At 70.8% G+C, this 95,018-nt stretch carries 92 protein-coding genes, 1 rRNA gene and 1 riboswitch; of the genes, 36 read left to right on the forward strand and 57 right to left on the reverse strand.

The annotated features are described in order from the left end of the window. The first annotated feature begins 790 nt into the window (after window positions 1-790). Window positions 791-2,782: an amino acid transporter gene (locus ACFVWD_RS26885; protein WP_211118663.1), complete on the forward strand. Its 1,992-nt coding sequence runs from the start codon at window positions 791-793 to the stop codon at window positions 2,780-2,782. Between the two features lie 29 nt (window positions 2,783-2,811). Here the strand turns inward: ACFVWD_RS26885 and ACFVWD_RS26890 are convergent, their stop codons facing one another. Beyond that, on the reverse strand, window positions 2,812-3,357 hold the full coding sequence (locus ACFVWD_RS26890; RefSeq protein WP_389599667.1) for a SixA phosphatase family protein: 546 nt from the start codon (window positions 3,355-3,357) through the stop codon (window positions 2,812-2,814). After that, window positions 3,354-4,034 carry a hypothetical protein gene (locus tag ACFVWD_RS26895; RefSeq protein ID WP_389599669.1) on the reverse strand — a complete coding sequence of 227 codons (681 nt, stop codon included), beginning with the start codon at window positions 4,032-4,034 and terminating at the stop codon, window positions 3,354-3,356. The genes ACFVWD_RS26890 and ACFVWD_RS26895 overlap by 4 nt, the downstream gene beginning before the upstream one ends. Window positions 4,035-4,307: 273 nt before the next feature. Here ACFVWD_RS26895 and ACFVWD_RS26900 point away from each other — a divergent pair, with 273 nt between their 5' ends. The 3 genes from ACFVWD_RS26900 (at window position 4,308) to ACFVWD_RS26910 (ending at window position 7,416) form a co-directional block, all read left to right on the forward strand. Beyond that, window positions 4,308-4,988 (forward strand): response regulator, encoded by a 681-nt coding sequence (locus ACFVWD_RS26900; RefSeq protein WP_389599671.1) that lies wholly within the window; start codon window positions 4,308-4,310, stop codon window positions 4,986-4,988. A gap of 113 nt (window positions 4,989-5,101) precedes the next feature. After that, window positions 5,102-6,244: an acyl-CoA dehydrogenase family protein gene (locus tag ACFVWD_RS26905; protein ID WP_389599673.1), complete on the forward strand. Its 1,143-nt coding sequence runs from the start codon at window positions 5,102-5,104 to the stop codon at window positions 6,242-6,244. A gap of 2 nt (window positions 6,245-6,246) precedes the next feature. Then, window positions 6,247-7,416 carry an acyl-CoA dehydrogenase family protein gene (locus ACFVWD_RS26910; RefSeq protein WP_389599674.1) on the forward strand — a complete coding sequence of 390 codons (1,170 nt, stop codon included), beginning with the start codon at window positions 6,247-6,249 and terminating at the stop codon, window positions 7,414-7,416. Between the two features lie 118 nt (window positions 7,417-7,534). Here ACFVWD_RS26910 and ACFVWD_RS26915 read toward each other — a convergent pair whose 3' ends face one another. From ACFVWD_RS26915 to ACFVWD_RS26925, 3 genes are all read right to left on the reverse strand, one after another. Beyond that, window positions 7,535-8,053 carry a MarR family winged helix-turn-helix transcriptional regulator gene (locus ACFVWD_RS26915; RefSeq protein ID WP_389599676.1) on the reverse strand — a complete coding sequence of 173 codons (519 nt, stop codon included), beginning with the start codon at window positions 8,051-8,053 and terminating at the stop codon, window positions 7,535-7,537. A gap of 86 nt (window positions 8,054-8,139) precedes the next feature. After that, complete coding sequence (locus ACFVWD_RS26920) at window positions 8,140-8,805, reverse strand: SDR family NAD(P)-dependent oxidoreductase (protein WP_389599678.1); 666 nt, start codon at window positions 8,803-8,805, stop codon at window positions 8,140-8,142. Between the two features lie 75 nt (window positions 8,806-8,880). Beyond that, on the reverse strand, window positions 8,881-9,858 hold the full coding sequence (locus ACFVWD_RS26925; RefSeq protein ID WP_389599680.1) for an aldo/keto reductase: 978 nt from the start codon (window positions 9,856-9,858) through the stop codon (window positions 8,881-8,883). A 275-nt stretch (window positions 9,859-10,133) separates the two neighbouring features. On the opposite strand from ACFVWD_RS26925, the gene ACFVWD_RS26930 reads away from it, so the two are divergent. Further along, entirely contained in the window at window positions 10,134-10,541 is a 408-nt protein-coding gene (locus ACFVWD_RS26930) for a CoA-binding protein (RefSeq protein ID WP_389599681.1), read from the forward strand. 75 nt (window positions 10,542-10,616) lie between these two features. Beyond that, window positions 10,617-11,057, forward strand: a complete 441-nt coding sequence (locus ACFVWD_RS26935; RefSeq protein WP_389599683.1) for a GNAT family N-acetyltransferase — start codon at window positions 10,617-10,619, stop codon at window positions 11,055-11,057. A gap of 26 nt (window positions 11,058-11,083) precedes the next feature. Here ACFVWD_RS26935 and ACFVWD_RS26940 read toward each other — a convergent pair whose 3' ends face one another. Further along, window positions 11,084-11,932: an alpha/beta fold hydrolase gene (locus ACFVWD_RS26940; RefSeq protein WP_389599685.1), complete on the reverse strand. Its 849-nt coding sequence runs from the start codon at window positions 11,930-11,932 to the stop codon at window positions 11,084-11,086. A gap of 122 nt (window positions 11,933-12,054) precedes the next feature. Beyond that, window positions 12,055-14,271 (reverse strand): catalase/peroxidase HPI, encoded by a 2,217-nt coding sequence (gene katG / locus ACFVWD_RS26945; RefSeq protein WP_389599686.1) that lies wholly within the window; start codon window positions 14,269-14,271, stop codon window positions 12,055-12,057. 484 nt (window positions 14,272-14,755) lie between these two features. Here katG and ACFVWD_RS26950 point away from each other — a divergent pair, with 484 nt between their 5' ends. From ACFVWD_RS26950 to ppk2, 4 genes are all read left to right on the forward strand, one after another. Beyond that, complete coding sequence (locus ACFVWD_RS26950; protein WP_385374277.1) at window positions 14,756-15,172, forward strand: Fur family transcriptional regulator; 417 nt, start codon at window positions 14,756-14,758, stop codon at window positions 15,170-15,172. A gap of 164 nt (window positions 15,173-15,336) precedes the next feature. Then, a complete protein-coding gene (locus tag ACFVWD_RS26955) occupies window positions 15,337-16,365 on the forward strand; it encodes an anion permease (RefSeq protein WP_389599688.1) in 1,029 nt (342 codons plus the stop codon). Window positions 16,366-16,384: 19 nt separating this feature from the next. After that, window positions 16,385-16,621, forward strand: a complete 237-nt coding sequence (locus ACFVWD_RS26960; RefSeq protein WP_389599689.1) for a hypothetical protein — start codon at window positions 16,385-16,387, stop codon at window positions 16,619-16,621. A 20-nt stretch (window positions 16,622-16,641) separates the two neighbouring features. Next, a complete protein-coding gene (gene ppk2, locus ACFVWD_RS26965; RefSeq protein WP_389599691.1) occupies window positions 16,642-17,526 on the forward strand; it encodes a polyphosphate kinase 2 in 885 nt (294 codons plus the stop codon). 16 nt (window positions 17,527-17,542) lie between these two features. On the opposite strand, the gene ACFVWD_RS26970 is transcribed toward ppk2, so the two are convergent. Then, window positions 17,543-17,902: a metalloregulator ArsR/SmtB family transcription factor gene (locus ACFVWD_RS26970; protein ID WP_054229043.1), complete on the reverse strand. Its 360-nt coding sequence runs from the start codon at window positions 17,900-17,902 to the stop codon at window positions 17,543-17,545. 62 nt (window positions 17,903-17,964) lie between these two features. On the opposite strand from ACFVWD_RS26970, the gene ACFVWD_RS26975 reads away from it, so the two are divergent. Further along, window positions 17,965-19,071 carry a cation diffusion facilitator family transporter gene (locus tag ACFVWD_RS26975; RefSeq protein ID WP_389599693.1) on the forward strand — a complete coding sequence of 369 codons (1,107 nt, stop codon included), beginning with the start codon at window positions 17,965-17,967 and terminating at the stop codon, window positions 19,069-19,071. A gap of 4 nt (window positions 19,072-19,075) precedes the next feature. Here the strand turns inward: ACFVWD_RS26975 and ACFVWD_RS26980 are convergent, their stop codons facing one another. Next, window positions 19,076-19,633 carry a YbaK/EbsC family protein gene (locus ACFVWD_RS26980; protein WP_101407910.1) on the reverse strand — a complete coding sequence of 186 codons (558 nt, stop codon included), beginning with the start codon at window positions 19,631-19,633 and terminating at the stop codon, window positions 19,076-19,078. A gap of 43 nt (window positions 19,634-19,676) precedes the next feature. After that, a complete protein-coding gene (locus ACFVWD_RS26985; RefSeq protein ID WP_389599695.1) occupies window positions 19,677-20,249 on the reverse strand; it encodes a helix-turn-helix domain-containing protein in 573 nt (190 codons plus the stop codon). Window positions 20,250-20,356: 107 nt separating this feature from the next. On the opposite strand from ACFVWD_RS26985, the gene ACFVWD_RS26990 reads away from it, so the two are divergent. After that, on the forward strand, window positions 20,357-21,214 hold the full coding sequence (locus ACFVWD_RS26990) for an EamA family transporter (protein ID WP_389599697.1): 858 nt from the start codon (window positions 20,357-20,359) through the stop codon (window positions 21,212-21,214). 16 nt (window positions 21,215-21,230) lie between these two features. Here ACFVWD_RS26990 and ACFVWD_RS26995 read toward each other — a convergent pair whose 3' ends face one another. Continuing rightward, window positions 21,231-21,998, reverse strand: coding sequence for an acyltransferase (locus ACFVWD_RS26995; protein ID WP_389599699.1), 768 nt, complete (start codon window positions 21,996-21,998; stop codon window positions 21,231-21,233). A 130-nt stretch (window positions 21,999-22,128) separates the two neighbouring features. On the opposite strand from ACFVWD_RS26995, the gene ACFVWD_RS27000 reads away from it, so the two are divergent. Next, complete coding sequence (locus ACFVWD_RS27000) at window positions 22,129-22,659, forward strand: gamma carbonic anhydrase family protein (protein WP_389599700.1); 531 nt, start codon at window positions 22,129-22,131, stop codon at window positions 22,657-22,659. A 97-nt stretch (window positions 22,660-22,756) separates the two neighbouring features. Here the strand turns inward: ACFVWD_RS27000 and ACFVWD_RS27005 are convergent, their stop codons facing one another. The 4 genes from ACFVWD_RS27005 to ACFVWD_RS27020 form a co-directional block, all read right to left on the reverse strand. Continuing rightward, complete coding sequence (locus ACFVWD_RS27005; RefSeq protein ID WP_389599701.1) at window positions 22,757-23,407, reverse strand: DedA family protein; 651 nt, start codon at window positions 23,405-23,407, stop codon at window positions 22,757-22,759. Window positions 23,408-23,481: 74 nt separating this feature from the next. After that, window positions 23,482-25,086, reverse strand: coding sequence for a carboxylesterase/lipase family protein (locus ACFVWD_RS27010; RefSeq protein ID WP_389599703.1), 1,605 nt, complete (start codon window positions 25,084-25,086; stop codon window positions 23,482-23,484). After that, a complete protein-coding gene (locus ACFVWD_RS27015) occupies window positions 25,083-27,548 on the reverse strand; it encodes a beta-glucosidase (protein WP_389599704.1) in 2,466 nt (821 codons plus the stop codon). The genes ACFVWD_RS27010 and ACFVWD_RS27015 overlap by 4 nt, the downstream gene beginning before the upstream one ends. A gap of 233 nt (window positions 27,549-27,781) precedes the next feature. Continuing rightward, entirely contained in the window at window positions 27,782-29,626 is a 1,845-nt protein-coding gene (locus ACFVWD_RS27020; protein WP_389599706.1) for a TIGR03767 family metallophosphoesterase, read from the reverse strand. 403 nt (window positions 29,627-30,029) lie between these two features. On the opposite strand from ACFVWD_RS27020, the gene ACFVWD_RS27025 reads away from it, so the two are divergent. Both ACFVWD_RS27025 and ACFVWD_RS27030 read left to right on the forward strand, forming a co-directional pair. Next, window positions 30,030-32,408 carry a beta-galactosidase gene (locus ACFVWD_RS27025; RefSeq protein ID WP_389599708.1) on the forward strand — a complete coding sequence of 793 codons (2,379 nt, stop codon included), beginning with the start codon at window positions 30,030-30,032 and terminating at the stop codon, window positions 32,406-32,408. 91 nt (window positions 32,409-32,499) lie between these two features. After that, a complete protein-coding gene (locus ACFVWD_RS27030; RefSeq protein ID WP_389599710.1) occupies window positions 32,500-33,585 on the forward strand; it encodes a LacI family DNA-binding transcriptional regulator in 1,086 nt (361 codons plus the stop codon). A gap of 145 nt (window positions 33,586-33,730) precedes the next feature. On the opposite strand, the gene ACFVWD_RS27035 is transcribed toward ACFVWD_RS27030, so the two are convergent. Then, window positions 33,731-34,168 (reverse strand): DUF4442 domain-containing protein, encoded by a 438-nt coding sequence (locus tag ACFVWD_RS27035; RefSeq protein WP_385374301.1) that lies wholly within the window; start codon window positions 34,166-34,168, stop codon window positions 33,731-33,733. A 181-nt stretch (window positions 34,169-34,349) separates the two neighbouring features. On the opposite strand from ACFVWD_RS27035, the gene ACFVWD_RS27040 reads away from it, so the two are divergent. Beyond that, window positions 34,350-35,387 carry a hypothetical protein gene (locus ACFVWD_RS27040; protein WP_389599712.1) on the forward strand — a complete coding sequence of 346 codons (1,038 nt, stop codon included), beginning with the start codon at window positions 34,350-34,352 and terminating at the stop codon, window positions 35,385-35,387. A 91-nt stretch (window positions 35,388-35,478) separates the two neighbouring features. Continuing rightward, window positions 35,479-36,792 (forward strand): MFS transporter, encoded by a 1,314-nt coding sequence (locus ACFVWD_RS27045; RefSeq protein WP_389599714.1) that lies wholly within the window; start codon window positions 35,479-35,481, stop codon window positions 36,790-36,792. On the opposite strand, the gene ACFVWD_RS27050 is transcribed toward ACFVWD_RS27045, so the two are convergent. The 3 genes from ACFVWD_RS27050 to ACFVWD_RS27060 all read right to left on the reverse strand — a co-directional run bounded on the left by ACFVWD_RS27050 (window position 36,754) and on the right by ACFVWD_RS27060 (window position 39,997). Continuing rightward, window positions 36,754-37,599, reverse strand: a complete 846-nt coding sequence (locus ACFVWD_RS27050; protein ID WP_389599716.1) for a spermidine synthase — start codon at window positions 37,597-37,599, stop codon at window positions 36,754-36,756. The genes ACFVWD_RS27045 and ACFVWD_RS27050 overlap by 39 nt on opposite strands. Before the next feature lie 166 nt (window positions 37,600-37,765). Next, window positions 37,766-38,944 (reverse strand): elongation factor Tu, encoded by a 1,179-nt coding sequence (tuf, locus tag ACFVWD_RS27055; protein WP_389599718.1) that lies wholly within the window; start codon window positions 38,942-38,944, stop codon window positions 37,766-37,768. A 318-nt stretch (window positions 38,945-39,262) separates the two neighbouring features. After that, a complete protein-coding gene (locus ACFVWD_RS27060) occupies window positions 39,263-39,997 on the reverse strand; it encodes a DNA alkylation repair protein (RefSeq protein ID WP_389599719.1) in 735 nt (244 codons plus the stop codon). Between the two features lie 49 nt (window positions 39,998-40,046). Here ACFVWD_RS27060 and ACFVWD_RS27065 point away from each other — a divergent pair, with 49 nt between their 5' ends. Further along, window positions 40,047-40,826, forward strand: coding sequence for a VTT domain-containing protein (locus ACFVWD_RS27065; RefSeq protein WP_360268322.1), 780 nt, complete (start codon window positions 40,047-40,049; stop codon window positions 40,824-40,826). Between the two features lie 55 nt (window positions 40,827-40,881). Here ACFVWD_RS27065 and ACFVWD_RS27070 read toward each other — a convergent pair whose 3' ends face one another. Next, the gene (locus ACFVWD_RS27070) at window positions 40,882-42,051 is read right to left on the reverse strand and encodes a thiolase family protein (protein ID WP_389599721.1); all 1,170 of its coding nucleotides are present in this window, start codon (window positions 42,049-42,051) and stop codon (window positions 40,882-40,884) included. 102 nt (window positions 42,052-42,153) lie between these two features. Between ACFVWD_RS27070 and ACFVWD_RS27075 the strand changes: the two genes are divergently transcribed. Then, window positions 42,154-42,615: a winged helix-turn-helix transcriptional regulator gene (locus ACFVWD_RS27075; RefSeq protein WP_389599723.1), complete on the forward strand. Its 462-nt coding sequence runs from the start codon at window positions 42,154-42,156 to the stop codon at window positions 42,613-42,615. Window positions 42,616-42,662: 47 nt separating this feature from the next. On the opposite strand, the gene ACFVWD_RS27080 is transcribed toward ACFVWD_RS27075, so the two are convergent. From ACFVWD_RS27080 to ACFVWD_RS27090, 3 genes are read right to left on the reverse strand one after another with little or no spacing between them, the layout of a single operon-like run. Next, window positions 42,663-43,394, reverse strand: coding sequence for a cupin domain-containing protein (locus ACFVWD_RS27080; RefSeq protein ID WP_389599725.1), 732 nt, complete (start codon window positions 43,392-43,394; stop codon window positions 42,663-42,665). Then, a complete protein-coding gene (locus ACFVWD_RS27085) occupies window positions 43,391-44,332 on the reverse strand; it encodes a PmoA family protein (protein ID WP_389599727.1) in 942 nt (313 codons plus the stop codon). Before ACFVWD_RS27085 ends, ACFVWD_RS27080 begins: the two co-directional genes overlap by 4 nt. Then, on the reverse strand, window positions 44,329-45,531 hold the full coding sequence (locus ACFVWD_RS27090) for a Gfo/Idh/MocA family protein (protein WP_389599728.1): 1,203 nt from the start codon (window positions 45,529-45,531) through the stop codon (window positions 44,329-44,331). The genes ACFVWD_RS27085 and ACFVWD_RS27090 overlap by 4 nt, the downstream gene beginning before the upstream one ends. Before the next feature lie 356 nt (window positions 45,532-45,887). On the opposite strand from ACFVWD_RS27090, the gene ACFVWD_RS27095 reads away from it, so the two are divergent. Then, window positions 45,888-46,763 (forward strand): undecaprenyl-diphosphate phosphatase, encoded by an 876-nt coding sequence (locus ACFVWD_RS27095; protein ID WP_389599729.1) that lies wholly within the window; start codon window positions 45,888-45,890, stop codon window positions 46,761-46,763. 35 nt (window positions 46,764-46,798) lie between these two features. Here the strand turns inward: ACFVWD_RS27095 and ACFVWD_RS27100 are convergent, their stop codons facing one another. Further along, entirely contained in the window at window positions 46,799-47,392 is a 594-nt protein-coding gene (locus ACFVWD_RS27100; protein WP_389599730.1) for a carboxymuconolactone decarboxylase family protein, read from the reverse strand. A 251-nt stretch (window positions 47,393-47,643) separates the two neighbouring features. Here ACFVWD_RS27100 and ACFVWD_RS27105 point away from each other — a divergent pair, with 251 nt between their 5' ends. Beyond that, entirely contained in the window at window positions 47,644-47,817 is a 174-nt protein-coding gene (locus tag ACFVWD_RS27105) for a winged helix-turn-helix transcriptional regulator (protein WP_389599731.1), read from the forward strand. Window positions 47,818-48,162: 345 nt separating this feature from the next. Further along, on the forward strand, window positions 48,163-48,342 hold the full coding sequence (locus tag ACFVWD_RS27110) for a hypothetical protein (RefSeq protein ID WP_075032584.1): 180 nt from the start codon (window positions 48,163-48,165) through the stop codon (window positions 48,340-48,342). Between the two features lie 60 nt (window positions 48,343-48,402). Here the strand turns inward: ACFVWD_RS27110 and ACFVWD_RS27115 are convergent, their stop codons facing one another. The 4 genes from ACFVWD_RS27115 to ACFVWD_RS27130 all read right to left on the reverse strand — a co-directional run bounded on the left by ACFVWD_RS27115 (window position 48,403) and on the right by ACFVWD_RS27130 (window position 51,846). Further along, window positions 48,403-49,143, reverse strand: coding sequence for an SDR family NAD(P)-dependent oxidoreductase (locus tag ACFVWD_RS27115; RefSeq protein WP_389599733.1), 741 nt, complete (start codon window positions 49,141-49,143; stop codon window positions 48,403-48,405). 207 nt (window positions 49,144-49,350) lie between these two features. Then, on the reverse strand, window positions 49,351-49,896 hold the full coding sequence (locus ACFVWD_RS27120; protein ID WP_389599735.1) for a hypothetical protein: 546 nt from the start codon (window positions 49,894-49,896) through the stop codon (window positions 49,351-49,353). A gap of 243 nt (window positions 49,897-50,139) precedes the next feature. Beyond that, window positions 50,140-50,841, reverse strand: coding sequence for a 1,4-alpha-glucan branching protein (locus ACFVWD_RS27125; RefSeq protein WP_389599737.1), 702 nt, complete (start codon window positions 50,839-50,841; stop codon window positions 50,140-50,142). Between the two features lie 3 nt (window positions 50,842-50,844). Continuing rightward, on the reverse strand, window positions 50,845-51,846 hold the full coding sequence (locus ACFVWD_RS27130; RefSeq protein WP_389599738.1) for an LLM class flavin-dependent oxidoreductase: 1,002 nt from the start codon (window positions 51,844-51,846) through the stop codon (window positions 50,845-50,847). A gap of 116 nt (window positions 51,847-51,962) precedes the next feature. On the opposite strand from ACFVWD_RS27130, the gene ACFVWD_RS27135 reads away from it, so the two are divergent. Together ACFVWD_RS27135 and lnt are read left to right on the forward strand one after the other, a co-directional pair. After that, on the forward strand, window positions 51,963-52,448 hold the full coding sequence (locus ACFVWD_RS27135) for a nuclear transport factor 2 family protein (protein ID WP_389599740.1): 486 nt from the start codon (window positions 51,963-51,965) through the stop codon (window positions 52,446-52,448). A 127-nt stretch (window positions 52,449-52,575) separates the two neighbouring features. Continuing rightward, window positions 52,576-54,186 carry an apolipoprotein N-acyltransferase gene (gene lnt, locus ACFVWD_RS27140; protein ID WP_389599741.1) on the forward strand — a complete coding sequence of 537 codons (1,611 nt, stop codon included), beginning with the start codon at window positions 52,576-52,578 and terminating at the stop codon, window positions 54,184-54,186. Here lnt and ACFVWD_RS27145 read toward each other — a convergent pair. Beyond that, on the reverse strand, window positions 54,104-55,015 hold the full coding sequence (locus tag ACFVWD_RS27145; protein WP_389599743.1) for a Gfo/Idh/MocA family protein: 912 nt from the start codon (window positions 55,013-55,015) through the stop codon (window positions 54,104-54,106). The two genes, lnt and ACFVWD_RS27145, sit on opposite strands and share 83 nt — an antisense overlap. Before the next feature lie 180 nt (window positions 55,016-55,195). Between ACFVWD_RS27145 and ACFVWD_RS27150 the strand changes: the two genes are divergently transcribed. After that, a complete protein-coding gene (locus tag ACFVWD_RS27150; RefSeq protein WP_389599745.1) occupies window positions 55,196-55,708 on the forward strand; it encodes a DinB family protein in 513 nt (170 codons plus the stop codon). A 131-nt stretch (window positions 55,709-55,839) separates the two neighbouring features. Continuing rightward, a complete protein-coding gene (locus ACFVWD_RS27155; RefSeq protein WP_389599747.1) occupies window positions 55,840-56,316 on the forward strand; it encodes a hypothetical protein in 477 nt (158 codons plus the stop codon). A gap of 21 nt (window positions 56,317-56,337) precedes the next feature. Here the strand turns inward: ACFVWD_RS27155 and ACFVWD_RS27160 are convergent, their stop codons facing one another. The 7 genes from ACFVWD_RS27160 to ACFVWD_RS27190 form a co-directional block, all read right to left on the reverse strand. Beyond that, window positions 56,338-56,919, reverse strand: a complete 582-nt coding sequence (locus tag ACFVWD_RS27160) for a hypothetical protein (RefSeq protein ID WP_389599749.1) — start codon at window positions 56,917-56,919, stop codon at window positions 56,338-56,340. A gap of 156 nt (window positions 56,920-57,075) precedes the next feature. Continuing rightward, window positions 57,076-57,759, reverse strand: a complete 684-nt coding sequence (locus ACFVWD_RS27165) for a uracil-DNA glycosylase (RefSeq protein ID WP_389599751.1) — start codon at window positions 57,757-57,759, stop codon at window positions 57,076-57,078. 188 nt (window positions 57,760-57,947) lie between these two features. Beyond that, on the reverse strand, window positions 57,948-59,528 hold the full coding sequence (locus ACFVWD_RS27170) for an ABC transporter substrate-binding protein (protein ID WP_389599753.1): 1,581 nt from the start codon (window positions 59,526-59,528) through the stop codon (window positions 57,948-57,950). 209 nt (window positions 59,529-59,737) lie between these two features. Further along, complete coding sequence (locus tag ACFVWD_RS27175) at window positions 59,738-60,499, reverse strand: SDR family oxidoreductase (protein ID WP_168489928.1); 762 nt, start codon at window positions 60,497-60,499, stop codon at window positions 59,738-59,740. 16 nt (window positions 60,500-60,515) lie between these two features. Continuing rightward, window positions 60,516-61,277, reverse strand: a complete 762-nt coding sequence (gene fabG, locus ACFVWD_RS27180) for a 3-oxoacyl-ACP reductase FabG (protein ID WP_099923884.1) — start codon at window positions 61,275-61,277, stop codon at window positions 60,516-60,518. Between the two features lie 189 nt (window positions 61,278-61,466). After that, entirely contained in the window at window positions 61,467-61,850 is a 384-nt protein-coding gene (locus ACFVWD_RS27185) for a DUF3037 domain-containing protein (RefSeq protein ID WP_389599754.1), read from the reverse strand. Further along, entirely contained in the window at window positions 61,847-62,611 is a 765-nt protein-coding gene (locus ACFVWD_RS27190; protein WP_389599756.1) for a HipA family kinase, read from the reverse strand. Before ACFVWD_RS27190 ends, ACFVWD_RS27185 begins: the two co-directional genes overlap by 4 nt. A 195-nt stretch (window positions 62,612-62,806) precedes the next feature. Between ACFVWD_RS27190 and ACFVWD_RS27195 the strand changes: the two genes are divergently transcribed. Beyond that, a complete protein-coding gene (locus tag ACFVWD_RS27195) occupies window positions 62,807-63,304 on the forward strand; it encodes a Rieske (2Fe-2S) protein (protein ID WP_389599757.1) in 498 nt (165 codons plus the stop codon). A gap of 18 nt (window positions 63,305-63,322) precedes the next feature. Here ACFVWD_RS27195 and ACFVWD_RS27200 read toward each other — a convergent pair whose 3' ends face one another. Continuing rightward, entirely contained in the window at window positions 63,323-63,961 is a 639-nt protein-coding gene (locus tag ACFVWD_RS27200; RefSeq protein WP_389599759.1) for a cysteine hydrolase, read from the reverse strand. A 153-nt stretch (window positions 63,962-64,114) separates the two neighbouring features. Here ACFVWD_RS27200 and ACFVWD_RS27205 point away from each other — a divergent pair, with 153 nt between their 5' ends. After that, the gene (locus ACFVWD_RS27205) at window positions 64,115-64,582 is read left to right on the forward strand and encodes a pyridoxamine 5'-phosphate oxidase family protein (protein ID WP_101407952.1); all 468 of its coding nucleotides are present in this window, start codon (window positions 64,115-64,117) and stop codon (window positions 64,580-64,582) included. A 307-nt stretch (window positions 64,583-64,889) separates the two neighbouring features. Here ACFVWD_RS27205 and ACFVWD_RS27210 read toward each other — a convergent pair whose 3' ends face one another. Continuing rightward, the gene (locus ACFVWD_RS27210) at window positions 64,890-65,792 is read right to left on the reverse strand and encodes a LysR family transcriptional regulator (protein ID WP_389599761.1); all 903 of its coding nucleotides are present in this window, start codon (window positions 65,790-65,792) and stop codon (window positions 64,890-64,892) included. 74 nt (window positions 65,793-65,866) lie between these two features. On the opposite strand from ACFVWD_RS27210, the gene ACFVWD_RS27215 reads away from it, so the two are divergent. Then, the gene (locus ACFVWD_RS27215) at window positions 65,867-66,802 is read left to right on the forward strand and encodes a DMT family transporter (RefSeq protein WP_389599763.1); all 936 of its coding nucleotides are present in this window, start codon (window positions 65,867-65,869) and stop codon (window positions 66,800-66,802) included. Between the two features lie 64 nt (window positions 66,803-66,866). Here the strand turns inward: ACFVWD_RS27215 and ACFVWD_RS27220 are convergent, their stop codons facing one another. After that, window positions 66,867-68,198 carry an aminotransferase class I/II-fold pyridoxal phosphate-dependent enzyme gene (locus ACFVWD_RS27220; protein ID WP_389599765.1) on the reverse strand — a complete coding sequence of 444 codons (1,332 nt, stop codon included), beginning with the start codon at window positions 68,196-68,198 and terminating at the stop codon, window positions 66,867-66,869. A gap of 35 nt (window positions 68,199-68,233) precedes the next feature. Between ACFVWD_RS27220 and ACFVWD_RS27225 the strand changes: the two genes are divergently transcribed. Then, window positions 68,234-68,923: a pyridoxamine 5'-phosphate oxidase family protein gene (locus tag ACFVWD_RS27225; RefSeq protein WP_389599767.1), complete on the forward strand. Its 690-nt coding sequence runs from the start codon at window positions 68,234-68,236 to the stop codon at window positions 68,921-68,923. A gap of 84 nt (window positions 68,924-69,007) precedes the next feature. Here ACFVWD_RS27225 and ACFVWD_RS27230 read toward each other — a convergent pair whose 3' ends face one another. The 3 genes from ACFVWD_RS27230 to ACFVWD_RS27240 form a co-directional block, all read right to left on the reverse strand. After that, window positions 69,008-69,988, reverse strand: a complete 981-nt coding sequence (locus ACFVWD_RS27230) for a DMT family transporter (RefSeq protein ID WP_389599769.1) — start codon at window positions 69,986-69,988, stop codon at window positions 69,008-69,010. A 229-nt stretch (window positions 69,989-70,217) separates the two neighbouring features. Beyond that, entirely contained in the window at window positions 70,218-71,228 is a 1,011-nt protein-coding gene (locus ACFVWD_RS27235) for a DMT family transporter (RefSeq protein ID WP_389599771.1), read from the reverse strand. Between the two features lie 46 nt (window positions 71,229-71,274). Further along, on the reverse strand, window positions 71,275-71,904 hold the full coding sequence (locus tag ACFVWD_RS27240) for a Clp protease N-terminal domain-containing protein (protein WP_389599772.1): 630 nt from the start codon (window positions 71,902-71,904) through the stop codon (window positions 71,275-71,277). A 329-nt stretch (window positions 71,905-72,233) separates the two neighbouring features. Between ACFVWD_RS27240 and ACFVWD_RS27245 the strand changes: the two genes are divergently transcribed. Beyond that, window positions 72,234-72,662: an SRPBCC family protein gene (locus tag ACFVWD_RS27245; protein WP_168489938.1), complete on the forward strand. Its 429-nt coding sequence runs from the start codon at window positions 72,234-72,236 to the stop codon at window positions 72,660-72,662. A gap of 101 nt (window positions 72,663-72,763) precedes the next feature. Here the strand turns inward: ACFVWD_RS27245 and ACFVWD_RS27250 are convergent, their stop codons facing one another. Further along, window positions 72,764-73,417, reverse strand: a complete 654-nt coding sequence (locus ACFVWD_RS27250; RefSeq protein WP_168507102.1) for a PadR family transcriptional regulator — start codon at window positions 73,415-73,417, stop codon at window positions 72,764-72,766. 175 nt (window positions 73,418-73,592) lie between these two features. On the opposite strand from ACFVWD_RS27250, the gene ACFVWD_RS27255 reads away from it, so the two are divergent. After that, window positions 73,593-74,408: a PhzF family phenazine biosynthesis protein gene (locus tag ACFVWD_RS27255; protein ID WP_389599774.1), complete on the forward strand. Its 816-nt coding sequence runs from the start codon at window positions 73,593-73,595 to the stop codon at window positions 74,406-74,408. A 123-nt stretch (window positions 74,409-74,531) separates the two neighbouring features. Here the strand turns inward: ACFVWD_RS27255 and ACFVWD_RS27260 are convergent, their stop codons facing one another. After that, window positions 74,532-75,332 carry a CPBP family intramembrane glutamic endopeptidase gene (locus tag ACFVWD_RS27260; RefSeq protein WP_168489941.1) on the reverse strand — a complete coding sequence of 267 codons (801 nt, stop codon included), beginning with the start codon at window positions 75,330-75,332 and terminating at the stop codon, window positions 74,532-74,534. Between the two features lie 199 nt (window positions 75,333-75,531). Here ACFVWD_RS27260 and ACFVWD_RS27265 point away from each other — a divergent pair, with 199 nt between their 5' ends. Continuing rightward, window positions 75,532-77,301 (forward strand): substrate-binding and VWA domain-containing protein, encoded by a 1,770-nt coding sequence (locus tag ACFVWD_RS27265; RefSeq protein WP_389599775.1) that lies wholly within the window; start codon window positions 75,532-75,534, stop codon window positions 77,299-77,301. A gap of 189 nt (window positions 77,302-77,490) precedes the next feature. On the opposite strand, the gene ACFVWD_RS27270 is transcribed toward ACFVWD_RS27265, so the two are convergent. Next, complete coding sequence (locus tag ACFVWD_RS27270) at window positions 77,491-79,011, reverse strand: glutamate-cysteine ligase family protein (protein ID WP_389599777.1); 1,521 nt, start codon at window positions 79,009-79,011, stop codon at window positions 77,491-77,493. Between the two features lie 537 nt (window positions 79,012-79,548). Between ACFVWD_RS27270 and ACFVWD_RS27275 the strand changes: the two genes are divergently transcribed. Together ACFVWD_RS27275 and ACFVWD_RS27280 are read left to right on the forward strand one after the other, a co-directional pair. Then, window positions 79,549-80,133: a hypothetical protein gene (locus ACFVWD_RS27275; protein WP_389599779.1), complete on the forward strand. Its 585-nt coding sequence runs from the start codon at window positions 79,549-79,551 to the stop codon at window positions 80,131-80,133. Window positions 80,134-80,524: 391 nt separating this feature from the next. After that, window positions 80,525-80,731 carry a DUF5999 family protein gene (locus ACFVWD_RS27280; RefSeq protein ID WP_054229126.1) on the forward strand — a complete coding sequence of 69 codons (207 nt, stop codon included), beginning with the start codon at window positions 80,525-80,527 and terminating at the stop codon, window positions 80,729-80,731. 99 nt (window positions 80,732-80,830) lie between these two features. Here ACFVWD_RS27280 and gcvP read toward each other — a convergent pair whose 3' ends face one another. Further along, entirely contained in the window at window positions 80,831-83,716 is a 2,886-nt protein-coding gene (gene gcvP / locus ACFVWD_RS27285) for an aminomethyl-transferring glycine dehydrogenase (protein ID WP_389599781.1), read from the reverse strand. A gap of 180 nt (window positions 83,717-83,896) precedes the next feature. Beyond that, window positions 83,897-83,992: riboswitch (glycine riboswitch) on the reverse strand. A gap of 114 nt (window positions 83,993-84,106) precedes the next feature. Here gcvP and ACFVWD_RS27290 point away from each other — a divergent pair. After that, the gene (locus ACFVWD_RS27290; RefSeq protein WP_389599782.1) at window positions 84,107-84,478 is read left to right on the forward strand and encodes a PRC-barrel domain-containing protein; all 372 of its coding nucleotides are present in this window, start codon (window positions 84,107-84,109) and stop codon (window positions 84,476-84,478) included. A gap of 91 nt (window positions 84,479-84,569) precedes the next feature. On the opposite strand, the gene ACFVWD_RS27295 is transcribed toward ACFVWD_RS27290, so the two are convergent. The 11 genes from ACFVWD_RS27295 to rrf all read right to left on the reverse strand — a co-directional run. After that, window positions 84,570-85,964, reverse strand: coding sequence for a DNA polymerase IV (locus ACFVWD_RS27295; protein ID WP_389599784.1), 1,395 nt, complete (start codon window positions 85,962-85,964; stop codon window positions 84,570-84,572). A gap of 44 nt (window positions 85,965-86,008) precedes the next feature. Next, window positions 86,009-86,653 (reverse strand): MerR family transcriptional regulator, encoded by a 645-nt coding sequence (locus tag ACFVWD_RS27300; RefSeq protein ID WP_389599786.1) that lies wholly within the window; start codon window positions 86,651-86,653, stop codon window positions 86,009-86,011. A 311-nt stretch (window positions 86,654-86,964) separates the two neighbouring features. After that, window positions 86,965-87,438 carry a bifunctional nuclease family protein gene (locus tag ACFVWD_RS27305; RefSeq protein ID WP_006123076.1) on the reverse strand — a complete coding sequence of 158 codons (474 nt, stop codon included), beginning with the start codon at window positions 87,436-87,438 and terminating at the stop codon, window positions 86,965-86,967. A gap of 86 nt (window positions 87,439-87,524) precedes the next feature. Next, a complete protein-coding gene (locus tag ACFVWD_RS27310; protein WP_389599788.1) occupies window positions 87,525-88,289 on the reverse strand; it encodes a MerR family transcriptional regulator in 765 nt (254 codons plus the stop codon). A 42-nt stretch (window positions 88,290-88,331) separates the two neighbouring features. After that, complete coding sequence (locus tag ACFVWD_RS27315; protein WP_389599790.1) at window positions 88,332-89,297, reverse strand: FHA domain-containing protein; 966 nt, start codon at window positions 89,295-89,297, stop codon at window positions 88,332-88,334. A 61-nt stretch (window positions 89,298-89,358) separates the two neighbouring features. After that, window positions 89,359-90,201 (reverse strand): DUF881 domain-containing protein, encoded by an 843-nt coding sequence (locus ACFVWD_RS27320; RefSeq protein WP_389599792.1) that lies wholly within the window; start codon window positions 90,199-90,201, stop codon window positions 89,359-89,361. 5 nt (window positions 90,202-90,206) lie between these two features. Beyond that, window positions 90,207-90,539, reverse strand: a complete 333-nt coding sequence (locus tag ACFVWD_RS27325; RefSeq protein WP_003988855.1) for a small basic family protein — start codon at window positions 90,537-90,539, stop codon at window positions 90,207-90,209. Then, on the reverse strand, window positions 90,536-91,441 hold the full coding sequence (locus tag ACFVWD_RS27330; protein ID WP_389599794.1) for a DUF881 domain-containing protein: 906 nt from the start codon (window positions 91,439-91,441) through the stop codon (window positions 90,536-90,538). The genes ACFVWD_RS27325 and ACFVWD_RS27330 overlap by 4 nt, the downstream gene beginning before the upstream one ends. A 98-nt stretch (window positions 91,442-91,539) precedes the next feature. After that, on the reverse strand, window positions 91,540-94,035 hold the full coding sequence (locus tag ACFVWD_RS27335; protein WP_389599795.1) for a sugar phosphate nucleotidyltransferase: 2,496 nt from the start codon (window positions 94,033-94,035) through the stop codon (window positions 91,540-91,542). Between the two features lie 116 nt (window positions 94,036-94,151). Next, the gene (locus ACFVWD_RS27340; RefSeq protein WP_054229135.1) at window positions 94,152-94,760 is read right to left on the reverse strand and encodes a CDP-alcohol phosphatidyltransferase family protein; all 609 of its coding nucleotides are present in this window, start codon (window positions 94,758-94,760) and stop codon (window positions 94,152-94,154) included. A gap of 166 nt (window positions 94,761-94,926) precedes the next feature. Further along, window positions 94,927-95,018 (reverse strand): 5S ribosomal RNA (gene rrf / locus ACFVWD_RS27345); the annotation flags it as partial.

Genomic DNA, 95,018 nt, shown 5'->3' on the forward strand with positions numbered 1-95,018 from the left:
ACGGCCACCGACTCCGCCACGCACCGCGCCCGACCGCGGCCGCGGGCCCGCCAATGATCGCCTCCCGCAGACGCACCACGCCAGTCACAGCACGCTCGACCGCGCACAGCGCCGCCCGTCCCGGCGCGGACAGCCTCAGTGGCCTCGCACCCAGCGGCTCCGGCCGCGACGGACCGACCTCACGCCACCGACTCCGCCGCGCACCGCGCCCGACCGCGGCCGCGGGCCCGCCAATGATCGCCTCCCGCAGACGCACCACGGCACTCGCAGCACGCTCGACCGCGCACAGCGCCGCCCGTCCCGGCCCGGACAGCCTCACTGGCCTCACACCCAGCGGCTCCGGCCGCGACGGGCCGACCTCACGGCCACCGACTCCGCCGCGCACCGCGCCGGCCCGCGGCCGCGGGCCCGCCAATGATCGCCTCCGGCGGAGGCACCACGCCCCCGGCCGGTCACGCGAGCGCCCCGGTGGAGGCGCCCCGAGCCCCACGTCATCGCCCCGGCGACAGCACGACAGCCCCGGTCGCCTCGCGGCCAACCCAATGCCCCCGTCGGCCAACCCATGTCGCCCCTCCGCCAACCCATTTGTCGCCCCTCGGCCGACCCATTTGCCGCCCCTCGGCCGACCCATTTGTACCCCCTCGGCCGCCCCCTGTCGCCGCCCCGGTCCCGGCGGGGACCCTCCGGACGTCCGGACCCGGCTCAGGTGCGCGGGGCGAGGTGGTGGATACTCGCTCCTCGTTGCCCGAAGCCGGATCGCCGGCCCGACCGATTGCAGGGAGATCGCAGCATGACCGGCACCCAGGTGGACAGTTCGGACTCCGCGGAGCCCCTCGAACGGGAGCCCTCCGCAGCCGCGCCGCGCTGGCGGGCGTGGCTTCTGGAGGGACTCAGCGAGCAGTCGGCCAAGCACCCCGGCCCGCACGCCACCCCGGACGCCGAGCACCAGGGCCACAAATGGTGGCGGGTGATGTGCCTCACCGGCGTCGACTACTTCTCCACGCTGGGCTACCAGCCGGGCATCGCGGCCCTCGCCGCCGGGCTGCTCTCCCCTCTCGCGACCCTCGTCCTGATCGCGCTCACCCTGCTCGGCGCACTGCCGGTCTACCGTCGCGTCGCCAAGGAGAGCCCGCACGGCGAGGGTTCGATCGCGATGCTGGAGCGGCTGCTGCCCTGGTGGGCCGGGAAGATCTTCGTCCTGGTGCTGCTCGGCTTCGCGGCCACCGACTTCCTGATCACGATCACCCTGTCCGGAGCGGACGCCTCCGCACACGTCGTGGAGAATCCTTTTGCTCCGCACTGGATGCACGGCGGGAACACCTGGATCACCCTCCTTCTCATAGCCGCGCTGGGCGCGGTCTTCCTGAAGGGCTTCAAGGAGGCCATCGGGATCGCGGTGGCGCTCGTGGCCACCTATCTCACCCTCAATGTCGTCGTTCTGGCCGTCTCCGCCTGGCAGGTGCTCAGCCACCCGGTCAAGATCGGCGACTGGACCGACGCGATGACGGCCGAACACTCCTCGCCGCTCGCCATGATCGGCGTGGCGCTCCTCGTCTTCCCGAAGCTGGCGCTCGGCATGTCCGGCTTCGAGACGGGCGTGGCGGTGATGCCGCAGGTCGAGGGCGACCCGACGGACACCTACGAGAAGCCGACGGGCCGGATCCGCGAGACCCGCAGGCTGCTCACCACGGCCGCCGTGATCATGAGCGGCTTCCTGCTGCTGTCCAGCCTGGCGACGACGATCCTGATCCCGCAGGACGAGTTCAAGAGCGGCGGCTCGGCGAACGGCCGTGCCCTCGCCTACCTGGCCCACCAGCACCTGGGCGAGGCGTTCGGCACGGTCTACGACCTCTCGACCATCGCGATCCTCTGGTTCGCGGGTGCCTCCGCGCTCGCCGGTCTCCTCAACCTCGTGCCGCGCTATCTGCCGCGCTACGGCATGGCCCCCGAGTGGACGCGTGCCGTCCGCCCCCTCGTGCTCGTCTTCATGGCGGCCGCGGTCCTCATCACGCTGTGGTTCAACGCGAACGTCGACGACCAGAGCGGCGCGTACGCGACCGGTGTGCTGGTCCTGATGCTCTCCGCCTCCTTCGCCTCGGCGGTCGCCGTGCACCAGCGTGGCCACCGCGCCGCCGCGATCGGCTTCGGCGCGATCACCGCGGTCTTCGGCTACACCCTGGTCACCAACGTCATCGAACGCCCCGACGGCATCAAGATCGCGCTGATCTTCATCCTGGCGATCCTGATCACCTCGTTCGCCTCCCGGGTGCGCCGCGCCTTCGAACTGCGCGCCGCCGAGGTCACGTTCGACGAGGCCGCGGCCCGTTTCATCGACGAGGCCGCGGCGAGCGGACCGCTGCGGCTGATCGCGAACGAGCCGCACGAGCACAGCACCCGGGAGTACCGCGCCAAGGAGTACAGCCAGCGCGAGCAGACGCACATCCCGGACGGCCGTCCCGTGCTGTTCCTGGAGGTGTTCGTGACCGACTCCTCGGACTTCACCGCCGACCTGACCGTGCACGGCGACGAGAAGCACGGGGTGCGCAGGCTGCGCGTCGAGGGCGCGACCGTGCCCAACACGATCGCAGCCGTCATGATGCGACTGCGCGACCGCACCGGCCAGGTCCCGCACGCCTACTTCAACTGGACCGAGGGCAACCCCCTCAGCCACCTGGTCCGCTTCCTCGTCTTCGGCGACGGCGAGGTCGCCCCGGTCACCCGCGAAGTGCTGCGGCGCGCCGAGCCGGACCCCGAACGCAGGCCCCGGATCCACGTGGGCTAGGCCCTGTACTCAAATTCCCGTCTGCCCCGTCAGTCCTTCTTCTTGCCCCGCGGCACGGTCATGCCCGTCAGCAGTGCCGTGCCCGGGGCGAGCGCGTCCCAGGAGTCTCCGTGCCAGGCGAGGACCGCTGTCGCGGAGGTCGGGAACTTCGTCCGTACGTCGTCCAGCGCGTCGTCGAGGCTGTCCCCGGCCAGTTCGAGCACGAGTTCCTCCAAGCCGGGGTTGTGTCCGATCAGCAGCAACGTCCCGATCCGGTCGGGGACTTCGTGCAGGGCCGCCAGCAACTCCGGTACCTCGGCGCCGTACAACCGCCGGTCGAACCGTACGGGCGGCGGGGTGCCCCACTGCCGCGCCGCCAACTCCCAGGTCTGGCGGGCGCGTACGGCGGTGGAGCACAGGGCGAGGTCCGGCAGACAGTCCGACTCGGCGAGGGCACGTCCGGCGGCCGGGGCGTCGCGGCGGCCGCGCGGGGCGAGGGGCCGCTCGTGGTCGGCGACGCCCGTCGGCCATGCCGACTTGGCGTGCCGCAGGACGACGAGTCTGCGCAGCGGGCCCGCTCCGGCGCGTGCGATCACCGCTGCGCCCCGATGTCACGGGTGAGTTCGAGCCCGAGGAGACGGTCCGCGTAGGCGTACGTCTCGAAGCGGGCGCCGTCCGGCACGTCGTCCGCGTGCTCGACGCGCCGCAGCACCTCCAGTACGGCGGGTACGTCGAGGTCGTCCTCCCACGCGGCGCGCAGCTCCTGGCGTACGCGCTCGGGGACGGGCTTGGACGGCCGGGTGGCCCAGGTGGCGACGGACTTGCGCCAGCGCGCGAGCGTCTCCCGGGCGCCGTCGAGGTCGGCGGTGGCGAAGTCGACGGGCTGTCGGCGGGGGGCCGCGAGCAGGACCATCCTCAGCAGCGCCGGGTCGGCCGTGCCGCGCACCGGGGCGACCTCGACGCGGATGCCCTCCACGGCGGTGGCGCCGGGCACGAGCACATGCAGGGCCGGGCCCGCACCGCTCCGGTCGCCCTCGGCCCGGCGGATGCCGAGCGCGTCGGCGCGCGCCCGGAGCTCCGCGGGCGGGTCGGCCACGGTGACGACGGGGGTCCCACCGAGTTCCAGGGTCCTGGCGAGCACGTCGGCGACCAGCAGCACGCGCAGTGCGGACAGATCGTCCCGCTCCACGTGCGCCTCGATGCGCGTCAGGCTCCGGCGGGCAGGGACGGCGTCGATGGGCTCGCCCGTTCGGGCGTCGGTGATACGCAGCACGGAGCGAGCGTAGGCGGGCGCGAGCCCGGGCGCAGGGAGGTCGGACCGATTCCGGACACGCGGGCTTCCCCGGCTGTCCCTCCGTATGAGGTGTGAGTGGTTCCACCCCGGTGGTGTAGCCCACTGCACCAGAGGTTCGGGAGATCACTCTCTCGTGGGCGCGACCGGGGGACGGGAGGGTTGATCCCGACGGAGAACGGCCCGTCGACCTCGGAGATCTCCCCTCCTCACGCTTCCTCACGCTCCTTCGGCCCGGAAGAGGACCTCACCCCCATGACCATCCGTGTCCTGCTCGCCGACGACCAAGCCCTGCTGCGGGCGACGTTCCGCATCCTGATCGACTCCTGCTCCGACATGGAAGTGGTCGACGAGGCCGCCGACGGCCGGGCGGCGGTCTCGCTCGCGCGTACCCACCGCCCCGACGTCGTCCTCATGGACATCCGTATGCCGGGCGCCGACGGCCTCACCGCCACCGCCGCCATCTGCGCCGACCCCGACCTCTCCACCACCCGCGTCCTCATCCTCACGACGTTCGAGACCGACGAGGACGTGGCCCAGTCCCTGCGCGCCGGAGCCAGCGGCTTCCTCGGCAAGGACGTCACCGCGGACGAACTCCTGAGCGGCATCCGCACCGTGGCAGCCGGCGACGCGCTCCTCTCCCCCCGGGCCACGCACACCCTGGTCACCCGCTTCCTCGCCTCCCCCGCACCCAGCGCCCAGCCGGCGCTTCCCGGACAACTGGCGGCTCTCACCGCCCGCGAGCGAGAGGTGACCGCGCTGGCGGCCGAGGGAAAGTCCAACAACGAGATCGCCCAGGAACTCGTCGTCAGCCCGCTGACCGTCCGCACCCATGTGCACCGCGCCATGACCAAACTCCACGCCCGGGACCGCGCCCAACTGGTCGTCATCGCCTACCAGTGCGGCCTCGTACAGGTCTCACGGCCCCCGGAGTGAGCGAGCCCCGCCTGCGCGTCGACCCCCTGGCCACAGCGCCCCATCGTGGGTGAGAATGCCATATGCCAGATTTGGAGAATGTGACTTATGTCACTCACTAGGGGGCACGACTCGTGGACCTGGACTTCACGGACGACCAGACGGCGCTTCGCGACACATTGCGCACGTTCTTCGAGAAGGAGTCGTCCACCGCGGCGCTACGGGCGGCGGAGCCACTCGGGTTCGACGCGGCGCTGTGGCGCAAGGTCGTCGACCTGGGGCTCGCCGCGATCGCCGTACCCGAGCACCTCGGTGGCGGCGGTGCCGGTTTCGTGGAACTGGCCATCGCGGCGGAGTGCCTCGGGCAGTCCCTCGCTCCGGTGCCCCTGATCGAGGCGGCGGTGGCGAACGACCTCATCGCGTCGCTGTCCGACGGAGGTTCGTCGACGGACGCGGGCTCGTCGTCGTCCGGCGGGCCGGACGCCCGCCTGGAGTCCCTCACCGCACGCGCCGTCGCGGGCGAGCTCCTGGCGACCCTGGCTCTCCGCCCGGCCACGGGCGACCTAGCGCGGCTGGTTCCGGCGGGCGCGGTGGCCGATCTCGTGGCCGTCCTGCGGGATGACGAGCTCCTCCTGCTCCGGCAGCCGGACCGCGGCCCCGCCACGCCGGGCGGGGCCGTCCCCAATCTCGGGGCACTTCCGCTCGCCGACTGCCCCATCGACACGGAAGACGCCCTGGTGCTGGCGCGCGGACCGGCCGCCGTCCGCGCCTATCGCCGCGCCCTGAGCCGGTGGGAACTGCTGACCGGCGCGGCGCTCTTCGGCCTCGGCTCGAAGGCCCTCGACATCGGCGTCGACTACGTGATGCAACGCAAGGCGTTCGGCGTGCTCATCGGCACGTTCCAGACCATCCAGCACCGCCTGGCCGACAACGCGATCGCCCTCGACGGCACCCGCCTGCTGGCCTACGAGGCGGCCTGGGCGCAGGACGAGCACCTGCCCACGGCCGACACCTCGGCGACCATGGCGTTCCTGTTCGCCGCGGAGACCGCCTTCAAGACGACATCGGAGGTCCTGCACTTCCACGGCGGATACGGCTACACGCTGGAGTACGACATCCAGCTCTACTTCCGGCGGGCGAAGGCCTGGTCACAAGTCGCGGGCGACTCCCGCGCGGCGTACGCGCGACTCGCGCACCGCGTCTTCGGCGCGGCACCGGCACAGGCACCGGAACCGGCACCGGCACCGGCACCGGCACCGGCAGAGAGGGCGGGCTGACAATGGACTTCCGCGAATTCGACGAACTGGCCTCGCACCGCGAGGCGGCCTGCGCCTGGGTCGAGGCTCATGCGCGACCGGAGTGGGTGGAGGAACAGCGCCGCTCCGGCACGCATCAGACGGCCGAGCTGCATGCCCTGCTCGCGCGCGACGGGATCCTCGCGGCCGACTGGGCGCCCGAGTACGGCGGGAGCGAGGTCGATCCCGGCTTCGCCCGGGCCGTGTTCGACGAACTCGGCCGCATGGGGCTCGCCTCCGACGGCTGGTCCACGACCTCCATGGTGCTGCGCACCATCGAGCACGTGGGAACCGAGGAGCAGAAGCGCGAGTACATCCCGGCCGCGCTGCGCGGAGAGCGGCTGATCGCCCTGGGGTACAGCGAGCCGGACTCCGGCTCGGACGTCGCCGCGGCGAAGACCACCGCGGTCCGGGACGGTGACGAGTGGGTCATCAACGGCCAGAAGATGTTCACCAGCACCGCCCAGCTGTGCAGCCATGTGTTCGTGCTGGCCCGCACCGATCCGGACGTGCCGAAGCACAAGGGGCTGTCGATGTTCCTCGTGCCGACCGACAGCGCCGGGTACGACATCCAGCCGATCCACACGCTCGGCGGGCAGCGCACCAACGCCACGTTCTACGCCGGCGTGCGGGTCCCGGATTCCGCGCGCCTCGGCGGGGTCGACGGCGGGTGGGGCGTCATGCACGTGGCGCTGGTCCACGAACGCTCCGCCTCCAGCCCCGGCTCGGACGGCGGTTCTCTGGTCGAGGATCTGGCCGCCTGGGCACGCACCGCGCGACGCCCGGACGGGACGACGGTCCTCGACGACCCCCTGGCCGCCGAGCGGATCGGCAGGATGGCGGTCGACGAGGAGGTCACACGCCTGCTCGCCCTCCGCAACCGATGGCGCGCCCAGAAGGGCGACCTCCCCGGTGTCGAGGGGTCGATGTGGAAGCTGTTCGCCACGGAGGCCGCCCAGCGCCACTCCAGCGACATCCTCGACATCCTGGGCGCCGAGGGCGTACTGGCCCCCGAGGCGGCCGGCGCCCCCGCGGGCGGCAGGTTCGAGGAGGGCTTCCGGGCGGCGGTGGTCGGCACCATCTACGGCGGGACCAGCGAGATCCTCCGGGAGATCATCGCGGAGCGCCACCTCAGGCTGCCCAGGAACCGATGACGGTAGGGGGTCTTGCGGGGCGGCGGGGAACGCCGTACGGCAGGCGCTCCCGACCGGCGGCGCCGAGGCTCGACCGGGCCTCGGCGCCGGCCGGTCGGACGCAGCAGCCCGCGACCGGTCAGGCCTTGCCACGGACCTCGGGCGCCAGGTCGATCTCGTCCTCGGCGTGATCGAAGAAGTCGTCGGCCAGCCGATGGCACAGCGTGGCGAGCTGCTCAAGGTCTCCCGGCGACCAGTCCGCCAACGCGACCGACATCCCTCGGCAGCTCGCCTCCCGCACACGGTCGACCGCGTCCCGGCCGGCCGGCGTGAGTTCGATGCGCTGGGCTCGGCGGTCGTTCGGGTCCGGGACACGCGTCAGACAGCCGGTCTTCTCCAGCTGCTGCACCTGCCGGGTCACGTGGGACGCCTCGACGGACAGCAGGTTCGCCAGCTCACTGGGCCGCAGCGAGCCGGAGTCGGCGACCTGCCGCAACAGCGCGACGGCGGCCCGGTCCAGGGCCAGCCCGGCCAGCGCCATGAGGCGCTCATGCTGACGAACCCTGCTGGTCAGATACGAGATACGGGTGAGCGCACGCTCGATCTCGGCCACGTCCGTCAACGCGGGATCGGCTGCTGTGGGCGGCGGTGTCGACATGGGACGACTTTAACGTCTACTTGCATAAGTTAAGCAATATCGAGTGAGGCAGAAGGGGCCTGAGAGCGCTGCTCGGGCACCGCCCGTCAGGAGTCGAGGTCGTCGGCGAAGTGCCGGTAGCCGTGCTGGTCCCGGTGGATGTTCCAGATGGTCTCCGCGAGCGCGGCGGGGTCCTTCCTGGGGTGTCCGGGGCTGATCGCGCCGGGGATGACGAGTTGTGCGACGTGGATACCCTCGTCGGCGAGGGCGCCGTGCAACAGGTGTCCGTAGGCGCTCTCGGCGGCGAAGGCGATGGAGGTGCCGGCCCGGTCGGGGTGGGGTACCGCGGCGGTGCCGCCGTTGACGAAGACGATGGTGCCTCGGCCGAGGGCGCGCATGCCGGGCAGCACCTGGCGCACGGCGGCGACGGGGCCGTACACCGAGAACTCGATCGGTCCCACGAGGTCGGCGGGCGTGGTTTCCAGGACGGGCCGCATGAACTCCCGCTGCGGGACCGGGCTGTACTGCATGACCTCGATGGGCCCCAGGGTCGCGGTCGCCGCGTCCAGCGCCGCTTCGAGCGCCTTCGGGTCGCGTACATCGGCCGCGAAACCGCGCGCCGTCAGGCCCTCGCCCGCCAGGTCTGCGGAGAGCGCGTGCGCCCGGTCCGTGGTGCGGGTGATGAGAGCGACGTCGAACCCCTCGCGGCCGAACCGCCGTGCGACGGCGACTCCGAGGCCGGGTCCGGCTCCGATGATGGCGATGGTGGTCATGGTCTTCCTTGGGGCCTCGGGGGTGGGGCAGCTTACGAGGGGCAGCATGCCCCCCGTGGGCCCCCGCCGCTCGTTTCAGTAGCGGCCGCCTTCCGGTGCGGGAAGGGCGTCCAGGTCGGCCAGGGCCGCCGTGCTCAGCTCCACGTCCCCCGCGCCGGCGTTGTCCGCCAGGTACTTCGGGGTCTTGGTGCCGGGGATGGGGACGACGTACCGTCCCTGGGCGACCAGCCACGCAAGTGCCACCTGCGCCGGGGTGATCCCGGCCCGCTCGGCGATCTCACGGACCCGGCCGACGATGGCGAGGTTGGCGCGCAGCGCGTCCTGCTGGAAGCGCGGCAGCCGTCGCCGGAAGTCGTCCTCGGGCAGGTCGTCGAAGGAGGCGAACCGTCCGGCCAGGAAGCCGCGGCCCAGCGGCGAGAACGGCAGGAAGGCGATGCCCTGCTCCTCGCAGTACGGCAGCACCTCGGCCAGCGGGTCGCGGGTCCACAGCGACAGCTCGGACTGCACCGAGGCCACCGGGTGCACCGACTGCGCCCGCTCGATCTGCTCGACGTTCACCTCGGACAGGCCGATCTGCCGGGCCTTGCCCGCGGCCACGACCTCGGCCATGGCTCCCCAGGTCTCCTCGACGGGCACCTGGGGGTCGACGCGGTGCAGCTGGTAGAGGTCCACATGGTCGGTGCCGAGGCGGCGCAGGCTCTCGTCGATCGACTTCCGTACGTGCTCGGGGCGGCCGTTGTTGACGATGACCGGGGAGTTGCCGGGACCGCCGGTCGGATCGCTCACGACCAGGCCGACCTTCGTGGCCAGCACGGCCCGCTCCCGGTGGCCGCCCGCCAGCGCCCGTCCGACCAGTTCCTCGTTGGTGTGGGGGCCGTACACGTCGGCGGTGTCGATGAGGGTGGCGCCCAGGTCGAGCGCCTGGTGGACGACCGCGACGGAGGTGGCTTCGTCGCGCGGGGTCTTCATGTCGTACGAGAAGGTCATGCCCATGCACCCCAGGCCGATCACACCGACCTCGGGTCCCTTGCTGCCCAGTGTCGTGGTGCGCATGGCGTACGTCCTCTCGGTCGGCCGTGGTGAGTTCACGGCGTGCTTGCTGGTCCGCGCCCTCGGACGGGCGAACGGTCGAGGGGCATTCCCACCCTGCCCCTCACGCACGCCGCGTGGCAGACCGCGCTGTACCGGGGAGCGGCGTTCCCGGGTGCGACAGGGCCTCCCACGCCACGGGGAATCACCGTGTGTCTCATGCTGTTGTCCGGCTGAGCACGCATGACAGGCCACGCGGGCCCATGACAGTCCTTCACACCAGACCCAGGAGGCCGACCGTGTACGGCGACCCGGCAACGATCCGCAAGATCCTCACCGAACTCGGCGACACCTGGGCGATCGTGGGCCTCTCGTCCAACGAGCGACGCGCGGCGTACGGAGTCGCCGACGTCCTCCAGCGCTACGGCAAGCGGATCGTCCCCGTGCACCCGAAGGCCGAGACCGTCCACGGCGAGAAGGGCTACCCGTCGCTGGACGCGATCCCGTTCGACGTCGATGTCGTCGACGTCTTCGTCAACAGCGACCTCGCGGGGCTTGTTGCCGACGAAGCCGCCGCCGGCGGCGCCAAGGCCGTCTGGTTCCAGCTCGGCGTCGTCGACGAGGGCGCGTACGACCGTACCCGCGCCGCCGGACTCGACATGGTCATGGACCGCTGCCCCGCCATCGAGATCCCGCGCCTCGGCTGAGCCACCTCCGCACGCCAAGCCGGTTCGCGGCAAACCCGGTTGACAGCCTGTGGCGGGGATGGGTTTGCTGCTCCGGTGTCCACTCTCCGCTTCCAGCAGTCGGACGACGAGGCCGGTCTCAAGGACTGGCAGTACGTCCACAATGTCATCGTCCCTCCCGCCGCCCTGTCGCTCGACGAGGTCCGTGAGCGGGCCGGGCGCAACCACCTGGAGGTCGCGTACCTCGGCGACGTCCCGGTGGGCTGCTCGACCGTGCGTCCGCCGAAGGACGGCGGCTCGACGGCGACGGTGATCGCCCGGGTCCTGCCCGGACACCGTCGGCAGGGGTTCGGTGAGGAGCTCTACGAGCGCGGGCTGAAGCGGGCGCGGGCGCTGGGCGCGGACGTGATCGAGACGGTCGTACTGGCGTCCAACGAGGACGGGCTGCGGTTCGCCGTGCAGCACGGCTTCGTCGAGATCGAGAGGTACGTGCTGCCGGGCGAAACGGCCGAGTGGGTCGACCTGCGGCTGGCCTGAGTCAGGTCGGGACCGGCCTGGCCCGGTCACCGCGCCCGGTCGAGGAAGGCCGTCACCGTTTCCGTGAAGCGCCGGGGGTCGTCGAGCCACGGGTGGTGGCCGGCCTCCGGCTGGACGATCAGCTCCCCCTCGGGGATCAGCTCCGCCACGGCGGCGGCCACGCGCGGCAGTGGGCCACTGTCGAGTTCGCCCGCGAGCAGCAGGACCCGTGCCTCCAGCGTGGCGACGGCGGCGCGGGCCACGGCGGGTTCGAAGGCGCCGTCGGAGGCGTACAGGCCCGCGGCCTCCTCGTTGGTCTGTTCGACCTCGGTCTCGGCGTGCGCCTGCGCGGTCGCGTCCCAGCGGCCGTAGAAGAACGGGGCGACAGCGTCCCAGTCGGCATCGGCCGCCGAGCCCGCCCAGATCCGTTCGTAGGCGTCGTACCCTGCCGCGAACCACGGCTCGGCCTTGCGCCGCGCGGCCGCCTCCCGGCGGTGCTCCTCGGTGAAGTCGATACCGAGGGCCCGGGCGCGCCCGGTGACCGATGTGAGGGTGCGGATGCGGTCCGGATACCGGGCCGCGTAGAGGAGCGCGAGGTCACCGGCCGCCGAGTGGGCGAGGAGATCCACCCGCTCCAACCCGAGATGCGCCCTGAAGGCCTCGACGTCGTCGACCTGCCGGTCGCAGCGGTACGTCGCCGGGTCGGCCGGGACGGCGGAGTCGCCGGTCCCCCGCAGATCCAGCAGGAACAGCCGACGGTGCCGCGACAGTCCGCCGAGATCGCCGAGGTAGGCGGAGGCACGCATGGGACCACCGGGCAGACAGAGCAACGGCTCGCCCTCGCCCGTGACGTGGTAGGCAAGTTCGGTCCCGTCGGGGGCGGAGAAGATCGGCATTCCGTCATCCTCATGACGACGAGATGCTCGGGGCAAGCGTTTTTACGCGGCGCCGAGCCCCCCGACCAAAAAACGTCCAGGTCGGCCGATACGGGCCGACCTGGACGTCCTGGCCGGGATGATCAGACGAGGTCGAACCGATCGAGGTTCATGACCTTGTCCCACGCCGCGACGAAGTCCTTCACGAACTTCGCCTTGGCGTCATCGCCCGCGTAGACCTCGGCGAGCGCGCGCAGCTCGGAGTTCGAGCCGAAGACGAGGTCGGCACGGGTGCCGGTCCACTTGACCTCGCCGGTGGCGTCGTCGCGGGCCTCGAAGGTGGTCGCGTCCTCGGACGTCGGCGTCCACGTCGTGCCCAGGTCGAGCAGGTTGACGAAGAAGTCGTTGGTCAGCGTTCCGGGGGTCGCGGTGAGGACACCGTGCGCCGACTGCTGGTGGTTCGCGCCCAGGACGCGCAGGCCACCGACGAGGACCGTCAGCTCGGGGGCGCTCAGGGTCAGCAGGTTCGCGCGGTCCAGCAGCAGGTACTCGGCCGGGAGGCGGTTGGCCTTGCCGAGGTAGTTGCGGAACCCGTCGGCGGTCGGCTCCAGCGCGGCGAAGGACTCCGCGTCGGTGTGCTCGTCCGTCGCGTCGACACGGCCCGGGGTGAAGGGCACCTCGACGTCGTGACCGGCGTCCTTGGCGGCCTTCTCGACCGCGGCGCTGCCACCGAGGACGATCAGGTCGGCCAGGGAGACCTTCTTGGCACCGGTGTTGAACTCCCGCTGGATGCCCTCCAGCGTGCGCAGCACCGCCGCGAGCTGGTCGGGGTCGTTGGCCTCCCAGCCGCGCTGCGGCTCCAGGCGGATGCGCGCGCCGTTGGCGCCGCCGCGCTTGTCGCTGCCGCGGAACGTCGAGGCGGACGCCCACGCGGTGGAGACCAGCTGCGGGACGGTCAGGCCCGAGTCGAGGATCTTCGCCTTGAGGGCGGTGACGTCGTCGGCGCCGATGGCCTCGCCGTCCGCCTCCGGCAGCGGGTCCTGCCACAGCAGGGTCTCCGCCGGGACCTCCGGGCCGAGGTAGAGCGACTTCGGGCCCATGTCACGGTGGGTCAGCTTGTACCAGGCGCGGGCGAAGGCGTCCGCGAACTCCGCGGGGTTCTCGTGGAAGCGGCGGGAGATCGGCTCGTAGATCGGGTCGACGCGCAGCGAGAGGTCGGTGGTGAGCATCGTGGGCAGACGCTTCTTCGACGGGTCATGCGCGTCGGGGACGGTCGCCTCGGCGTCCTTCGCCACCCACTGGTTGGCGCCGGCGGGGCTCTGGGTCAGCTCCCACTCGTAGCCGAAGAGGTTGTCGAAGAAGCCGTTGCTCCACTGGGTGGGCGTGGTGGTCCAGGTGACCTCCAGGCCGGAGGTGATGGCGTCCGCGCCCTTGCCGGTGCCGTACGTGCTCTTCCAGCCCAGGCCCTGCGCCTCGATCGGGGCGGCCTCGGGGTCGGCACCGACGCTCTCCGCCGGACCCGCGCCGTGGGTCTTGCCGAAGGTGTGACCGCCCGCGATGAGGGCGACGGTCTCCTCGTCGTTCATCGCCATGCGGCGGAACGTCTCACGGATGTCGCGGGCCGCGGCGATCGGGTCCGGGTTGCCGTTGGGGCCCTCGGGGTTGACATAGATGAGGCCCATCTGGACGGCGCCGAGCGGGTTCTCCAGCTCGCGGTCGCCGGTGTAGCGCTGGTCGTCGAGCCAGGTGGTCTCGGGACCCCAGTACACGTCCTCCTCGGACTCCCAGACGTCCGCGCGGCCGCCGGCGAAGCCGAAGGTCTCGAAGCCCATCTGCTCCAGGGCGACGTTACCGGTGAGGATCATGAGGTCGGCCCAGGAGAGGCTCTGGCCGTACTTCTTCTTGACCGGCCACAGCAGGCGGCGGGCCTTGTCGAGGTTGCCGTTGTCCGGCCAGCTGTTGAGGGGGGCGAAGCGCTGCTGACCGGCGCCGGCGCCACCGCGGCCGTCGCTGATGCGGTAGGTGCCCGCGCTGTGCCAGGCCATCCGGATCATGAACGGGCCGTAGTTGCCGAAGTCGGCCGGCCACCAGTCCTGCGAGGTGGTCAGCACCTCGGCGATGTCCTGCTTCACGGCCGCGAGGTCGAGGGTCTTGAACGCCTCGGCGTAGTCGAACTCCTCACCGAGGGGGTTCGCCACGGCGGGGTTCTTGGCGAGGATCTTCAGGTTGAGCCGCTCCGGCCACCACTGGCGGTTTCCACCGCCCTGGGTCGGGTGCGCGGCGCGCCCGTGCGCGACGGGGCAGCCACCTGCGCCCTCCGATTTCGCATCGGTGACGATTGCATCATGGTTCTCGGACATGGGAATCCTTCCGGACGGGGCGGATCACTGTGCTCAGGAACTGCGGGCGGTGGAACAGTCGGTCGAAACAGCCGAAACAGCCGGGGCACAGGCCCCTGGGGACGTCGTCGACGACACCGTACGACCGGCACATGACGTAGGGGTGGCAGTCGCCGACGCGTCGCTCGAACCGGGTCGGGCCGCCGGGTTGGGCACGGCGTACGCGGCGCACCGCGATGGGCGCGCGGAGCGCCCCGAGCGCGGGGCGCCGGCGCCACTCGCGTGGGCGATGCGCCTCGCGCGGACCTTGCGCTCGGGGATGCGCTCGCGGCTGAAGTGGGCGAGCTCCACCCGTCTCCTGAACCGTCACGTGCTTTCCCCTGCTGTTGTCCTGTCCCTTGGCTGCCGCCAGAACCGATCCTACGATGGACACAGTCCAAGTCAATACGAGAACCAGACCCGTACGGATTCATTCGTCAGACGATGCATGGTTAGGCTGGTGAGCATGAGTGACCTGCTCGAACGACTTCGCGGACGCGGCTGGCGGATGACCGCCCAGCGCCGGGTGGTCGCCGAGGTACTCGACGGCGAGCACGTACATCTCACCGCGGACGAGGTGCTCGCACGCGCCACCGCCCGGTTGCCGGAGATCTCCCGCGCGACCGTCTACAACACCCTCGGCGAGCTCGTTTCGCTCGGCGAGGTGATCGAGGTGGCCACCGACGGCCGCGCCAAGCGCTACGACCCGAACGCCCACCGCCCCCACCAGCACCTGGTGTGCTCGGTCTGCGGCGCCATCCGGGACGTCCATCCCAGCGGCGACCCCCTGTCCGATCTGCCCGCATCCGAGCGGTTCGGCTTCACCGTCTCCGATGTCGAGGTGACCTACCGGGGCCTGTGCCCCGACTGTGGCCGCGCATAGGACGAGTTGCCGCGCACAGGACGAGTTTCAGCCAACGCACGCCGACCGCCCCCTGGGCGAACCGCATCGAGGCCTGATCCCCCACACCCTCACCTCCACTCCGGCTCACACCACCTTCGTCTCCGGTTCGTCCGGCGTACGCCTGTGGTCGCTTCCATGAGGGGATGGACCACATCACGTTCCTCGTGGCGGTCGTCATCGGCGGGGCGTTCCTGTCCACCGAGGTCGCGAAGACCATCTCGGGCGGCATCGTGGACGACACCCTGGTCACACCGGGGATGATCTTCGCGGGCCTGGTCGGGGCGATTCTCTGGAATCTGCTGACCTGGCCGCTCGGGCTGCCCTCCAGTTCCTCGCACGCCCTGTTCGGCGGACTGATCGGGGCGGTGTGGGTCGGCGCGGGCGAGCACGGCGTGCACTTCGACAAGGTGGTCGAGAAGGTGCTGGTCCCGGCCGTGGCCTCGCCGGTCGTGGCGGGCGTGGCCGCGCTGCTGGCCACCTACCTCGCGTACAAGATCACCGCGCGGGCCCGCCGGGACTCGGTGACCAAGGGCTTCCGGCTCGGCCAGATCGCCTCGGCCTCGCTCGTCTCCCTCGCGCACGGCACGAACGACGCCCAGAAGACGATGGGCGTCATCACGCTGACGCTGATCTCGGCGGGGGCGCTGGGCCACGACGCCGGTCCCCCGGTGTGGGTGATCGCGTCCGCCGGTCTCGCCATCGGACTTGGCACCTACCTCGGCGGCTGGCGGATCATCCGCACGATGGGCAAGGGGCTCACCGACATCCAGTCGCCGCAGGGCTTCGCGGCCGAGGCCGCCGCCACCATCGTGATCCTCACCTCCGCCCACCTGGGTTTCGCGCTCTCCACCACACAGGTCTGCTCCGGCGGCATCCTCGGGGCAGGTCTGGGCAGGCGGCTGGCCGAGGTCCGCTGGGGCACGGCGGGGCGCATGGTGATCGCCTGGCTGGTCACACTGCCCGCCGCCGCGCTGGTCGGCGGGGTCTCGGCGAGCGTGGTGAAGCACGGCGGCACCTTCGGCACCGTGGTGATCGCCCTGTGCGCCGCCGCCGTCGCCGCGTTCATCGTGCTCGCCTCGCGCCGCAATCCGGTGCGCGCCGACAATGTGAACGACGCCCACGAGGTCACCGTCCGTGCCGCGGTGCCGACGGCCGTCGGCACCGTCGCCTGAGCCAAGGGGAAGTCGTACGATGCATGTGGACTGGTCCGCACTCGGCGAGGTCACCGCGGTGAGCATCGCCGTCACTGTCGCAGTGGTGGTCGTCTTCGCGCTCGGCGTGCTGGGTGTCTCCCAGGTCGAGGCCGCACGCGAGAAGGACGCCGACGGCACCCACGCCCTCGGCTTCGCGCAGGCGGGACTGTGCTTCCTGGCCTGCGCGGCCGTCGTCGCGTACGGAATTTACCTGATCGTGCCGCAGTTCCACTGAGTGAAGCCGGGGAGGCCGCTATGACGCCATTGCTGACGGGTCTGACCGTCGATTACAGCGACCACGACGACCCGGTACTGATCCGCTCGGACGGCAGTCCGGTGGAGACCTGGCGTGAGAACTACCCGTACCACGAGCGCATGGAGCGCAAGGAGTACGAGTGGCACAAACGCCTCCAGCAGATAGAACTGCTGAAGCTGCAGAGCTGGATCAAGGCGACCGGCCGCCGCCTGGTCATCGTCTTCGAGGGGCGTGACGCGGCCGGCAAGGGCGGCACGATCAAGCGGTTCACCGAGCACCTCAATCCGCGCGGTGCCCGGGTCGTGGCGCTGGAGAAACCGACCGAGCGCGAGCGCGGCCAGTGGTACTTCCAGCGGTACGCGGAGCATCTGCCGACCGCGGGCGAGATCGTGATGTTCGACCGGTCCTGGTACAACCGGGCCGGCGTCGAGCGGGTGATGGGCTTCTGCACGGACGACGAGTACCGGCGCTTCATGAGGCAGGCGCCCGCCTTCGAACGGATGCTCGTCGACGACGGGGTGGACCTGATCAAGTTCTGGTTCTCCGTGTCGCAGGGCGAGCAGCGCACCCGTTTCACGATCCGCCAGGTCGATCCCGTACGACAGTGGAAGCTCAGCCCCATGGACCTGGCCTCCTTGGACCGCTGGGACGACTACACCGCCGCCAAGGTGGCCATGTTCGGCGAGACGGACACCGAACAGGCCCCCTGGACCGTGGTGAAGAGCAACGACAAGAAGCGGGCGCGTGTCGAGGCGATGCGCAGCGTCCTGGCCCGCTTCGCCTACGCGGACAAGGACGACGAAGTCGTCGGCAGCCCGGACCCGAGCATCGTGGGCGCGGCGGCGAATCTGCTGGAGGCGGGCGAGGACGACACCGGCCACTGAGTGCCGGGGGGTTCCGTCAGTCGTGCGGCGGACGGTCGGTGAGGCGGTGGTCGGCCAGGTTCAGCGCCTCGTCGACCACCCGGCGCAGATGGCCGTCACCTAGTGAGTAGATCACCCGGCGTCCCTCCTTGCGGGTGTTCACCAGACCGGCGAGACGCAGCCGGGCCAGATGCTGGCTGACGGCCGGGCGCGCGGCCCCGCACGCCTCGGTGAGCGTCGTGACATCGGCCTCTTGGCCGGTCAGCGCGTGCAGGAGGGTGAGCCGGGTGCGGTCGCCCAGGAGGGCGAGGAGTTCGGCGGCGAGCGCGAACTGTTCCTCGCCGGGGGTACGCGGATGCGCATCATGCGCAGGTGATAGGTGCATGCGTGCGCTCATACGCACATAATGGCCCTGTGGACGCCGACACGTCCACTCCCGCGCATCGGAAGGGGACCCCCGTGAGCGACCGGCACGACGAGCAAGGCCACAGCAACGGTCACGGCCACTCCCACGGCCACGGCCGCTTGGGGCACGACCAGCCACATCCCCACCCACACCCCCACTCGCACAGCACCCCTTCCGGCCTCCTCCCCCGTCTACGTCACCTCCTCACCCCCCACTCCCACGAGACCGGCGACAAGCTCGACTCCGCGCTGGAGTCCTCGGCGCGCGGTATGCGCGCCCTGTGGGTGTCCCTCGTCGTCCTCGGTACGACAGCCGTGGCGCAGGGGGTCGTGGTCGTGGTCTCCGGATCGGTCGCGCTGCTCGGCGACACGGTGCACAACGCCGCCGACGCGCTCACGGCCGTCCCTCTCGGCATCGCGTTCGTCCTGGGCCGGCGCGCGGCGACGCGCCGCTTCACCTACGGCTACGGCCGGGCGGAGGACCTCGCGGGCATCGTGATCGTGCTGACGATCGCCGCGTCCGGTGCCTTCGCGGCCTGGACGGCCCTCGAGCGGCTGATCGACCCGCGCCCCCTGCACCACATCCCGGTCGTCGCGGCGGCCGCGCTGATCGGCTTCCTCGGCAACGAGTGGGTCGCCCGGCACCGCATCCGGGTCGGGCGTGAGATCGGCTCGGCCGCCCTCGTCGCGGACGGTCTCCATGCCCGTACGGACGGCTTCACGTCACTGGCGGTGCTGGTGGGAGCGGGCGGCGCGGCACTGGGGTGGCAACTGGCCGACCCGCTGGTGGGCTTGGCGATCACGGCCGGGATCCTGCTGGTGCTGCGCGACGCCGCCCGCGAGGTGTTCCGGCGCGTGATGGACGCCGTGGACCCGGAGTTGGTCGACTCGGCCGAACGGGCGCTGCGGGAGGTCCCCGGCGTCCGCGGGGTGGGTGAGCTGCGGCTGCGCTGGATCGGGCACCGGCTGCGCGCCGAGGTGGCGGTCGTGGTGGACGGCGAGGCGAGCGTGCGACAGGCACACCGGATCGCCGTCGAGGCCGAACACGCCCTGCTGCACGCCGTACCGAAGCTGACCGCGGCCCTCGTACACGCCGATCCGGCCCCCGTGCCGGGCGAGACGGACCCGCACCTGGCGCTGGCGCATCACATGGTCGCCTGACCGGTCAGGCGATGCCCAGCCCCTCCAGCACCACCGCGTTCGGCAGTTCGGCGAACGCCTTGCCCGGTACCAGCAGCTTCCCGCGCCGACGGCCACTGCCCACCAGGACGTACGGCAGCTCGACGACCGCCGGGTCCACCAGCACCGGCCAGTCGCCCGGCAGTCCGATCGGGGTGATTCCGCCGTACTCCATGCCGCTCTCGCCGGTGGCGGTGTCCATCGGGGCGAACGAGGCCTTGCGGGCACCGAGTTGGCGGCGGACGGCACCGTTGACGTCGACCCGGGTGGCGGAGAGGACCACGCAGGCGGCGAGTGTGGTCTCGCCGCCGCGTTTGCCCGCGACGACCACGCAGTTGGCCGACTGGTCCAGCAGTTCCTTGCCGTAGTGCTCGACGAAGGTCGCGGTGTCGGCCCACTCGGGGTCCGTGTCGACGTACACGATCTGGTCGGCGGGGACGGTCCCGCGCCAGTGGCGTACGCCGTCCGCGACCGGGCGGGTGAGCTCGTCGAGGCAGTCGGGTGCGGCCGTGGCGTGGTCGAAGTGTCCGATGGGAGCGCGCATGACGGCACGCTAACAGCCGCTCCGGTCCGCCCGGCCGGGTGTCTCAGTGCACGAACGGGACCGACACCGCCATGACCATCTCCACCGGCACGTCGCCCTTGTTGGTGTACGTGTGGGGGGTGTTGGCCTCGAACGACACGCTCGCGCCCTCGGGGACGCGGTAGTCGGTCCCGTCGACGCTGAGGGTGAGTTCGCCCGCCATGACATGGACGAGTTCGACCGTCCCCGTGGGGTGCGGGTCCGAGGGACTGCCGTCGCCCGGCATCAGCCGCCAGTCCCACATCTCCAGCGGCCCGGGCGCCTCGGTGCCCGCGAGAAGGCGGTTGTAGCTGCCCGCGTCCGTGTGCCACAGCCGTACGGCCTGCTCGGCCGGGACGATCCGGACCTTGGGGCCCTGCTCGTAGTCGAGGAGGGTCGTGATGCTGACGCCGAGCGCGTCACCGATCTTCACGACGGTACCGATGCTGGGGTTGGTCCTGGCCTGCTCGATCTGGATGAGCATGCCACGGCTGACTCCGGCGCGGCCGGCGAGCACGTCCAGGGTGAAGCCGCGCTCGGTGCGCCAGCGCTTGACGTTGCGCGCCAGCGACTGGGTCAGCAGGTCGAGATCCGACACATTCCGTCCAATAGTCTGCGTCCAATATTCTAGATTACAGAGTTCAATAGAATGAACTATGCTGGGGTGCACCTGATCGTTCACTGAACTGTACTGCGAGGCGACCCATGACAGCGATCTTCGCTCTGGCCACCAGCCTCCTGTGGGGCCTGGCCGACTTCGGCGGCGGGCTGCTGACCCGGCGTACGCCCGCGCTGACCGTGGTCGTGGTCTCGCAGTCGATCGCGGCGGCGGTACTGGGCGCGATCGTGGTCGTGACCGGCGGCTTGAGCGCGGCGGGACCGCAGCTGTGGTTCGCGTTCGCCGCGGGACTCGTGGGACCCGTCGCGCTGCTCTCCTTCTACAAGGCGCTCGCCCTGGGCCCGATGGGCGTCGTCTCCCCGCTCGGCTCCCTGGCCGTCGCCGTCCCCATCACCGTGGGACTCTTCCTCGGGGAGCGCCCCGGACTGACGCAGGTGGCGGGCATCGCGGTCGCCGTCGTGGGCGTCGCGCTCGCCGGCGGGCCCCAGTTGACAGGCGCCCCCGTGCAACGGCAGGCGGTCCTCCTCACGCTGATCGCCGCGCTCGGCTTCGGCACGGTGTTCGTGCTGATCGCGGAGGCGTCCTCGTCGGTGACCGGGCTGTTCCTCGCGCTGTTCGTGCAGCGCCTGACCAACGTCGCCACCGGTGGCGCGGCGCTCCTCGTCTCCGTGCGACGCGGCGCCGCCGCCCTCCCCGAGGGCGGCTTCCCCTGGCTCTCCCTGCCCGCACTCGCCTTCGTCGGCCTCGCGGACGTCGCGGCGAACGGCACATACTCCGTCGCCGCCCAGCACGGCCCGGTCACGGTGGCCGCCGTCCTCGCCTCGCTCTATCCGGTGGTCACGGCCCTGGCCGCACGCGGCTTCCTCAGCGAACGGCTACGCGGAATCCAGGCGGCGGGCGCGGGCCTGGCACTGGTCGGCACGGTACTGCTGGCCACCGGCTGATCAGTCCCGACCGGCTTCAGGACGACTCGGCGTCCAGCTCCGCCAGCCGCTCCACGGTCTCCTCGTCCAGCTCCGACAGCGCGAGCAGTTGCTCCGGTGTCACCCCGTCGGGAATCGGGACCGGCGCGGGCGTCCGCAGCGGCGGCTGCCAGCCGTCGACCGCGTCCCAGCGCCGTACGACCCGGGCGGGAGCCCCCGCCACGACCGAGTGGTCCGGCACCGCGCCGCGCACCACCGCACCGGCCGCCACCACGACGTTCCGCCCGATCCGCGCCCCCGGCAGGATCACCGCCCCGGTGCCGATCCAGCAGCCGGATCCGATCTCCACCGGCTCCATCCGGGGCCACTGCTTGCCGATGGGCACGTGCGGATCGTCGTACGAGTGGTTCGTGGACGTCACATACACATACGGCCCGAAGTAGCAGTCGCTGCCGATCGTGACCGTCGTGTCGGCGATGACGTGGCTGCCGCGGCCGAGCACGACACCGTCACCGACGCGCAGGATCGGGTCGGCGCCGAGGTCGAGGCCGGGCATCAGACCGGCGGTGAGCGTGACCTGTTCGCCGACGATGCAGTGGGCACCGAGATGGATCCAGGGCTCACCGAAGACGGTGCCGAGCGGGAAGGCGAGTCTGGTACCCGTTCCCATCGCGCCGAAGCGCAGCCGCCCCGGGTGCTCGGCCGTCACCGAACCCGTGCGCTGCACCCAGGCCCAGCCCGCGTGGACGGCGCGCTGCGCGAGGCGGCGCCGCCATGATGAGAACACGTTCCTGTTGCTGGGCACCCGCTCACCGTACTCAGGGCGACCTGGGCCAAGCAGGGATCACCGCTGTGATCTTCGCCCCACCGGGGCCGGGAGCGATGGCATACGGTGCCGCTGTACCGCCGCCGCCGACGACAACGAGGAGACGCTGATGACGCAGCAGGCGCTGATCATGGGGATCGGCGGCAAGGACCCGCGGGTGGACCCGGAGGCGTTCACGGCACCGATGTCCGTGGTGATCGGGGACGTCACCCTGCACGCGGGCGCGAGCGTCTGGTACGGCGCGGTACTGCGCGCCGACTTCGGCCCGATCGTCGTCGGCGCCGACAGCAACATCCAGGACAACTGCACCCTCCACGTCGACCCGGGCTTCCCGATCACGGTCGGCGAGCGTGTCTCGGTCGGCCACAACGCCGTGCTGCACGGCGCGACGGTCGAGGACGACTGCCTGATCGGCATGGGCGCCACGGTCCTCAACGGCGCGGTGATCGGCGCCGGTTCCCTGGTGGCGGCCCAGGCCCTGGTCCCCCAGGGGATGCAGGTGCCGCCGGGCTCCCTGGTGGCCGGAGTCCCCGCCAAGGTCAAGCGCCCCCTGACGGAGGAGGAACGCCAGGGGCTCACCCTGAACGGCACCTTCTACGTGGACCTGGCAAAGACGCACAAGCAGGCGCACGAAGGCTGAGGGGCGCCCCGCAGGGGCGCGGGGCCGTGTCACTGCGCGGCTCCGCCGCGTGGGCACGCCCAGCCGCACACCACCCGCACGCACCCGACAACGAAAACTACTCGGGAGCCGTCACCGGCTCCCGCTCCCCCGTCTCGATCTCCGCCGCCGCCTTCTTCGCCTTGCGCTTCACGATCAGCATCGAGGCAAGCCCGATGAGCACGGCCACCACGAGCCCGACCCACGAGAACCGCTTCAGCCAGGACTCGGCGACGACTCCCACGTAGTAGATGACCGCGGTGGTACCCCCGGCCCAGATGATCCCGCCCAGCACATTGGCGATCAGGAACTTCCAGTACGGCATCTTCAGCACACCCGCGAGCGGCCCCGCGAAGATCCGCAGCAGCGCGATGAACCGGCCGAAGAAGACGGCCCACATGCCCCACTTCTGGAAGGACCGTTCGGCGGTCGCGACGTGCCCCGCACTGAAGTGCTTGGGGAACTTCGCGCCCAGCCAGGCCAGCAGGGGGCGCCCGCCCTTGCGGCCGATGGCATAGCCGATGGAGTCGCCGACGATCGCGCCGATGCTGGCGCACGCCCCGAGGATGACGGGGTTGATGCCCGAGTGCTGCGAGGACAACAGCGCCGCCGAAACCAGGATGATCTCGCCGGGCAACGGGATGCCCAGGCTCTCCAGGCCGATGACCAGGGCCACCAGCGCATAGATGCTGACCGCGGGCACCGTCTCGAGCCAATGCTGGACGTCCAACGCCGGTTCCTCCCGAATCGCACACTTCCCGGCGTGCGCCCACGACGACGGGCACACGCCGGGAAGCCTACCGCTCAGCCTCGCGCGGCGGCGTCCCACAGCTCGCACCGATGCTCCCGGTGGACGGTCGTGCTCACCACGTTTCCGCCCCGGGAAGCGGTCCGCAGCGAGAGCACCCGACCGGAGCCGCCGGGCATCGCGGGCTGCCCGTCGGCACGCGGCACCCCGCCCCGGATGAAGGACCCCCAGTACTGGATCATCTGCCGCGACAGCGCCCGCTGCTCCGCGTTCAGCGGGGTGGGGAGCCCGAAGTGCTTGAAGAGGTACTGCACCTCGTTCACATGGGTCGCCCCGAAGTCGAAGCTCGTGCGGAGATCGCGCAGCGAGGCGAACGGCGGTGAGGTGCGGTCGGCGAACTCGTACGCGTACACGGGCCCGCGTCCGGCGAGCACCGCGTCGAGCCGCAGCGCCGGACACGCCATGAGGTAGTCACCGAAGGCGGTGGCGTAGGCGAGCGTCGGCGACGGGTAGTCGTCGAGCGGATAGCGCGTGAGTACCCGCTCGCCCAGCTCGGCGCCCCAGGCCTCCTTCACGACCGCCGGGTACCGCTCGGCGGTGAGCGGGGTGCCGGCATGGTCGAACCGGGCGAAGGCGAACAGCCGCCCCTCGTCCTCGTTCGCCCCGTTCAGTACGGGGACCCGGGCCGCGGCCCCCTTCGCGTACGCCTCGAAGGGCTGTACCGGCAGGAAGGCGCCGCCGACGACGGGCCCCCAGTCGAATCCGCCCTGGGCGGCGAGGATCTCCGCGGACGACCTGCCGCGCAGACACACCGCCGACAGATCGGCGCAGCCCACCTTCCGTGCGAAGGCCGCGCCGGCGGCCACGGCCGCCTCGTGGGTGCGCGCCGCGCAGTTCCCGTACGCGCCACTCTCGACGATCCCCGCCCGGTACAGGCCCTTCGAGGTCGGCGAGGCCAGCTGGGTGCAGACCGAGCGGCCGCCCGCCGACTCGCCCGCGACGGTGACGCGGCCCGGATCGCCGCCGAAGCGGCCTATGTTGGCGCGCACCCAGCGCAGTGCGGCCTGTTGGTCGAGCATGCCGAAGTTGCCCGAGACCCCGTCGCGCGCCTCGCCGTCGAGTCCGGCCGTGGCGAGGAATCCCATCGCGCCGAGGCGGTAGTTGACGGTCACGACGACCGTGCCGGTCCGGCGGGCGAAGGTGTCGGGCACGATGTCCTCGCCCGCACCCGCGGTGAGCCCGCCGCCGTGCAGCCAGACCATCACCGGCCGGCTTCCGGCGCCTTCGGGGACGTACACATTGAGGTCGAGGCAGTCCTCGGTGTGGCTGGGCCGCTCGTAGCCGGGGTCCCAACTGGCCGTCTGGACACATCGGTTGCCGAAGTCCCGTGCGGTGCGCACACCGCGCCAGGGTGCGACCGGCTCCGGGTTCCTCCAGCGGAGCGCGCCGACGGGCGGCTGTGCGTACGGGATGTCGAGGAACTGGCGTCCCTCGGCGGTGACTTCGCCCCGGACCAGACCGGCGGCGGTGCGCACGACGGCCGGGTCCTGCGCGGCGTGCGCCGGGGCCGGGGCCGGTGCGACGAGCGCGGCGGCGAAGACCGTCGCCCCTACCAGCAGCGTGCGCAGGCGGCCGGATCGGACGATCCTTCCCCTGTTCACGCGCCCACCTCCACACTGCCGCGCAGCCGCAGGTCCCGCGACGACGACCCCACCCACACAGCGCGGCGCCCGGTGCCGAGGACCCAGTCGTGCCGCCCCGCGTCCCAGGACGACAGCGTGCGCCGGTCGAGGCGCACCGTCACCCGTCGCCGCTCCCCCGCCCGCAGCGCGAGCCGCCGGTACCCGGCCAGCACCCGTACGGCCTGGTCGAGCCGGAGATCGGGCGACGGCCCGAGGTAGACCTGCGCCACCTCGACGCCGTCGCGCCGCCCGGTGTTGCGCACGGTGAAGCCGACCTCGCTCCCCCGGACCCGCAGGTCCTCGTACGCGAACGAGGTGTACGAGAGTCCGTGCCCGAAGGGGAACAACGGGCGCACGCCCTGCGCGTCGTACCAGCGGTAGCCGACGTGGATCCCCTCCGAGTACTCCTCGGTGCCGTTCACGCCGGGGTAGCGGTGCGGGTCGCCGGCGACCGGGTGGTGGGCGTCGTCCACCGCGAAGGACTGGGTGAGCCGGCCACCGGGATCGCAGTCGCCGAACAGGACGGCGGCGGTGGCGGCCGCGCCCTCCTGGCCCGGGTAGTACATCTGGAGCACGGCGGCCGTGCCGTCCAGCCAGGGCATCGAGGTCGAGGAGGAGGTGTTGAGGACGACGGCCGTCCGGGGGTTGGCCGCCGCGACGGCCTTGATCAGCTGCTCCTGGTTGCCGGGCAGCGCGAGGGTGCCGCGGTCCAGGCCCTCGGTGGCGTCCTCGTAGGCGAAGAGGACGACGCTGTGGGCGGCGCGCGCGGCGTCCACAGCCTCGGCGACGTCCTGGGCGCGGGTCGCCCCGGTGACTCGCCGCAGCCGGAACAGTTGTCCCGTGTCGGCGCCCTGGGCGGTGATGGAGACCTGGTGCTTGCCCTTCGCGAGGTCGAGGGCCTTGCGGCGGACGGCGAGTCCGTCGGGCGCCGCGGAGACCAGACCGCCGCTGAAGTACTCGCCGTAGCCGGGCAGCGGCGGGAAGAGTTCGACGCCGTCGACGAGCACCGTGGGCCGGATGCCGGAGTAGTGGATGACGAAGGTCCACTCGTCGGCGTCCGCGACGGTGAGCGTCCCCGTGTACGTCCAGGCCCCTCCGGCGGGGACGTTCTGGCCCTCGGTGTCGATGCCCGAGGTCAGCGCCGCGCTCGGGATGGCCTTGCCGAAGAGGTCCTCGCCGAGCGCGTACGACACCCGGGCGCCGCCTCCCGCGCGGGAGCGGATGGCGTCGAGCGGGCTGTCGGCGTGGTCCGGGACGACGTGCGCGCTGCCGCCGCCGCTGACGAACGGCAGGGAGCCGGTCGGGCCGACGACGGCGATGCTGCGGGCGGCGGCGCCGGTCAGGGGCAGTGCGTGGCGCTTGTTGCGCAGGAGCGTCGCGCCCGCCTTGGCGACCTCCAGAGCGACGGCCGCGCCCGCCTTCGGGTCGCGGGCGGGACGGGGCGGAACGCCGCCGCCGAGCAGCCCGAAGCGGTCCATCACGGCGAGGACGCGGCGTACGGCCCGGTCGACGTAGGACTCGGCCACGGCGCCGCTCTGCATGGCCGTCTTCAGGGCGGCCCCGAAGTACGTACCGTCCGGCATCTCCATGTCGAGGCCCGCGGTGAGGGCGGTGACGGTGCTGTGGGCCGCGAACCAGTCGGTCATCACCCAGCCTCCGAAGCCCCACCGCTCGCGCAGGATGTCGGTGAGGAGCGTCTTGTTCTCGCAGGCGAAGGTGCCGTTGACCTTGTTGTACGCGCCCATGACCGCGCCGGTGCGGGCGGCGACGGCCGCCTCGAAGCCGCGCAGTTCGACCTCGTGCATGGTCTGCTCGTCGACCCGCACGTCGATGGACATGCGGTCCTGCTCCTGGTTGTTCAGCGCGAAGTGCTTGACGGTCGCGATGAGGCCCTCACCCTGGATGCCGCGGATCTCGGCCGCGACCAGGTCGCCGGCGAGCAGCGGGTCCTCACTGAAGGTCTCGAAGTTGCGGCCCGCGTACGGGGTGCGGATGAGGTTGACCATCGGGGAGAGCAGCACGTCCTGGCCGAGGGCGCGGCCCTCGCGCCCGATGACCTGCCCGTAGCGGCGGGCCAGGCCGGGATCGAAGGCGGAGGCGAGAAGCACCGGGGCGGGCAGGGCGGTGGCGTGCCGGGTGACGCGGACTCCGGCGGGGCCGTCGGCGAGGCGGAGCGGCGGGATGCCGAGGCGGGGTACTCCGGGTGTGTACCCGGCCTGGCCGAGCGAGGCGGGGTCGGTGGCGCCGTGCAGCAGGGAGATCTTCTCGTCGAGAGTGAGTTTGGCCATCAAGCCCTCTACGCGAGGGCCGGCGCCGGATCTGGACTCCGCCCGGGCGAGCGGAACGGAGCCGGTGGTGGCCGCCGCGGCGACCGCGATGGCGCCGCCCAGCAGACGCAGGGTCGAACGCCGGGAAAACCCATCGGAAGCAGCGTGGGACATGAGCCGTCACTCCTTCGGTGCGCGGGCACGTCGTCGTGAACCGCAGGTACGCGCGCCGACGACAACGCCCGCGTTCGGCCCTTGAACACACCAGATCCCAGCCCGAACATGACACGCCGTCACACAACACGGGTACGGCGCGAAAACTATGACCGCCGGTGACTCGTGTCAATGAAATGAACAGGAACGGCCGGCACCCCGACAACAACCGAAGGAATCACGGCAAGGACCGTTTACGCCGCCGCCGGCCCGCCCGCCACCACCAGTTCCGCGTTGCGGTCCCCGGCACCGCCCGCCCAGCCCTCCTGGACGCCGTCCTTCATGCTCTCGGCGAGGCCGGGAGCGTTGTAGGCCACTTCCCGGTACAGGGAGGCGAGTCCCACCGCCGACAGGTCGTCGAAGTCCGGGGCGGTGCGGTGCGGCGCGGCGGACTCGACGAGGGTGGTGAACAGGGACACCGTCCCGTCTCCGTTGTCGGTCAGTTCGATCAGCCGGGCGTGGTGCGGATAGTCCACGTGGGAGGCGGTGTTGACCTCCCAGAAGGAGCGGGCGGGCGTCGCGTGCGGGTGCGGCGTGATCCGGTTGACGTGACTGTGCCCGTTGATCCAGGCCACCACGTTCGGGAACCGGCTGAGCAGGGCGATGACCTCCGCTCCGTCGTGACGCGGCTCGTCCGTGCGGGCGGCGTCGGGACGACGGGTCATGCTGGGGCTGTGGTGGTGACTGAAGACCAGGATGTGGGCGTCGTCGGCCCCGGTGTTGCGGACGAGCCGCCCGTTGGCGTCGTAGGACCGGGAGCTGTGCGCGGCCAGGGTCCTTTCCAGCCAGCGGAGTTGGTCGCTGCCGAGTGAACCCTCGTAGTGGCCGCTGCGGTACGTCGTGTCGATGCTGATGCCGAGGACGTTCTCGGCCACCTTGAAGGAGTAGTACATCCGCTCGCCGTCCAGGTTGTCCTGGGTGTAGCCGTGGCCGACCGGACCGGCACCCACGCGCGCGGGGTCGAGATGGGCGGCCAGATAGTCGTGCGGGGTGCACAGTCGGCGCCGCTCGTCGGCGGTCACGGTCCGCGCCGAGGCCACGTTCCTGGTCAGGATCGCCTTGAGCACCTCGCTCTTCGGATCGTCGCCCGACCCGAGCGCCTTGGCGTAGGCGGCCGCGTCCGCGGCGGGTACCGACAGCAGTTTGCGGGAGCCGACGGCGAAGTCGTTCAGCGCGGGCGACAGGCAACCGCCGGGCAGATCGTCGTGGTTGCCGACCGTGGAGTACCAGGGGATGCGCAGCCCCGGGCTGGTGATCGGGCGGGTGGCCGCCGCGAGGAAGCCGGGGATCAGGGGCAGCCCGCGCCGCTTGTCCAGATCGCGCAGGTGGGGGTCCCCGGGGTGCCAGTACAGGGGGAGACCGGAGTTCTGGGCGCCTTCGTATGCCCGCGGGTCGCCGGTGTTCGGCGTGATCCGGCCGCCGCTCATCACGGTCAGGAACCACTCCAGCTCGATCGCGGAGTTGTTGTCGACGTTGTCGCCCGTGGTCATCACGAAGGCGGGGCGCAGCCTGGTGTTCGGCCCTCCGCCGAGCGCGTTCACCTGCTCGACGAGCGCGACCGCCCCGGCCACCGTCAGCGCCTCCTGCGCCCGCCACGACGAGGCCCCGCGCGAGCGCAGGAACTCGGTGCGCAGCGGGTTCTGTACGTCGGCGAGATGGAGGTCGGTGAACTGCACGAAACACGCGAGCGGGGTGCGCCGGTCCTTGCGCCCGGCGCCTGGCGTGGCGAGCTCCTTACGGACGACCAGGGGCCAGCCGGGGCCAGAGACCAGCCGTCGGTAGGTGCCGGTGTGGGGGCTGCCGCCGAGGCGGGCCGTCGTCTCCAGGGTGGTCACGGCGTGCGGCGCCGCCCGCGGGGTGCTGCGGGGCGGCCGCTGGACGACGCTCCGTGCGGCGGGCTCGACGGCGGGGTGCCGACGCTGGCGCGGCAGGAGCGCCCCCGCGCTGGTTCCGGCGACACCGGCCGCTGCCGTGGCGCCTGAGGCGAGCAGAAATCGACGACGGTTGACGGCGGCGGATACGGGTTCGGTTCCGGCCATGGGGCGCCCCTCCGGTGCCTCCGAGCGATTCACTTGCTGGAACCACTCAGCCAGGCCGCGGGGACACGGGCGTGGCCTCGCCGTGAACGCCTCCGGAACAGGCGGAACGCCACTTGGCCCCGGTGTTTCCGAGGGCGTCGCCCGGCCCGCGGGAGGTCCGGCGGCGAGGCGGACCACGGCGTTCCGGGGCCGTTCCGCCATCGCCCCAAAGTCCCTTGACGCGCGCCATGTTACCGATAACATCACTGAGTCTGGGAACGCTCCCACGCCCCAGGTCGAGAACGGGAACGGGAACGAGCGAGCGCACCCCACCGCGCCCGCACCGCACTGCACCGCACCCGCACCCGCACCCGCACCCGCACGAAGTCGACGCCCTCCCCCAACCCGGACCGGAGAAGTCCCGATGCCGCATCTCCTGCGCGTCCCCGCGCCCCCCGCACCGCCCCTGACCGGCCATCTCCCCTTCGCCGACGCCCCGGGGGCACCCGACCCCATCGAGGTGACCAGCCGCTACCTCACGCGCGGCGGCCGCCCCTGGTTCCCGGTGTCCGGCGAGTTCCACTACGCGCGCTACCCGGCACGGGACTGGGAGGAGGAGCTGCTGAAGATGAAGGCGGGCGGGGTCACCGTCGTCGCCAGTTACGTCATCTGGATCCACCACGAGGAGATCGAGGGCCGCGTCCGCTTCGACGGCGACCGCGACCTGCGGCTCTTCGCCGAGTTGTGCGCCCGGCACGGCCTGGACTTCATCCCGCGCATCGGCCCCTGGTGCCACGCGGAGGTCCGCAACGGCGGCTTCCCTGACTGGCTGCTCGCCCGCACCCGCGCGCCCCGCACGGACGACCCCGCCTATCTGGAACCCGTACGCGGCTGGTTCACGGCGATCGCGGAACAGCTGCGGGGACTCGACCGGGCACACGGCGGTCCGATCGTCGCGATCCAGATCGAGAACGAGCTCTACGACCAGCCCGGCCACCTCCTCACCCTGAAGCGGATGGCCCAGGAGGCGGGTCTCAGCGCGCCGCTGTGGACGTCCACGGCCTGGGGCGGGGTCCAACTGCCGCCCGACGAACTGCTTCCGCTGTACGGCGGCTACACCGAGACGTTCTGGACGGAGGCGGACGGCGGCTGGCCGGACACCTGCCGCAAGCACTTCTTCTTCACCCATCAGCGCGACGACGAGGGCATCGGCGCCGACCTGCGCCCGACGACCGTACGCGGCGGCGACCCCGCGCCCACGGACCGCTTTCCCTGGGCCACCTGCGAGCTCGGCGGCGGCATGGCCGTCGCCTACCATCGCAGGCCGCGCGTCGAGCCCGACGACATCGGCGCGCTCGGCCTCACCAAGATCGGCTGCGGTTCGGTCTGGCAGGGCTACTACATGTTCCACGGCGGCACGAACCCGGCCGGTGAACTCACCGCCCTCCAGGAGTCCCACGCCACCGGCTACCCCAACGACCTGCCCGTCCTCACCTACGACTTCCAGGCGCCGCTGGGCGAGTACGGCCAGGTCCGGCCCTCGTACCACGCACTGCGCCTCCAGCACCTGCTGCTGGCCGACTTCGGCGACCTGATCGCCCCCATGGAGTCCGTCCTGCCCGAGCGGCAGCCCGCCTCCCAGTCCGACCGGGACACTCTGCGCTGGGCCGTGCGCGGCGACGGCACCTCCGGCTTCCTGTTCGTCAACAACCACCAGCCGCACGAACCGCTGCCGGCCCACCCCGGCACGACCTTCACGGTCGACTTCCCCGACGCTCCCGCCCTGACGTTGCCCAGCGCCCCGATCACCGTCCCGACCGGCGCGTACTTCTGCTGGCCGCTGCGTCTGAACGTCGCCGGTCTACGGCTCGACTGGGCCACCGCCCAGCCGGTGTGCCGGGTCCAGGACGACGGGCGTACGGTCCTGGTGCTGGCCGCCACCGACGGCGTTCCGGTCGAACTCGCCCTGGACGCGGGCACGGTCGCGTCCGTCGACACACCCTCCGGAGCGGTCGGCAAGGCCGACGGCCGTGTTCTGATCACCGGTCTGCGTCCCGGCACCGACGCCCTCGTCCAGGTGAGGACCGCGGACGGGAACGACATGGGCCTGCTCGTCCTCGACGCCACCACCGCGCGCACCGCCTACCGGGGTACGGCGTGGGGCGCCGAGCGGCTGGTCCTCTCCCCGGACAGTGTCGTTTTCGACCAGGACGAACTCCGCGTGCACAGCTCCGCGTCGCGACCCTCCTTCGCCGTACTGCCGACGCCCGCACGGCCGTTGACGGTGGCCGGGGCACCCCTGTCGGCGACGGCCGACGGCGTGTTCACCCGCTGGACGACCGAGGAATGGGCCGACGGGGACATCGCGCCCGCCGCCACCCTCGTGCGCCCCGCGGGCCCGCCGCCCACGACCGCGACCGGTCCCCTGGGCCGGGCGAGCGCCCCGGCGGACGAACACTTCGCCGCCTCCGCGGCCGAGTACCACGTCAAGCTGCCGGACGACCTCCCGCACCGGCCGTCCGGCACCGTCCTGCGCGTCCACTGGACCGGCGACGTGGCCCGCGCGTACGTCGGAGACACCCTCGTCGCCGACCAGTTCTTCTCCGGACGCGTCTGGGACATCGGCCTGGACCGGCTCCCCGCGGCGGCCCCGCGCAACCGTGGGCTGCGGCTGCTGTTACTGCCCCTGGCCGCCGACGCTCCGGTGTATCTGCCCGAGCGGGCGGGTGACGTCACGGGACGGGCGGCGGTGTGGCGCGTCGAGTGGGGGACCAGCCGCGCCTGGGCGGTCCGGACGGGCTGACGAAGGGGAGGCGGGCCGGGCAGGCCTATCCTGTGGGCCTGCCGGGCGGATCGGGACAGACCGCCGCCGAGACGTCGGAGGATGCGCCCCCATGACCCGAGGTGCCACGGACGGCGCCGTCCCCCAGGGAACCGAGGGCCCCAAGGGACGCAGTCGGCGCAGCTTCGCGGGGGCGCGCCCGGTGATGGACGACGTGGCCCGGCTGGCCGGTGTCTCGAAACAGACGGTCTCCCGGGTGCTCAACGACAGTCCCGCGGTGCGGCCCGATACCCGGGAGGCGGTCGTGACCGCCATGCGCACACTCGGCTACCGGCCGAGCCGCAGCGCGCGATCCCTGGCCAGTGGCAGGACGCGGATGCTCGGGGTGATCTCGTTCGACGCGGCACGCTACGGGCCCGCCTCCATCCTGACCGCGATCAACTCCGCTGCCCAGGAGGCCGGTTATCTGGTCAGCTCCATCGCCCTCGACACGGCCGACCGGGACACCCTGGTACGCGCCGTGCACACGCTGTCGGCCGAGGGGGCGGACGGGCTGCTCGCCATCGCACCGCAGCGCTGGGTGGGCAGGGCCCTGGCGGAGGCGGCGCTCGACGTCCCCCTGATGGTCCTGGAGAACGACCTCGGGGACGACGCCTCGTACGTCACCGCGGACTCCCGCGACGGGGCGCGCCAGGCCACCGAGCACCTGCTGAAGCTCGGCCACAGCACGGTTCACCACATCGCGGGCCCCACGGGCTGGCTGTCCGCCGAGCGCCGCCTGGAGGCGTGGCGGGACACCCTTCGGGCGGCGGGGGCAGAGGTCCCCGAGCCGCTCATCGGCGACTGGAGCGCGGACTCCGGGTACGCGCTGGGCCGCCGGCTGGCCGGGCTTGCCGAGGTCACGGCGGTGTTCGCCTCCAACGACCAGATGGCGCTCGGCGTGCTGCGCGCCCTGCACGAGGCCGGGCGGCACGTTCCGCACGACGTCAGCGTCGTCGGCTACGACGACATCCCCGAGGCCGCCCACATGCTGCCCCCGCTGACGACCGTGCGTACCGACTTCGCCGCGACAGGCCGACGTTCGCTCCAACTGCTGCTGTCTCGCATCGACGGTTCGGCAAAGCCCCGGATCGACCACATCGAGCCGGTCCGGCTCGTCGTACGCCGCAGCACGGGCCCCGTGCCACGGAAGCCGTGACGCGCGAGAGCGACGACGCGGAAGCCGTGACGCGCCGGAGCGACGACGCGGTGGGAAGCGCGACCCGGCCGTGAACGCCGGGCGGGCCCGCCCGGCACCAGGAGGTGTCGGCCGAGGGGACCCGCCGCCGTTCCGATCGCTCGGCTCAGCCGTTTGGCCGCAGGGTCCAGACAACCGTCATCTCGCCCGTGACCGCGCCGTCCGCGCGCTGGATGGCGATGGTCACGGGGAACTCGGGGCGCTGACCCGCGTCGAGCTCGGCGACGACCTCCGCGGCCGGGCGGCCGAGGGTCGCGGTGGCCGTCACGGGGCCCATCGCGAGCTTCTTGTACGCGATCTCGGCGCTGACCGCGAGCGGCACGGCGCGCGACAGCTGCTCCCCGAACGCGGCGAGGACGATCGCCCCGCTCGCCGACTCACCGAGGGTGAACATCGCTCCGGCGTGCGGCCCGCCGACGTGGTTGTGAAAGTCGCTCTGGTCCGGCAGGGCCACCACGGCCTTGTCCGGCGTGGTCTCCACGAACTCGAGGTTCAGCGTCCGGGCCATCGGCACCGTGGCGGCGAGCATCTCGCCGATCGTCATCTGGTCTGCGCTCATACCCACATGTTACCCGTGAGTAGATAATCTTGACAGGCACCCACCGGTCGATCTCTGCGGCCAGGTGTGAAGAAATCGAAAAGGTGCGCCCCGATTCCTGACCGGTACATGGCTGACGAGCTCCGGTGACCGAAACGTGTCACAGGCGCCACTAGGGTGGTGGCCCATGTGGCCAGGACAGCAGCCGCCCGGGGGCGAGCAGAACCCGCAGGACCAGAACCCGTACCAGCAGCCGGGTTACCAGCAGCCGAATCCGTATCAGGAGCCCGGATACCAGCAGACCGGGTACCCGCAGCCGGGGCAGCAGCCGGCCCCCCACGGACCCCAGCCGGGGCAGCCCCAGTGGGGAACGCCGGCCCCCGCGGGCGTGCCCCAGCCACCGAGCGGTGGCGGAAACAGGACCAAGGTCATCGCCATCACGGCGGCCACCGCCGTGGTCGTGGCCGCCGGTGTGACGGGCTTCCTCGTCCTGGGCGGCGACAAGAAGGACGACAACGCGGGCAAGGACGCGTCCAAATCGCCCAGCGCGTCCGCCACCACGTCCCCCAGCGCGAGCGGAAGCGGTGACAACCCGCGCGGCGCCGACGAGGAGAAGCCGACCATCGCGGGCTGGAAGGTCGTCATCAACCCCAAATGGGGCACCGCCTTCGACGTCCCCCCGGACTGGAACGTCCGCACGCCCGGCACGTTCATCGGCTTCGAGGACAAGCAGAAGGGTGACGGCTCCGCGTACATCGGCATGTCCGCGCCCGCTTTCCTCAAGGAGAAGTGGTGCACGTCCGACGACGACAAGGACGGCCGCACGGACGACACGGCGCTGGCCGCGGCCGGCACCAAGGGGGAGAGCGGCGCCAAGAACACCGACACCATCGCCCGCGGCGACTCGGCCGCCTGGGCCTTCGGCGGCTACACGGACCAGGCGAAGGCCTCGGAGAAGCTGCTGAAGATCGGCAAGCCCCAGCCCTACACGACGGCTTCGGGCATCAAGGGCAGCGTCGCGACGTCGTACACGGTCGGTGTCCCCAAGAAGGGCAAGTGCGACTCCGACGGCACGGCGACCTCGTTCGGCTTCAAGAACTCGGCGGGCGACTTCGTTTCCTGGTCGTTCTACGGCGCGAAGGATGTCAGTGACGAGGTCCCGGACGCGACCGTGCGGAAGATCCTCAGCACGGTACGGCTGCACGGTACCCCGACGGGTTCCTGAGCCCCCGCCCTACGGGCCGGGCTGCCGGACGGTGCCCGGTCCTCGCGCAAACGGTTTGGCAAGCGGGGACCGCGGCGGCGATAGTCGGCCGGTGACCTCCGCCGACGCCTCCCGCCGCTCCCGCCGCCCCTCCTGGGCGGGCCGCAACTACTCCCTGCTGACCGCCGCCGCGGTCGTCACCAACCTGGGCAGCCAGGGCGCGCTGATCGCCTCGGCGTTCGCGGTGCTCGGGGCGGGCGGCAACGGGGGTGACGTGGGGCTGGTGGCGGCGGCTCGGACGCTGCCACTGGTGCTCTTCCTGCTGATCGGCGGAGCGGTCGCCGACCGGCTGCCGCGCCATCGGGTGATGGTCGCGGCCAACGCCCTGAACTGCGTCTCGCAGGCGTTGTTCGCGATCCTCGTCCTCGCCGGTGAGGCGCGGCTGTGGCAGATGATGCTGCTGTCCGCGCTCGGCGGCACCGGGCAGGCGTTCTTCAGCCCGGCGGCCGAGGGCATGCTGATGTCCTCGGTGAGCGGGGAGCATGCCAGCCGCGCCTTCGCCATGTTCCGGATGGCGATGCAGGGCGCCGGCCTGGGCGGCGCGGCCCTGGGCGGGGCGATGGTGGCCGTGGTCGGGCCCGGCTGGGTGCTCGCCGTGGACGCGGTGGCGTTCGCGGTCGCCGGGGCGCTGCGGTCGTTCCTCGACGTGAGTCACATCCCGCCGCGCGAACCCGGCGGCGGGCTGCTCTCCGATCTCCGCGAGGGCTGGCGGGAGTTCGTCGGACGGCCGTGGCTGTGGACGATCGTCGCCCAGTTCTCCGTGGTGGTCGCGGTCGTCGGCGCCGCCGACGCGGTCTACGGTCCGCTGGTCGCCCGGGACAGCCTCGGCGGCCCGGGGCCGTGGGGACTCGCGCTCGGCGCGTTCGGTGCCGGAACCGTCGGCGGCGCACTGCTGATGACCCGCTGGAAGCCGCGCCGGCTCCTGCTCGCGGGCACTCTCTGCGTCTTCCCCCTGGCCGCCCCGGCCGCCGCGCTCGCGGTGCCGGTCCCGGTGGGTCCGCTGTGTGCCGTGATGTTCGTCAGCGGTGCGGCGATCGAGGTCTTCGGGGTGTCGTGGATGACCTCGCTGCACCAGGAGATCCCCGAGGACAAGCTCTCCCGCGTCTCGGCGTACGACTGGTTCGGCTCGATCGCGATGGTCCCGCTGGCCACCGCCCTGGCGGGCCCGGCGGAAGCGGCCCTCGGGCGTACGACCGCCCTGTGGGGCTGTTCGGCGCTGGTCGTCGTGGTCACGGCGGCGGTGTTGTGCGTGCCGGACGTACGGAATCTGACCCGGCGGACCAAGGCGGTGGCCCAGGGGTCACCGGTGGCGGGGGTCGAGCTCCGGTCAGCCGATGCTGAAGGCACCGCCGGGCGGCTCGGGTGAGGCAACCGCGTCCTCGTCGCTCACGGGTGCGGCGGAGCCGATGAACTCCCGCAGCGCCGCGCCGCTTTCGACGCGCGCCGGGAAGGCGTCGGCGGCCGTGCGGCGGGCGAGGACGGCCGTGTCGAGCGGGCGGTGGGAGGCCACGAGCACCGCGTTGCCGAAGCGCCGCCCGCGCAGCACACCGGGTTCGGCGATCAGGGACAGCTCCTCGAACACGGTCGCGAACGTGGCGAGTTGGGAGCGCAGAAAGACGAAGGGCGCGGCGTCGGCGAGGTTGGCCAGATAGACGCCGTCCTCGCGCAGCACGCGCGCGGCGGCGCGCGCGTACGCCGTGGACGTCAGGTGCGCCGGGACGCGCGCGCCGCCGAAGACGTCCGCGATCACGATGTCGGCGGAGGCGGGCGCGGCGGATTCGAGCCAGCCTCTCGCGTCCGCGCCGTGCAGCGTGATGCCCGCGTCCTCGGGCAGGGGCAGGTGCTCGCGGACCAGCTCCAGCAGGCCCAGGTCGGCCTCCACCACGTCCTGCCGTGAGCCGGGGCGGGTCGCGGCCACATAGCGGGGCAGCGTCAGGGCTCCGCCGCCGAGGTGGAGCACGTCCAGGGGCCGTCCCGACTCCACGACCGTGTCCAGGACGTGCCCGAGCCGTCGGGCGTACTCGAACTCCAGATGGGTCGGCTCGTCCAGATCGACGTACGACTGCGGCGCGCCATCGACCGTGAGCAGCCAGGCCCGCCTCCGGTCCACGTCCGGCATCAGCTTGGCGGTTCCATGATCCACGGTCCGTGTCACGGGTATCGGCTCGTCCACGGATCCATTGTGCCGCCCCTTTCAGGAGCAGTGTCAGCGCTGCCTGACGGCCGCGCGGGCCGCGGCCTCTGCTACGGCGATCGGTACGAGTCGGTGCCCGCTCCCCTCGTAGCGGGAGCGGGCACCCTCGTAGCGGGACGGGCACCCTCGTCCTGCCCCTCGGCCGTCAGCCCACCGAGGTCACCGTCCCCGCGCCGACCGTCCGGCCGCCCTCGCGGATCGCGAAGCCGAGCCCCGGCTCCAGCGGCACCTCGCGCCCGAGCTCGACCGTCATCGTGACGGTGTCGCCGGGCCGGGCGACCGCCCGCTCGCCGAGGTCGACGTCACCGACCACGTCCGCGGTGCGGATGTAGAACTGCGGCCGGTACCCGGTGGAGACGGGCGTCGTACGACCGCCCTCGCCCGTCGACAGGACGTACACCTGGGCCGAGAAGCGGCGACTGGGGACGACGCTGCCGGGCGCGGCGACGATGTGCCCGCGGCGTACGGCGTCGCGGGGCACCCCGCGCAGCAGCAGCGCCACGTTGTCCCCGGCCTGCGCCTCGTCCATGGGCTTGCCGAAGGTCTCCAGGCCGGTCACCACCGTGTCGACGGCCGCGCCGAGCACTTCGACGCGGTCGCCGACCCGGATCGTGCCGCGCTCGACCGCGCCGGTGACGACCGTCCCGCGCCCGGTGATCGTGAGCACGTTCTCGACCGGCAACAGGAACGGCGCGTCGAGGTACCGCTCGGGCATGGGCACATACGTGTCCACCGCGTCGAGCAGCGCGTCGATCGCCGCCGTCCAACGGGGGTCGCCCGCAAGCGCCTTGAGACCGGACACCCGTACGACGGGTACGGACTCGCCCCCGTAGCCGTGCGCGGAGAGCAGCTCGCGGACCTCCAGCTCCACGAGGTCGGTCAGCTCCTCGTCGCCCGCGTCGGCCTTGTTCAGGGCGACGACGATGTGGTCGACGCCCACCTGCCGGGCGAGCAGCACGTGCTCGGCGGTCTGCGGCATGATCCCGTCGAGCGCGGAGACGACGAGGATCGCCCCGTCGAGCTGCGCCGCGCCGGTGACCATGTTCTTGACGTAGTCGGCGTGACCCGGCATGTCCACGTGCGCGTAGTGGCGGGTGTCGGTCTCGTACTCGACGTGCGCGATGTTGATGGTGATGCCGCGCGCGGCCTCCTCCGGCGCCCGGTCGATCTGGTCGAACGATACGTATCGGGTACTGCTGCCGGAGCCGCGCTCGGCGAGGACCTTGGTGATGGCGGCGGTCAGGGTGGTCTTGCCGTGGTCGACGTGACCCATCGTGCCGATGTTCAGATGCGGTTTGGTGCGGACGTATGCCGTCTTGGGCATGGCGATACCTCGAAGCCTCTTCAGTGTCAGCGGAGCTGAGTGATGGTCCCGGCGCTCAGCGGCCGGGACGGGGACCCCAAGGACTTGCCGACCCTCCCCCTGCGGGGTCCGCCGGACGATCCGGGAAGGGTCAGCTTCGGGCGCCGTCGACGGCGGCCACGATGATCGGGACGGCAGCCTTCGGCGCATCCGCGACTGCGGATGCTGCGAGGAGGAAGGCGTGCCGGATCATGAGGCGATCATCGCCGACGTATCCGGCCACGTCGAATGGTTTTTCCCGCCACGAGGGCGGGTGTGGCGGGTGTTTCTGCCGGTGTGTCAGGGGCCGATGTTCTTGAGCGCCTCGCGTACGGAGAGGGGCGCGAGCCGCCCCTGTTCCCGGGCGACGAAGGCCCGTACCGCCTCCGGGTCCGTCTTCGCGTACTCGCGCAGACACCAGCCGATCGCCTTGCGGATGAAGAAGTCGGGATGTCCGGACTGCCGTACGCAGTAGGCGAAGAGCCGCTCGGTGTCGGTCGTCTCCTTGTAAGGGAGCTGGTGGAGCAGGGCCGTACGGGCGACCCACAGGTCCTCGTCCTCGATCCACGCGTCCATGTCGCTCTTCAGCTTCGGATCGGCGGCCACGAGGCCTCCCACCACGTGGGCGGCGAGGGCGTCGACGGTGTCCCACCAGGAGACCGTGCCGACGAGATGGCGCGTCACCGGGAGGAAACCGGAAGAGAGTTGCCTCACATGGCGGCGCAGGTAGTCGACGGCGAAATAGTGATACTCGCGCTCCGGCAACGCCCAGCAGCGCAGCGCCACGGCGGTGCAATCGGCCTCTACAGGGGCGGCTGTTCCGAGGAGGACCGTGCGGGACAGCACGCGGCGATCGGGCGTGGTCAGACCGAGGAAGGGGGCGACGTCCTTCATGTACGCGCGCATGGACGCGGCCCGTTCCGGATCGGCCGCCGCGCCGTAGGTGACGGTGAGTCGTTCCAGCACGGTGTCGGCGAGGGAACTGTTCGGCACCTCGAACCGCGCACCCGACGTTCCGGAAGCTGTGACGCCCATGAGACGAACCATACGGCGATCACACACACGGGTCGGTTAGTGTCGCCGAATGCTCGATGCCACCACCCGCTCTGGGGGCACCGCCACAGCCGTTCCCCCGGCTCCCGTCGCTGAGCTCTCCCTCGCCGCGGAGTTCGCTGTCTCCACGCCCACGGGCCTCGCCGCCCGTTGCACAAGAGTCCTGCTCTCGCCCTGGTCCCGGCTCTCCCTGCTGCTGGTGCTGCTCGCGGCGGCCGCGTCGAGCGTGCTGCTCTTCGAACCGCAGCGGCTGCTCTCCGACGGCTGGCCGCCACAGCTCAGCGGCGCCGCGGCGGCCGTGGTGTTCGCGGTGGCGTACGGACTGTGCACGGTGGCGTTCGTGCCCCGGCCGCTGCTCAACCTCGCGGCGGGCGCGCTCTTCGGCTCGCAGCTGGGCCTCGGCACCGCGCTCGCCGGCACGGTGCTCGGCGCCGGCGTGGCGTTCGGGCTCGGCCGGATCCTCGGGCAGGACGCGCTGCGCCCGCTGTTGCGCGCCCGCTGGCTGAAGGCGGCCGACGGACAGCTCAGCCGGCACGGCTTTCGCACGATGATGATGGCGCGGCTGTTCCCCGGCGTGCCCTTCTGGGCGGCGAACTACTGCGCGGCCGTCTCCCGCATGGGCTGGCTGCCGTTCCTCCTCGCCACCGCCCTGGGATCGATCCCGAACACCGCCGCTTACGCCGTCGCGGGGGCCCGGGCCTCGGCGCCGACCTCCCCCGCCTTCCTGATCGCCATGGGCTTCATCGCGCTGCCGGCCCTGGTCGGCGCGGTGGTGGCCTGGCGCAAGCGCCACCACCTGCGCGGACACTGATCAGCCTCCGGCACGGCGGCTCTCGGGAACCCCGGACGATCCGGGCCGTCCGCGATTACACGGCCTCGATGACCATCGCGTTGGCGAGTCCGCCCGCCTCGCACATCGTCTGCAGCCCGTAGCGGGCTCCGCGCTCGCGCATCGCGTGCACGAGGGTGGTCGTCAGCCGGGTGCCGCTCGCGCCGAGCGGGTGCCCGAGCGCGATCGCCCCGCCGTGCACGTTGACCCGGGACAGATCCGCACCCGTCTCCTGCTGCCAGCTCAGGACGACGCTCGCGAAGGCCTCGTTCACCTCGAAGAGGTCGATGTCGCCGAGGGTGAGCCCCGCCCTGCGGAGCACCTTCTCGGTGGCCGGGACGACGCCCGTGAGCATCAGCAGCGGGTCGGAGCCGGTGACGGCGAAGCTGTGCAGGCGGGCGAGCGGGCGCAGGCCGAGCCTGGCCGCGGTCTCGCTCGACGTGATCAGCACGGCCGACGCGCCGTCGTTGATCGGGCTCGCGTTGCCCGCCGTGACGGACCAGTCGATCTGCGGGAAGCGCTCGGCGTAGGCCGGGGCGTAGTAGGCGGGCTTGAGTCCGGCGAGTATCTCCGTGGTGGTGGCGGGCCGGACGCTCTCGTCGCGGGTCACGGACTCCAGGGGCGCGACCTCGGCGTCGAAGAGGCCGTTGTCCCAGGCCGTGGCCGCCTTCTGGTGCGAGCCCACCGCGAAGGCGTCCAGCTGCGCGCGCGACAGGCCCCACTTGGCGGCGATGAGTTCGGCGCTGATGCCCTGCGGCACCAGGCCCTCCGGGAAGCGCGCCGCGATCCCGGGTCCGAAGGGATCCTCGGTGCCTCGGACGTTCGAGCCCATGGGCACACGGCTCATCGACTCCACGCCGCAGGCGACGACCATGTCGTACGCCCCCGACAGGACACCCTGGGCCGCGAAGTGCACGGCCTGCTGGGACGAGCCGCACTGGCGGTCCACGGTGGTGGCGGGCACCGTCTCGGGAAAGCCCGCCGAGAGCGCCGCGTACCGGGTGATGTTCGCGGCCTGCTCGCCCACCTGGCTGACGGTCCCGCCGATGACGTCGTCGATCAGCGCCGGATCGACTCCGGAGCGCTCGACGAGGGTGCGCAGTGTGTGGGCGAGGAGCTCCACGGGGTGGACGTGGGCGAGGGAGCCGTTCGGCTTGCCCTTGCCTATGGGGGTGCGTACGGCTTCGACGATGACGGCATCACGCATGTTCGATCTCCAGACTCACCAAGTTTGTTTTCCAAACCCACTAGGTGACTCAAGAGTAACCCAGTGAGTTGGACAAACCAACCCACCCCCTAGACTGGTGGCATGAAGGACGCCCGCCCCTGTTCGATCGCCGACACACTCGCTCTCGTCGGCGAGAAGTACTCCCTGTTGGTACTGCGCGAGGTGTCGCTCGGCGCCACCCGCTTCGACCAGCTCGTCCGCAACATCGGCGCACCGCGCGATGTGCTCACCGCCCGCCTGAAACGGCTCGTCGACGCGGGCGTACTGGAGAAGGTCGAGTACAGCGACCGCCCGAAGCGCTACGAGTACCGGCCCACCCGGGCCGGCCTGGAACTGGAGCCGGTGCTGCACACGCTGATGGCGTGGGGCGACCGCCATCTCCAGAAGGGCGGTTTCCGTCCCATGGTGCTGGAGCACACCTGCGGCCATGAGCTGGTCCCGCAGGTCGTGTGCCGGGAGTGCGGCGAGGTGGTCGAGCACGGCCACCTGACGGCCCACCCGCAGACCCCGGGGTGGACGGCGACGGGGCCTGCGGTGGCGTAGGGACGGGCCTGTGGTGGCGCGGGCCCGGAGAAGAACCCCCGCAGGGGCTAATTGGTCCCCTGGTAGACGTCGAGGCGTCCGCACATCCCGAACTTGCCGTGCGCGGAGGGCCGTTCGGCCCGTACGAGGGCGTCGGCGAGGTGGGAGACATCGCCTCTCCCCAGCCGGTCGAGCTGCTCTCCGGTGGCCACGGCGGCGGCCTCGGCACCGCGCCGCCACCGCTCGCGCCACTCGGCGAGCCGGGGCCGCACCAGCGCGGCCGCGGCCCGGTGGAACGCGGCGAGCGGCTCGGGCCCGTACGCCGCGCGCAGCGCCCGGTAGCCCTCCAGGGCGAGGTCCCGCCGGGCCCGGGCGACCCGCTCCTGCTCCTCCTCGGGCGCGTCGGCCGGGATGACCGTCGCGGCCGCGTACGTCTCGGGGTCGGTCAGGTACTCCGGAGGCAGGGTGAGCACGGCGTCACCCGCTTCGGGCAGGCCGTTGTTCTGCATGAGGACGGTGATGCGCAGGTCGTCCTCGTTGACCAGTCGGTGGATGGTGCCGGGTGTGAACCACGCGACCGTGCCGGGTTCGAGCGGCGTGACCTCGTACCCGGACGTCGTCAGCGTCTGCACCGCTCCGCGCCCGCCGGTGACGACGTACGCCTCCGAACAGGTCAGGTGCAGATGGGGGGTTCCGCCAAAGACCCCGTCGGCGGCGGGCCAGTCGTACACGCAGAGGTGCGAGACGGCGACGGCGCCCGGCAACCCGGTGAACACCGGGGTCTCGTGCGCGCCGCTCACCACGGGTGCTCCTCCAGGTATTTGGCGACCTCCTCGCGCTCCCAGGCCCCGTCGGCCACGACGACGCGGTAGCGGCGGGTGAGGGTGTCGCCAGGGGCGAGTTCGAGCTCGTCGAAGAAGGCGAACGAGGGGGCGACGGCGGCGAACGGATCGTTGCGCACGAACCAGTGGGCCGGGTGGGCGCCCGCCTCCCCGGTGTGGTCGTTCTCGGGGGCGTGCGCGAAGACGAGGGTCGCGTGGCCGTCGGCGCCGTCGTGCTCGCCGGAGTACGCGAGCCAGGGCGCCTGCCGCCCCATCAGGCCGGGCCCTTCGGAGTCCGGCCCGATGATCCGGCCGTCCCGGAAGGCACGCGGTCCGCGCCAGAACAGGCCCGTGTAGCCGGCCATCTCCCGACCCGCGGTGGTCGGGCTGCCGAAGCGCAGCGCCTCGTCCCGCCTGTTGGTGACCACGGTCGTCCAGGTCAGCGCCCAGGAACCCGACGCGGGATCGACGTCGTGCACCTCGACGCGGCGCTCCTCCTCGGCCCACAGCTCACCGTCGTACGGATGCCAGGTGAGGCGCTCGGCGATGACCGCGCGACCCCCGTCCGAGACCACCTCGTCGAAACCGACGTGTGCCATCGACCCGACACGTTCCGGGAGTTCGAGGTATCCCTCCCCGTGGACGTACGTGTTGCCGCCCCACAGGTTGGAGCCCGACAGGTGGGAGGCCGTCATCTGGAGGCCCTTGTGCCAGCGGTGGTCGTTGGGCCGGTAGTCCGTGACGATGTCGCCGGTCAGCGTCCTGAGGGGGTGCAGATACGGCTTGGGAGCCTCCCAGGCCGCCTCGGGCCGGTAGACGTAGCTCAACAGCTCCACGCCGGTGGTCGTGTCGCTGATCGTGATGCGATCACCATGGACGTGGACGATACGCAGCGCACCCTGCGCGGACCCGGTCATGCCGACATCTCCTGGCTCACGGTGGACGCGGACTCGCCGGTGGACGCGGCGGGCGGCGCCCAGCCCGGCGCGCCCCCGTGCAGGGCCGTGTAGAACGGGTCCCCGGGCCCGACCTCCCCCGCGCGGACGGTCGTGTCCGTGAACGCCGACTTGTAGAGCGCGGTGATCAGTTCCAGGCTGGTCCGCCCGTCGGCGCCGCTGCTGCGCGGCCGCTCACCCGCGCGCATGCTCGCGACCAGCTCCCGCAGCTGCTCCAGATGCGAGCTGGGTACGTCCGTACCGAAGTCCCGCCAGGCCGCCACGTCCTCGTCGGACACGTCGGGGGCCGGGGTGATCCGCCAGTTGTCATTGCTGTGGCCGTAAAGGTGCGTGAGCTCGACGGTGGCGCGCTCGCAGTCGATACGGATGCGGCTCACCTCGTCCGGGCTCAGGACACTGTTGACGATCGTGGCCAGCGCGCCGCTCTCGAAGCGGACGAGGGCGGTCGAGACGTCCTCCGTCTCCAGGTCGTGCACCAGGCGCCCGGCCATGGCCCGCACCTCGCTCCACGGCCCCATCAGGTCCAGGAGCAGGTCCATCTGGTGGATGCCGTGTCCCATCGCGGGCCCGCCGCCCTCGGTCTCCCAGCGCCCGCGCCAGGGCACGGCGTAGTACTCGGCATTGCGGTACCAGGTGGTCTGGCAGTGCGCGACGAGCGGGCGGCCCATGGTCCGCTCGGCGATGAGGCGCCGCACGTGCCGGGACCCCGAGCCGAACCGGTGCTGGAAGACGATGGCCGCGTACGGGCCCCCGTCCTTCCCCTCCTCCGCCTCGACGGCGTCGAAGTCGGCGAGCGCCAGGACCGGCGGCTTCTCGCACCAGACCCAGGCCCCGGCGCGCAGCGCGGCGACGGTCTGGTCCCGGTGCAGGGTCGGCGGGGTGCAGATCGCGACCAGGTCCGGCCGCTGCTCCTCCAGCATGCGGTCCAGATCGGTGTACGCGTGCGGGATGCCCGCCTCGGCGCAGAACTTCCGGACGGCGTCCTCCGCGATGTCGACCGCGGCGACGATCTCCGTCTCCCCCTCTTCGGCGAGCCGGGCGAGCGCGGGAACATGGCTCCCGCGCGCGATGGCGCCCGTACCGATGACGGCGGCCCGGATACGGCGGCCCTCGAACGGGGTCGCGGGGCGGTTGGGGGCGGACTCGGTGCTCTTACTCATGTACGTGATCAGCGCTCCATCGGACGTCACGTCAGACGTTGGCCAACGCATGGTGTCACCGAAGCGGAACCGGCGGCAGCAAGCGCTTTCTCCTCCACTGCAACGTATGTGCCGGTCCAGTGGCAGGTCAACACCCCGGTCACACCGTGGACGACGTTGCCCACCGGGTCGGCACAGGACCGTCACCGCCCGCCTCGCCGTCCGCCCACTGCCCGCCCACCGTCTGCGCACGAAACCCCTGTGGCAGAGCTGTCCTTGGGGGACGCTACGCTGCCACCAACACCCGTGATCACCGCCCACAGCGGCTCGGTGTGCCCGTCGCCCCTTTCCGATCAGCGCTTGGACCACCTCACTTCATGTCTTGGTTTGAATCCCTCATCCTCGGACTCGTCCAGGGGCTGACCGAATTCCTTCCCGTCTCCTCCAGTGCGCATCTGCGCCTGACGGCGGCGTTCTCCGGCTGGGAGGACCCCGGAGCGGCCTTCACCGCGATCACCCAGCTCGGCACGGAGGCGGCGGTACTGATCTACTTCCGCGCGGATGTCGGCCGGATCCTCGCGGCGTGGTTCCGCTCGCTCACGAACAAGGAGATGCGCCGGAACCACGACGCCCAGATGGGCTGGCTGGTCATCGTCGGCTCCATACCCATCGGCGTACTCGGCCTGACGCTCAAGGACCAGATCGAGGGCCCGTTCCGCGATCTGCGGATCACCGCGACGATGCTCATCGTCATGGGCGTGGTCATCGGCATCGCCGACCGACTCGCGGCGCGTGACGAGACCGGCGGGAAGCACCGTGCGCCCAAGCAGCGCAAGGCACTCGAGGACCTGAACGTCAAGGACGGCCTGCTGTACGGCCTCTGCCAGGCGATGGCCCTGATCCCCGGCGTCTCCCGGTCCGGCGCGACCATCAGCGGCGGCCTCTTCATGGGCTACACCCGCGCCGCGGCGGCCCGTTACTCCTTCCTCCTCGCCATGCCGGCCGTACTCGCCTCGGGCACCTTCGAGGTCAAGGACGCCACCGCGAACGGACATGTGGCGTGGGGGCCGACCATCTTCGCGACGGTGATCGCGTTCGCGGTCGGATACGCCGTCATCGCGTGGTTCATGAAGTTCATCTCGCACAAGAGCTTCATGCCGTTCGTCTGGTACCGGATCGCGCTCGGCATCGTCATCATCGCGCTGGTCTCGACCGGCGGGCTGAGCCCGCACGCGGCCGAGTCCGCGGGCTGACCGGCCCAGTCCGCGGGCCGACGGCTCACCACCCCTCAGGCGCCCGAGCGGTCCGTCCCGGGGAGGGCGAGCGCCCAGGGTTCCTGCTCGATCCGCGCGCCGTTGGCGACGTACGCGATCGTGCGGTACCAGCCCGCGAGGACCAGCAGCTCGAGGACTTCGGGCTCGTCGAGGTGCTCCCGCAGTCCACTCCAGGCCGCGTCGCTCACCCGGGCCGCGTCGCTCACCCGGGCCGTGTCGTGCAGCTCGTCGACGGTACGCAGCAGCGCCGCCTGCCGGTCGGACGAGGCCGGGTGGTCGGGTCCGCCGGTCGCCGTGAGCGTCACCTGCCGCGGGATGAGTCCGGCCGTCTCGGCGTACGTCGCCATGTGGACGCCCCATTCGTACGCGCATCCGGAGCGGGCGGCGACGCGGGCGATGACGAGTTCTCGGTCGGCGTCGCTCAGCAGACCGTGGACGAGGAGGCCGGCGCCCAGTGCCCGCATGCGTGAGGCGAGTTCCGGGTGGCGCTCCAGCACCTTGAACAGCATCAGGGGTTCGCGGGCGACACCGGGCGGCATCCACCGGCGCAACGCGCGGCCGGTCTCGGGCTCGTAGGGCGGCGTGACGCCGTCGATGCGCTGCTTCATGGCTCGCAGCCCTGCGCTTCTGAAATCGAAGCGCAGGGGTGAGAGGTGAGCGACTCCCGGCGAGAGGTACTCACTTGGGCACGACACCCGCGCCGAACGATTCGGCTTCCGGCATTCCGAGGCGGGGCCGTCCGGGCCCCGGCAGCCCTTTCGAAGGCACGAACGCCTCGGCTCCCGGCAGCCCCCATCAGGACTCGGACGCTCCCGCCCCCGGCCGCCCCGTCCGCGGCTCGGACACCGGTCGTCCCGTCATGGCGGCGCTGGATCTGCTCGGCCGGCGCTGGACGCCACGGGTCATCTGGGAACTGCACGGCAACGGCGCCCCGATCGGCTTCCGGGACCTCCAGCGCCATTGCGAAGGCATGTCCTCCAGCGTCCTGTCCACGCGCCTCACGGAACTCCGCGAGGCGGGCATCGCCGCGTAGACAGCGACGGCGGCGCAGCCGGCGTGGCACCTCACCGGGCGACGACCTGGTCACCGCGATGGGGCCGCTGCTGGACTGGTCCCGCGCCTGGGCCGAGCGTCGGTGAGCGGATCCCGGCCGCCCCGGCGGAAGTCGGGCGACGGCACACCTCCGACCGACGATCCGACCGACGATCCGGCCGCCGTCGACGAGGTCTTCCGGGGCGTTCGGCATCGGGGCCGGCGTGCCGTCGTACGGATCGACCGAGCCCGTTCGCGTCACTCCGCGTCGGCCGTGACGAACCGCATACGGGATGAGTAGCCGCCCGGTAGCGCAGTGTCAGTCCTTGCCCCTAGGCTGATGCGCATGTCCCCCGATTTAATGTCCTCTGGTTCCGTGCGGTCCGCTGCAGCGCTGAACGAACAGATCCGCGCCTTGTGGATGCGCGCGGGCGGCTCCCTCTCCGCGCAGGAGCGCGCGGAGTACGAGCTGCTGGTCGTGAAGTGGGCGGAAGCGATACGCGGAGAGGTCGTCGAGGCCGCGTGAGATCGGGCATGGGGACCTGCACGAAGTCCAAGGGTCGATGACCGGCACCCTTGTCGGGGCTCACCGCCCCCCGGACACCCGCAACACCGCCCCCGTCGTGTACGACGCATCGGGCGACATCAACCACGCGATGGCCGCGGCGACTTCCTCGGCCTGACCGACGCGGCGCAGCGGAATCGACGAGGCGGCGCGCTCGGCGCGGCCCGGATCTCCGCTGGTGGCGTGCATCTCCGTGGCGATCATGCCGGGCGCGACCGCGTTGACGCGGATGCCGTCCGGGCCGAGTTCCTTGGCGAGGCCCACCGTCAGGGCGTCGACGGCGGCCTTGGTGGCCGCGTAATGGACGAAGTCACCGGGGCTGCCGAGTGTGGCCGCCGCCGAGGACACATTGACGATGACGCCGCTCCCCCAGGCCGCCATGGACCGGGCGGCCCGTCGCGAACACAGCAGCGTGCCCAGCAGGTTGACGTCCACCACGCGCCGTAGATCGGCGGGGTCGGTGTCCGCGAGCCTGCCGAGCGGACCGGTCACGCCGGCGTTGTTCACCAAGCCCGTCACCGGCCCGAGCCGGTCCGCCGCCGTGTCGAAGAGCCGCTCGACGTCGTCCTCGTCGGAGGTGTCCACACGTACCGTGACGCAGCGGGCCCCCGCCGCGCGGACGGCGCTCGCGGTCCACTCCGCGGCGGCGCTGTCGCGCACGTACCCCACCGCCACGTCGTGGCCGTCCGCCGCGAGACGCGCGCACGTCGCGGCACCGATCCCCCGGCTGCCGCCCGTGACGACGGTGACGTGGCGTGTCATACGTGCCTCCTGGTGGCGAACGGGCAACCCGGGTCCGTCTCGAGCCCGTACTGGTCTTCGATCACTCTACGATCGAGGACGCATCGCCGGGCAGGGGGCAAAGGTGCGCCGACACGCCCTCGTCCAGGGTGCCGCCCAGCCGAAGCCCTCCCCGCTGATGTCGAAGACGAGAACGCTGCGACTCCACGGCGATCCGCCGGACAGGCCCTAAGCGACAGGGTCCGCAACGCCGGTCGGCACACGGAACACGCGGCGTCGGGATCCCCGCAGACCAGGGACGCCCTGCCACAGCACGGCCCCGTTCGCGCGCTCCCACCTCGCGGTCGCCCGGGACCGCGCCCACTGGGCCAGGGCAAGCGTGACCAGCATGATCGGCGGCATCACTTGATGGGACGTCAGGCCGATGAACAGCAGCCAGCAGGCCAGGACACCCACGAATCCCGCCGTGCGCCACAGCGACAGCCGCCGCACCGCGTCCTGTCCGTCGCGCGGTGCGGCGACGCTCTCGATCGGCGCGGCATCGTCGTAGGTGCGGCGCAGCCGGGCGGGGAGACGAAGACACATCGGCAGCAGCGCCACGGACACGAAAACGATCGCGACCGATCCCACCATCAGCATCTCGCGGCGGTGAGCCGTGCCGACCAGGGCGAGCAGCACGCCTTCGGACAGCACCGCGCCCGCGGCCGTCATCAGCGCGGACATCCGCTCCAGATACACCACGCGTATCAGCCCGTCGCGGGCGTCACCAGCCACCGTCGTACCTCTCTCACCGCCCGGACACCCGCACGGGCAGGCAAGATCCAACTCCGGGCGGAACACAAGGTCAATACGCGACAGTTCCAGGATGCGCGGTCTTGACCACCCCTTGGCCGACGCGCGACCGAGTGGACGAGCGGGGTACGGCGAGCACCAGGCGTGGGCAGCCGCGGTCTTTGTCCGGCCGGAACGGGTGGGAGAGGTGGGAGGGGGGACTACGGTCGGCGCCGGGGAGTCCGGTCAACGCGCTGTGTCGCGCAGGACGACAAACAGACCTCGGCTCTCGTCGCCGTTCTTCGAGCGCCAGTCGGCAACGACATGTCCTCGGGCCGCCCGGGCCGCATGGGCCTGGGAAACCTGCGTGTCGGGCCGGAGGACACGCATCACGTCGATGGTCACGGCGCCCGCCGACTGACTGTGCGGCCCGGCTTCTTCCTTGGTTTCCACCACGATGGCGGTGCCGTGCTGTCTGTCGTCGACGACTGCCGACGCGATCACGGTTGAGAAGCCGACCCCCGTGAAGTAGCTCGTGACGGAGGGGGCCGGGGTGTTGGTCTCGCTCTGCGCCTGCGGCACGGCGCGGCCCTGGAGGAGATCGAGTAGTTGAGCGACGAGGACCGGGTCATGGGTCCCGTCGTACACCCACCGCCTTCCCAACACCCCGTGCTCGGACGTGCCGATGAGCCCCCGATCGGCTCCGTCGAGCGGCGCCCCGCGGTAGCTGAGCGGCACGTGGTAGGAGCGCGGTCGCTCGCCGGAGGTGTCCGTGACCACCATGAACTCGATTCCCACCTCCCCTTGCGGATCATCGAGCCGAAAGCCACCGGCCTTGGTCAGGTGCGGCTCACTCGCCATGCCGATGTACCACGGCTGCCTGGGAAGCCAGGCGGTAAGGAGCTCCAGCTTGCTGGGCGTCATCGTGGTCTTGTAGATCACAGCCATGCTTCATGAACGTCGTCCGTCGGCACGAGGTTCCTCCATGACGTGCTGCTTGACGAGTTCGTACGACCTCAATCGGTCGGCCAACGCGTAGATGGGCGTCACGAGCATGAGTTCGTCCGCACCCGTCAGGTCCACCAGGTCCGTCAGGTGCTTCGCGACGGTCTCGGGTGAGCCGTGTGCCTGTTGGGCACGGAAGCTCGTCAGCGCCCGCACCTCTTCCGCGGTGAACGAGTGGGTCGCTGCCTCTCCGGGCGTGGGGAAGGGGATGTCGCCTCGCCCCTTGAGGAGTCCGGCCTTGACGACATCCATCGGGCCGGCCAGCCGGGCCGCCTCCTCATCCGTCTCGGCGCACACCGTTTCCACGCAGATCAGCACGCGCGGGCGCGCGCACCAGCGGGAGGGGGAGAAACGTTCGCGGTAGTGGCTGAGCGCGGCCAGGGTGTTGTCGGGACGAATGTGATGGGCGAAGGCGATCGGCAGCCCGAGTTCCGCGGCGAGCGCGGCGCCGGCCGTGCTCGAGGACAGCAGCCACGGCTCCGGGAGCGGGCTGAGTGCGACTTCGTCCACCAGGAAACGCAGAGTCGACGACACGTCGTCGCGGTACTCGTCGTCCGTTGCCGGACCGGCCCCGCGGCGCAGGGCCCGCGCCGTGGAATCGTCGAAGGTACCCGGGCCGCGGCCGATGCCCAGGTCGATCCGGCCCGCGTGCAGTGCGGACAGCGTGCCGAATTGCTCCGCCAGCATGATCGGGGCGTGGTTCGGAGCGAGAACGCCCCCGGAGCCGAGACGGATGGACGACGTCAACGCGGCCGCGTGGGCGGTCAGGACGACGGGCGGGAACGCTCCGATGGCCGGAGAATGGTGATGCTCGGCGTACCAGAGTCGCAGGTAACCGAGGCCTTCCAGGCGCCGGGCGAACTCGGTGGTGTCTCGTAAGGTGTCTGCGGCTCGGGCGCCCGCTTGGACCATGGCCACTTCGAGCGCGCTGAGCGGTACGGTGATCATCCGATCAGTATAGAAATCGCCCATCCGCACCAACTCCCTTTGTCTACGAGGCGGAGTTATGCACCTGTTGGCGCACGCCCCTTGGCTGCGCACCCTCCGTGGCCAACACTGAGCCGATGACGCAGCGTGTGGAGCTCGCGACCGTGATGGACCGATTCGCCGTGGACGGACTCGTCACCGAGTACGCGGTGGCCGTCGACGACGGCGACTGGGAGGCGTACCGGAGGCTGTTCGCACCGGACGGACGCGCCGACTACCGCTCGGCCGGAGGTGTCGAGGGCGGCGCCGACGAGGTCGCGGGATGGCTCGCGCAGAGCATGGAGCTCTTCCCCATGCGCCAGCATCTGATCGTGAACCGGCGGCTGCGGTTCGGGTCGCTGGACCAGGAAACGGGCGACACGGCCCGGGTCCAGGCGGACTACATCAATCCGATGCGGTTCGCGGGCCACGACGGTGGGTCCACCGCGCCCGACTTCGTGTGCGGCGGCCGGTACGCCTTCGGACTGGTGCGTACGGACCTGGGCTGGCGCCTGCGCGAGGTCGTCGTCCAGGAGAAATGGCGCCGCGCCCCGCAGCCGAGCCAGGAACCCGCCGCCACCTGACCGGACGCGCCGACCGCAAGCCGCCCGAGTGGCGCCCCCTGACCAAAAAGCCCTGACGGGACGCCCTCTGTCGGAGATCGTCGCCGACGCGCACACTGGAGGCATCCCCCGGGGAGGGAGGCTCTGTATGAAGAGGCCCGAGCGTTGGCGCGAGCGTTGGCTGGGCAGTGGGCCCGATCTCTGGCTCGCCTCCCCGTGGCGGCGGGCGATCGTCGCCGCACTGGCCGGCGCGCTGCCGATGCTCGCCTTCCCTACTCCTTCGTGGTGGTGGTTCGCGTACGTCGCCCTGGTGCCCTGGATCCTGCTGGCCCGCTCGGCCCCGACGGGCAGGCGGGCCGCGTACGACGGCTGGTTCGGCGGGCTGGGCTTCATGCTGGCCGTGCACCACTGGCTGCTGCCGAGTCTGCACGTGTTCACGATCGTCGTAGCGGCGCTGCTCGGCGTGCTGTGGGCACCCTGGGGCTGGCTCGTCCGGCGGTTCCTCGGCGGGGTGCCCTCGGCGGGGCGGGTCGGGGCCGCGTTCCTGGTCCTGCCGTCGGGGTGGCTGATGGTCGAACTCGTCCGGTCCTGGCAGGGCCTCGGCGGGCCCTGGGGACTGCTCGGGTCGAGCCAGTGGCAGGTCGGGCCCGCGCTGCGGCTCGCGTCGGTCGGCGGGGTGTGGCTGCTCAGCTTCCTGGTGGTCGCCGTCAATGTGGCGGTCGCCGTACTGGTCGCGGTGCGTGAGTCACGTATGCCCGCCGTCGCCGGACTGGCCGCGACGGCCGCCGTGACCTCTGCGACCTGGGTGTGGTCGCCGCGCCCGGACGTGACGGGCCAGGTCCGGATCGCCGTCGTACAGCCCGGGGTGATCGGCGGCGCGAACAGTGCCGAGGCGCGTTTCTCACGCGAGGAGGCCCTCACCCGCACCCTCGCCGGACAGGACCCCGACCTCGTCGTCTGGGGCGAGAGCAGCGTCGGCTTCGACCTCGCGGACCGCCCCGACCTGGCGAGCCGGCTCGCCGCGCTGTCCCGGCTGACCGGCGCCGACATCATGGTGAACGTCGACGCGCACCGCTCCGACCGGCCCGGGATCTACAAGAGTTCCGTCCTGGTGGGACCGCAGGGTCCGACTGGCGACCGCTACGACAAGATGCGGCTCGTCCCCTTCGGCGAGTACATACCCGCCCGTTCCCTCCTCGGCTGGGCGACCTCGGTCGGGAAAGCCGCGGGCGAGGACCGAAGGAAGGGCACCGAGCAGGTCGTGATGAACGTCGGGCACGGACTGCGCGTCGGCCCGCTGATCTGCTTCGAGACCGCCTTCCCCGACATGAGCCGCCATCTCGCCCAGGACGGTGCCGAGGTTCTCCTCGCGCAGTCCTCGACCTCGACCTTCCAGCACAGCTGGGCCCCCGAGCAGCACGCCTCGCTCGCCGCGCTGAGGGCCGCCGAGACCGGCCGCCCGATGGTGCACGCGACGCTGACCGGGGTCTCCGCCGTGTACGGCCCGAGCGGCGAGCGGATCGGCTCCTGGCTCGGCACGGACGCGAGCGCGGCGGTGGTGTACGACGTACCGCTCGCGCGCGGCGTCACCCCGTACGTCCGGTTCGGCGACTGGCCGGTGCACGCGGCGCTGCTGATCCTGGCGGCACTGTGCGCGACGGAGGGCTTCCGGGCGTTCAGGCCTCGGCGGACCGCTCCTGAACCGCTCGTACCACCCGCTCGCACAGTTCATGAGTCGCCAGCGCGTCACGGGCACTGAGCACCTTGCCGGCGCGCACCGCGTCGAGGAAGGCGAGCACACTCTGCTCGATGCCGCGCTGCCGGGCCACAGGCACCCAGTCCCCGCGCCGCCGCACCGACGGCTGCCCCTTGTGGTCGATCACCTCCGCGAGGTTGACCACCTGACGCTTGGTGTCCTGCCCCGAGACCTCGAGGATCTCCTCCGCCGAACCGCTCAGCCGGTTCATCACGCCGAGCGCCGTGAAGCCGTCCCCGGCGAGTTGCAGTACGACATGGTGGACCAGGCCGCCCTCGACCCGGGCCCGCACGGTCACGTCGTCGACCGGCCCAGGCACCAGGAACCGCAGCGTGTCCACGACGTGGATGAAGTCGTCGAGGACCAACGTGCGCACGTCCTCGGGCAGCCCAATCCGGTTCTTCTGCATCAGGATCAGCTCGCGGGGGTGATCGGCACACTGCGTGTACCCGGGAGCGTGACGCCGGTTGAATCCGACGGCGAGACTGACGTTCCGCTCTTCCGCGAGGCGCACCAGACGCTCGGAGTCGGCGAGTTCGTACGCGAGCGGCTTGTCGACGAAGGTCGGCACGCCCGCCTCCAGGAGCCGCGTCACGATCTCGGGGTGTGCGACGGTCGCGGCGTGTACGAAGGCCGCGTCGAGGTTCTGCGCCAGCAGGTCCGACAGGTCGGTGTGCCGCTGCTCCGGCGGCAGGTGGAGGCTGTCGCCGACCCGGGCCAGGGTCGCGGGCGTCCGCGTCTGCAGATGCAGCTCGACCCCCGGCTGGACGCCGAGCACCGGCAGGTACGCCTTCTGCGCGATGTCGCCGAGTCCGATGCAGCCGACCTTCACCAGGGTCTCCTTCAGTTGCCGACGCGGGCCTCGCCGGAAGCATACGGCCGCTGCGGCGGCCGCCTGTCGGCGATGCCGTCGAAGCTCCGCGGGAACAGCGCGGGAGCGGCCTCGGGGGCCAGAGCGGCGTTCGTAGGAAAGGCCCTGGTGGACGGCCGTGCCCTCGACGAAAATGCGGGCATGACGAAGCAGCGCACCGAACCCGCCACCAACGCCGACGAACGGTCCATGCTGGAGGGCTGGCTCGACTACCACCGCGAGACCCTCGAGATGAAGTGCGCGGGCCTCGACGACGCCCAGCTCAAGACCGCCTCGGTCGAGCCCTCCGAGTTGTCCCTGCTCGGTCTGGTGCGGCACATGGCGGAGGTGGAGCGGGGCTGGTTCCGCAAGGTTCTGGTGGGCGACGATCCGGGGCCGATCTACTACAGCGACGAGGACCGGGACGGAGAGTTCCATCTCACCGACGCGGACACCTGGGACGAGGCGTACGCCACCTGGCAGGCCGAGATCGGGATCGCCCGGCGCAACGCGGCTCGTTTCGCGCTGGACGACGCCGGCGAGGGCAAGAGCAAGTTCACCCAGGACCCCATCAACCTGCGGTGGATCTACACCCACATGATCGAGGAGTACGCGCGTCACAACGGTCACGCGGATCTGATCCGGGAGCGGATCGACGGTGCCACGGGTGAGTGAGAAAGGGTGATGCGGCGTCGGGTCACGTTGCGGACACGGGCGCCCTCCGCAGGAGCGGAAGGATCACCCATGTGGGGCAACCTCCGCTTGTCAGCTCCCCAAAGCGGGCCTGACGCAGCAGAGTTGAGCGGGTGCATCGAACGACGACCGCCGCAACGCTCCTGGTCACCGTGGCCACCGCCGCGCTCTCCGGCTGTGTGACCGTCCAGCGACCGCCCGCTCTCTCCCTGCCGACCGCGCCTTCCCGGCCGTCGCCGCCGCGTCCTGACGGCAAGGCCGGACCGCCGATCGTGCAGGCGCCGGCGCGCGAGGCGCTGGAACTCATCGGGCCGTCCCGGAAGCCGTCACCGAGCGCTCCGGCGCCGCACCGTACGCCCGTCCCGGCGCCCGCCGCCCCGAAGGCCCCTGCTCGCCACCCGGGTGCCGAGCAACACCCGCAGCCTCATCCGCACCCACGACCCCACCGGTCCGCACCCCGCACCGACGTTCCGCCCGTCGCACCCGAACAGCCGAGCAGCACGGATGTGTGTGCCCTCGGCCGGAAGTACGGGGGCTGGAAGGCGGACAGTCCGGAGGCGGTCATCTGCAAGGGCACGTACAGGCATTGACACGACCGGCGTCCGCAGGACCTAAGGGCACTGTCTCGGCGGCCCCAAGGTCTCTCCTCCGGACCCGCCGAAGGGACCGGGCCCCTCGACGGTGCCCGGGCCCTCTCCCGGCCCTCCGTGCGACGGGCCCTCCCCGTCGAGTCTCAGCTCCAGACGGCCGATCGCCGCGCGTACGCCGTCCCCGTAACGGTCGTTCCCGAGGGCTCCGACCGCCCCGCGTGCCCGGCGCAGATGGCTGCGGGCGGCTTCGGAGCGGCCGAGCTTCACATAGTCGGCCGCCAGGTTCAGGTGCAGCGACGGATAGAACGCGCGCGCCTCGAGCGATCGGTGGCGCTCGGTGACATCGCCTTCGGTGAGTTCCTCGGCCGCCGACAACGCCCTCAGGTCCCAGGCCAGTTCGTCCGCGGGATCGTCCTGCGTGTCCGCCAGGTAGTGCGCCAGGGTGCAGCGGTGCAGGGGGTCGCCGTCCTCGCCGATCTCCCCCCACAGGTCCAGGAAACGCCCCCGAGCCTCCTCACGGTCGCCACCGTGGTGCAGCATGACGACCTGTCCGATCCGGGTCATCATGGCGTCCGGCGCCGCCTGCTCCTGTTGCTCCGCCACCGCGTCCTCCAGGCTCGTCGCTGTCCCTTCCGACGCTAACCGGACACACTGACAATCACGCTCAGGCGCCCCCGGACACCGCTGAGCCGCCCCGGTGACGGCCGGACCGGACGCCCCTCACACCCGGCCCGGGCCGCTTCCGGTCTCGGTCCCGGATCAGCCGAGGTTCGGAATCCGCCAGTCGATCGGCTCGTAGCCCTGCCCGGCGACCGCCTCATTGATCTGCGTGAAGGGGCGCGAGCCGAAGAACTTCTTCGCGGAGAGCGGCGACGGGTGCGCACCCTTCACGACGATGTGCCGCTTCTCGTCGATGAGCGGGAGCTTCTTCTGCGCGTAGTTCCCCCACAGGACGAAGACGGCCGGGTCGGGCCGGTCGGCCACGGCACGGATCACCGCGTCCGTGAACTTCTCCCAGCCCTTGCCCTTGTGCGAGTTGGCCTCACCGGAGCGCACGGTCAGCACCGCGTTCAGCAGCAGGACGCCCTGCTCGGCCCACGGCATCAGATAGCCGTTGTCCGGGATCGGGGTGCCCAGCTCCTCCTTCATCTCCTTGTAGATGTTGCGCAGCGAGGGCGGGGTCTTCACTCCCGGGCGGACCGAGAAGCACAGGCCGTGGCCCTGGCCCTCGCCGTGGTACGGGTCCTGGCCGAGGATCAGCACCTTCACCCGCTCGTACGGAGTCGCCTCCAGCGCCGCGAAGACCTCCTCGCGCGGAGGGTAGACGGGACCGCCCGAGCGCTCCTCCTCGACGAACTCGGTGAGCTCCTTGAAGTAGGGCTGCTGCAGTTCGTCACCCAGTACGCCGCGCCAGGACTCGGGCAGCATGGCGGTGTCGGTCACGTCAAGTTCCTCCGATGTGCGGTCACTTCCAGTTCTCAGAACCTACAGGCGACCACTGACAATCGGCCCCGCACCCCGTGGGACCAGGCTACCCGCCGGGTCCTGCACGTGACCCACCCGCCGGGTCCTGCACGTGACCCACCCGCCGGGTCCTGCACGTGACCTACCAGCCGGGTCCTGCACGTGACCTACCAGCTGGTCTTGCGATGCAGCTCCCACATCATCATGATCGTCGAGGGGTCCAGGGCCTGCTCCCCGCCCGCGATCTCCTCGCTCGCCGCCACGAACTGCTTGCCCTGCCACAGCGGCAGCAGCCGCGCGTCGTCGACGAGGATCTGCTGGGCCGCCTCGAACTCCTTGACCACCGCTCCACGGTCGCTCTCGCGGCGCGAGGCGGGCAGCAGGGTGTCGGTGATCCGGGGCGCCGGATAGGGCGTGCCGAGCGCGTTCTGCAGGCCCACGAAGGGCGCGATGAAGTTCTCGGCGTCCGGGAAGTCCGGGAACCAGCCGCGCCCGAACACCGGGTACTCGCCCTTGCGGTAGCCCTCCTCATACGTCTTCCAGGGGCGCCCGTTGAGCGATACGCGGAACAGACCGGAGTCCTCGAGCTGCCTCTTGATCTCCTGGAACTCCGGGGCGGTCTCGGAGCCGTAACGGTCCGTGGTGTACCAGAGGGTGAGCGGGACGCGCGCGGTGATGCCCGCCGCCGAGAGGATCTGCCGGGCCTTGGACGAACTGGGGTCCCCGTAGTCGTCGAAAAAGCCCGTGGTGTGACCGGTCAGGCCCGCGGGGACCATGGAGTACAGCGGGTCGACCGTGTCCTTGTAGACCTTGTGCGCGATCGCCGCACGGTCGATGACCTGGGCGACCGCCTTGCGCACCGCGAGCTTCTTGGCCCACGGATCCTTCGGGTTGAACACCAGGTAGCTGATCTCCATGCCCGCGCCCTCGACGAGCTGAAGGCCGTCGTCCGCTCCCTTGGTCCGGAGCGAGACGATGTCCTTGGAGGCCAGGCCGCGGAACGTGACGTCGATCTTCTTGTTCTTGAGGGCGTCGACCATCTGCCCCGAGTCCTGGAAGTAGCGGATCGTGACCGCGTCGTTCTTGAGCTCGGCGAATCCCTTGTAGTGGTCGTTCCTGACGAGTTCGGCCTGCTTGCCCTCCTCGTAGGAGCGCAGGCTGTACGGCCCCGACCCGAAGACCTTGCCGTCCTTGCGCAGCGAGTGCGCGGGGTAGTCGTCGGGGTCGACGATCGACATGGCCGGGGTGGCGAGGACGAACGGGAAGGTCGCGTCCGATTTGTTCAGGTGGAAGACGAGTTCGCGCTCGTTCAGTACCTGGATCCGGTCGAGGCTGCCGAGGAGGCCGGCGGGACCGCCGGGCAGGTTGATCTTCTTGATCCGGTCGATCGAGTACTTGACGGCGTGGGCGTCCAGCGGGTCGCCGTCGGAGAACTTCATGTCGGCGCGCAGCTTGCAGCGGTACACGAGGTTCGAGGTGTCCGCGAACCCGCAGCTCTGGGCGGCGTCGGGCTCGGGCGTGGTCGCGCCGGAGGGGTAGCTCAGCAGTGTCTGGTAGATGTTGCGGAACAGCTCCCAGGAGCCGTCCCAGGAGGCGGCCGGATCCAGCGTGCTCGGGGCACTGGTGGTGCCCACGACGATCGGTCCCTTGTCGTCGGACGACGCCGAGGTGAGGACGCCGCACCCGGCCACCAGGGTGATGGACGTGACCGCCGCCAGCTGCCGCAGACATGGGTTCCGGTTGAACACGCGCACGCTCCTCGATCTGCCTTACCAAGGGTCGGCAGACCATACCGCAGCGCCACACCGGTGAACCCGTGTTCCCGACAGGGCACTTGATCAGCGCGTTTGTGACTACGTTGTCATTTGGCTGTACGTCTTCATACGTCGACGCGGGCGCCGATTTCGTCCATCAGCGCCCGCGTCGATGCTCCGTTCGTCCCGTCTCGGGGCTCCGGTCAGCCCACTCCGGCGTTCAGGAAGATGCCGCCGTCGACGACGAGGGTCTGACCGGTGATCCAGTCCGACTGGGTCGAGGTGAGGAAGGCGGCGGCGCCCCCGATGTCGGAGGGCACACCGAGCCGGCCGAGCGGGTAGGACGCGGCCGCCTCCGCCTCCCGGCCCTCGTACAGGGCCTGCGCGAACTTGGTCTTCACGACGGCGGGCGCGATCGCGTTGACCCGTACCTTGGGCGCGAACTCGTGCGCCAACTGCACGGTCAGGTTGATCATGGCGGCCTTGCTCATGCCGTACGCACCGATGAAGGGCGAGGGGGCGATGCCGGCGACGGACGCGATGTTGACGATCGCGCCGCCGTTCTCGCTCTGCCAGGCCTTCCAGGTCAGCTGGGCGAAGCCGAGCGCCGAGACGACGTTGGTCTCGAAGACCTTGCGTGCCACGTCCAGGTCCAGGTCGGCCATCGGGCCGAACACGGGGTTCGTACCGGCGTTGTTGACCAGGTAGTCGACGCGGCCGAAGGCCTCCATGGTGCGCTCGACGACCGTGGCCTGGTGGGCCAGGTCGTGCGCCTTGCCGGCGACGCCGATGACGCGGTCGGCACCGAGTGCCTCGACGGCCTCCTTCAGGGCGTCCTCGTTACGGCCCGTGATGCACACGCGGTCACCGCGCGCGACAAGGGCCTCCGCGATGCCGTAGCCGATACCGCGGCTCGCGCCCGTGATGAGCGCGACCTTGCCGGAGAGTTCGGGGAGTGTGGTCATGTCGTGCCCTCCGGAGTCAGTTGAGCGGTCCGCCGGCCACGTACAGGACCTGGCCGGAGACGAATCCGGCGGCCTCGCCGGTGAAGAAGGCGATCGCGTTGGCGATGTCGTCGGGGTTGCCGACGCGCTGCACGGGGATCTGGGTGGCGGCCGCGGCCTGGAAGTCCTCGAAGCCCATGCCGACGCGCTCGGCGGTGGCCGCCGTCATGTCGGTGGCGATGAAGCCGGGCGCGACGGCGTTGGCGGTGACGCCGAACTTGCCGAGCTCGATGGCGAGGGTCTTGGTGAGGCCCTGCAGACCGGCCTTGGCGGCGGAGTAGTTGGCCTGGCCGCGGTTGCCGAGCGCCGAGGACGACGACAGGTTGACGATCCGGCCGAACTTGGCGTCCACCATGTACTTCTGGCAGGCCTTGGCCATCAGGAAGGCGCCGCGCAGGTGCACGTTCATGACCGTGTCCCAGTCGGACGCGGCCATCTTGAACAGCAGGTTGTCGCGGAGCACGCCCGCGTTGTTCACCAGGACGGTCGGCGCACCGAGCTCCTCGGCGATCCGCGCGACCGCGGCCTCGACCTGGGCCTCGTCGGAGACGTCGCAGCCGACCGCGATGGCCTTGCCACCGGCGGCGGTGATCTTCTCGACGGTGTCCTTGCACGCGGCCTCGTCGAGGTCGATCACCGCGACGGCGCGGCCCTCTGCAGCCAGTCGTACGGCGGTCGCGGCGCCGATGCCGCGCGCGGCACCGGTGACTACGGCGACGCGCTGCTCAGTGGTGGACATTGCTGGTTCTCCTCGCCCTTGAAAAGCCCTGCGGCTTGAAATGCCCTGCGGTGGAATGTCCTGCGGTGGAATGTCCTGCGGCTCACACGGTACGCCCGTCCGGTGAGCGACCGCTTAGTACCTTCGGTAGACGTGACGCTAGAAGCCCTGGCACCCGGTGTCAACGGCACACCACGCGGGTGTGATCCATTACCTGACCAGCAACTGGAGCAACCGCTCCGTCTCCGCCGCCGGATCGGCGGTGAGTCCGGTGTGCACGGGCCCCGGCTGCACGACCGTCGAACGGGGCGCGATCAGCCAGCGAAAACGCCGCCCGGCATCGTCACCAGCGGCCTGACCTGCTGCTTCACCACCCGCGCAGACCCCCTCGACCGCCCGCAGCGCGGCCCGTACGCCGACCACGTCGGCCTCCGGGTCCAGGGCCAGCAGCTTGGTCTCGTCCAGATGGGTGCGCACCCCGACGAAGGACTTGGCGCGGCAGTACACCAGTACGCCCGCGTTGAAGCACTCGCCGCGCTCGATCCGCGGCACCACGCGCAGCAGCGCGTACTCGAAGACGTCCCGCTCGCTCACTTGTCCCCCTCGAAGCCCTTGATACGCCCCTCGATCACACCGGCGCGCGCCAGCAGCGGCTGCGCGTAGGCACGCCGGAGGGCGTCCGGCGAGTCGAAGCCGGGTTCGTCGGCCAGCCAGACGTCGGGGATCTCCGCGGTCACCTCGGCCAGCAGATCCTCGGTCACCAGCGGCGCCAGCTCGGCCGCGGCGGAGGTGATGTCCGGGCCGAAGGGCGCGAGCGCGTGGTCGGAGGCGTCGTAGGGCTTTGCGGCGGAGGTCGCCGCGCCCGGCCAGTGGTGGTGCCAGATCATGGTGGCGCCGTGGTCGATGAGCCACAGGTCGCCGTTCCACATCAGCAGATTGGGGTTGCGCCAGGAGCGGTCGACGTTGTTGACCAGCGCGTCGAACCAGACGATCCGCCCGGCCTCCTCGGGGCTCACCGCGAAGGCGAGGGAGTCGAAGCCGATCGCGCCGGGCAGGAAGTCCATCCCGAGGTTCGGCCCGCCGCTCGACTTGAGCAGCTCCTGCACTTCCTGGTCCGGCTCCCCGAGCCCCAGGACCGGGTCGAGGCCAAGTGTCACCAGGCCGGGCACACGCAGGCCGAGCCGACGGGCGAGTTCACCGCAGACGACCTCCGCGACGAGCGTCTTGCGCCCCTGCCCCGCGCCGGTGAACTTCATGACGTACGTCCCGAGATCGTCGGCCTCGACGAGCCCCGGCAGCGAGCCGCCCTCACGCAGCGGCGTGATGTAGCGGGTCACGATGACTTCCTTGAGCATCGCCCCAGGCTACTGGGGTGGTCACGGCCACCGGAGACGACCCGTGGGCGCCCGTGGCGGCGATGCCCCGAGCAGGTCGGCGGCTGTCTAACCGCTGTCGATTCGGTCAAGAAGTCCTCAGCTCCTGAACAGGGCAGACGGGCGGACCGTACCTCTGTACGGATCACCATCACGTCCGTTGAAGGGAATGTCAGCATGACCAGCGAATCGCTTCACCCCGTTCCGGCCCCGGCCCGCCGCACCGTCGTGGCGGCGGTCGGTACGGCGGGACTCGCCGTCGCGCTGACCGCGTGCGGGTCGGACAACAAGTCCTCCGACTCCACCAGCTCCAACTCCGGCTCCGGCGCGAGTGCGAGCAGCGGGGGTACGGGCGGGGGCGACAACGCCGCGGCGGGCAACGCGGGCGGCACGGTCCTCGCGAAGACCACCGACATCCCGGAGGGCGGCGGCAAGGTCTTCGCGTCCCAGGGCGTCGTCGTCACCCAGCCGACCGCGGGCACCTACAAGGCCTTCTCCTCCAAGTGCACCCACCAGGGCTGCGCGGTGAAGGGCATCGCCGACAACGTGATCACCTGCCCGTGTCACAACAGCCAGTTCTCCGCGACCGACGGCAGTGTGAAGAAGGGGCCCGCGACGCAGCCGCTGGCCGCCGCCACCATCAAGGTGGAGGGGGACTCGATCAAGCTCGCGTGACGCGGCCGGGGCCGCGCCTCAGCGGCGCGGCCGCTCGAAGCAGGCCAGCACGTCGTCGGTCGCCGTGATCGTGGCGACCAGGGCGAGCGTGTTACGGATCATCGCGGGGGTGTAGTCGGAGGGCACCCCCGCGATGGCGTCCGCGGGCACCACGGCGGTGTAGCCGCGGTTCACGGCGTCGAACACGGTGTTGGGGACGGCCACGTTGGCGGAGACTCCGGTGACGACGAGGGTGCGACAGCCCAGGTTGCGCAGCAGCGCGTCGACGTCGGTGCCCGCGAGCGGGGACAGGCCGTGCAGGCGGCGTACGACGAAGTCCTCCTCGGCGACCTCGATCGGCGGCGCGACGCGGACCGCGGTGGTGCCCGACAGCTGTTGCACGGGCAGCCGTTCGGCCGCGCGGAACACTCGGGCGTTGCGGTTGGCGCCCCGCGCGTCGGGTCGTCGTTCGGCGATCGCGTGGATCACCTGGACGCCGCCGCGGTGGGCGCCGGCCACCAGCCGGGCTATGTTCGCGAGCGCCCCCGACGACCGGGCCTCCTTGGCGAGTTCGGGCAGTGCGCTGTCCGGGCCGACGACACCCTGCTGGCACTCCACGGTGAGCAGAACGGTGCCGTCCGGGTCGAGGAGTGTGCTGAGCTGTTCATGCGACGGCATGACTCCCCTTGTCGTCGAGGGTCGGGCGGGCGAGCGTAACGAGCATTGCGCACGGACGGAAGACGGCCCATGCTTTTCTGACGCACTGTCAGAGGATCTCTGTCGACGCAGAAGATCGACGCATCAGGTCGACATGAAAGAAGAGGTGACCGCATGACCGTCACTCAGCGCAGGGGTCGGAAGATCATGATGACCCCCGGCGAGCTGGACGAGTTCCTCACCACCCAGCGCACCTGCCGCGTCGCCACGGTGTCGAAGGACGGCACCCCGCACGTGAGCGCGCTCTGGTTCGTCTGGGACGGCACCTCGCTGTGGCTGTACTCCGTGGTACGCAGCAAGCGCTGGACGGAGCTGAGCCGCGACCCGCGGGTCGCGGTGGTGATCGACACCGGCGAGGAGTACGGGGAGCTGCGCGGCGTCGAGCTGTCCGGCACGGTGGAGTTCGTGGGCGAGGTCCCCCGCACCGGGGAGCTGTGCGCCGAACTCGACGTCCCCGAGACCTTGTTCGCCCGCAAGAACTTCGGCCTGGAGGAAATGCCGCACGACGGCCGCCACGCGTGGGCCCGGCTGACGCCGACAGCCATCGCCTCCTGGGACTTCCGCAAGCTGCCGCCGCTCTAGAACTCGGGCGAGCCCGGCCGTCGCCAGGGCACCCCACGAGCCGACGGCACCACGGACCCTCAGCGAGGCGGGAGCACTGCGGACCTTCTGCGCGGCGACGGCGCTACGGAGGCAGCCGCTAGCCTGCGCAGAACCTCGCGAGGAGACAGCGCCGCAGACCTTCCACGGGGCAAGCCCCGGCCACCGCGAGGCGTCCGCGAGCTCCCCCACCGCAAGACGTCCGCCGGCCGCCTCAGACACCGGCATCACGGGCCGGTCCCCGCTGTCGGACTCGCCCGAGCCGCCCCGTCACCGCCCAGGTGGGCGCTCAGCCGATGCTCTCCCCCGCCGCCCGCAGCGCCGACACCGCCGCTCTGATCGACGGGCGGCGGTCGGCGTCCGCGCGCCAGATCACGTAGACATGCCGCCGGACGGCCTGCCGCAGCGGCACCGCGACAACCCCCTCCGGCATCGGATGGCGCCCGAGCAGCGGCGCGATGCAGACACCGAGCCCCGCGGCGACCAGCCCGAGCTGGGTGTGCGTTTCGGCGGCGCGGTGGCCGATGTGCGGTTCGACACCCTTGGACCGCAGGGTGAACATCAGCCACTCGTGGCAGAACTCACCCTCGCCCCAGGTGATCCACTCGTCGTGGGCGAAGTCGCCGAGGTCGACCTCCGCGCGGTCCGCGAGCCGGTGGCCGACCGGCATCGCCACGTCGGCCGGGTCGTCGAGGATCGGGGCCTTGACCAGGCCGTCGGGCAGCGGCATCGGCTTGTTGTACCAGTCGAGCACCACCGCCAGATCGAGGTCGCCCCTGATCACTCCGGCGACCCCGGCCTCGGGCTCCAGCTCACTGGAGCGCACCCGCAGCCCGGGGTGCTCGGCGCGCAGCGCGGCAAGCGCGGTGGGGAACAGCCCGCGCGCGGCGGTCGGGAAGGCGGAGAGCCGCAGTTCACCGACGACCTGACCGCGCTGGGCCTCCAGGTCGGACTGGGCGAGCTCGACCTGCGACAGGATGCGCGCGGCATGCTCGGCGAGCAGCCGCCCGGCATCCGTCAGACGCACCCCGCGCCCGTTCTTGGCGAGCAGCTGCTGCCCCACCTCGCGCTCCAGCTTGGACATCTGCTGGGAGACGGCCGACGTCGTGACGTGCAGCCCCTCGGCCGCGCCGCTCACCGAGCCGTGCCGGGCGAGGGCGTCGAGGGTGCGCAGACGCTCCAGATTCAACATGTAAGCAATACTACGAGATACCGCTCGAAAAATCTCGCTTGTGCTACGAGATCATCTGCCTCATCGTTACACCCATGAGCGCCGTGACCACTCCCCGAACCGACACCCCGACCGCCACGACCCCGCGCCGTCGCACCGCCCTCGACTGGCGGATCCGCTTCGGCGCCCTCTCGCTGATCTGGGGTTTCAGCTTTCTGCTCATCAAGGTCGGCACGGAGGGCTACGCGCCGTTCCAAGTCACCTTCGGACGGCTGCTGTTCGGGACGGCGGTGCTCGCGGCGGCGATGGCGGTGAAGCGGGAGCGGCTGCCGCAGGGGGCCCGCACCTGGGGTCATCTCGCGGTCGCGGCCTTCCTGCTCAACGCGCTGCCGTTCTCGCTCTTCGCCTACTCCGAGCTGACGATCCCCTCCACGCTCGCGGGCATCTGCAACGCGACCTCACCCCTGTGGGGCATGGCCCTGTCCCTGGTCGCCCTCTCCGAGGACCGTCCGACCCGGCGCAGGGTCGCCGGTCTCGGCATCGGCTTTCTCGGCGTCCTGACGGTCCTTGGCATCTGGCAGGGCTTCCACGGCCTGGACGCCACGGGCACGGCGATGGCCCTGCTGGCCTCGCTGAGCTACCCGATCGGCTGGATCTACGTCCGCCGCACCCTGGCCGGCACCGGCCACTCGCATCTGTCGATGACCGGCGCCCAACTGCTGCTCGCCACCGCCCAACTGGCCCTCGTCACCCCGCTGTTCACTGCACTTCCGAGCCATTTCCCGGTCGTCCCGCTGCTCGCGATCGCCGCCCTGGGGGCCCTCGGCACGGGCCTGGCCATGCTCGTCCAGTACGGCATCGTCGCCGAGGTCGGCCCGACGACGGCCCAGATGGTCACGTACTTCATCCCGGTGATCGCCACCGCCGCGGGCGTCGCGATCCTCGGCGAGTCGCTGAGCTGGTCGACGCCGGTCGGCGCGGTGATCGTCCTCGCCGGCGCGGCACTCACCCAGGCCGGGCCACGCCGCTGACCGCGCCCTCAGGGCGTACGGACCCGACTCACACGTAACCGCACGTAACCGCGAACGGACCGACTCACACGTACCCACGCACGGGCGCCGGTCCGACGGCGGAGGCGACGGCGTCCGCCAGCGGCTCGATGTCGTCCGGCGTCAGAGTCGAGACGGTGATCCGTATCCCGGGCGGCGCGCTCATCCGGAAGCGCGCCCCGGGCGCGACCGCCCAGCCGGCGTGCAGCAACCGCGCGACCGCCCCCGTCTCGTCCGGGACGGGGATCCACACGTTCATCCCGCTGCGCCCGTACGCCTCGATGCCACGCCGCTTCAGGGCGTCGATCAGCGCGTCCCGGCGCCGCCCGTACGCCGCCGCCACGGCCGTCGCGTCCACCGCGCCGTTCGCCCACAGGTGCACGACCGCCCGTTGCAGCAGATGGCTCACCCAGCCGGGCCCCAGCCGCTGCCGCCCGTGCACCCGGTCCATGGTGACGGGGTCCCCGGTGAGGACGGCGAGCCGCAGGTCGGGGCCGTAGGCCTTGGCGACGGAGCGTACGAAGGCCCAGTCGCGGGTCACCCCGGCCAGGGGGTGCAGCGGCAGGTCGACGATCCGGTGCCCGTGGTCGTCCTCGACGAGCAGGACGTCCGGGTGTTCCTTCAGCACGGAACGCAGGGCACGCGCGCGGGGGGCGCCGACCGCGGCGCCGGTCGGGTTCTGCGCCCGGTCGGTGACGATCAGCGCGCGGGCACCGGCCTCCAGGGCATGGCGTACGTCGTCGGGGACCGGGCCCTCGTCGTCGACGCGCACCGGGACCGTGCGCAGCCCGAGCGCCGGGGCGAGGTCGAACACACTGCCCCAGCCGGGATCCTCGACGGCGACGGCGTCCCCGGGCTTGAGATGGGCCGCCAGCACGCGCTCGATGGCGTCGAGCGATCCGGAGGTGACGACGACGGGACCCTCGGGCACGCCGTCCGCGTCGAGGTCGGCGCGCGCGAGCCGCTCCAGCTCCGCCTCGACCGCGGCCTCCCCGTACATCACGGGATCCCGGTCCGACCGTCCCGCCGCCGCCGCGAACGCCTCGGCGAGGGCGGGCAGCAGTGCCGGGTCGGGGTTGCCGTCGGCCACGTTCCGCACGCCGTCCGGCACCTCGACCCGGATGTAGTCGCGTCCCGTCGTGGCGGGCTTCGAGCGGATCCGGCTGCCCCGCCGCCCGGCGGTCTCGATCACCCCGCGTTCGCGCAGGGTGCGATAGGCGGCGGCGACGGTATTGGGATTCACCCCGAGCCGCTCCGCCAACTCCCGCATCGCCGGAAGCAGTTGCCCCGGCTCGAGGTCCCCGCTACCCACCGCACGCTCGACGCTCGCGGAAATGTCTGCTGCGCGACGCCCTTCGATCCGATACTCTCCTAGCACAAAGAAGATTATGCACTAGTGCAATGGAGAGCGCAATGTCGGAGACGAGCACTCAGCCCGGGACGACGCGGCCCGCCGCCTACACCCCGACCGACCGCACCGTCCCCACCCGTTCCAAGGAGCGTGCCGCCTACGACCACGAGCTGGTCCACGCGATACTCGACGAGGGGTACGTCTGCCACCTCGGCTTCGTCCGGGACGGCGCCCCGGTCGTACTCCCCACCCTCTACGGGCGGGTCGGCGAGCGCCTCTACGTACACGGCTCGACGGGTTCGCGCCCGCTGCGGATGACCGGTCAGGCCGACCCCGGACTGCCCGTCTGCCTGACCGTGACCCATGTCGACGGTCTGGTCCTGGCCCGCTCCGCCTTCCACCATTCGATGAACTACCGCTCCGTGGTGGTGCACGGCATCGCCCACCAGGTGACGGACCCGGTCGAGAAGCGGGAGGCCCTGGACGCGCTGGTCGACCAGGTCGTCCCCGGCCGTTCGTACGACTCGCGCCCTGCCAACGCCAAGGAGCTCGCAGCCACCGCCGTGATCCGCCTCGACCTGAACGAGGTCTCCGCGAAGCTGCGCACCGGCGGCCCGAACGACGACGCGGAGGACCTCGCCCTCCCCCACTGGACCGGGGTCGTCCCCCTCACCAAGGGACACGGCACCCCGATCCCCGCCGACGACCTGGCCCCCGGCATCAAGCTCCCCGACTACCTCGCGACCCTGTGACGCCGAGGCAGCCGAGGCACCGTGCGGGATCCCCCCGGTGCCTCGGCCTCAAGCCTCATACCTGCCTCGTGCCTGCCTCATGCCTCAGACGAACGCCCGTTCCTCCTCGGGCGCCCTCCGGGTGTCGCCCCGAATGCCCCGCGTCTCGGCCACCGCGAGCCCCGCGACCGAACCCAGCATCAACAGGGTGCCCGCGAGCGTCGTCATGGTCAGTCGTTCGCCGAGCAGACCGACGGCCAGCACGGCCGCGCTCACCGGCTCCAGGAGCATGATCACGGAGACGGTCGCGGACCGGACCACGGCGGCGCCCGCGAAGAACAGGGCGTAGGCCAGCGCCGTGGGGACGGCGGCGATATAGACCAGCAGGGCCAGCACGTGGGCCGGTTGGGCGGTGTGCGGGACCAGCCCCTCGGCCAGGCCCAGCGGCAGCAGGCAGACGGTGGTGACGGCGAACGTCCACACCGTCGTACCGGAGCCGTCGACGCGGCCGTCGCGTCCCCACCACCGGGTGAGCAGCGTCATCGTGGAGTATCCGGCCGCGGAGACGACCGCGAGCACCACACCCCAGGGCCGCACCGTGGCACCCCCGGCGCCCAGCGCGAGCACCCCGAGCCCGCCGAGCGCACCGGCGACTGCGGCGCTCCCGCCGCGCCCGAGCCGCTCCCCCAGGATCAGCCGCGCGCCGAGGGCGATGAGCACGGGCCCGGCGCCCAGGGTGACGACGGTCGCCACCGCGAGTCCGGTGGCCTCGACGGCGGCGAAGTAGGCGGTCTGGAAGACGGCGAGCCCAAGGCCCGTGACACCGATCCGCAGGGCCTTGCGGCCGAGCGGCTCCCCGGCGGCCGGCGCGACCCGTCGACGCCACCGCCGATGCCGCGGCAGACGCACGGCGAGCAGCAGCACGAGTCCGCCCGCACAGCGCCAGAAGGAAAGGGCGATCGGCCCCATGTCACTGGCCCGGTAGACCAGTGACGCGGCCGCGCCCGCGGTGCCCCAGGCGGCACCGGCGACGATCAGATAGAGGAGGCCTCGCCCGAGGGGCAGGCCGGAAGCAGCATGCGACACGTGTTTCTCTCCGCGGATACGCGCGGCCGCGCACAAGGCAGCCGCGCCGAAGTTCGGGAAGGACCACGTCGCAGCCCGTGCCCAGCGGGCAGGGGCGTACGGGAAGGTCCTCGGACCTCTTCTGCGGGCAGCGCCGTGCCACCCGGCATCAGGCCGGGCGGGAACTCCGGAGGGCCCGCCTCAGGCGGCCGGAGGCGGCAGAACGAGCGTCGAAGGCATGGTCAGCACCTTAGACGGCGGTCCCGTGGACCGACAACTCCCTCTCGGCGTCGCTCCCGCCACTCGCGACCGGCCCGTCCGAGGGCTTCGCGGGCGCCGACGACTGTGCGATGAACGCGCCGACCAGCACCACCGCACCGCCGAGGATCTGCGGCGCCGAGAGATGCTCACCGAGCAGGACCCAGGCGAGCACGGTCGCGATGACCGCCTCCAGGCAGGCCACGACGCCCGCGACCTGCGGGGAGAGCCTGCGCACGGAGAGCACTCCGGTGACGTAGGCGACGACGGTCGCGATCAGCACGATCCAGCCGAGCAGCAGGGAGGCGGCGACGGATGTGCCGTTCATGTCCGCGCTGCCCCCGAGCACCGACCAGTCCATGGTCCAGGGACGTGCGACGACCGTCAGCACGAGGGCGCCGACGAGCAGGCCGTACGCGATGACGCCGAGTGGGTCCGGTGCCTCCTCGCCCGCGTCGCTGCCCTGGTCGGACAGGACGAAGTAGCCGACCTGGCAACAGGCGGCGCCCAGCGCGAGAAGCAGCCCGACGGCGTCGAAGCTCAGCCCGGACCACACCTGGACGACACAGGCGAGCCCGCCGACCGCGAGGACGACCCCGAGCGCCGCGGCGCGTGTCACAGGCCGGCGCTGCACGAACCGCACCCAGCCGAGCACGAGCGCCGGCGCGAGGTACTCGACGAGCAGTGCGACACCGACGGGGATACGGGAGATCGCGGCGAAGTAGCAGGCCTGGACGCCCGCCACGGCGAGCAGTCCGAACCCGACGAGCAGCGCGGGGCGCCGCCGTACGAGAGCGCGATGGCGCACGGCCAGGGGCAGCATCACCAGCGCGGCGCCCGCGACCCGCAGCCACACCACGTGGAGCGGGTCGAGCCCCGCCTCGATCAGCGGCTTCGCCGCGACACCCGATCCGCCGAAGGCGACCGCCGACGCTAGCGCGAGGCCCAGCCCGACGCCCTTCCCACGGTTGTCCTGACTGCCCTGAGAGGTATGCACCGCCACATGATGACAGGCGACGACATGAGCGTCACCCCCAATGACACCTGTCTCAACGGTTGGACCGGCAGCCCTGGTCGCCACCACCGACGTACGTCTCGAAGTCGGGGCGGAACTCGCACGCGAACTCGTCCTCGATGTCGAAGGCGTTCTCGATGCGCACAAGCAGCGTCTGGACGTCCACACCGGCCCGCCGCAGGACCTCGACGGCCCGCGACTGCGGATCGGTGACGATCGCGGCGAGCAGATCGAGACAGCGGGCCCGCTCGTCACCGCGCAGTTCGGCACGCTCGCACGCGCTCTCCATGGCACCGGCCGCCATCGGCGACCAGCCCGCCTCGGCCACGACCGGTGACCAGCCCGCCTCGGCGACGACCGGAACCGCCCCCGAGTCCTCGACGCCGCTCTGCCAGCGCAGTCCGTAGCCGATGCTGCGCTGCACGAGATAACCGAGCAGCCGGGCGACCTGCGGGGCGCCGTCGAAGACGGTGCGCACCTGGGGGTCGGCCTCCAGAAGTGAGTGCAGCAGATGGGCGGTGTCGATCTGGCGGTCGCCGTCCCGCAGCGCCCGCCTGCGCGCGCCGGAGACCACCGACGCCAGCTCGGCAGCGAGCCTGGCATCGAGTTCCGTGCGGTGGGAGCCGCTCTCGGCGGCCGGTTGCTGGGGGATACGCGGTGGCACAACCCCTACCCCATCAGTCCCGGCGACCCGGGTCATCCTCGGTGGGCAGCATCTTCACGTCCCACACAGGGTGGGCTTGCGCGGGTACGTTCTCCTCCTCACGGATGACTTCGCACCGTTTTCGCCTCAGGGCGCGCGCCGCCTTGGCACTGCCACGAGGGGCCCTTCCCGCACGCATGGGACCTGTTCGACGCGGCGGTGACACGTCGGGTGGGCCGACTTCACAATTCCTGACGGTTCATCAGTATTGAATGTTCCGAGGGCTGCGGCTACGTTCCGCGACACCGTAGCTGCGCCGGGCGCAGCGCCTGACACAAAGGGGTGGTCGCATGGCCGAAGTCAGCGCGGAAGCACGCATCGAGGCGCCTGCCGAGAAGGTCTGGGCGCAGCTCACGGACTTCTCCTCGTACGGCGAGTGGAACTCGACCCACACCAACTTCCCCAAGGGCGGCCCCGCCTCACTCGAGGTCGGCGGCACCTTCCAGGAGAACATGAAGCTCATGGGCTTCCCGGCCGAGGTCGAGTGGACCATCGAGGAACTGGAGCCCGTCCGCACCCTGGCCATCCGCGGCAAGGGTCCGATGGCGGTGACCGTCGCCACCCGCTACACCCTGACCCCCGACGGCGACGCCACCTCGGTGCGGATCGACGGGGAGTTCACCGGCGCGGCCGTCTCGCTGATGGCGGGCAAGCTCAAGGACTCGGCGACGGCCGCCCTCAACGAATCGCTGCGCAAGCTGGCCGGACTGGTGACCTGAGTCCCGCACCTGCTCCGAGACCCGCGCCCAGCCCCCGTACATCGACAGGCGCCCCGCGGAAACACTTCCACGGGGCGCCGTCAGGTACCACAGCATGCCCGTCAGTCCTCGTCGGCGAGGATCAGGTACAGCTTCTTGCGGGCTTCGTTGATGACCGCCAGCGCCTTGTCGCGCTGGTCCTTGCTGCCGGTCTTCCAGACCTGGCCGAAGGCCTCCATGAGACCGAAGCCGGCCTGCCGGATCTCGTGCAGCGTCTCCCAGTCGACCCCGCGCCCGGCCTCTTCCCACGGCGCCTCGGGACCCGCCTCGGCCGCTGCGCGGCCTTCGTCGGTGAGCGAGAACAGCTTCTTGCCACCCTCGGCCGCGCTGGTGATGAGACCCTCGTCCTCCAGCAGCTGGAGGGTCGGGTAGACCGAACCCGGGCTGGGCTTCCATGCCCCGCCGCTGCGCTCGGCGATCTCCTGGATCATCTCGTAGCCGTGCATGGGCCGGTCCTTGAGAAGGGCCAGGATCGACGCGCGTACGTCACCGCGCCGCGCCCTGCCGCCCGGACCGCCCCGGCCGCCGCGCCGGCCACCCCAGGGGCCCGGCCCGAAGCCGAACCCGGGGCCGCCGGGGCCACCGCCCGGACCACCCGGTCCGAAGGGCCCGAAAGCCCCACGCCGCCCTTCGAAGCGGCCGCGGTCACGCGGACCGGGCCCTCCGTGTCGGCCATGTCCACGTTCGAATCCAAATTCCTGTCCTTGGGGACGCATCGCCATCACTCCATTCACTCGTTGATCGGTCGCGATGCGTCAACGATATATCGGAATAGCTCGCCTGACAAGACCCGAGGATCCGGGCAGGTCAGGGGGCCGGACTGCCACAACCGGTCCAGATCCCCGGAATTGGCCTTGTCCCGCGGCCCGCTCGGGCCGCTAGCGTCGGGGCATGCGGATTCGAATCGTCGACGCCTTCACCGACCGTCCCTTCACAGGCAACCCGGCAGGGGTCCTCCTCCTCGACCACGACACCTTCCCCGAGGACAGCCGGCTCCAGAGCATCGCCCTGGAGGTCAACCACGCGGAGACGGCGTTCGCGCACCGCCTCCCCGAAGGCGGCGACGCCGACTGGGCGCTGCGCTGGTTCACCCCCGTCGCCGAGGTCGCGATGTGCGGGCACGCGACCCTCGCCACCGCACACGTCCTGCGCACCACGGGCGCCCACACGGGACCGGTGCGGTTCGCCACGCTCAGCGGCGTGCTCATCGCCACGCCCCACGAGGACGGTTCCCTGACGCTGGACTTCCCCACCGCTCCGCTCACCCCGGTCGAGGTCCCGGACGGCGTCGCCGAGGCCCTGGGCGCCGAGCCGCTCACGACCCTCGACACCGGCCCGAACACCGGCGACCTGCTGATCGAGGTCGCCGACGAGAAGACGGTCCGGGGACTCGCCCCCGACCACAGGGCCCTCGCCCGGTACTCCGAGCGCGGCATCATCGCGACCGCCCGCGCCGAAGACCCCTCCCAGGGCTACGACTTCGTCTCGCGCTGCTTCTTCCCGAACGTCGGCATCGACGAGGACCCGGTCACCGGCAGCGCCCACACCGCCCTCGCGCCCTACTGGTCCGAGCGCCTCGGCCGCCCCGGCCTCACCGGCCTGCAGGCCTCCCCGCGCTCCGGCCTCGTCCGCACCGAGCTGCGCGGCGACCGTACGCTCCTCACGGGCCACGCGGTCACGGTCATCGAGGGCGATCTGCTCGCGTAGCGACGCACGAAAGAGACGTACTGAGGCACACGAGGCGCACGAAAGAGACGCACGAAAAAGCCGTACAAAAAAGGGGCGTACGAGACTGTCGTACGCCCCTTTCGGACCCGCTCACCCCGCTGCTCAGGCGGTCGGCAGCCAGCCCACCTTCCCCGCCAGCAGCGCGTATCCCACGAACGCCCCGATGTCGAGCAGCGAGTGCGCCACCACGAGCGGGCCGACCCGGCCCCACCGCCGGTACAGGTAGACGAAGACCACGCCCATCGCCATGTTCCCGATGAAGCCGCCGATGCCCTGATAGAGGTGGTACGAGCCGCGCAGCACCGCGCTCGCCACCAGCGCGGTCCCCGGCGTCCAGCCCAACTGCCCGAGCCGGCGCAGCAGGTACCCGACGACGATGACCTCCTCCAGTACGGCGTTCTGCACGGCCGACAGGATCAGTACCGGGTACTTCCACCACACGCCGGGCAGCGCTTCCGGCACCACGGTCAGGTTGGCGCCGAACCCCCGGGCCGCCAGATAGAAGGCGATGCCCGTGCTGCCGATCACCGCCGCGATCGCGGCCCCCCGCCCGAGGTCGGGCCAGGGCCGCGTACGGTCGAACCCGATCACACGCAGCCCCTTGCCCTCCCTCATCAGAAAGTGCGCGACCAGTGCGACCGGGACCAGGGCCGACGCGATGCCGAACAACTGCCAGGCCAGATCCAGCCAGGGGCGACCCGGCGCCGCCGAGGCGTTGAGCGTGGCCGCCTGGTCCTTGAGGCCTCCCGGTTTGGTGACCGACCCGACAAAGCTGATCAGCGCGGACACTCCGCTCGCCCCGAGCGACAGGCCCAGGACCAGCAGTGTCTCGTCCCGGAAAATCCGTCGCGTCAGCCGCTCCTCGGGAAAGGAATCGGCCACCGACCCCGCCTCCACCTGCACTCCCGCCTCCAGTTGAGTAATCCCGCCTCATCCCCATCTTCGCCCCGCTAGGGTCTCGAAAGAAGTTGCGAAGATCGTGTGCGACAGGCCGTCGGGGGGACGGACGCCGTACGGGCGTACCTCCCCCTCGCCTTCTGCCTCACGGCTGTTTCTACGGCTTTCTCGCGACTCCGGCTCATTCAGGGAGGGCACCACCGTCATGGGACGTCACAGCTTGCCCGATGCGTACGGGGCGGGCGCGGCCGACCCCCGTCCACGCGCACGCCGCCGTACGGTGGCCATCGCGACGGTGCTGGTTCTCACGGTCGCCGCGGGCACGGCGGTCGCGGTCCGTGGTGGTCTGCTCTCCTTCGGCTCGTCCTGCCGGGACAACGCCATACCCCTCAAGATCACCGCGTCCCCGGACATGGCGCCCGCCCTCAGGGCCGTCGCCGAACACGCCCGCGACCACAACATCACTTCCGACGGCCACTGCATCGCCGTCACCGTGACGGCCCGCGAGTCGTACAAGGTCGCCGACGCACTGAGGTCGGGCAACAAGTCCGACGTCCAGGCGTGGGTGCCGGACTCCGCCCTGTGGGTGAGCCGGGTCACCGGTGAGAGCAACGCGACGCGGGTGACCGCGGCAGGCAGCGTCGCCTCCTCTCCGGTCGGCGTCGCGATGGTCCCGTCGGCCGCGAAGTCGCTGGGGTGGCCGGAGAGGACGTACACCTGGACCGAGTTGGCGGGCGCCTCGATGCAGGACGACCGGCTGAGGCTCGGTGCGGCCGACCCGGTGCACAGCGCGGCCGGCCTGCTCGCGCTGACCCAGCTCGGCACCGCCGCGGCCGCCATCAAGGGAGGTGACGCCCAGGCGGCGGCCATGGCGAAGACGCTCTCCCAGCGCACGTCCGCCAGCGACAGCCAGGTCCTGGCCACCCTCCCGCACGACTCCTCCCGCACCGAGCAGGGCAACCCGAACCGCAACCAGGCGCTGATCCTCTCCGAGCAGTCGGCGTTCGCGTACAACTCCTCGGCCGACAGAGGCGCCGGACTCGACCTCTTCTACCCGAAGGACGGATCACCGCGGCTCGACTACCCGTTCACCCTGGTCGACGAGTCACGGCTGAACACCGACACGAGCCGTGCCGCGCTTCGGTTCATGACGCTGCTCGGCGAGTCGGACGGGCGGCGGATCCTGGAGCGGTACGGGTTCCGCACGGACGACGAGAAGGTCTCGCCCGCGCTGGTCACCAAGGCCGGCGGCCGCGCCCCGCAGCCGTTCGCCGGCGCACCGCTCGAACCCGCCCCGGCGAAGGCGGTCGACGAGGCACTCGGCACGTGGACGATCACGGTGCAGAGCGCCCGGATCACCACGGTCGTCGACGCCTCCGCGTCCATGGCGCAGCCGGTGCCCGGCACCGGCCAGTCCCGTATGGACGTCACCAGGGCGTCCCTGCTGCAGGCCCTCGCGACCTTCACCTCGGAGGACGAGATCGGGCTGTGGAAGTTCTCCACCCGCCTGGACGGCGACCGCGACTACCGGGTGCTGGTGCCCACGGAACGCCTGGGCGACCGCAAGGGCAACGGCACCCAGCGGGACAGGCTGTCGGCGGCGTTCAGCTCCCTGACTCCCGTCCCGAACGGCGCGACGGGCCTGTACGACACCACGCTCGCCGCGTACAAGGCGGCCACCTCCTCCTACGTCAAGGGGAAGTTCAACGCGCTGGTGCTGCTGACCGACGGCGTCAACCAGGACCCGGGAAGCATCTCGCGCTCCGCCCTCGTCACCCAACTGCAGAAGCTCACCGACCCGCGGCGCCCGGTGCCGCTCATCGCGATCGCCGTGGGCCCGGACGCCGACAAGGCGGAGGTCCAGGAGATCGCCAAGGCGACCGGCGGCTCCGGCCAGCAGGTCAACGACCCCACGCAAATCCACTCGGTGATCCTCAAGGCGATCGTGGCAGCGGGCAGCCAGAGCCAAGGCTGACACCCCCCCCCAAAAAAAAACCACCACCACAGCCCACCCTGCCCTGGGACACTCCCGCGGGCCATCCCGGGCCAGGAACCCTCACACAGGCCATCCGCCCCAACCACACCGACGACAGGCCGCCTGGCTCCGGGGACACCGGCTCGGGGAGCTCATCCCCGCATCCCCACTACGACCAGCCCGCCCCGATCAGCCCAGAGGTACCGGCTCCGGCAGTCCCACCGGCCAGGTGTGCACGGGCTCACCGAGGTGCATCAACTCGCCGTAGCGCCGGGTGGTCGCGGCCAGCGCGGCATTCCTCCCGAGGCCCTTCTCCAGCGCCTGGTGGAAGGTGGCCGCCTGCCAGGTCGCCCCGTTCGCCCGCAACCGGCACCGGTCCTCGATCACCCCCAGGTAGTAGTCCCGGTCGGCCGGCTCGACGCCCCATGCATCCAGCCCCGCCGCGGCGAGCGGCAGCAGTTCGTCACGGACCAGGTGCACGGCCTCGACCTGCGCGGTGGTACCCCCGTACCGTCCCCGCCGCGGCCATTCCAGACGCGCGTCGATGCCATGGCGGCAGGCCGCGTCGAAGTTGGCCGCCGCGGCCTCGAACGACAGCCGTGTCCACACGGGCCGCGCCTCCTCGGCGAGCGCGCGCACGACCCCGTAGTAGAACGCCGCGTTGGCGACGACATCGGTGACGGTGGGACCGGCGGGCAGCACCCTGTTCTCGACGCGCAGGTGCGGGACTCCGTCGGCGACGTCGTACACGGGCCGGTTCCAGCGGTAGACCGTGCCGTTGTGCAGCACGAGTTCGGCGAGCCTGGGAATGCCTCCGGCGTCGAGGACCGCGAGCGGGTCCTCCTCGTCGCTGATGGGCAGCAGAGGCGGGAAGAAGCGCAGGTTCTCCTCGAAGAGGTCGTACGCCGAGGAGATCCACCGCTCGCCGAACCAGGTGCGCGGACGCACCCCCTGAGCCTGGAGCTCGGGCGGCCGGGTGTCGGTGGACTGCTGGAACAACGGCGGCCGCGACTCACGCCACAGCTCACGGCCGAACAGGAAGGGCGAGTTGGCACCGATCGCCACCTGCACGGCGGCAACGGCCTGCGCCGCGTTCCACACGTCCGCGAAGCGGGCCGGAGTGACCTGGAGATGCAACTGCACGGAGGTGCAGGCGGCCTCGGGCGCGATGGACTTCGACGTACAGACGAGGCGCTCCACCCCGTCGATGTCGAGCACGAAGTCCTCGCCGCGGGCGGCCACGATCTGATCGTTGAGCAGGGTGTAGCGATCGACGTCCGACAGGTTCGAGGAGACCAGGTCGTCACGGTCGAGGGTCGGCAGAATCCCGATCATCATGATTCCCGCGTCGAGTTCGCCGGCCTTTCGATGGGCATATGCGAGCGAGGTGTGCAACTCCTCGGCGAGCCGGTCGAATACCCGGCCGTCCAATCGATGTGGGGCTATGTTGACTTCCAGGTTGAACATGGCAAGTTCTGTTTGAAAGTCTCGGCTCGCAATCCTTTCGAGTACTTGCGCATTCATCATCCTGGGCATGCCGTCGGGCCCGGCGAGATTCAGTTCGATCTCCAGCCCCATGAGATTCTTCGGGCGATCGAACCGCTTCTCCTCCAGCAGCCGCGCCAGCCCCGTCAGACACTGCCGGAGCTTGCCTCGGTAGTGCCGGCGATCGGACAGGTCGTACGACCCTGCCACGACCTTCTCTCCCATCGAAGCGTCCCTCCTCGAATGGGCAGACCGATCCTCCGGCCCCTGCCGTCCCGGAGGATGATGCCCAGGCAACACGATCGATAACGCCCTGTACGGCCTCGTCGACCGCTACCCTGGTACCCGTTGTCCGGAGGCACATTCACGGGGCATGAACCAGGGCACAGTTTCAGCCTGACACGATCTCGTGAAAAACGCCGACGAGAATCGGCCGACCGCTCCGACAAAGCAATCCGAGGTCACCGGCGGGCCCCGACACGGAATCGGGATGAACTTCTCGTTTCATCGACCGAATATCGCCTTGCTCTTCATATTCAGGACAGCTAGATGAAACACCACCTGAACACGTGTCGTATAAACTCCGCAAACGAGGCGGAGAGTTGGCGCTCGCGGTCCTAGGTCCTGTCGTCGAGGTGACGTGCGGCAGGCGACATCCTGTCGGCAGATCCAGACCCCTCGCCCCTCCGACCCCGAGAGCTGACAGCGCCGTCCGCCCCCGCCCTCGCGCCACTGTGCCTGTCGAATGAGAGGCGACCCACCATGCCGCTGCATGTCCCCCCGGCTCCCTCGCCCGCCCTGCGCACCGTCCTCACGGCACTCGGTTCCCCCACCGCAGTCCGCGAGGCCCGCACCCCGTCCCTACGTATGGCCCAGGGACCCGTCACCCCCGAACTCCCGTTGCCCGTACACGTTCTGGACCGCATCACACCGGCCGGCGCCTCCGCCACCCGGCTCGCCGGATGGCGCTTCCTGATCCGCTGCGGCGAGCGGTCGGTGGCCGCGGCCGACACCATGCTCACTCCCGACGGCTGGGCCTTCTCGCACTTCTTCGAAGGCCCCTACATCGCCTCCACCGAGCGCGCCCTGCGTCATGCCGAGAACATGGGCCAGCCGTACCAACCACGGCTGTTGTCCGTTCCCGAGCTCTACATGCTCACCCTCTGGCTGCACGGCGACTGCGCCGCGGACGGCGCCACCGGGCACCCGGCCGCCACCGATCTCCTGGTGCCGCTGGCGCCCGCGCCGCCCGGTATCGCCGCGCATCGCCCGCACCGCGTCGCCGAACTCCTCCCGGTCCTCACACACCGGCTCAGCCCCGCCCCACTGCTCAGCTCGCCCGCGTAATCACCCACCCGCAGAAGCACACCGAGCGCATCGCCCCGTGCCCCGCCACCGTTGTCCCGGTCGCGGGGCACGTTGCCGCCCGAGCCCGTCCGCTCGTTCGGGCCCCACAGCGCTCGTACGAGGGAGAACGCCCCTCCGCCCCGACCGGACTAGCCCCATCCGGCCACCGCGAACCCCCCGAAGGGACCGTGCAGTTGGACTGAACCGTCCGCACGGGTGACGCGTCTCCAACCTGTGAGGAGCGCTGCTGCGAAATCCCTGCGGATTGACGCCCGTAGGGCAACACTGGGTTCCAAACACACACCACCGGGGGGCGGCCATGAGCACTTCAAGCCGCGGGAAAGACACCACAGCCACCACTCATCTCTCATCCCAGCGAAAGATCCCATCCATGTGCCAGCACCAGCCACCGTGTCCGACAGCCGAATCAGCCGACCGGGAGTCCGCCCGCCTCGTGGCGCACCACCCGGAGCAGGGATGGAGCCTGCTGTGCAACGGCGTTCTGCTCTTCGAGGACACCGGTGAGCTCCTGCCCGACGGCCAGATCATCGCCCCGCACCGCCCCCAGGGCAGCGAGCACGTGATGACGGCCGCCTGAGCCGCACAACCGGGTGGCGGTGACCGTCACCCAGACATGGAGAGGGGCCGGCCCGGAGACGTGATCTCCGAACCGGCCCCGACGCGTATCCGAGGGTGACTACTCTTCGTAAGCGTCCAGCGGCGGGCAGGAACAGACCAGGTTCCGGTCGCCGTACGCCTGGTCGATGCGGCGCACCGGCGGCCAGTACTTGTCCGCGGCCGAGACACCGGCCGGGAAGACGGCCTCCTCGCGGGTGTACGCGTGCTCCCACTCGCCGCCGAGCGCGGCGGCGGTGTGCGGCGCGTTCCGCAGCGGGTTGTCCTCGGCCGCCCAGACGCCCGAGCCGACCTTGTCGATCTCCGCGCGAATGGCGATCATCGCCTCGCAGAACCGGTCGATCTCGATCAGGTCCTCGGACTCGGTGGGCTCGATCATCAGCGTGCCGGCCACCGGGAAGGACATCGTCGGCGCATGGAACCCGTAGTCGATGAGCCGCTTGGCGATGTCGTCGACGCTGACGCCGGTCGCCTTGGTCAGCGGACGCAGATCGATGATGCACTCGTGCGCGACCAGCCCGCCGGGGCCGGTGTAGAGCACGGGGAAGTGCGGCTCCAGGCGCTTGGCGATGTAGTTCGCGGACAGCACCGCCACCTGCGTGGCCCGCTTGAGGCCCTCACCGCCCATGAGACGGACGTACGCCCAGGAGATCGGCAGAATGCCCGCCGAGCCCCAGGGAGCGGCCGAGATCGGTCCCACGCCGGTCTCGGGACCGGCCGCGGGCTGCAGCGGGTGGTTCGGCAGGTACGGCGCCAGGTGCGCGCGTACGCCGACCGGGCCCACGCCCGGACCGCCGCCGCCGTGCGGGATGCAGAACGTCTTGTGCAGGTTCAGGTGGGAGACGTCACCACCGAAGTGGCCCGGCTTGGCGAGGCCCACCAGCGCGTTGAGGTTGGCACCGTCGACGTACACCTGCCCGCCCGCCTCGTGCACCTGCGCGCAGATGTCGGCGACGTGCTCCTCGAACACACCGTGCGTCGAGGGGTACGTGATCATCAGCACGGACAGCTCGTCGCGGAACTGCTCGATCTTCGCGCGCAGGTCCTCGACGTCGATCTCGCCGTCCTCGGCGGTCTTCACGACGACGACCTTCATGCCGGCCATCACGGCGCTCGCGGCGTTCGTGCCGTGCGCGGAGGACGGGATCAGGCAGACCGTGCGCTGGTCATCGCCGTTGGCCCGGTGGTAGCCGCGTACGGCCAGCAGCCCGGCCAGCTCGCCCTGGGAGCCCGCGTTCGGCTGGAGCGACACCTTGTCGTACCCGGTGACCTCGGCGAGCCGCTCCTCCAGCTCCTGGATGAGCGTGAGATAGCCCTGCGCCTGCTCGGCGGGCACGAAGGGGTGCAGCTGGCCGAACTCGGGCCAGGTGACCGGCTCCATCTCGGTGGTCGCGTTGAGCTTCATGGTGCAGGAGCCCAGCGGGATCATGCCGCGGTCGAGCGCGTAGTCACGGTCGGACAGCCTGCGCAGGTAGCGCAGCATCGCGGTCTCGGAGCGGTACTGGTGGAAGACCGGGTGCGTGAGGTAGTCGTCGGTGCGCAGCAGCGCCGCGGGCAGCGTGTCCTCGGCGATGGCGTCCAGGGCCTCGATGTCACCGTCGACGCCGAACGCGGTCCAGACGGCGCCCACCTGCTTGCGGGCGGTGGTCTCGTCGCAGGCGATCGACACGTGGTCGGCGTCGACGAGATGGAGGTTGACGCCTCCGCTGCGCGCGCCCGCCACGACCTCGGCGGCCCGGCCCGGCACCCGCGCGGTCAGCGTGTCGAAGTAGGCACCGTGCACGACCTCGACCCCGCCGGCCGTCAGGCCCGCGGCGAGGATCGTGGCGTACCGGTGCGTACGCCGCGCGATGGTCCGCAGGCCCTCGGGACCGTGGTAGACGGCGTACATGCCGGCCATCACCGCGAGCAGCACCTGCGCCGTACAGATGTTGCTGGTCGCCTTCTCGCGGCGGATGTGCTGCTCCCGCGTCTGCAGGGCGAGCCGGTACGCCTTGTGTCCGTCGGCGTCCACGGAGACGCCCACCAGCCGGCCGGGCAGGCTGCGCGCGAAGGTCTCGCGCACCGCCATGTATCCGGCGTGCGGACCGCCGAAGCCCATCGGCACGCCGAAGCGCTGGGTCGTACCGATCGCGATGTCGGCGCCGAGCTCACCGGGTGAGGTGAGCAGCGTGAGGGCGAGCAGGTCGGCGGCGACCGTGACCACCGCGCCGAGCTCGTGCGCCTGCTCGATGACGGGCTTCAGGTCGCGTACGGCACCGGAGGCACCCGGGTACTGGATCAGCACGCCGTTGATCTCACGCCCGGCGATCTCGGCCGGGATGCCCTCGCCCAGGTCGGCGACGACGATCTCGACGCCGGTCGGCTCGGCGCGGGTCTCGATGACGGCGACGGTCTGCGGCAGGGTGTCCGCGTCGACCAGGAAGAGGCCCTTCTTGTTCTTGCCCATGCGCCGGGACAGCGCCATCGCCTCGGCGGCGGCGGTGCCCTCGTCGAGCAGCGAGGCCCCGGAGGTGGGCAGCCCGGTCAGCTCGGCGACGACGGTCTGGAAGTTCAGCAGCGCTTCGAGCCGCCCCTGGGAGATCTCCGGCTGGTACGGCGTGTACGCGGTGTACCAGGCCGGGTTCTCCATGACGTTGCGCAGGATCACCGGCGGCGTGAACGTGCCGTAGTAGCCGAGACCGATCATCGAGTCGAGCACCTGGTTGCGGTCCGCGAGAGAGCGCAGCTCGGCCAGTACCTCGGCCTCGGTGCGCGCGCCCGGCAGCTCCAGCGCCTCGGCGTTCTTGATGACGTCCGGCACAGCGGCGGCCGTCAGCTCGTCGAGCGAGCCGTACCCGACCTGCGCGAGCATCTTGGCCCGTGCCTCGGGGTCGGGCCCGATGTGGCGCTGCTCGAAGGGGATTCCCTGTTCGAGCTCGGAGAGCGGAATGCGATGGGCGGTCATTGCGGAGGCCTCCTGGTCTGACACGACCTTCGAGGGGCACCACGGCGCGGGTACCCCGACGGCCTCCCCCTCTGTCATCTCAACCTGAGAGCTTCACCGGACCGCCTGCTCACTGCGACCCGGCTTTCACCGTCGGTGAGAGCGGAGGCCTTCGACACCCGCCCTGCTTTCCAGAGTGACCTCGTCCGTGCGGTACGTGTGCCTGAGAGATTCCGGGGAGGATTTGCTCCTTCGGCGCCTCCGATGATGCCTGGAGGACTCTCCCGCACGGGGTCAGCAGCCGCTTGCCAGCCTACCAGCGAGGACAACGCACGAGCTTTCGAGTGGCCACCTTCCCGAATGTGCTCTTTTGTAGTGCTTACGGATGAGTTGCTAGCGAGTGGAGGGACCGTGCAGACCGACATCGATCCGCGCAACCTGATCGGCCGCAAGGCGCTCGACCGCAACGGCGCCAAGATCGGCACGGTCGACGAGGTCTATCTCGACGACGCGACCGGCGTCCCGGAGTGGGCCGCCATACGGACGGGCCTGTTCAGCAGGGACGCCTTCGTCCCCCTGGAGCCCAGCGAAGTCGTGGAGGGCACACTGCGTGTCCCCTTCGACCGCGCCCTGATCAAGGACGCCCCCGACTTCGGCGTGGGCCGCCACCTCTCCCCCGAACAGGAACTCCAGCTCTACCACCACTACGGCCTGGACGTGACCCCCCCACCGCCACCCCCGGACCGCGACTTCGGCCATCTGGCGGGCACGGACGAGGGTTGACTTCTCAGGATGGGGCCCAGCTGACGCGCCCTGTCGGGGGCGCGGGGAACTGCGCGACCAGCCACATACCGCCCGCAGCGCCAAGCCGACTTCACCCCCCACGGCGATCGCACACGGGCCCCCTCACCAACGGCAACGGATCAGCCAACTCCAACGCAACATCATCCGTACGAAACGTCCGCACACGCCCCGGCTCGGAGTAAGGCGTCTCGAACCGCACGGTCACCCTCCCGAGCCCACTCCCCTGCACCCACCCGTGCCCGAACTCCGCATGCCGCACGTCATGCCCCGCAGGCCACCGCCGCTCGGCGGGCGGCGTCTGCTCGGCAGCCGCTTCCTCCGCCCTCTCTTCGCCCGGCTGCTCCAGTACCGCCGACTCCCCCGCGGCGGCCTCCGCCTCCGCTTGCGCCTGGGCCTGGGCCTGGGCGAACAGGTCCTCTTGCGTGTAGTCGGCGAGCCCCGAGACGCCGACCCCCAGCAGCCGCACGCCCCCGGTCGTGTCCACCGCCTCCAGAAGCCGCGCGGCGGCCTCCCGTACGACGCCGGGGTCGTCCGTCGGCCCCCGCAGCGTCTCGGACCGGGTCAGCGTCGAGAAGTCGTACCTCCGCACCTTCAGCACGATGGTCCGCCCCGACAGCCCGGCGTCCCGCAGCCGCCGCACACACCGGTCGGCGAGCCGCTGCACCTCCAGGCCGACCCGCATCCGGTCGTGGATGTCCACGTCGTACGTGTCCTCCACCGACACGGACTTCGTCCCCCGCTCGGCCACCACGGGCCGCTCGTCGTGCGCCAGCGCCATCGCGTACAGCGCGTGCCCGTGCGCCTTCCCCACCAGCCGTACGAGCTCGTCCTCGCCCGCCTCGGCGATCTCGTCGACCGTGGTGATCCCTGCCCGGCGCAGATGGTCCCCGGTCGCCGGCCCGACACCAGGCAGCGTCCGCACCGACATCGGCCCCAGCAGCGCGCGCTCCGTCCCCGGTTCGATGACCACGAGACCGTCGGGCTTCGCCTGCTCCGAAGCGATCTTGGCGAGCATCTTGGACGCGGCGAGCCCCACCGAACCCGTCAGCCCCGTGACGGCCCGGATGTCCGCGCGCAGCTTCACCCCGGCCAGCCGCGCGGAAGCCTCGTCCCAGGCCGCTTGCCCCGCCTCCAGATCGACGAACGCCTCGTCCAGGCTCAGCGGCTCCACCAACGGCGACAGGGCCCCCAGCAGCCCCATCACCTGCTCGCTGACCTCCCGGTAGAGGGTGAAGCGGGGCACGAGATACGCGGCGTTCGGCGCCAGCCGCCGTGCCTGGGCCATGGGCATTGCCGAGTGCACCCCGAAGACCCGTGCCTCGTACGAGGCGGTCGCGACGACTCCGCGGGGTCCGAGCCCGCCCACGACCACGGCCTTCCCGCGCAGGCTCGGCTTGGCTGCCTGCTCCGCCGAGGCGAAGAAGGCATCCATGTCGAGATGCAGGATCGTAGGCGCGGTTCTCACATCTCCGATGCTGCCCTACGCCACTGACAATGCCTCTGAGGACCTCAGACGGCCCGATTGCGCCGACGCGCCAGCTCGTCCGTCGGGTTGTGCCTGACGAGCGTCTCGCCCGTGTCCACGCGCTCCCCGTGCAGCTGCGAGAGCGCGCTCTCGACGTCCCGCCACACCACGCCCACGGCGATCCCGAAGACGCCCTGGCCGCCCTGCAACAGGGCGTGGACCTCGTCGGGCGAGGAACATTCGTAGACGGTCGCGCCGTCGCTCATCAGCGTCATCCGCTCCAGGTCCCGGAAGCCGCGTTCCCTGAGGTGCTGGACCGTGGTGCGGATGTTCTGCAACGACACTCCCGTGTCGAGGAACCGCTTCACGATCTTCAGGACGACGACATCCCGGAAGCTGTAGAGCCGCTGGGTTCCCGACCCGTAGGCCGGCCGTACGCTCGGTTCGACCAGACCGGTCCTGGCCCAGTAGTCCAGCTGCCGGTAGGTGATGCCCGCGGCGGCACACGCCGTAGGACCGCGGTAGCCGATCTCCTCGGCAGCCGCCACTCCCTCACCGTGCTCGCCAGACACCGCTGTCGGCCGCTGCGGAATGTGATCGGCCGCGCTGCCGTGAAGCGGGTACGGGCTGCTCTCCCCCAGACTTCGTCCGGGGGCACCCCCAGCCGTACCGTCGCCGCTGCTTCTCACGCCGACCTCCGTCCTTGACCTGCCCTCTCGACGGTAGGCAGTCACCGGGGGTGCGTCAACGATCGCCACACTCGGCACGCCGGGTGATAATCACCCTAGGAGTGGTTTCCCGTGTCCCACCGCGGGGAAAGGCTAGCCGAATGCTCTCGGAGCGGGCCGCAGCGCGCCATACGGGCCACGGGCACTTGCCGCCCCGGAGTCCTGCGGTCCATCGGTTTGTCAGGGGGCGGACGCCACGCCCTGACCCACGAGCCCGGCGTCCGATCGCCCACCCGCGGGCGATCGGTCCGGTCACCGGTTGACCGGTCCCCTCACTGGCTGTTGGTCCCGAAGTCCTCGGGCGAGATCTGGTCGAGGAACTCTCGGAACTTCTCCACCTCGTCCTCCTGCTCGTCCGGGATCGCGATGCCGGCGTCGTCGAGCACCCCGTCACTGCCGTAGATCGGCGTTCCGGTGCGCAGCGCCAGCGCTATGGCGTCGGACGGGCGGGCACTGACCTCGACCCCGCTGGCGAACACCAGCTCCGCGTAGAAGACCCCCTCGCGCAGATCAGTGATGCGCACCTCGGTGAGCTCCTGGCCGACGGCTTCCAGCACGTCCTTGAACAGGTCGTGGGTCAGCGGTCGCGCGGGGGCCATGCCCTGCTGGGCGAAGGCGATCGCCGTCGCCTCCCCCGGTCCGATCCAGATGGGGAGGTAACGGTCGCCTCCCACTTCACGCAGGAGCACGATCGGTTGGTTGGAGGGCATTTCGACCCGGACACCTACGACATCGAGCTCGTTCACACAGCAACCCTAGGCCGTGCCCGGGACGTTTGGGTAGTCGGGCACAGAACGGGTGGCCGATCCGGACGCCCACCGGGCACTTCGGGTCAGGGCAGCCGGACGCCCAGCGCGGTCTGCACCAGTGCCGCGTGCAGCTTCACCGTGAGCCCCGCCAGCTCCTTCGTACGGGCCTCGGCGTGCGCCCTGGTCTGCGGATTGCGGTGGCGCCGCAAAGGGGACACCACCTGGTCCACGAGCCCCGCGTCACGGTCCGCCGCGGCCTTCATCGCACGCAAATGGCGCGGCTCGATCCCGAACCGCCCGAGCTCGGCGACGAGCGCGGCGACCGTCACCGCCTCAGCGTCATATGCCCCGTCCGGAAGCGGGGCGAGGAGTCCGTACGACTCCCACTCCTGAAGCTCCTGCTCACCGATCTCGGCGGCGGCCAGCAGCTCCGCACGGCCCACCCGGGCCGCTGTGGGCGCCTCGGGCTCCCCGAAGAGGTCACCGAGCCCACCGAACGGCTCCCCGTCGCCGGAGTCGCGCTGCCGCCCCACGGACGGCAGCCGCACCGGCTCCCCACGCTCCAGAGCGTCCAGATGCTCGCGGATCACCTTCAACGGCAGATAGTGGTCCCGCTGCATCCGCAGTACGTGCCCGAGGCGCTCGACGTCGGCCTGGCTGAACTTGCGATACCCCGAGGGGGTCCGCTGCGGCTCGATGAGCCCCTCCGACTCCAGGAACCGGATCTTGGAGATCGTGACTTCGGGGAACTCGTCGCGCAGCGTGTTCAGCACCGAGCCGATGCTGATCAGCCCACTGTCCGCTGCGGCGGTACCGCTCCCGGCACCGCCGCTCGGTGATCGAAGCATGGACCTTCCTGAGGGTCCCCCCGGACGGAGTCCGGGGGAGGGTCAGATGCCTCGCTGGCTCGCGTAGAAGACCAGCCGGTACTTGCCGATCTGCACCTCATCGCCGTTCGACAGCGGGACCGAGTCGATTCGCTCCCGGTTGACGTACGTACCGTTCAGGCTGCCCACGTCCGCGACCGTGAACGAGCCGTCCGCGGCGCGACGGAACTCCACGTGGCGACGCGACACGGTCACGTCGTCCAGGAAGATGTCGCTCTGCGGATGACGCCCGGCCGTGGTCAGGTCACCGTCCAGCAGGAAGCGGCTGCCCGAGTTCGGACCGCGGCGCACCACCAGGAGCGCCGAGCCGAGCGGCAGCGCGTCGACGGCCGCCTGCGCCTCCGGAGAGAGCGTCGGCATCTGCGTCTGGCCGGTGACCTCGGCATCGTAGGCCTCGATGCCCGAAATGGAAATCGTGGATGTGGTCTCGGACGCACGCTCCGGGACCGCACCGGGCCGCAGCGGCGCACCGCAGTTGGAGCAGAAGCGGCTGTTCTCCGCGTTGCGGTTACCGCACCTCGTACACACCAGGGCCGACATGGACGGATCCTCCTGCCGCGGCTGCCCCCCAGGGGCATGGGACGCGTACGGGTCGGAGGCGAACCCTCCACCCGCACTTGAGGCTGACGGTTCCCCGAAACCTATGCGTCCGGACTGGGCAGGGTCAACAGACGGCGCGCCCTGACCACCGGGAATGTCACCGACCTGGTCCCGGAACAGCGGGCGGTCGCCGCTCTGGCCCTCCGCGTCTCCATGGCGCGGTGCACGGTGTCGGGCAGTCGCGTTGTCGCTGCCCTCTCCTCGTGCGCTCTTGCCGAACAACTTCGCAAACAACTTCACGGGCGATTCCCCTTGACCGAAACAGACCCGCCCGTGGGGCAGGACGAACACTGATCGAACACACCGGTCGACCCGGACATCCTCACAACGTCCGTATCCACCAGACAGTTTCCACCACGCACCACCCATTCGGTGCGCCGACCCCCCGCAACCTCATGCCCTCGCCGGACGACGCCCATGCACTCCCGGTTCACTGGGAGGACGACCGAGCGTAGTCAGGCTGCTTCGCAGCCCGCAAGGCATCCACAATGATCTTCGTCGCACGCTCCACCGTGACGGTGGCCTGCTCCTTCTCGAGAGTCTGTACCACGCCTCCGGGGATGTTGAGCGCCGGCTCGAGGTCTTGCGGCTTACCGATGACCTTGAAACGATAGGGCTGAGTGATCTTGTTCCCGTCGACACTCACGCCCTTGCCGGAGTCGGCCAGATAGGTGCTGGCGACGACCCGTACACCGTTCACCTGGATCGCCTCCGCACCGGCGGCGCGCAGCTCCTGGATCGCGTCAAGCAGCATGTCCGCCTTGACCGTCCCCTTCGTGTCGTTGATCGTCAGCGTGATGCCGGGTCCCTGCGCCGCCACCGTGCCCGCCAGAATGCCGAGTTGCTTCTCCTTCTCAGCGGTCTGCTTGCGGGCCTCCGCAGCCTGGTTCGAGCTGTTCTCCAGCTCGGTGCGCTGATCTTCGAGACCCTGCTTCTCGTCTTCTAGACGCTGCGTACGGTTGTCGAGTTCATCGAGGATGCGTACGAGATCCTCTTGACGCGCGCCGCGCAGGGCGCTGCCGCTGTCGCTGTTGGAGGCCACCTGGACGGCCAGGCCGAAGCCCAGGCCGAACAGAAGCAGGGCGACGATGAGTTGCGCGCGCGTCACCCGCGGCGGCCACAACCCCTTCACGAGCCGCTGCCGGCCGCTCAGCGACGGCTCGTCCTTCTCGTCATGCTGCTCGGGCCCCGAACTCTCGGGCGCCGCGGCCGGGACCTCTTCGGGAAGTTCCCTGCGCAGCCGGTTCTCGGGTGTCTCGCCTTCGTTGCTCATCGGCCTCACGCCCGGAACACGTGCCGGCGGATCGCCGCGGCGTTGGAGAAGATACGGATGCCGAGGACGACCACGACGCCGGTGGAGAGTTGGGCGCCCACGCCCAACTTGTCGCCCAGGAAGACGATCAGTGCGGCCACGACCACGTTCGACAGGAAGGAGACCACGAAGACCTTGTCGTCGAAGATGCCGTCGAGCATCGCCCGCAGCCCTCCGAAGACGGCGTCCAGCGCCGCCACGACGGCGATCGGAAGGTAAGGCTCGACGACCGCCGGAACCTCGGGCCGGACCAACAATCCAGCCACGACTCCCACGACGAGGCCCAGTACGGCGATCACGATGTGCCCTTCTCTGTGCTCGGCTGTGCTGTACGTACGATCACACTCGGTGCGGCGGACAACTGGACGTCCTTTTCGACGGAAATGGCGGTCCGGATGCCGTAGTTCTCCTGCAGGGCGTGCAGATACAGGCCGTCGGCACTGTTCTGGAACCTGGTGCTGAGCCGCTCGCCGTCCCCCACCGCCAGCACCGTGTAGGGCGGCACCAGCGGCTTGTTGTCGACCAGTATCGCGTCACCCGCTGCCCTGATCGCCGACAGTGCCGTCAGCCGCTGCCCGTTGATCGAGACGGCCTCCGCGCCGGACTCCCAGAGCCCGTTGACGACCCGCTGCATGTCACGGTCGCGGACGCGCCCGGTGTCGGAGAACCCGCTGGTCTCACGAGGATTGCCGTCGCCGCCCTCGGTGGCTTCCTTGGCGTCGTTCACGACGAGCTTCACACCGGGCCCGTGGACGGCGACGGCACCCGACAGGACGCCCACCAGATCGGCCTGGCCGCTGCCCCCCTGCTTCTTCAACGCCTCGTTCTGCTTGGCGCTCACATCGTCACGCAGGGTGTCGACACCGCTCTCGAGCTTGTCCGCGGACGCGGTCTCCCGCTCGACGCGGTCGATGAGCTCCTGGCGCTCCTTGGCAACGACCGGGGCGGCAATCCGCGCGTTCGCCGCGCCCACGGTCACCACCAGGGCCGCGAGGACGAGACCGGCCGCGAGGCCCAGCTTCGCCCGCACCGTTTTCGGCATGCCGCCGGCACCCTCGGTCTGCCTACGGGCGGCCGCCTCGGCGTATCCGTCGTCGAGGCTGTGATCCATGACGTTGGTGAGCAGCGACATGGAGGCGTCCGGGCGCGGGGGGCGCGGAGGTGTGCTCCGAATGGGGGGCTGCTGCGGCATGCCGCACATCGTCGCACGTCGCGGGTGCTACCTCCGAATGGCCCCACCGGCGTGCCGGACAGGCCCCTTTGAGGGCACTTGTCCGGCACACGCGCGTGCTGTCCGTTTCAGCGACCTGCGCTGTCCACGACGGCAGCCCACTCGTCGAGCAGGGCCTCCGCGGACGCGTCGTCGGGCCCCTCCGCCCACAGATGCGTCACCGCCTCGGCGGGGTCGGGAAGCACCATCACCCAGCGCCCGTCCGTCTCCACCACCCGTACGCCGTCGGTCGTGTCCACGAACCGGTCCCCGGCCGCCTCCACGACCCGGCGCATCACCAGGCCCTTGACAGCCCAAGGAGTGGCCAGGTCGCGCTTGAGGACATGCGCCCGCGGAATCCGCGCGTCGATCTGGCTCAGCGTGAGCTGCGTCCGCGCCACCAGCCCGATCAGTCGTACGAAAGCCGCCGCGCCGTCGAAGACGCTGCTGAACTCCGGAATGATGAATCCGCCGCGCCCGTCACCGCCGAAGATCGTCGACTCCTCGCGTCCGACCCTCGTCAGATCGTCCGGAGACGTCGTCGTCCACTCCACCTGCGTCCCGTGGTACGCCGCCACCTGCTCGGCGATCCGCGTGGTGGTCACCGGCAGCGCCACCCGCCCACTGCGCCGCTCCGCGGCCACCAGGTCGAGCATGACGAGCAGGGCCCGGTCGTCCTCGACGATCCGTCCCTTCTCGTCGACGAGCGAGAGCCGCTCGCCCACCGGGTCGAAACGCACCCCGAACGCGGCCCGCGCGGATGCGACGATCTCGCCCAGCCGCACCAGACCGGCCCGCCGCGTGTCCGCCGTCTCCGTGGGCCTGGATTCGTCGAGACCGGGATTGATGGTCAGGGAGTCCACACCGAGCTTGCCCAACAGGCTGGGCAACACCAGCCCCGCACTGCCGTTCGAGGCATCCACGACCACCTTCAGACCGGATTCGGTGATGCCGGTGGTGTCGACATTCCTGAGCAGTGATCCGGTGTACGAGTCGAAGACGCTGGCCGGGAAGTGCAGATCCCCGATCTCACCCGGGAACGCACGCCGGTACTCCTGCCGCGCGAACACCCGGTCCAGCTTCCGCTGACCCCCTTGCGACAGGTCGGCACCCTGCTCATCGAAGAACATGATGTCGACGGAGTCCGGCACCCCGGGAGTCGTACGGATCATGATCCCGCCCGCACTGCCCCTGGCGGTCTGCTGACGAGCCACTGGCAGCGGTACGTTCTCCAGGTCGCGGACGTCGATGGCGCTGGCCTGCAAGGCTGAGATGACCGCCCGCTTCAGCGCTCGGGCGCCTCGGGAGTGGTCGCGGGCCGTGGTGACGGTGGAGCCCTTCTTGAGCGTCGTCGCGTACGCCCCCGCGAGGCGCACGGCGAGTTCCGGAGTGATCTCCACGTTCAGGATTCCGGTGACACCGCGGGCGCCGAAGAGATGCGCCTGACCGCGCGACTCCCAGATCACCGAGGTGTTGACGAAGGCGCCGGCCTCGATGGTCTTGAACGGATAGACGCGTACGTTTCCCTGGATGATCGATTCTTCACCGACGAGGCATTCGTCGCCGATGACAGCGCCGTCCTCGATCCTCGCGGCCCGCATGATGTCGGTGTTCTTCCCGATCACGCAGCCCCGCAAATTGCTGTGCTGGCCGATGTACACGTTGTCGTGGACCACGGCCCTGTGCAGAAAGGCCCCGCTCTTGACGACGACGTTGGAGCCGACGACGGTGTGCTCACGGATTTCGGCGTCCGCCTCGACCTTGGCGTAGTCGCCGATGTAGAGAGGGCCTCGCAGTACGGCGTCGGCGTGCACCTCGGCGCCTTCGGCGACCCATACGCCCGGGGAGATCTCGAAACCGTCGATCTCGACGTCGACCTTGCCCTCCAGGACGTCGGCCTGCGCCTTCACATAGCTCTCGTGGGTGCCGACGTCCTCCCAGTAGCCCTCGGCGATATAGCCGAAGACCGGCTTGCCCTCCTTCATCAGCTGAGGGAAGACATCGCCGGACCAGTCGACGGAGACATCGGCGTCGACGTAGTCGAAGACTTCGGGCTCCATCACGTAGATACCCGTGTTGACGGTGTCTGAGAAGACCTGGCCCCAGGTCGGTTTCTCCAGGAAGCGCTCGACCTTGCCCTCTTCGTCCACGATGGTGATGCCGAATTCAAGGGGGTTCGGTACACGCGTCAGGCAGACGGTGACCATCGCACCCTTTTCCTTGTGGAAATTGATGAGGTCGGTGAGATCGAAGTCGGTCAGAGCGTCACCGGAGATCACCAGGAAAGTATCGTCCTTCAACGCCTCCTCGGCGTTCTTGACGCTCCCGGCAGTACCGAGTGGCTTCTCCTCATTGGCATAGCTGAGCTCCATACCGAGCTCCTCGCCGTCACCGAAATAGTTCTTGACCAGCGAGGCCAAGAACTGGACAGTAACGACGGTCTCGTTGAGCCCATGCCTTTTGAGCAGCCGCAGCACGTGCTCCATGATCGGGCGGTTCACCACCGGCAGGAGCGGCTTGGGCATGCTTGAGGTCATGGGACGAAGGCGTGTGCCTTCGCCTCCGGCCATCACGACGGCCTTCATGTCGGAAGCGTCCTCCTTGAAGAGACGACGGTCTAGCCGACTTCACCCGTCCTGATTGTCCCGCAGTTTTCGAGTGCGGGCCATCCGGGCACTTCAGCTGCCCCATCGGGCCGAGCTCAATCGGCCATGGCGTCCGCCCTGAGAAGCCGGCGGACCTGCACCACGTAGAGGACTCCTGCCCACCAATAGAGGGTTGTACCCCACCCGGCGAACGCCCATCCGAAAATCGCGGCGAGTGAAGCGAGCCATCCGCTTCCGTCGCTGAGCAGCAACAGAGGGAAGGCATACATCAGGTTGAAGGTGGCCGCCTTCCCGAGGAAGTTCACCTGCAGCGGCGGATAGCCGTGACGCCGGAGGACTGCCACGACCACCAGCAGAACCAACTCGCGCGCCAGAAGCACAGCCGTCAACCACAGCGGCAGAATCTCGCGCCAGGTGAGCCCCACAAGAGTGGACAGAATGTAGAGCCTGTCCGCCGCGGGATCGAGCAGTCGGCCGAGGCTGCTGATTTGGTTCCAGCGCCGCGCGAGCTTCCCGTCGAGATAGTCGCTGACGCCGCTCAGCATGAGCACGAGCAGCGCCCAGCCGTCACTCTTGGGACCGCCGAACTCCGGCCGGAGGATCAGCCACAGGAAGACGGGTACGCCGACGAGGCGCGCCATGCTGAGGATGTTCGGGATGGTGAGGACCCGGTCCGTCTGGACGCGGGTCTCCTGGACCTCCACCCGGGGGCCTCCTGTGGGAAACGAGCCAACGATGCCCCCTGACCTTACCCGCAGCGCTCGCGTCGAGGTGCGGAGGGGTGGTGGAGCCACCTCGAAAACGGACTTGGCCCTGAACGCAGAAAACCCCCGTACCGTTTTCCCGGTACGGGGGTTCTCCCTAAATTTAGTTCGGCGGCGTCCTACTCTCCCACAGGGTCCCCCCTGCAGTACCATCGGCGCTGTGAGGCTTAGCTTCCGGGTTCGGAATGTAACCGGGCG

This window comes from Streptomyces sp. NPDC058086 (assembly GCF_042885015.1).
Lineage (GTDB): Bacteria > Actinomycetota > Actinomycetes > Streptomycetales > Streptomycetaceae > Streptomyces.

What these genes read in the sequence shown, in the direction of transcription:
- ACFVWD_RS27075 (WP_389599723.1), top strand. Translation starts at nt 42,154, where the DNA reads ATGAAGGACGCCCGCCCCTGTTCGATCGCCGACACACTCGCTCTCGTC.
- ACFVWD_RS26990 (WP_389599697.1), top strand. Translation starts at nt 20,357, where the DNA reads ATGACAGCGATCTTCGCTCTGGCCACCAGCCTCCTGTGGGGCCTGGCC.
- ACFVWD_RS27095 (WP_389599729.1), top strand. Translation starts at nt 45,888, where the DNA reads ATGTCTTGGTTTGAATCCCTCATCCTCGGACTCGTCCAGGGGCTGACC.
- ACFVWD_RS27100 (WP_389599730.1), bottom strand. Translation starts at nt 47,392, where the DNA reads ATGAAGCAGCGCATCGACGGCGTCACGCCGCCCTACGAGCCCGAGACC.
- lnt (WP_389599741.1), top strand. Translation starts at nt 52,576, where the DNA reads ATGAAGAGGCCCGAGCGTTGGCGCGAGCGTTGGCTGGGCAGTGGGCCC.
- ACFVWD_RS27225 (WP_389599767.1), top strand. Translation starts at nt 68,234, where the DNA reads ATGTCGGAGACGAGCACTCAGCCCGGGACGACGCGGCCCGCCGCCTAC.
- ACFVWD_RS27195 (WP_389599757.1), top strand. Translation starts at nt 62,807, where the DNA reads ATGACCAGCGAATCGCTTCACCCCGTTCCGGCCCCGGCCCGCCGCACC.
- ACFVWD_RS27000 (WP_389599700.1), top strand. Translation starts at nt 22,129, where the DNA reads ATGACGCAGCAGGCGCTGATCATGGGGATCGGCGGCAAGGACCCGCGG.
- gcvP (WP_389599781.1), bottom strand. Translation starts at nt 83,716, where the DNA reads ATGACCGCCCATCGCATTCCGCTCTCCGAGCTCGAACAGGGAATCCCC.
- ACFVWD_RS27190 (WP_389599756.1), bottom strand. Translation starts at nt 62,611, where the DNA reads ATGCTCAAGGAAGTCATCGTGACCCGCTACATCACGCCGCTGCGTGAG.
- ACFVWD_RS27175 (WP_168489928.1), bottom strand. Translation starts at nt 60,499, where the DNA reads ATGACCACACTCCCCGAACTCTCCGGCAAGGTCGCGCTCATCACGGGC.
- ACFVWD_RS27255 (WP_389599774.1), top strand. Translation starts at nt 73,593, where the DNA reads ATGCGGATTCGAATCGTCGACGCCTTCACCGACCGTCCCTTCACAGGC.
- ACFVWD_RS27315 (WP_389599790.1), bottom strand. Translation starts at nt 89,297, where the DNA reads ATGGGTGGTGCGTGGTGGAAACTGTCTGGTGGATACGGACGTTGTGAG.
- ACFVWD_RS27115 (WP_389599733.1), bottom strand. Translation starts at nt 49,143, where the DNA reads ATGACACGCCACGTCACCGTCGTCACGGGCGGCAGCCGGGGGATCGGT.
- ACFVWD_RS27270 (WP_389599777.1), bottom strand. Translation starts at nt 79,011, where the DNA reads ATGGGAGAGAAGGTCGTGGCAGGGTCGTACGACCTGTCCGATCGCCGG.
- ACFVWD_RS27025 (WP_389599708.1), top strand. Translation starts at nt 30,030, where the DNA reads ATGCCGCATCTCCTGCGCGTCCCCGCGCCCCCCGCACCGCCCCTGACC.
- ACFVWD_RS27020 (WP_389599706.1), bottom strand. Translation starts at nt 29,626, where the DNA reads ATGGCCGGAACCGAACCCGTATCCGCCGCCGTCAACCGTCGTCGATTT.
- ACFVWD_RS27015 (WP_389599704.1), bottom strand. Translation starts at nt 27,548, where the DNA reads ATGTCCCACGCTGCTTCCGATGGGTTTTCCCGGCGTTCGACCCTGCGT.
- ppk2 (WP_389599691.1), top strand. Translation starts at nt 16,642, where the DNA reads ATGACGCCATTGCTGACGGGTCTGACCGTCGATTACAGCGACCACGAC.
- fabG (WP_099923884.1), bottom strand. Translation starts at nt 61,277, where the DNA reads ATGTCCACCACTGAGCAGCGCGTCGCCGTAGTCACCGGTGCCGCGCGC.
- ACFVWD_RS27215 (WP_389599763.1), top strand. Translation starts at nt 65,867, where the DNA reads ATGAGCGCCGTGACCACTCCCCGAACCGACACCCCGACCGCCACGACC.
- ACFVWD_RS27310 (WP_389599788.1), bottom strand. Translation starts at nt 88,289, where the DNA reads ATGCTTCGATCACCGAGCGGCGGTGCCGGGAGCGGTACCGCCGCAGCG.
- ACFVWD_RS26920 (WP_389599678.1), bottom strand. Translation starts at nt 8,805, where the DNA reads ATGACCACCATCGCCATCATCGGAGCCGGACCCGGCCTCGGAGTCGCC.
- ACFVWD_RS26915 (WP_389599676.1), bottom strand. Translation starts at nt 8,053, where the DNA reads ATGTCGACACCGCCGCCCACAGCAGCCGATCCCGCGTTGACGGACGTG.
- ACFVWD_RS27150 (WP_389599745.1), top strand. Translation starts at nt 55,196, where the DNA reads ATGACGAAGCAGCGCACCGAACCCGCCACCAACGCCGACGAACGGTCC.
- ACFVWD_RS26960 (WP_389599689.1), top strand. Translation starts at nt 16,385, where the DNA reads ATGCATGTGGACTGGTCCGCACTCGGCGAGGTCACCGCGGTGAGCATC.
- ACFVWD_RS26925 (WP_389599680.1), bottom strand. Translation starts at nt 9,858, where the DNA reads ATGCGCACCACGACACTGGGCAGCAAGGGACCCGAGGTCGGTGTGATC.
- ACFVWD_RS27280 (WP_054229126.1), top strand. Translation starts at nt 80,525, where the DNA reads ATGTGCCAGCACCAGCCACCGTGTCCGACAGCCGAATCAGCCGACCGG.
- ACFVWD_RS27320 (WP_389599792.1), bottom strand. Translation starts at nt 90,201, where the DNA reads ATGAGCAACGAAGGCGAGACACCCGAGAACCGGCTGCGCAGGGAACTT.
- ACFVWD_RS26970 (WP_054229043.1), bottom strand. Translation starts at nt 17,902, where the DNA reads ATGAGCGCACGCATGCACCTATCACCTGCGCATGATGCGCATCCGCGT.
- ACFVWD_RS26910 (WP_389599674.1), top strand. Translation starts at nt 6,247, where the DNA reads ATGGACTTCCGCGAATTCGACGAACTGGCCTCGCACCGCGAGGCGGCC.
- ACFVWD_RS27125 (WP_389599737.1), bottom strand. Translation starts at nt 50,841, where the DNA reads ATGGCTGTGATCTACAAGACCACGATGACGCCCAGCAAGCTGGAGCTC.
- ACFVWD_RS27110 (WP_075032584.1), top strand. Translation starts at nt 48,163, where the DNA reads ATGTCCCCCGATTTAATGTCCTCTGGTTCCGTGCGGTCCGCTGCAGCG.
- ACFVWD_RS26940 (WP_389599685.1), bottom strand. Translation starts at nt 11,932, where the DNA reads ATGCCGATCTTCTCCGCCCCCGACGGGACCGAACTTGCCTACCACGTC.
- ACFVWD_RS27030 (WP_389599710.1), top strand. Translation starts at nt 32,500, where the DNA reads ATGACCCGAGGTGCCACGGACGGCGCCGTCCCCCAGGGAACCGAGGGC.
- ACFVWD_RS26900 (WP_389599671.1), top strand. Translation starts at nt 4,308, where the DNA reads ATGACCATCCGTGTCCTGCTCGCCGACGACCAAGCCCTGCTGCGGGCG.
- ACFVWD_RS27085 (WP_389599727.1), bottom strand. Translation starts at nt 44,332, where the DNA reads ATGACCGGGTCCGCGCAGGGTGCGCTGCGTATCGTCCACGTCCATGGT.
- ACFVWD_RS27060 (WP_389599719.1), bottom strand. Translation starts at nt 39,997, where the DNA reads ATGGGCGTCACAGCTTCCGGAACGTCGGGTGCGCGGTTCGAGGTGCCG.
- ACFVWD_RS27335 (WP_389599795.1), bottom strand. Translation starts at nt 94,035, where the DNA reads ATGAAGGCCGTCGTGATGGCCGGAGGCGAAGGCACACGCCTTCGTCCC.
- ACFVWD_RS27330 (WP_389599794.1), bottom strand. Translation starts at nt 91,441, where the DNA reads ATGTGCGGCATGCCGCAGCAGCCCCCCATTCGGAGCACACCTCCGCGC.
- ACFVWD_RS27135 (WP_389599740.1), top strand. Translation starts at nt 51,963, where the DNA reads ATGACGCAGCGTGTGGAGCTCGCGACCGTGATGGACCGATTCGCCGTG.
- ACFVWD_RS27040 (WP_389599712.1), top strand. Translation starts at nt 34,350, where the DNA reads ATGTGGCCAGGACAGCAGCCGCCCGGGGGCGAGCAGAACCCGCAGGAC.
- ACFVWD_RS26885 (WP_211118663.1), top strand. Translation starts at nt 791, where the DNA reads ATGACCGGCACCCAGGTGGACAGTTCGGACTCCGCGGAGCCCCTCGAA.
- ACFVWD_RS27275 (WP_389599779.1), top strand. Translation starts at nt 79,549, where the DNA reads ATGCCGCTGCATGTCCCCCCGGCTCCCTCGCCCGCCCTGCGCACCGTC.
- ACFVWD_RS27200 (WP_389599759.1), bottom strand. Translation starts at nt 63,961, where the DNA reads ATGCCGTCGCATGAACAGCTCAGCACACTCCTCGACCCGGACGGCACC.
- katG (WP_389599686.1), bottom strand. Translation starts at nt 14,271, where the DNA reads ATGTCCGAGAACCATGATGCAATCGTCACCGATGCGAAATCGGAGGGC.
- ACFVWD_RS27065 (WP_360268322.1), top strand. Translation starts at nt 40,047, where the DNA reads ATGCTCGATGCCACCACCCGCTCTGGGGGCACCGCCACAGCCGTTCCC.
- ACFVWD_RS26950 (WP_385374277.1), top strand. Translation starts at nt 14,756, where the DNA reads ATGAGTGACCTGCTCGAACGACTTCGCGGACGCGGCTGGCGGATGACC.
- ACFVWD_RS27070 (WP_389599721.1), bottom strand. Translation starts at nt 42,051, where the DNA reads ATGCGTGATGCCGTCATCGTCGAAGCCGTACGCACCCCCATAGGCAAG.
- ACFVWD_RS26955 (WP_389599688.1), top strand. Translation starts at nt 15,337, where the DNA reads ATGGACCACATCACGTTCCTCGTGGCGGTCGTCATCGGCGGGGCGTTC.
- ACFVWD_RS27090 (WP_389599728.1), bottom strand. Translation starts at nt 45,531, where the DNA reads ATGAGTAAGAGCACCGAGTCCGCCCCCAACCGCCCCGCGACCCCGTTC.
- ACFVWD_RS27210 (WP_389599761.1), bottom strand. Translation starts at nt 65,792, where the DNA reads ATGTTGAATCTGGAGCGTCTGCGCACCCTCGACGCCCTCGCCCGGCAC.
- ACFVWD_RS26980 (WP_101407910.1), bottom strand. Translation starts at nt 19,633, where the DNA reads ATGCGCGCTCCCATCGGACACTTCGACCACGCCACGGCCGCACCCGAC.
- ACFVWD_RS27035 (WP_385374301.1), bottom strand. Translation starts at nt 34,168, where the DNA reads ATGACGATCGGCGAGATGCTCGCCGCCACGGTGCCGATGGCCCGGACG.
- ACFVWD_RS27205 (WP_101407952.1), top strand. Translation starts at nt 64,115, where the DNA reads ATGACCGTCACTCAGCGCAGGGGTCGGAAGATCATGATGACCCCCGGC.
- ACFVWD_RS27265 (WP_389599775.1), top strand. Translation starts at nt 75,532, where the DNA reads ATGGGACGTCACAGCTTGCCCGATGCGTACGGGGCGGGCGCGGCCGAC.
- ACFVWD_RS27250 (WP_168507102.1), bottom strand. Translation starts at nt 73,417, where the DNA reads ATGCGTCCCCAAGGACAGGAATTTGGATTCGAACGTGGACATGGCCGA.
- ACFVWD_RS27245 (WP_168489938.1), top strand. Translation starts at nt 72,234, where the DNA reads ATGGCCGAAGTCAGCGCGGAAGCACGCATCGAGGCGCCTGCCGAGAAG.
- tuf (WP_389599718.1), bottom strand. Translation starts at nt 38,944, where the DNA reads ATGCCCAAGACGGCATACGTCCGCACCAAACCGCATCTGAACATCGGC.
- ACFVWD_RS27105 (WP_389599731.1), top strand. Translation starts at nt 47,644, where the DNA reads ATGGCGGCGCTGGATCTGCTCGGCCGGCGCTGGACGCCACGGGTCATC.
- ACFVWD_RS27130 (WP_389599738.1), bottom strand. Translation starts at nt 51,846, where the DNA reads ATGATCACCGTACCGCTCAGCGCGCTCGAAGTGGCCATGGTCCAAGCG.